Origin of the sequence: Neobacillus niacini (assembly GCF_048572935.1) — a bacterium.
Lineage (GTDB): Bacteria > Bacillota > Bacilli > Bacillales > Cytobacillaceae > Neobacillus > Neobacillus niacini.
Window position 1 is genome coordinate 2125869 of sequence record NZ_CP183883.1, and the last position, 115343, is coordinate 2241211.

A 115343-nucleotide genomic window follows, 5' to 3' on the forward strand; every position below is an offset into this window, starting at 1 on the left:
AAGCTTGAAATTCATGCTGATAATACGGGAATTATTGTACCCCCTGCTACTTGAGCAGGGGGTTTTTTCCATTGAATGATATAGTGAATTTTGTTAATATAAGGGGTATTTTGCACATTGGAGGATTTAGCTATGTCTAAGCGTATTACTTGGATTGATACATGTAAGGGTATTGGTATATTTTTGGTGATTATTGGACACACCACTTTAGTAGATGCTCCTCGTATTCATATTTATTCATTTCATATGCCTTTATTTTTCTTTTTATCAGGATTTTTATTTTCGACTAAAGGCAGTTTTAGGGAATTTTCATTAATTAAAGTTAAAACCTTATTGGTTCCATATATTTTTTTTGCAATACTTTCTTTCTTATTAACCACTCATTATTTAGGCATGCCAATTGAAATTGGTTCCTTTTTTTATTCCACTATAGAATCAAGAAGGAATTATATTTTCTACAACATCCCATTGTGGTTTTTAACTTCATTATTTCTAATAGAAATAATATTTTATTATCTAGTTAAGTTAATAAAAAATAAGTATGCAATTTTAATGGTTGTCATTCCTGTCGGTTTTTTATCGCATTGGCAATTGGGAGCAGCTAGAGGGACAAATATTTTACCATGGAGTTTAGACCAATCTTTATACTATCTTGTTTTTTTCGGTATTGGATATTTTGTCCGAATTTTAAATTGGCTTGAAAGGGATTTAAAGAAATCATTTTTACTAGTCGTTCCCTCCATACTCTACATTTGGTTCGTTCTTGATTCAACTGTTTATGAAAGAGCATGGCAGATATTACATTTAACACCTAATATCCAAATTTATTTAAGTGGAATCCTTTGGGCATTATTGGCGATTTCTTTTACAATTTATATTTCACAGTTTTTATCGTTTAGTCCTGTTTTAAGTTATTTGGGAAGAAACACACTTATTCTCATGTGCCTGCATTTGCCATTGGCAATTAATGTATTCAATACTCATTTTCGGGAAGGGTTGAATTTAGAAAATCACCCGAATATCTTAGCTTTGTTTATTACAATTTTTTCCATACTATTATTAATTCCAGTTAGCTATATAATGAATAATTTATTCCCATTTTTATTAGGAAAAAAATTCAACCATAAACTCCTCGTATATAACTATATCTTTAAAAAATAGCCCTTTTTTATATTAGGCTATTTTTTTATGACTTCAAAAAATACGTTGAAAAATAAGGGTTATGCTATTATTAATAGGTGGGGTGATACAGTGATTTATATAGGTGTTACAGGTTGGGGCGATCATGATAGCTTATATCCTGATCAAATGTCTCCACGTGATAAGTTGAAAGAATATGCGGGTCATTTTCCAACCGTTGAAGTGGATAATGCTTTTTATGCGATTCAGCCGAAGAGGAATGCAGTTAAATGGGTGAATGATACCCCTTCCTCGTTTCAGTTCGTCGTGAAGGCCTACCAGGGTATGACAGGCCATCAGCGTGGAGAAGCTCCATTCGCAAATAAGCAAGAAATGTTCCAAGCTTTTAAAGAATCTCTAGAACCATACATAGAAGCAAGCAAATTAGCAATGGTCCTTTTTCAGTTCCCGCCTTGGTTTGATTGTAAGCGCGAAAATGTTGAATATTTACGTTGGTGCAAAAATGTTATGGGTGATTTGCCTTGTGCACTTGAGTTCAGGCACCAATCCTGGTTTACACCCCGATTTCGCTATCATACACTAGATTTTATGAGTGAGGAAAAATGGATACATAGTATTTGTGATGAACCTCAATCAGGAGCGGGCTCCATTCCAGCCATATTAGAGGCAATTGATTCTGAAAAACTTCTCATTCGATTCCATGGACGAAACATGCATGGGTGGCAGAAACGTCAGGCAGAGAATTGGCGCGAGGTTCGCTACCTCTATCGGTATAATCAACAAGAACTTCAAGAATGGGCAAATATTATTAGGAAATTAGCTAAGGAATCCGCGAATGTCTATGTTCTCTTTAACAACAATTCTGGCGGAGATGCTGCCGATAATGCAAAGGAAATGATTGACCTGTTAGATATCAAATATGAGGACCTCGCTCCTAGACAACTGGATTTATTTTAAAATAAAGGAGAAAGAAATATGGAGTGGATTGTTTTAGTTTTAATCGGGATAGCAGGAAGTTCCTTAGGGAGTTTAATTGGGTTGGGAGGAGGAATTGTTATCGTTCCTTCCTTGCTCTTTTTAGGTTCCTTGTCTACATTTGGTTATATTTCACCCCAGACAGCCGTGGGTACCTCGCTTTTTACGATGATATTTACCGGACTTTCTTCCACGTTAGCTTATATGAAACATAAAACGGTGGATTATAAAAGTGGATTGATTTTTTTGATCGGAAGCGGTCCTGGGAGTATTCTAGGAGCCTGGGTAACGGAGATTTTAGATTTAAAATCATTTAATTTGTTTTTTGGTATTTTTATCATATTTGTTTCATTTGTATTGCTATTAAAAGATAAATTAAAACCTATACCTTACCAAAAAGATAAAGGGATTGTCAGAAGCTTTACAGATAACTCAGGAAAGGTCTTTGAATATGGATTTAACCCTGTGATGGGGGTCGTTATTTCGTTAATTGTCGGCTTTTTATCAGGGATTCTAGGGGTTGGCGGCGGATCATTAATGGTGCCGACTATGATCCTGTTCTTTTTCTTTCCTCCACATGTAGCAACAGCAACATCGATGTTTATGATCTTACCAACCTCCATTCTAAGTTCAATTACCCATATCACTTTAGGAAATGTTGATTGGCTTCTTGCATTGGCGTTGGTTCCTGGGGCATGGATTGGTGCAAAGGTCGGTGTTTATTTAAACACAAAATTAAAAAGCAAAACAATTGTTTTTTTACTAAGAACCATATTAATAATCGTCGGCATACGATTAATCTATCAAGGTATTATTGGCTAAAAAGGATGCGAGAGATGCATGGAATTCATTCACATATATCATACAAATGATCTTCATAGCCATTTAAAGCGCTGGCCGCGAATTCAGCATTTCTTAACTAACCGTAGGGAATATCATGAAAAAGCTGGGGAAGAATTTTTTCTTTTTGACATAGGTGATTTTATAGACCGGTGGCATCCATTTTCTGAAGGAACTCATGGGAAAGGGAATATTGAACTGTTAAATGAAAGCGGCTATACCGCTGTGACAATCGGTAACAATGAAGGTATCAATTTCCCTTATGAAGGGCTGAATCATTTGTACGACATCAGGAAGTTTGATGTTGTACTGGCAAATCTTTATAACAGTAACGGGCAGTATCCGACATGGCTAATACCATACAAAATTTATCAGACACAAAAAAGTACCCGAATTGGTGTGATTGGTTTAACAGCCTATTATTCCCTCCTTTATGAGCTATTAGGCTGGCACCTTACAGAACCTTTAGAGGAGTTAAAGAAATGGATAGAGCCACTCAAGTCTCAATCTGATGTCATTATCTTGCTATCTCATCTTGGACTTCCCGATGATGAACAAATTGCGAGAGAATTTCCAGAAATCGATATTATTCTTGGCGGCCACACACACCATACACTTCCTGAGGGAAAGTGGGAAGGACAAACATTGCTTGCGGGAGCTGGTAAGCATGGACGGTATGTGGGGCATGTTTCCATACAAGTTGATGAAAACAACATAATCAGCAAACAAGCAGAATTATATAATGTGTTAGAGCATCCTCCATTACTAGATGAGAAAGCAATTTCCAAGGAACTTTATCGTAAAGGTAAGAAATTATTAAATCAAAAAATTACAACCCTTTCTAAAGAATATCCGCATGACCAATTCCAAGAAACAGAGCTTGCACTGCTCCTTTGCCAAGCGCTAAGAGAATGGTGCAAGGCAGATTGTGCATTTATAAATGGCGGTCTTATCTTAGGTCCGCTATCAGGTAGTGTGACATTGTATGATTTGTTGTCTATTTGTCCACATCCGATTAATCCCTGTAAAATCCCACTAACTGGCAGTGAATTAAAAAAGGTTTTACTTGAAACAAGGAAGGAAGGCTGGTCACAACAACATGTTGCAGGTCTTGGTTTTAGGGGAACCGTAATGGGAGCAAGTATATATGACAGAGTTACTTTTAATGAAGACAACGATATATATATTAATGGGCACAAATTAGATTTAAACCAAACCTATACGCTGGCTGTACCAGATATGCTTACTTTCGGACATTTTTTCAAAGATGTTTTTCCACAAAAGAAAAAGGAATATTTTCTTCCTGAATTTTTACGTGACATCCTTAGATGGAAATTAGAAAAGCAGTCCTAAAATGAATACACGCTTTTTCTTTCGCTTTCATAAGTTGATAGTGAGGAAGGGAGTGTGTAAATTGATAGAGTTATCACCGGTAGAGATTAATGGTCACACGTTCTTGGCTGTTACCGTCTTACTACCAAAAACTACACTGCTCTCAATAAGCAATGATAAGGGATATATCATGTGCGGTGCTCTAGATGTAGGGTTATTAAATGAAAAGTTAAAGGATCGCAAAATCATTGCAGCTAGAGCAGTGGGGGTAAGAACCATTGAACAGCTCCTTAATGCTCCAATGGAGTCGGTTACAGTCGAGGCGGAAGCAATCGGTATTACAAAAGGAATGCTCGGAAAAGACGCCTTGTTAAAAATGGTATGAAAGCTTGCATTACTGCAGGCTTTTTCTTATGTAAAGACTGCGGTAAATTTATAGGCTAGTTCATCTCCTTCCCGCATACATATAACATGTAAGGGGGGATTATTTTTGGTTAAGTTTCGAGTGCGTCACCGAAAAAGGGGACCATTACCTTTCCGATACGTTTTGTTATTATCATTTGTTTTTTTTCTATTGTCTACTGCAATGGGAATATGGCTGGTTAACAAAGGAATTGAACCTTCCTTAATGAGATATGCGGAATCCAAAACAAAGCAAATCGCTTCACAGGTTATCAATAAAGCAATTAACAAAAAAACGGTAGAAGTGGGAGATGTCATTGCTGTTGAAGCCGGTCAAAATGGCGCGCAGCCAAGTGCAAGTTTAAAAACGGAAATCATAAATCAGAAATTATCCGAAATCACGAATGAAATACAAAAAAACTTAAACGCTGCTGAAAAAGGGGACCTTGATTCACTAGAGAAATTAACAGATGTTGATATTGAGGTAAATACAGAACAACAGGATGGGATTGTGTGGAATGTACCGCTTGGTCAAGCAACCAACATGGCTTTGTTAGGGAATTTAGGTCCTAAAATCCCTGTACGGTTTCATGCGATTGGGGAAGTACGTCCGGATGTGAAAATTAACCCAAAACCAATGGGGATCAATAATACATGGATTGACGTTGCCATTCATCTAGAGGTTTCAGTGCAAATTATTACCCCGTTTGCAACGGAAATTACAAAGTTAGAACAGAATATCCCAGTCGGAGGAAGATTAATTCAGGGTGATGTTCCGCAATTTTATAATAATGGCGGGAATGGTGTTACCCCATCGATTCAAATACCTTCTCCGCAAAATTAAAAGGACTGTCACCGGACAGTCCTATTTTTTCGATTTTAATGCCTGTCTTTCTTGCTGTTTCCACAATCGTAAATGCGGGGTTGGGTCAAATGACCATTCGGTATAACCGTTATCTTTATACATTCCATAGTGCAAATGCGGCGGGAATTTACCAGATGTCCCTGGCGGTCCATATCCTGAACTGCCTACACCGCCAATTAAAGTCCCAGGTTCAACAATTTGACCAACTTTTAAATCTTTAGCAAAACCGCTAAGATGAGCAAAATAATGATACGTATTATTAATATCACGAATTCCAACTCTCCAGCCGCCGAACTTGTTCCAGCCCTTCATTTCCACTATGCCATAGTTGGTAGCACGTACAGGAACACCGTATCCTGCAAAAATATCAGTACCTTCATGCATTCTGCGGCCACCCCAGCCTCTCGCGTCGCCCCATGTACTGCGATAACTGTGATTGCTGCGTAATGGCAGCGGGAATACATGGGTATCTAAGTCTAACCGGCCAAAATGGCGGTACATTTTCGCCTTGCCAACGATCATGCCAACTGTTTTGTCGCGGTGATAATAATTCCATAATCCAATTTTTATATTATCATCGTCTGTTCCATATGAAAGGAGATAATTGGCGAAAGTATATAATACATCCTCATCACTCTTTAAACTAGCTTTTCCATCTCCATCTCCGTCGACGCCCATACCGTTAAAAAATTGGATAATTGCTGGGTTCTCTTCTTCAGGAATTGGATTAGTGGTACCAGCCCATTTTTCCGGAGTGAAATAAATACCAATTATACTTTCCGGCTTTGGTAAATCTTTGCGTACCTGCCGTATACTCCTCTCATACTGATCCACGGCTGCTAAGTAATACCATGGAATTAATGTAACGGTTTCAACCTTTTTGTATAGTTTCATTCTTTCCTGATACTCATCAGGACCTTTAGCATGAGCATCCCTGAGAGAAAAGCTCATTAATAAGAGGATGGTTCCAATTATCAGAAATGCCCGCACAGGAATCCTCCTTCCGAATATTGTACGCTTTTAGTTTATGAATTTTAGGCTATTTCATTATGAACAAAAATTGGAAATAGGAGTTTGCGGAGTTGTCTGCTTGTTGTTGTTACAAAAAGTATGGTAAAGTGACAAGGAGCAAACTCATTTATAGGGGTGTAGAAACGTGAGCAGGAATAGTGATTACCTTAGAAAACCAGAATGGTTAAAAATAAAATTAAATACGAATGAACATTATACAGGCTTAAAAAAAATGATGCGTGAAAAAAATCTCCATACGGTTTGTGAAGAAGCACGCTGCCCAAATATCCACGAATGTTGGGCTGAGAGAAGAACGGCTACCTTTATGATCCTTGGTGATACATGTACACGTGCTTGTCGTTTCTGTGCTGTTAAAACAGGTCTACCAACAGAATTAGATTTGGCAGAACCGGAACGAGTGGCAGACTCTGTTCAATTAATGAATTTAAAACATGTTGTAGTAACAGCTGTAGCGAGGGACGATTTAAAAGATGGCGGTGCAGCTGTTTTTGCTGAAACGGTTAGAGCCATTAGAAGAAAAAATCCTTTTACAAGCATTGAAGTTCTTCCTTCGGATATGGGAGGAAAAGAAGAAAATTTAGCTTTGTTAATGGACGCAAAACCTGACATTCTCAATCATAACATTGAAACGGTAAGACGATTAACACCAAGAGTTAGAGCACGTGCAAAGTATGACCGCTCATTAGAATTTTTACGCAGAGCGAAAGAAATGCAGCCAGCGATTCCAACCAAATCCAGCTTAATGGTTGGACTTGGCGAAACAAAAGAAGAAATTATCGAGGTCATGGATGACTTACGAGCAAATGATGTGGACATTATGACGATAGGACAATACTTACAACCCTCTAAGAGCCATCTGAAGGTTGAAAAATATTATAGCCCTGAAGAATTCGCTGAATTACGCGAAATTGCCCTTACAAAAGGTTTTAGTCATTGTGAAGCAGGTCCATTGGTTCGTTCATCCTACCATGCAGATGAACAGGTGAATGCTGCTGCAAAACACAAACAATTACTTGGAGAGGCAGAAGCCAAAGAAGCTTAACATGAAAAGTGGAAGCTCCTAGGCGTGGCAGCTAGACAATAAAAAGAGTTCAGTCCACTTTGGGCTGAACTCTTTTTATTAGCGGGTTGTATTCATATTATCATCAGCGGTAGCACCGTTTTCGTCTTCACTATCGCTCATACGATTGCCTTGCGGCGACTTCTTCATTTGTGTAATTAAACCATTTACTAAATTTCTGGCATTGTGACTAGTCGAATCTAAATTTGCCAAATTTTCCACATCACGCATTAATTTTGTATTGTCTGATACATATACATGATAGTATCTGGGGACAACAGACATAGCCGTTCTCTTTACTTGATCCGCAGTATGATTACGATCTTTGGAGTCAGTATCATAGGAAACGAGAACCTCTTGGTCGGTAACAAGTGTGGCAACATCATTTACATTCGGTATATCTGTGCTTAGCTGACTAATAATATTAGCCACCTGTTCACGGTCTATAGCTGCATAGTGTTGCATTCCCCCACGGTCACCCTTAATGGGGCTTTTTTGATGACGGACAAAGCCGTAATCATCACTCACATTTCGAACACCCTGACTGCCGCCTTCATTATAAAGCTCTTCACGTTTGTTATTGACATTAATGGTATCTCCGCTTTCTTTATAAACATCACGGTTGGCCATATCCCTAGAGCAGCCTGCTGCTGTAAGGAGTAAACAAAAAACAATCATCATCGACCATTTTTTCATTTTAAGCACCTCCTTTTTATAGAATAGCCAAATAACTGATTTTTTTTCTTAGTAATTGATGGTGAATCGGTTATAATGAAAGAAAGATTTACTGGTAAAATTTGAGGTGATTACATGATCAATATAAACGGCACTGCATATGAAATCGTGCAGGAGCATAGAGAGGCCTTTAATGAGGAAGCTCTAAAAGCAAGGTATAGTGATATATTATCCAGATATGATTATATTGTTGGGGATTGGGGATACGGACAACTCCGGTTAAAAGGCTTTTTTGAAGATCAGAATCAAAAAGCAACATTTGACACCAAAATCAGTACATTAAGTGAATATTTATATGAATACTGTAATTTTGGCTGTGCGTATTTTGTCTTGAAAAAAGTGAAGAAGTAATAAAAAAAGGCTGGCCAAAGCGGCTAGCCTTTTAATGTAATATCTTCAAGCTTCAGTGCTGGTTTTCCTGAGGCTTTAGTGTGTATAAGGAGGCTGTTCCTCCTTATTAGGATCGTCATGGGTAGGGTGAGCCCCTTCCATTTGACGAGGGATATCCTGATGAAAGGTTTTATTTTCATAATTAAAGTTGCTATAATACCGCTGACCTTCTTGCCAAGGGGTGCTTTTATTTTGAACAGGCTCATCTTTACGAATTGGAGATCCAAACGGACCATCTGGAAATTCCTCTGCTGTCAGAAAGTTTTTTTGTTTCTCGACATTAGAAAGGTCAAAATAGCTTCTTGACTTTTTTTCAGGCATATCATCACTCACTCCTTTTTATTAGTATGCAAAAAGGAATTATATTAATTCTAATAAAAAGGAACGTAATTCTTCTGCGTCCTCTTCATTTAATTGGAAAGCGTATTCTAAATATCCTTCCTCTTTCAAGTCATCCTCACCAATAATGGCAAAGCGACTCCCTTGTAAATCGAGTACAAGGTGCTTCCCATAATGACGGTCCGTTTTAACAATGGCCAAATCAAAGCGTTGGTTGTCACCAACAAAGCTAACAAATCGTGTTTTTGTATCTTCTGTATCATCATATAAGAAATATCGTTCTTGCATGTCATGTGCTCCTTTAGTTGTTTTCTTCTCCCTCTTTATATTACCAAATAATCAGGAAATGGGGGAATAGTTGGTGTTAATAGAATATTTCTAAATATTTACTCGAAGAAAAAACGGATTCTGTCAAATTGTGTTACAATAAGGTTATTATTGTCGTATCTGTTTCTGAGAGGGATGGAATTGATGGACTGTCGTTACATGAAAAAAGTTAAGAGTGTAATGCAATGGGGAAAGATTATTTTACCTCTTTCGTCCATACGCTATTATCCTCCTCAATTTACCTTGCGTAATCCATTAACGGAAGGGGTAAAGAACGCTTTTGAAGCGGGTCATGAGGTAGCGGTAATTGTTTTTAAATTGAGTAACCTGCATGATTTAATCGAGCAGGCTGACTCGCAACGGCACATTAAATTTTTGAAAAACGTGAAGAAGCTTTTTCAGACCGTCGTGGAACAAACCGTTAACCCAAAGGAGTTTATAACCCTACATGATTATTATGGCGAAGGTATTACACTAGTAATTACCGTCGATCACGATAGACATTCTATTTCAAATATTGATATCCTGTTGAAAAAAATAACAGACGAAGTTTCAGAAACCTACTTCAATCAGTATTCCACTGCATATCCAACTTTTGATGTGGGGTATATGTTTATTGATAAGTATGATTATTCTATTCAAAATTCTATCTTTAGGGCGCATAGATTGGCAATTGGTATGGCAGAAAAACGAAAGCAGCTGGAGATCAATGAAATGTTGTTTGCCATAAACAACATTATTACCAAGAGGTCTATTACTTTGTTGGCACAGCCCATTTTTGATGTAGCCACAAAGGAGGTACGTGCCTGGGAGCTTCTTACCCGCGGTCCAAAAGGGACTGCTTTAGAGGCTCCTCTACATCTTTTTTCTGTTGCAAGGCAAACGGGTCGGTTGTACGAATTGGAAATGATTGTGTTAGAAAAAATTTTTCAACAAGTAAAAGCATCTCGCTGCCGTCAAGATATTTTTGTTAATTGTACTCCGATAACACTAGGGAATATTAAATTTACCAGTGATTTGAAAAAACTACTTCAGAAATATAAGGGGATTTCCCCAAAACAAATTACCTTTGAGGTCACTGAGCGCGATTCAATTGAAGGCTTGAAGAATTTTGTTTTTAATATTAATGTATTGCGGCTAATGGGATTTAGAATTGCGGTTGACGATACTGGAGCGGGTTATGCAAGCTTGAATACGATTAGCGAGCTAATGCCGGATATTATAAAGATTGATCGTTCTGTGATAGAAAATATAGATAAAAACTCTGTAAAAGAGTCAATGTTAAAGGGCTTGCTTCTCGTTGCGAAGGAGGCAGGATCTTTAGTGGTGGCTGAAGGTATTGAAAACCAAGAAGAAGCGTCCGTATTAACGAGAAATAATGTAGATTTAGCACAGGGGAATTTTTATGCCCGTCCCGCTATGTTTTTTGATGAAATCGCAACATAAGTGATTATTTATGAGGAAGTGGATGAAATGTATTTTGTAGACCGCGAAAAGTTGGAGAACACATTGGTGTTTCTAGAAAAGCAAATCAGCCTATTTTCTAATCAGGAAGAGTGGTCAACCCCGATAGAAAAAGCAGCATTAGAACGTATTACGCATCTTATGATTGAATCGGTGTTAGATGTGGGGAATGCAATGATTGATGGTTTTATTATGAGAGACCCTGGCAGTTATGAAGATATTATTGAGATATTAATCGATGAAAAGGTTGTTACCCAGGAAACAGGTACAAGTTTAAAAAGACTTGTCCAGTATCGCAAGGTACTTGTCCAATTGTATACGGAGATTGATCATGATGAACTCTTTAATCAGTTCTCTGGCCAAATGAATGTTTTAACCTTATTCCCAGAGAATGTCCGAGACTATCTTGAGAATGAACTTGGTCCAGTAACCGCATTTATTTAATAGTTATTAGCGACCGCATTTGCGGTCATTTTTATTTTTCGGATATGATAGATAAGGGAGTGATCAACATGAAAAAGTATAAAGGTTATTTAATTGACCTTGATGGAACGATGTACAAAGGATCAGAGAAAATTGAAGCAGCAGGAAATTTTGTGAAAAAATTAAAGGAAAAGGACATTCCATATTTATTTGTAACGAATAACTCATCACGGACCCCTGCCCAAGTTGCTCAAAAGCTAAAAGATTTTGATATTCCGGCTGAAGAAGACATCATTTTTACAACGAGCCAGGCAACAGCAAATTACATTTATAGCCAAAAGCAGGATGCCTCAGTTTATGTAATCGGTGAAGAAGGACTTCGTATGGCTATCGAAGAAAAGAAATTCACATTCGCGACAGAGAATGCAGAGTATGTTGTTATCGGTATCGACCGTGAAATTAGCTATGAAAAATTAGCAGTGGCATGCCTTGCTGTTCGCAATGGAGCTTCCTTTATCTCTACAAACGGAGATATAGCGATACCAACGGAAAGAGGATTAGTCCCCGGAAATGGGTCGTTAACCTCTGTAATTGCGGTTTCAACACAAACCAAGCCAACTTTTATTGGAAAGCCTGAGTCAATCATCATGGAACAGGCGTTAAAGGTATTGGGTACTTCTAAAGAAGAAACACTTATGGTGGGCGATTATTATGATACCGATATATTAGCGGGGATGAATGCTGGCCTTGATACACTGCTAGTCCACACGGGTGTCACTACCAAGGAATTGCTTAGGGGCTATGACCGAAAACCTACATATGCCATTGATTCATTAGATCAATGGGAACCGTGAGAAAAGGATGGATTGTTCTCTCCATCCTTTTCTTATTTGATTTATTCGACATGTGCGGCTCGGTGGGCAAGTCTGCTTGAGGCTGCTGCTGCGATGGCACCGATGATGTCATCCAAAAATGTATGGCATTCTCCTGTTGATTTATCATTTAACCTAGCTAATATTCCTGGCTTTTGCTTATCGATATAGCCATAATTTGTAAAGCCAATGGATCCGTACACATTAACGATGGAAAGTGCTAGAATCTCATCGACACCATAAAGACTTTCATCTGTTTTAATAATGGATTGGATAGGTTCCTCCAGCATGTTTTTCTCGGCTAACATATCCAGTTGAATTCCTGTTATAATGGCATTTTGAACCTCACGTTTCGAAATGACGCGTTCCACATTGGCAATACAATCTTCCATTTTTAAATTTTCGTGGTATTTCTCCTGCAGGAAATAAACTAAATCAGCGATATCCTGAATTTCAACGCCTCTTTCTTTTATCCATCTTCGTGCAGTTTCTTCTGTTAAATCCATTTTTTTATCTTCTGCCATCCATTTATCACCTTTTCTTTGGAATTTTTTGGCTATTTCTTAATTTCAACATATGCACGGCATATCGAAAAGGAACGAACGAACCAACACCCTTCTTACAGATTACTCCTATAACGTTTTTCTTATACTTTTATTACGAAAGAAGAGAACAAGTTTTTTGGGCTACTACATATATATGACATAAGAGCAGAAAAGAGAAGAGGTGGAAGGGTGCTTCAAAAATTACTTGAAAATAAATATGGAATACAAGTTGATGAATACGTAAAATTAGACTCTTACGACGCGCTCAGGGGAAATGGCTGGCTTTATTTGGTCGCAAAATCCGACGGCAGGGAAGCTGAGGATATTAATGAACTAGAGAGAATTGCAGAACATTTAAGAACCAACGGGGATACGCATGTTCCAGCATTTCTACAAACTATCGAAGGAGAATTGATTACAACATGGGAAGATCATAAATATTGTGTTCTGGGACATCGGCAGATAGAAAAACATGCAAAAGTAAAACTAGGGAGAAAGTTAGCCAAATTTCATGAAAGAGGGAAAACGGTCCCATTCAAAATTGAAAGAACAAGTAGAATAGGACAATGGAAGCAATTATGGGAGAAGCGTCTTGATCAAATTGAAAAGGTTTGGAGTGAACAGATGTTTCAAACTCCCGAAGATGATTTTGAACGTATGTTTATTGATTCGTTTCCATACTATATTGGGTTAACGGAAAATGCCATTCAATATTTAGTGGATACGGAACTGGACGATGAGCCGGTAGAATCAGATAGCGGAACTGTGTGTCACGAACGGTTCTCAAATGATTCTTGGGGAGCAAATTATTATATTAAGAACCCATTCGATTGGGTATTTGATCATCGCAGCCGTGACCTGGCAGAATGGACGAGAGAGCGTTATTTTCGTAATACCCAAACCTACCAGATAGATGTAAGACAATTCTTTGCGGAATATCAAAGTATTGCGCCCTTATCCTCTTTTTCATGGCGGTTATTATTTTCCCGTTTAGTATTTCCACTTCATTACTTTGAGTGTATTGAAAATTACTATATAACTAGGTCTGAGCAGGAAAAGAAGCTTTTGGAAGAACAGTTAAGTAAGATGTTAAAGCAATCAACAGAGTATGAGCGTTTTTTGGGCAATTTTTTTCATACCGTTGGTGCACCAATACAACCATTAAAAATTCCCCCATTAGACTGGCTCCTTATAAGGTAATAAAAAAGCGATTGCTCTTGTCAGCAATCGCTTTTTACTTTATTAAAATACTTGTTCTACTTCAACAACGCCGGGAACTTCTTCTAATAGTGCTCTTTCGATTCCTGCTTTTAGGGTAATTGTTGAGCTAGGGCAGCTTCCGCACGCACCTAGTAAACGAAGTTTAACAATACCATCCTCAACATCAACTAATTCACAATCTCCTCCATCGCGAAGAAGAAATGGACGTAATTTATCTAATACTTCCTGAACCTGCTCAAACATTTCTTGTACTTGTTCTGCCATATTTATCGTCTCCTTCCTACCTTATATTATAATGTGATTGAAGAGAAAAATCCATTCTCATGAAATGGGAATTCGCACATTTGCAACCATATATTTATGTTTAATAGTTTAAATGTTGTAAAATAAAAGAAAAAAGGCAGGATTGATGGGATGACTAATACAGTTGAAATTGTCCTCTATGGTGCAGAACAATTATGTCCGAGTTGTGTAAATTTACCCTCCTCAAAGGAAACATTCGAATGGCTTGAGGCTGCCATTTCAAGGAAGTTTCCTGATCAACCATTCAAAATGACGTATGTGGATATTTATCAACCTCCTCAAGAAAGTGAAAAAGAAGATTTTGCCAAAAGAGTACTTGAAGAAGATTTGTTTTATCCAGTTGTTGTGATTAAAGATAAAATTGTCGGCGAAGGGAATCCGCGATTAAAAACCATCTTTAGTGAATTGGAAAAGTACGGATACAGATCAATATAAAAAGCATTCCGGCTGCTTAGCTGGAATGCTTTTTTAATCATCCGTTATGATACTTGTAGAGCCAGAGCACTCCTGATTTTAACAGTCGGGCTACACGTCCAGTAATCGCTCTGTCTGCCATCATCCCGAAACCGTGTTTCTTACCAAGAGAACCAAGAACACCTTTTAGTTTAATCGTTGGGAATTCAACTGGAGGCTCCTCACCATTCCAGCGTTTTTTCAACACTTCCACAATTTGTTCCGCCTGACCTTCTGCTAATTGAGCACTTGGGGCATGTGGAAGACTAGCACAATCACCTAATACAAAAACGTGTTCATCATTCGGTAAGTGATGACGGGGTGTAATAATGAGCCTTCCAGAGCGATCCATTTCTTCTCCTAATTCACGGACAACCTTATTAGCTTGGATGCCAGCAGTCCAAACGATCACATCACATGGAACTGGCTCATCATGATTGTAGAGTAAATTTTCTTCTACTTTAGTAATATTAGAGTTATTGATGATTTCAACATTATTCTTATGAAACCAATTTTCAACATATTTACTTAAACGATCAGGAAAGGCAGGTAGAATGTGTTTGCCACGATCAAATAGTTTTATTTTTAAGTCACTGCGGCTTTCACTTAATTCACTGGCAAGTTCCACACCACTTAGACCAGCACCTACGATGCCAACCATGGATCCAGGTCCTAAATTGTTCAGTACTGAATACGTACGACGGGATTTTTCAATGCTTTGAATGCTGTAAGTGTATTCATCAGCACCTGGTACACCATGATACTTATCTTCACAGCCAAGACCGATGATTAAGTCGTCATAAGAAATCGGAGCAGAATCTTTTAGCAGGACCTTTTTAGTGTCTTTTTCTATTCCTGTAACTTCTCCATATTTAATTTCCAACTGAGGATGTTCTGGAAAAGAAACGCGCAGCTCCTTATCCGAAACAGTTCCTGCTGCTAGGGCATAGTATTCAGTTTTCAAGCAATGGTATGGAACGCGATCAACAAGTGTAATTCTTATATCCTCAGGTAAATGGTTTGGTAGAAGTTCACTCAATATCTTCATTCCGCCGTAACCGCCGCCGAGAATTACAAGGTTTTTCATTTTTTATTCCCCTTTTGTAAACCAGTAATCATGTCAATATTTTAAGTTAAAAATGATAGTAATATAGTCTTAAATCCATTAAAAGTATAGCTGAATTATGACAAAATAACAACACATATGACAATTTTATTGACATTTAGACATGAGACATGGTATTTGACGCAGTAAAAGAAAAATAGTAGGATAATATGATGTGGAGAGGTGATAGCCATGTTTATGCCAATTATTGAATTTTGTATGAGTAATCTTGCCAGTGGTGCCCAAAAAGCCCTGGAAAGGTTAGAAAAAGACCCGAATCTTGATATCATTGAATATGGATGCCTCGGATATTGCGGGAAATGTGCTTCTACTCTTTTTGCACTGGTAAATGGTGAAGTTGTAACAGGCGATACACCGGATGAACTTGTGGAAAATATTTATCAATATTTAGATGAAAATCCAATGTTTTAATAAGGAGGGCCGGAATTCCGTCCCTTTTATTTTATTCTCACAGTTTAATTAGTTGAGTCATTAGTACTCACTGTATATACTATAAGTAGTACCTCAAAAAGGAGGAATAAACCAATGAGCAACGAAGTGGTTATTTTAACGGAAGCGGCAGCTTTGCATATAAAAGAAATGATGAAACACAATGAAGAAGAAGGTGCCTTATTGCGCGTGAGTGTAAAAGGTGGAGGCTGCAGCGGATTATCGTATGGTATGGGATTTGATCATGAAGTGAAAGAAAATGATCTCCATTTTGAACAGTATGGAATTCAGATCCTTGTGGATAAAGAGGATGCCCCTATATTAAATGGTACGAAAATTGATTATAAGCAATCGATGATGGGTGGGGGATTTACCATCGAAAATCCAAACGCGATTGCCTCATGCGGATGCGGCTCATCATTTAGAACAGCAACAGCAGCAGGTTCACCAGAAGAATGTTAATAAAGAAATAAAAGGCGCCTATAGGGGCGCCTTTTGTTTGTTATTTACCAAACATTGATGAACTGTGAAGCGGCTGGATTTTAGCTTTTGGATCGATAAATGCTTTTGCATTATTGACAGCAGTAGGCGCTTCACCAAATCCGCAGGCAATCAATTTTACTTTCCCTTCATAGGTACAAATGTCTCCGGCAGCATAGATTCCAGGTACATTTGTTTCCATTTTAGAATTTACGACTATGGAATTTTTCTCAATTTCAAAGCCCCATTCTTTGATTGGACCTAATGAGGAGACAAACCCATAGTTGCAAATTACAGCATCAACATCAATAGCTTCTCGGCCATCTCCATTTACACCTGTAAGAACAACTTGCTTGATACCGCTGTCATCTCCGACTAATTCCGCTGGTACAAAAGGAGTTTTAACGACTACTTTTGAGTTATGCAAGTTCTCAACACTATGTTCGTGTGCTCTGAATTTATCTCTTCGGTGAACAATCGTTACTTCTTTCGCGATAGGTTCTAACATTAATGCCCAGTCCACAGCTGAATCGCCGCCGCCGAAAACGACAACTTTTTGACCTGCGAATTTGTTAAGGTCATCAATAAAGTAATGAAGGTTTTTTCGTTCATATTGTGCAGCACTTTCAAGCTCTAAACGGCGTGGTTGAAATGCACCATTACCTGCTGTAATAATCACTGTTTTTGAATAGTGAACTTCCGAATTGGTTGTTAATTTGAATGTACCATCCTCTTGTTTTTCCAATTTTTCCACAGATTGCTCTAAAGCAACAGCTGGTTCAAACTTAGCCATTTGCTCTTTTAGGTTATTAATTAGTTCTTGTGCACGGACTTTTGGAAACCCTGCAACATCGTAAATATATTTTTCTGGGTATAGTGCCGATAATTGACCACCTAATTGTGGCAGGCTTTCAATAATTTTTACAGAAGCTTGTCTCATTCCGCCGTAAAAGGCTGTAAATAGACCGGTAGGACCGCCCCCGATAATGGTAATATCATAAACTTTTTGATCTTCTTGCACGCTGTATCCCCCTTACTTATGTAGTAACAGACTCCATTCCTTATAATATCACAAAAACATAAAATCCTCACAACTTTTGGGGAATATTCAGAGTAGTTAATCAAGGAAAAACAAAACTATTTTCTCTAAAAATAATCATTTAAACCACTTGATAATGTGAAGAGTTTAGCATAATATGTAATGAGGATAGATGTTAATTTTTTGTGACAAAAAAAGGAATATATTGTGTCTTTATACGTGAATTATATCACAAACTTTTTTCCTCTAAACAAAATAAAAATGTAACAAGCTGAGGAAGATAAGAACAAGTATATTACTCTAAATAAAAAAGGTGGAAGTGATCACTTTGAGAAAGCCAAAAATTGTTATTGTCGGTGCGGGTTATGGCGGGCTTATGACAACTGTAAGGTTGCAAAAGCTTGTAGGTGTAAATGAAGCAGATATTGTATTAATTAATAAGAATGATTATCATTATGAAACTACATGGCTGCACGAAGCTTCTGCAGGCACACTTCATCATGATCGTGTCCGTTATGACATTCGTGATGTGATTGATAGAAGTAAAGTTGATTTTGTACAAGACACCGTTGTTGAAATCAAGAAAGATGAGAAAAAGGTAATCTTAGAAAAGGGCGAAGTCGAGTATGATTACCTCGTTATTGCTCTTGGAGGAGAACCTGAAACCTTTGGAATTAAGGGCTTAAAGGAATATGCATTTGGAATTACAAACGTAAATTCTTCTCGTCAATTGCGTGAGCATATTGAGTATCAATTTGCGACTTATGGAATGGAAGAAGAAAAGAATGACGATCGTTTAGTCATCGTTGTTGGCGGCGCAGGCTTTACAGGTATAGAATTCTTAGGTGAACTAACTAATCGTATACCTGAGCTATGTCATGAATACGATGTAGATTCTCATAAAGTAAAAATCCTTTGTGTAGAGGCAGCACCAACTGTATTGCCTGGTTTTGACCCTGAACTTGTTAACTATGCTGTATCACAATTGGAACGTAAAGGGGTAGAATTCCTAATTGGAACTGCCATTAAAGAATGTACAACAGATGGAATCGTTGTAGCCAAAGGTGAAGAAGAGCCGAGAGAAATCAAAGCTGGAACAGTGGTTTGGGCTGCTGGGGTTCGTGGAAATGCAGTTATTGAAAAATCAGGCTTTGAAGCGATGAGAGGTCGTGTAAAAGTACAGCCAGACCTTCGAGTACCAGGATTTGATGATGTGTTTATAATTGGTGACAGCTCTCTTGTAATCAACGAAGAGATTAACCGTCCTTATCCTCCAACTGCACAAATTGCTATGCAGCAAGGTGAAGTAGTTGCACGTAACATCGCAGCATTGGTACGGAACAAACAGGACCTAGAAACCTTCACATTTGATAATAAAGGAACGGTTTGTTCACTTGGTCATGACGACGCCATTGGAGTTGTGTTCGGCAAAAAGGTTACCGGTGCTAAAGCATCCTTTATGAAAAAAGTAGTCGATAATCGTTCTCTATATATGATTGGCGGCGCTGGATTGGTATTGAAAAAAGGTAAATTTAACGTTTTCTAAATATAAAATTTTTAAAGGGGCAGAGAAATCTGTCCTTTTTTTGTTACTATATTAAATAAAAAGGAGAAGTAAGGGGGGTTTTTATGAGTAATAAGACAAAACGAGGCAAAGTGTGGTTAGCTGTTGGAGGGTTGGTCAAATCATCTGAAGGGACTTGGCTGGTTGTTAAAAAGCGTTATGGTGGTCTAAAAGGAAAGTGGTCACTTCCAGCTGGATTTGTAGAAGAAGGTGAAACAGCGGATGAAGCAGTGGTTAGGGAAGTAAAGGAAGAAACCGGCATAGATTGTGTTGTCAAGGGATTAATTGGGCTAAGAACGGGTGTCATTTCAGACGAAATAAGTGATAATTTGCTCGTTTTTTTACTTGAACCACTTGATGAAGGAAAAATCAAACACCAAGAAAATGAACTGTATGAAGCAAGATTCATTGCGCCTGAGGACCTCCTTCTAGAAAAAGAAGCTTCGATTATGCTGCACTACCTAATTAAACAAAACATCACTTTTACTAAGCCAGGAAACGATGAACTAAACCCTGGAGATCAGTTTAACTATAGTGCTTATAAATTATTTTTTTAATCTTTAGAAAATTTAAGTCACGCTTAGAAAATGAAAGAAAACTTATGATGTATCCGTTTTCACCCCTAAATTCGGTTAAATTTCGTCCTTTTCTTTCTGTGAGTTTCTTGATATATTATCAGAAAATTTAAATAATATTTTAAGGAGCTGATAGAAATGAATACGACTAGTTTAGATACAAGAAATTGTGATTATTGTTCAGGTACCGGATATTTTCAACTACTGCTTGGGGGTTCTGAAACATGTACCTGCTGCGAGGGCTCTGGAAAGAAACAGGAAAAATAGTTTTTCAAGATCCTAAAATGACATAGGGCTGGGCTTCCACGAGAAACTTCGGGAGGCTATTTTTTTTGAAGTTTTTTCCTCTTTCGTATAGCCATAATCTAAGATGTTAGGATTGACTCCTTTTTGGACATTAAGTAAACTTATATTTGGATGTGTGTAAAGGAGGTATTTCCATGCAGATGAGTATTGTGGTTCTTATCATTTCGATCTTATTGTTCTTTGTTTTGTTTTTTGGAATTGGTTTTATTTTAAACATGCTTTTAAGGATGTCATGGATTATGGCAATTATTTATCCAATCATTGCTATATTTATTGTTGATAAAGTAAAGTTTATCGAATACATTACTAATAGTAAAATTGCTTTTCAAGAGCTTGGTCAAAAGTTAGGGTCATTAGCAACAGCAGATATCCTAATTTTACTTAGTGGACTAGCAGGGGCCATTGCTGCGGGTGTTACGATTAAAATGTTACGAAAAAATGGATATCAAATGTTTTAAGCTTTTTGCCTAAGATGCTCCACTTTCGGAGTAACTTAGGTAAAAAAGCTTTTTTTTATGAATAGGATTTTACTCCTTTTTGAATAATTCCTAGTTGGATAGGAAATGAATATTTTGGGAGGAGTGAAATTTTAATGAATAACTTTAAAAATTGGACAAAGCGTTTTGCGATGACCGTTCTTTTCCTGATGGCCATATTAGTGACTGTTCAATCCATTACAGGCATTGATCTTAAATTGTTTATTAAACAAATGGTAGAACTTGAAGCTCATGCAGCTTCTAACGCTGCAAGCTCAGAGAAACCTAAAGCGCTAGAGGACGCCTTTGATTGGTCAAAGTATCCGAAAAAAACAGTTATCGCAACAGGATATACAGCAGGTTATGAATCCACAGGCAAAAATGAAAGCCACCCTGAGTATGGAATTACCTATTCAGGTGTCAAAGTAAAACGAGATTTATATTCAACTGTTGCAGCAGACCTTTCTGTTTTTCCGATTGGCACCATTCTATTTATTCCTGGTTATGGTTATGGAGTAGTCGCTGATAAAGGCGGAGCTATTAAGGGAGATAAAGTCGACCTTTATTATGAAACGGTTGAGGACGTTTATAACAAGTGGGGGAAAAAGGAAATCGATGTATATATTATTGAACAAGGGAATGGAAATCTCACTGAGGGAGAGTTACAAGCTTTAAATGAAGATAAATCGATGCAGGTGTTCCGTCAGCAGTATATTGGTTCAGAGAGAAAATAGTGCAGGCATAGAGCCTGCTATTTTTATTGTCTAATGTAAGAGATACTTAGAAAGTCGAAATATATTCATGTTTCCGATATAATGAACAGGTAATCTACACGGAGGTGGAAAACATGTTTGAAGTAAAAAAAGAAATTGACCTTTCATCAGAGCATGAGGGATTGATTATTGGACTTTTTGATAAACCAGAAAAGTTTACAGGTATATTGGAGAAATTGGATGACCAATTTGGAGGTCAATTAAGAGAGCTTGTTAAAGCGGGTGATATCTTAGCAAAGTTCAAAAATATTAGCAAAATACATAGCTTCGGAAAAGTCGGTGCAAAAAGAATTTGGTTTGTCGGTCTTGGAAAGGAAAAAGATTTCAACTTTGAAAGGCTATGTGAGGCTTTAGGGAGGACGTTTAAAGCTTTAAAAGCAAGCAAGCTTCAAGAATGTGGTGTTTTCTTGGACACCTTAACGGCGGGGTCTGTAAGCGGGCAAGAAGCAGCACACGCTGTGAGTGAAGCATTTACGTTGTCAACCTATCAATTCTACGGCTATAAGCAAAAGTCAAATGAGCCGGAAAAGAAAATAGAAAATATCACTGTCTATAGTGAAAGTCTTGATGGGGAAGAAATTCATGCTTCCTTAACAGTTGGCCGCGCTTTTGGAAAAGGAACGAACTCTGCCCGTACACTTGTAAATATTCCAGGAAATCTCCTTACTGCAACGGATATGGCGGAATACGCAAAAGAGCTTGCTTTTAAATATGACTTTGAAATTGAAATACTTGATAAGGAAGAGATTGAAAAGCTGGGTATGGGAGCATTTTTGGCTGTTAACCAAGGATCTACAGAACCTCCGAAGATGATTGTTCTTAAGTACCAAGGGAAAGAGCAATGGAAAGACGTAATTGGATTGGTTGGAAAAGGAATTACCTTTGATACAGGAGGTTACTCTATCAAAACGAAAGCTGGCATTGTAGGTATGAAATCGGATATGGGCGGAGCTGCAGCTGTTCTAGGTGCTATGGAAATTATCGGAGAATTAAAACCGGAGCAAAACGTTGTCGCGGTTATTCCTTCAACGGACAATATGATTTCGGGTAATGCCTTCAAACCGGATGATGTGATCACCTCGATGAGCGGGAAAACTATTGAGGTATTAAATACTGATGCAGAAGGCCGACTCGTATTAGCCGATGCTGTAACCTATGCTAAGCACCATGGAGCGGAATATTTAGTTGATGTGGCGACCTTAACTGGTGGTGTTATTACGGCACTTGGATTACATACATCCGGTGCCATGACAAATCACGAAACATTGTATGAACAAGTATTAGAGGCCTCTATGGAAGCAGGAGAGCCAATCTGGCAATTACCGTTGTTTGAAAAGGATAAAGAACGAGTTAGAAACAGCAAAGTGGCAGATTTAAATAATTCTCCTGGCAGTGAAGGGCATGCCATCGTAGCGGGTGCCTTTATAGGTGAATTTACAGAGGGAACTCCTTGGGTTCATTTGGATATTGCTGGAACGTCTACGACGTCTAAGGAACATGATCTTGGTCCTGCAGGGGCAACAGGTGTAATGACCAGGACACTTGCTTTATTTGTTGAGCGTTTTGAGCCAATTGAAAAGTAATGTTTAAAGCGATGTTGTACGATTGATTTTTGCTCTTATAGGAAAATAAAGCCCACGAAATTTCACATTTCGTGGGTATTTTGTTTCTATTTCAAGGAGTGACTCTTATCTATATTTGACGAAACGGGCGCTGCCACCTTCTATTTGCCCAACCCATCTGACTTCTTTTTGCATATGAAGTAGTGTAGGCAAGTATAGAGATTAAAAGGAGGTTTGTTTGATGTATCAATATCGAAGTCCGTATCCAGTAAGAGGTCAGAGATTTATTGGTTTTGGGCTGCCGTTTTTAGGCGGTTTAGTGGGTGGACTATTAGGAAGTGCTTTATTTTATCCTCGACCATTTTATGGTGCTGGTTTTGGAGCCCCTGGATTTGGTTATCCAGGATTTGGTTATCCGGGATTTGGGTATCCAGGATTTGGTTACCCAGGATTTGGAGCCCCTGGTTTTTATTAAAATGGTAAAAAACAGCTTTCTAGGCTGTTTTTTCCTTTTTTTCTACATAGTAAGAGGATATTTTAACTGAAAAAAGAATATATAGAAGGACATTTACCACTGATACTTTCGAAAGGAGAAAAAATGATTAAAAACACATTAATTGAAACATTAGGTATTGAAATAACGCATTTAGAACGGGGGAAGGTTATTGCAACCATGCCAGTAGATGAAAGAACCCGCCAGCCATTTGGTTTATTACATGGCGGTGCCTCTGTTGCCCTTGCAGAAACAGTTGCAAGTGTTGGTGCATATGAATTGGTTGATAAAGAAACAGAAGGCGCTGCAGGTTTAGAAATTAACGCTAACCATGTTCGTCCGATTACAGAAGGAACCGTAACAGCTATAGGGACGGTCCTGCACCAGGGCAAAACAACAATGGTTTGGGATGTCAAAATTACGGATGAAAAGGACCGTCTTATTTGTATTTCAAGATGTACAATCGCAGTAATTAAATTAAAAAAGTGATATAAAAATAGATGGGATACTTTCCATCTTTTTTTTGGCCTAATTGAAAAAATATTTAAAAAATTTATGATAATTTCGTGATATAATATAAGAAATATAGAGAATTAGTACAATACTTTGTACAGGTTTCTTTATATAATGGTAGTAAGAAGACGTCAAAAAGGTGGTGGAAAAATGAAGGAAAAGAGACAAACTATCTTTATTGATTTTGAATTTACCATGCCTGAACGAAATGTTCGTATGAAAGACTTTTTTGCGGAGATTATTGAAGTAGGACTCGTTGCAGTTGTTGATGATCAAATTACAGAGCAATTTTCGTCCTATGTAACTCCTCTTAAATTCCCAGCTTTATCAGAACGCTGTAAATCTTTCTTACATATTTCACAGCAGCAGGTTGATCAGGGAATTTCATTTTATGAACTCGTCCGGAAATTAGGAGAATTCAATAATCAGTATGAAACTACCATTGTCACTTGGGGAAATATGGATATGAAGGTACTAAGGCATAATTGTTTAGAAGCAGGGGTGGCATTTCCGTTTAAAGCAGCCGAATTAGATTTATCTATGGAGTATAAGAGGTTCTTTGGGGACCAGAACCAGACAGGTTTATGGAAAGCAGTACAGGAGTATGGAAAAGAAGGAACAGGAAGGCACCATAGAGCGCTGGATGACGCGTTGACTACTTACAACATATTCCGACTTGTTGAAAAGGATAAACGCTATTTGGAAAAGCCAAAACCAACTACAATCGGTGATCGCGTCGATTTTTCAAAACTATTAAATGAATTCGCATAAAAGGCCAAATCATTCAATCTGATTTGGCCTTAACTTGTTTATTTGAAATAATCCTTTTCAAGGGAAGCAACACTTTTTAGACTCAATTCTGCCCAGTCAGAAGCGTTTTCTGTTAATTCATTTTTCATTTTTTCAACTGCTTGTCTTAATGACGCGAGATAGTCAGGTACTTCCTCCGTGAAAAGTTTGACCATTTGCTTTGGAATATTGGTTTGCTCTCTATATGAGAGAGCTTTTCTTTCGTGGAAAATAAGTACATCCGCTTCTTTTGGATTATGTAAATCTCCTTGCATAGGATGTTTGACAACAGCTAAAACTCTGACTAAATAATGCTGTGGACGAACTTCTGTAATTTCCCCAATATATTTTCCAGTTTTATAAATGCCGGTAACCATATCCCCAATCTGCAATTCTGACAAAAAAACCACCCCTCCATCTTCTTTAACCTATTATATAAAAAACGAAGTGCAAAAAACAAAAATATCGGTTAAATTAATAAAATGGAGGGATGATAGTGATGAAGAAAATGCGATATTGGTTAGTGTTACTGATTGGTATGCTTATCCTGGCTGGATGTGGGACAAGCAAAGAGACAGAGGAAGCAGCTCCTAAGAGTAATGCTTCAAAAACAGAGGAAAAGGAAGGGAGCAATCAAGTGGAAAATGCAGTTTATCCTCAACTTTCAAATGAGGTTTCCGAGAATGAAAAACTGGTTGAAATAGAAACGACACTGGGTACCGTTAAAATTAAGTTGTTCCCTGAATATGCCCCAAAAGCGGTAGAAAATTTTGTAACACATGGTGAAGATGGGTATTATGATGGACTAATTTTTCACCGGGTCATCAATGACTTCATGATTCAGGGCGGCGATCCGAATGGAGACGGAACTGGTGGAGATAGTATTTACGGAGCGCCGTTCGAGGATGAGTTCTCCACTAATCTTTTTAATTTACGCGGAGCTTTATCCATGGCTAATTCAGGATCTAATACAAATGGGAGTCAATTTTTTATTGTAACGAAAAAATCAGTAGACCCTTCAATGAAAACCGAAATGGAAAAAGCAGAATACCCAAAAGAAATTATTGAGGCTTATGAAGAAAGAGGGGGCACACCTTGGCTGGACCATCGCCATACAGTTTTCGGACAAGTCGTGGCGGGAATGGATATCGTTGATAAGATCTCAGAAACTCCGGTAGACGCTAAGGATAAACCAGAAGAAGATGTAATTATTAAAGGTATTAAGGTAATAAAGTAACCCTTTGGGCTTCAAATAATGGCAGGATACACTTTTTGTTGCTATAATAAATCTTTAGTAACATTCCTTTAAAGAAAGGGAGAAAAAGATGATCCAGTCATTTGTATTATCGTTATTTCTATACTTTCCAGAAGATAAATCGGAATACGGCCCAGCGGCAATTACATTTTTGATTTTTATGATTGGGGCCCTATTAACCATGCGGTTCATTATCAAGGTCTCTAAGCGGGAAGCGATGAAAGCAAAAGAACTCGAGGAAAAATTACTTTCTCAACAACATAGTCAAGGAAACAGTGAACATTAAGCCGCTGTTTCTTTTTTTTTACATAAATTTCCCACTCGAAGTGAATACTATGACAAAATGTCTATCTGGGGGGATATTTATGAAACGAGCTTTAGTCATCATCCCACTTATTCTACTAACGGGTTGTTTGGAAAAGGATATTACAAAACTTGATGTGAAAATGATAAATGATAAGGGAGATTCTGTCGGAACGGTTAAATTGCATGAGGTATCAAGTGGAGTAAAATTAACTTTTGATTTAAAGGGACTTCCGTATGGAGAACACGCTGTTCACATTCATGATAAGGGTGAATGTAAGACTCCTGACTTCAAATCATCAGGAAAGGATTTAAATCCCGATGATAAAGAGCATGGTCTTTTGCACCCGAAAGGCGCGCACCCTGGAGACCTTCCTAATTTAATTGTAGAGGATGACGGAACAGTAAAAGCAGAATTAATGGCTCCGAGTGTAACATTAAAAGATGGTAAGGCGACGCTGATTAGAAAAGATGGAACCACCATTGTCATACATGAAGAAAAAGATGATGGCATGACCCAGCCAGAAGGGGAGGCCGGTGATATCATTGCATGCGGTGAAATCTCCAAGGAAAAGTAACGTTGCGTATTTGCCTTTAACACAGCCTATTTATTTAATGTCACTTCTAAAATAGGCCATTTATCTAAGCTTTTCCGAATAGTTTGACATACACTAGCGTGTAGACTGTAAGGGGGAGATTATAATGGCAAGTAGACAATTTTTTGGCGGCTTTTCTGGACAACCTGGTAACCCGCAAATGGGAGGCTATCATCAGGGTTATCCACAAATGGGAGGCTATCATCAGGGTTATCCGCAAATGGGAGGCCATCATCAAGGTTATCCGCAAATGGGAGGCTATCAACATGGCTATCCGCAAATGGGGGGCTATCAACATGGCTATCCGCAAATGGGAGGCTTCCAGCAAAGCTACCCGCAAATGGGAGGCTATCAGCAAGGCTATCCACAAATGGGTGGTTTTCAACAATATAGGAATACAAAGATGAACAAACCAAATGGAAAGTCAAATAAATAAGCCCGAAAATTAGACGGATCAAGCCTGTTTCTTCATAATTGAGGGAACAGGCTTTATTATTAATAAACACTAGGAGAATGCAAAAATGGGAAATAAATTATTTTATCAAGATCCTTACATACAATCGTTTTCATCAAAAGTGATAGCACAAAGAAAAGATGAAAATGGAAATAACTATATTGTGTTGGAACAAACTGCATTTTATCCAACAGGCGGGGGACAACCGCATGATGTTGGAACCATTGAAAATAGTAAAGTTCTTATTGTTGAAGAGGTTGAGGGTGAAGTTCGTCACTACCTCGAAAAAGAACTAGATGATGTAAACGCAGCCGTACAAGGTGTTATTGATTGGGATAGACGATTTGATTACATGCAGCAGCATGCTGGCCAGCATATTGTATCTGCCGCTTTTGAACAGCTATTCGGATACAAGACAGTAGGCTTTCATTTAGGAAATGAGATTGTAACCATTGATCTAGACACTGAGAATCTCTTGGAATCTGAAGCGGCACGCGCAGAGGAACTTTCTAACCAAATCATTATAGAGAATCGGTTGATTGAAACCAAGTGGGTTACAGAAGAGGAGTTAGTTCATTATAATCTTCGAAAAGAAACAAAAGTAAAAGAAAATATTCGACTGGTAATTATTCCGAACTTTGATTATAACGGCTGCGGTGGAACTCACCCAAAAGCCACGGGAGAAGTTCAGGCAATCAAATTATTGGACTGGGAGAGGCAAAAGAAAAAGACACGAGTACAATTTGTGTGCGGAAATCGTGTGATTAAACAGCTAGGCCAAAAACATAAGGTACTTATGGAGCTAACGAAACTACTTAATGCTCCAGAAAAAGAAATGCAGCAAGCGGTTAGTCGACTGTTAGAGAATGGAAAAAATGCCGAAAAAAAATTAGAACAATCATTAGAAACAATACTGCAATATGAAGCAAAAAGCTTAATAGCCAAAATGGAGAAAAAAATTGTCAGTAAAGTTTTTCAAAACAAAAGTATTCAGGAACTGCAAAAATTAGCCCGAATGATCATAGAAAAAGAAGAAGAAGCAATCGTATTATTTGTTTCTCATAATGAGGATAGGTTACAGCTAGTGTGTGCAAGTGGATCTGCAGAAAATAGAAGTATGAAAAAGGTTATGGGCAATGTACTTCCCTTTATAAACGGTAAGGGTGGAGGCAGTGATTCCTTTGCACAAGGTGGAGGGGAAGCGGTAATTTCAGGTGAACAAATGCTGAAGCATTTGGTAGATTTAATCGAATAGATGAGCATATATTTGAGGTTTGGCGTCTTTGTCACGCCTAGCTTTTTATTGTAAGGATTAATCAGTATAATAAAGTTAAAGGTTAGGAAAGGTGTGGGGGAAGATGGGATTTTTTGATGGTATGATGGGAAATGCCTCTGAGGTAAACCAAGCAGAAGCACAAAGGGAGTTTGCAAGAATTCTTGCTAAAGATGAAAGAATTGAAAAAGCGTATAAATTAATTAGGGATTTATTTATATTTACTGATAAACGGCTGATTCTTGTGGATAAGCAGGGGTTAACAGGTAAGAAGGTTGAATATCACTCCATCCCCTATAAAAGTATTACCCATTTCAGCATCGAGACTGCAGGAAGCTTTGATTTAGATGCAGAATTAAAAATATGGATTTCAGGTAACGCGCTCCCGCTTCAAAAACAATTTAACAAAAACTTAAACATATACGAACTTCAAACCGTACTTGCAGAATATGTTCTAAAATAGATTATCTGGAGCAGGAGAGAATGAAATGGAAAGTGAAATGAAAACAAATCTGCAATTTGTGGACTTATTAAATGAATGGGACCCCTTCAAATTAAAAAATGGCCATTACGACACCGAAATCGCAGATACCATACAAGCGATACATGAATTAGACCAACCAGATAAGCTTGCAAAGAGAATACAAAGTATATACGAATTCTCCTTTGAAAAAGTCATTCCTATTGATCAATGCTTAAAAATAGCAAAGAAGTTGCTGGCAATAAAGGATAACGATTCCTGTGTAATATAAAACGACAGCGTTATGCTGTCGTTTTTTTTTTATGCCAAAAATTGTTTAATATGCTGAAAGACATCTTCTGGACGTTCTTCAGGAACTAAATGACCGGTTTCCTTTAAGATAATCAGTTCAGACCTTCTTAAATCATTTTTTAAGCGTTGTCCAACTGATAATGGGACAACTCTATCATACTCGCCCCAAATTAATAAACAGGGATGGGTTATTTGGCTGAGAGATCCGGGTGATAAATCCCCTTCACGGTCACGTATCATTCTGGTTAAGGCTAAGAAAATTTCATCCTCTAAGAAGGGCTTTAGATAGCCAAAAAGCATTTCGTCATTTAGCATTGTATGGTCGTGAACTACATTCTGAAGATTTTTCATTACACCTGAACGAGCGAGCCAAAACTTTACATACAAGTGGAAATAGGGAATGTAACTTCCGATGATTAAAGGCAGTTTCAAACGTTTCGCATAAGATGAACTGCATAGGAGAACCGCATTTTCGGCAATATCGGGCTGTTGATGAAGAATATTAAGCACGATTTGCCCGCCCATAGAATGACCAATAAGAGTAATCTCTTTTAAATTGAGTGAGGAAACAAGCTGAATAACTGTTTGTGCAAGATTACGATAGGAATAAACAAATTTGTTGCTTTTCTCGCTTTTTCCAAAGGGAGGAAGATCAATAGAAACCACCTGAAATTCTTTGTTTAAAAAAGGAATTAATCTACGATAACTAAAAGTAGAAGATAGAAATCCATGAAGTAGTACAAGTGTTTTTTTAGAATTAGGATTTGGATAGAATTCATAATAAAGATTTATATTATTGACTAGCTGATTTCGATAAAAAACCTTCTCTTCCACCTATTCAACCCGCCTTCTGCTGAGATATCAGTGATTATAATTTCTCCAGTAATCACTTATTTAACACTTACGGCTACATTTTTTTGAAAAAAAAGAGGACTAACCATATGTGGTTGTCCACTTCAAAAAAGGGGGGAATACTAGAAAGCTTATATAATAGTGATTTCCTAATTTTTTATATTCTATACAGTGTTTTAAAAATTTAAATATGTTGGTCTAGTTGGTCTAATAATAGTTCAGAAGCAGGAATATCAAGAACAGTAGACAATTTAAGAAGGGTTTGGGTACTAGGGATTTGTTCGCCAGATTCATATTTTTCAATGGTATGAATTCCTACTCTTATTTTTTGAGCTAAATCCTCTTTCGTCATTTTCAAATGCTCACGGTAATTTTTGATTGTATTGCCAATTGTGTTCAAAATGATCACCTCTCCTATTTAGACATTATCCCATCTTTATTCTATCATAAAATTCTTTTTACTTGAAAAAATCGTTTTCGAACATTATGTTAACTATTCTAATTAAATTTAAGGAAAACCTTTTTTGATTAAATGTTCACAATGTGCTATAATTTTTTATTGCGTATATAGAAGATAAAATAATTATTTCTTAGGAGTGTTTTTATGACAGAAAAGATCGAAACTGGAAGTGTTTTAACAGGTAAAGTAACAGGAATTCAACCTTATGGAGCGTTCATAGCATTAGATGAAAATACACAAGGTCTTGTCCATATCTCCGAAATTACACATGGTTATGTGAAAGATATTAACGACCATCTGAAAGTCGGAGACGAAGTGCAGGTTAAGGTATTATCTATAGATGAAAATGCTGGAAAAATCGGTTTATCGATTCGTGCAACGGAAGAAGCTCCAGTACAACAAACAATTGCTAAACCAAAAAAGCCTCGTAAGCGTCAAGCTGCTGCAATTGTTCCAGAAGTTGAAGGCCAACAAGGTTTTAACACATTAAAAGACAAGCTTCAGGAATGGATTGACCAATCACAGCGTGAAGATTTAATCAAGAAATAATAATCATTAAAAAACCTAGTTCCTTGCTAATTACTGGCAGAACTAGGTTTTTTTATTTTTCATTAAAAAGTTTTTTGGGTAATGGTTCATTCTTTTGGCAGGCTCGGCTACAATAGAAATGTACATAATTCCCTTTTGAACGGAGGATAAAGTATTATGGCAGCAGAAGAGAAAACGAAAGGCTTAATTGAAAAAACCGAGAAATACGGGGCAAATAACTATCACCCACTTCCAATTGTTATTTCACGCGCAGAAGGAGTATGGGTAGAAGACCCTGAAGGTAATAAATATATGGATATGTTAAGTGCTTATTCAGCAGTTAACCAGGGCCATCGGCATCCAAAAATTATTCAAGCATTAAAGGATCAAGCAGATAAAGTAACGTTAACTTCCCGCGCTTTTCATAATGATCAATTAGGTCCGTGGTATGAAAAGATTTGCAAATTAACAAAAAAAGAAATGGCGCTTCCTATGAATACAGGTGCTGAAGCAGTAGAAACAGCGGTTAAAGCAGCACGACGCTGGGCTTATGATATAAAAGGAGTTGCTGAGAACCAAGCAGAGATAATTGCTTGCACAGGAAACTTTCATGGGAGAACCATGACTGCTGTTTCCTTATCGTCAGAAGCTGAATATAAACGTGGATTTGGACCAATGCTTCCAGGAATAAAATTAATACCATATGGAGATTTAGAAGCTTTAAAAGAAGCAATTTCTGTGAATACCGCAGCTTTCTTAATTGAGCCTATTCAAGGTGAGGCTGGTATAGTTATTCCTCCTGAAGGCTTTATGAAAGAAGCCTTTGAATTATGTAAGCAAAACAATGTGCTTTTTATCGCGGATGAAATCCAAGCTGGCTTGGCTCGCACAGGAAAAATGTTTGCTTGTGAGTGGGAAGGAATTGACCCTGATATTTATATTCTAGGTAAGGCGCTTGGCGGGGGAGTATTCCCAATTTCTTGTGTCGTCGCAAACAAAGATGTTTTACGTGTATTTAATCCAGGATCTCACGGTTCTACATTCGGAGGAAACCCACTAGCCTGCGCAGTATCAATCGCTGCTCTAGATGTACTGATTGATGAGAAACTCTCAGAAAAATCTTTAGAGTTAGGCGGATATTTTGTAAGTAAATTAAAAGAAATCCAGAATCCAAGGATTAAAGAAGTAAGAGGCCGTGGATTGTTTATCGGTGTAGAATTAAATGAGCCAGCGCGAAAATATTGTGAAGAATTAAAAGAACAAGGACTGTTATGTAAGGAAACACATGATACTGTAATTCGTTTCGCCCCTCCTCTAATTATTACGAAGGATGAATTAGATTGGGCGATTGAACGCATTAATAAAGTACTTAGTTAAATGAAAAACTTGAGGTGCCAAAAATGGGGAAGAAGGATATAACGAAACGTGCAGGTGAAAACGATAAAGATAAAGAGACATTAAATCTACTTACATCTACACAGATTGTTATTCATGATGCATTGCAAAGATTAGGACTTCCAGAATCTGCTTTTGAGTTGTTGAGAGAACCGGTCCGGATGCTCCAAGTGCGAATTCCGGTTCGAATGGATGATGGCTCTGTTAAAATTTTTAGCGGTTATCGAGCACAGCATAATGATTCTGTTGGACCGACGATTGGCGGCGTTCGTTTTCATCCTAAGATAACTGACGATGATATAAAGGCATTGTCGATGTGGATGAGCATGAAATGTGGTATTGCTGATTTACCATTTGGAGGTGGAAAGGGAGGTATTATTTGTAATCCCCGTACCCTTTCATTTGGTGAACTAGAGCGCCTAAGCCGCGGTTACGTTCGCTCTATCAGTCAAATTGTTGGCCCAACCAAAGATATCCCAGCACCCGATATGTATACAAACTCTCAGATCATGGCTTGGATGATGGATGAATACAGTAGTTTGAGGAAGTTCGACTCTCCTGGTTTTATAACGGGGAAGCCACTAGTCCTTGGAGGGTCAGAAGTTAGGGAAGCAGCAGGTGCACTGGGTGCAGCCATTTGTATCGGAGAAGCTGCAAAAATACGTGGACTTCCCATTAAGGGGGCACGTATCATTGTCCAAGGTTTCGGTAATGCGGGCAGTTACATCGCAAAATTCATGAGTAACTCGGGAGCGATTATCGTTGGGATTTCTGATGTATATGGCGCCCTTTATGATCCGGATGGTTTAAATATTGACTATTTACTTAGTCGCCGCGACAGCTTTGGTACTGTCACTTCTCTATTTGATGGAACCATTACCAACGAAGAATTGCTCGAACAGGACTGTGATATTCTGGTTCCTGCGGCGGTTTCAAATCAAATTACAGCTAAGAATGCTCCAAATATTAGAGCAAAGATTATCGTCGAGGCTGCCAATGGTCCTACGACCATTGAGGCGACAAGAATTCTCTCTGAACGGGGAATACTACTGGTTCCCGATGTTCTAGCTGGAGCTGGTGGAGTTACTGTCTCTTATTTCGAATGGGTTCAAAACAAGCAGGGTTATTATTGGGATGTAGAGGAAGTCGAAACTAAATTACGTGAAAAAATGATCAGTGCGTTTCATCAAATATATGAAATCTCAAAGCTCAATCAGGTAAATTTGAGGACTGCTTCGTATATGGTCGGTGTAAGAAAAATGGTAGAAGCGGCAGAGTTTAGGGGATGGATATGAAAAAATCCTTGCAAAAGCAATGCAAGGATTTTTTTTCTTATCGAGTTGTATCTGTTTGTGGTTCTCTCACATGCTGCTCATTTGGCTTGAACAGTAGTCCTAGGTTAATAAGTCCAGCTATTCCTACTAAGCCATATATTATTCTGGATAGTGCTGAATTATCCCCAAAAATAGCTTCAACTAAATTAAATCCAAAAAAACCAATTAATCCCCAATTAATAGCACCGATAATGGTAAGGATTAGGGCAATTCTTTGAATGGTACTCAAGGTAGATTCCTCCTATCAATATACTTTCACTATTAGCTTGCTGAATTGGAGAAAAAATATACATCAGTATAACCTTTGCAAAAAAATTTTTTTTCGATAATAATGGATGTGGAAAGGATGTGCATATCATGCAAAATTTCACTTTTTGGAATCCAACCAAATTAATTTTTGGTAAAGGGCAACTTGAACAGCTAAAATCTGAAATTCCTCATTATGGAAAGAAAGTACTTGTAGTTTATGGCGGAGGAAGCATTAAACGCAGCGGTCTTTATGACAATGTCATTAACTTATTGAAAGAAATCGACGCTCAAGTGTTTGAATTACCTGGGGTTGAACCGAATCCTCGGATTACTACAGCTCGTAAAGGGGTAGAAATCTGTAAAAATGAAGGAATAGACATACTTTTAGCTGTTGGCGGCGGAAGTGTTATTGATTGTACGAAGTTAATTGCAGCAGGTGCAAAGTATGATGGCGACCCGTGGGACTTGGTTACTAGAAAAGCAGCCGTAAACGAGGCATTACCATTTGGAACTGTCCTTACGCTAGCCGCTACTGGTTCAGAAATGAATTCGGGGTCTGTCATTACCAATTGGGAGACAAATGAAAAATATGGCTGGGGAAGTCCATTTACTTTTCCTAAATTCTCAATTTTGGATCCTGTACATACTTTCTCTGTTCCAAGAGACCAAACCATTTATGGGATTGTCGATATGATGTCACATGTATTAGAGCATTATTTTCACTTGGAAGAAAATACTTTATTCCAGGATCGTATGTGTGAATCATTACTTATTACTGTAATGGAAACAGCACCTAAACTGTTAGAGAATTTAGAAAGCTACGAACATCGTGCAACGATCCTTTATAGTGGGACAATGGCATTAAACGGTATTTTAAATATGGGCTACCGTGGTGATTGGGCTACCCATAATCTTGAACATGCTGTATCAGCAGTGTATGATATCCCACATGGCGGGGGTCTGGCGATTTTATTCCCTCACTGGATGAAACATAATCTAAGAGTAAAACCAGAACGTTTTAAGCAGCTGGCTGTAAGAGTCTTTGGAGTCGACCCAGAAGGTAAAACTGCAGAAGAGGCAGGACTTGAGGGTATACTGAAATTACGTGAATACTGGAACAGTATTGGAGCACCTGCCCGCTTAGCAGACTATAATATCGATGACAGCCAGCTAGAATTAATGGCAGACAGAGCTATGGTCTACGGGGAATTCGGAAACTTTACAAAACTAAAAAGAGAAGACGTATTAGCCATCTATCGTGAATCACTTTAATTAAAAGAAACGAGCATAAAATTTATGCTTGTTTCTTTTTTTTCGACAAAAAGTGAGAGATGTAAAAAAAATGGCGAAAATGGGTACGCTTACAAGGAGATACCCTTCTTGATAATCTGTCCAGCATTCGTTAAAGTGAGAATTGAAAATAAATTTATTGGAGGATTACATACATGACACACATACGTTTTGATTATTCAAAAGCGTTAACCTTCTTTGCAGAGCATGAAATTACATACTTACGTGATGCAGTAAAGGTAGCACATCATTCCCTTCACGAGCAGACTGGTGCAGGTAGTGACTTTTTAGGCTGGATTGACCTTCCTACAAACTATGATAAAGAAGAGTTCTCACGGATTAAGAAAGCAGCAGAAAAAATAAAGTCAGATTCTGACGTACTTTTAGTAATCGGAATTGGCGGTTCTTATTTAGGAGCACGAGCTGCAATTGAAATGTTACAGCATAGCTTCTACAATGCTTTGCCAAAAGATAAGCGTAAAACACCGCAAATTATTTTTGTCGGTAACAATATCAGTTCTACTTATATGAGAGATGTTATGGATTTGCTTGATGGAAAAGACTTTTCCGTAAACGTAATTTCAAAATCCGGAACAACAACAGAACCAGCGATTGCCTTTAGAATCTTCCGTAAGCTTCTTGAAGAAAAGTATGGTGTGGAAGAAGCACGTAAAAGAATTTATGCAACAACTGACAAAGCTAGAGGTGCCTTGAAAACTTTAGCCACTGAAGAAGGATATGAGTCATTTGTGATTGCAGATGACATTGGCGGACGTTACTCAGTATTAACTGCAGTTGGATTACTGCCAATTGCTGTTAGCGGTGCAGACATTGATAAGATGATGGAAGGTGCAGCTAAAGCACAAGAAGACTACAGCCATTCAGAGCTAGAAGAAAATCCTGCATACCAATATGCTGCAGTTAGAAATGCGCTTTATAATAAAGGCAAAACGATTGAAATGCTTATCAATTATGAGCCAGGACTTCAGTATTTTTCTGAATGGTGGAAGCAGCTATTTGGAGAAAGTGAAGGAAAAGATCAAAAAGGGATTTACCCTTCTTCTGCGAATTTCTCAACGGATCTTCATTCACTTGGACAGTATGTCCAAGAAGGACGCCGCGATCTATTTGAGACCGTTATTAAGGTAGAAAATCCACGCCATGAATTGATCATTGAAGAAGCTGAAAGTGATTTAGACGGTTTAAATTATCTTGCAGGACAATCTGTTGACTTTGTAAACAATAAAGCATTCCAAGGAACCATGCTTGCCCATACAGATGGAGGCGTACCAAACTTAATCGTATCCATTCCAGCAATGGACGAATACACATTTGGATACCTAGTCTACTTCTTCGAAAAAGCATGTGCCATGAGCGGATACCTCCTCGGTGTAAACCCATTCGATCAGCCAGGAGTCGAAGCTTATAAAGTAAACATGTTTGCATTATTAGGCAAACCAGGATTTGAAGAAAAGAAAGCAGAACTAGAAGAAAGATTGTAATAAAAAAGTAGAGTACTGAAAAAATCAGTACTCTATTTTTGTTTTTTTGGGAAAACTAAATATTAATGATGAAAAGGGGGCTGTATGATGATTGAAATACCATCAAGTGTAGAAGGTAAACAGTTTGATTTGTATAAGCTCGAAAAAATGCTAAAACCAATCGGTTATTCAATCGGAGGTAACTGGGATTATGATCACGGTGCCTTTGATTACAAAATAAATGATGAAGTGGGCTATCAGTTTCTAAGGCTGCCGTTTTCAGCCATAGATGGTCAGTTAGACGCACACAACTGTACAGTGGAGCTTGGAAGGCCATTCTTATTGTCTCATAAGTATCAAATCGGTCTTGATGACAATGTCAGCGCAGGCACCTTAAATCAGTTCTCTGAACCGGTTGATAAGGACGCAAGTTTTCCTCAACAGTATGTTGAAACAGGAAAAGTCCTTGTCAAAGAGTTAGAATCAATGCTGAATTCTGGCCAATTCTCATAACAACCTGAATATTGTACTAGTATAATGTTCACGAAAGTTACAATTATTTCTAAGGTAGACTACTTGTTTTAAAGTGAAAAATTTCTTAAATTAAGGTTAATAATATAAATAGGTTATAAACATGAAAAGAGGTTGAGCCGTGGAGACGAGCATGAACTATTTGTTATCTGATATTGAAAAAACAAGGACTGAAATGATCGATTTGGCACAACAATATGGATATTCAAACCCAAATGTTGTTCAATGCAGCCAAAAGCTCGACCTTCTTTTAAATGTTTACGAAAATAAAAGATAAAACACTAAATTCAAAATAAAGACACCTTCTATTCAATTGGAAGGTGTTTTTTTAGATTATCATGTAATTAATCTCTGATTAATGTTTGAATTAGGAAAACAATTGATTTAAGGAATAATTTCCATCCCAGATGCAAACTTTATTAAACAAGAGAAAGAAGGCTTACGAGGTGTAATGAGTGTTCACTGATAAGAAAAAAGAGAAAAGATGGATCATTTTTGCTGTGCTAATTCTAATAATATATCTCTCCCCACTCTTTATTCTCCAAGAAAATGCTCATATACGTGTTCATGATAACTTGGATTCGAATTTAGCATGGTACAAAGTCCTAGCCAAGAGTGGTCAAATGTTTGGGGATGTCAATGCGGTAATTCCTCAAATTATTAATGGGGTGCCAAGAAATGCATTTGGAACGGAATACAGTATCATCGTATGGCTATATGCGTTGTTTCCAACCATGATTGCTTATGGTCTCAGTCAAGCTTTAACCAGGGTAGTTGCATTTATTGGAATGTATTTACTATTAAAAAAGCATTTTCTTCCTGGCGAAAAATGGGTCTTCCTTCAAGTGGGAGTATCGCTGGCATTTGCCTTAACTCCCTTTTGGCCATCAGGAATGCTTAGTACATTGGGAATGCCGCTCGCATTGTGGGCATTCCTAAATATCCGAAATGGACAAGGAAGCAAGAAAGATTACCTCGTTTTAACATTAATCCCTTTTTACGCTAGCATTGTCTTAGGGTTTTTCTTTTTCTTAAGTGCAATGGGAATCTTATGGCTTACAGATATTCTTAGAGGAAAAGGGTGGAATCTTCGTTTCCTACTATCTATTGCTTATATGACCTGTATTTTTATGCTTGTTGAATATCGATTAGTCTATTCCTTTTTATTTTCGACGGAGCCAAACAGCAGGGATGAATATTTTCATGCATACTTACCTTTATGGAGAGTAGTTAGGCTGACTGTTAAAAATTATGTTTTAGGACATACACATGTAATGACTGTACATGGTCTTTTTATTCTACCTGCAATGTTTATAGCATTTTATTTTGTCTTTTCGCAAAAACGTTGGAATCAGGAAAAGTTATATGTCTTTTTATTTGGACTAAATTTTTTGTTATCACTATGGTATGCATTTTGGTTTTATAAAGGCTGGTTACCATTAACAAAGAAGTTTCATTTTATGGATACCTTCAATTTTGCACGTTATCATTTTTTAAGACCGATGGTCATTTATGCAGGGTTTGCCCTATCATTAAAAATTATTTCATTGCAAGGGCGCAGCTGGGCGAATACTGCCAAATGGTTTGCTATCTTACAAATTTTCTTGCTTTGTTTATTTAATGATGAGATTATCTATCACAAAAAACCAACAGTAGGAGAGTTTTATGCAGAGGAATTATTTGAAGAGATAAAGGAACATATAGGTCAAGAACAAAGAAATTACCGGGTGGCTAGTATTGGAATTCATCCTGCCGTATCCCAGTATAATGGCTTTTATACATTGGACACCTATAATAACTTTTACCCATTATCTTATAAACATCAGTTTAGGAAAATAATTGATGCAGAGCTCGCGAAAAATAAAACCATTCGCAAATATTTTGATCAATGGGGCGGACGCTGTTACATTTTTACTTCACAGCTTGGGAAGAAATATATGATTAAAAAGGACTCCAAACGGAAATTAAAACACTTGCAATTAAATACTAAAGTCTTTAAAGAAATGGGTGGAGAATACATACTATCTGCTCTGCCAATCGCTAATTCTGAGCAAAATCAACTAAAACTGGATAAGGTCTTTGAATCAAAAAACGCTGCATGGAAGATCTATTTATACAAGACTTTATAAACATCGGGGGTAATAACGGATGATTGAACCTGTCCTGACGATTGTTGTGCCTTGTTATAATGAAGAAGAGGTATTAACTGAAACGATGAATCAGCTTGACCTGCTTGTAAAACAGTTAATAAGTGAACAGCTCGTTTCTAACCGAACAAAAATCCTGTTTGTTGATGATGGGAGTAAAGACAGAACATGGGAAATGATTTATAAAGAAGGATTAAGAAATGAGCATATCCGAGGTTTAAAATTATCAAGGAATGTGGGGCACCAAAACGCGTTATTAGCAGGTTTGTTCGCTGCAAAGGAGATTTCAGATTGTGTTGTCTCAATTGATGCCGACTTACAGGATGACATTCAGGTAATTCGTGAATTTATCCATAAATTTAATGAAGGAAATGAAATCGTATATGGCGTCAGGAAGCGCAGAGATACGGATACCTTTTTTAAGCGTAGCACGGCACAAGGTTTTTATAAAATTATGAGAAAAATGGGTGTAGACCTTGTTTATAACCATGCGGATTTTCGTTTACTAAGTAAACGGGCAGTCACGGAATTAGAGGGATTTAAGGAGGTAAATCTTTTTTTACGCGGAATTGTTCCACTCCTTGGATTTCGCTCAGATATCGTGTATTATGACCGCAAAGAAAGACAAGCAGGTGAAACGAAGTATCCATTGAAAAAAATGCTAGCATTTGCTTTTGATGGAATAACATCCTTTTCTGTTTCACCGATTCGGTTAGTATTGTTTATTGGGTTTGTTTCATTTTTTCTAAGCCTGTTATTTGGCTTATACTTCTTACTATTAAAAGCAATAGGGGAGACTCAGACAGGATGGACGTCACTCATTACCTCTATCTGGTTAATTGGCGGCTTACAGCTTATTGCCATAGGGTTAATTGGAGAGTATGTAGGGAAAATTTATAAAGAATCAAAGCACCGTCCCAAGTTTATAATTGATATCGATACTTTCTCAATGCCTGCTGCACGCCATCATTTAATCAGAGAAAGTGATGATCAAGAGTTTTATAAAATTGAACATCGAAAATTATCTGAGTCAAACTAATTCTTATACGTAAAATCTCTTAAAGAGTCTTCTGAACTAAAGAAGGCTCTTCTTTTTTAAATAAAAGTGGTACAAACCCTCATTCCTGAATAGAAATTGAAAGACAGGCTTCTATTATTGATTCAGGGAGAGATTAGAATGAATGTATTTTTAAGTTATATATTACTAGGATTGTCGCTAGCTGCTCCGATTGGTCCAATCAATGCAGCTCAAATTGATAAGGGAATAAGGCATGGCTTTATGCATTCATGGCTTATTGGGGTAGGAGCGGTCGCGGCTGATGGTGTTTATATGATGGTCGTTTATTTTGGAGTTGTTCACTTTCTTGAAACTCCTTTTATGAAAACCTTTTTGTGGTTATTTGGCTGCTTTGTCTTAATTTATACGGGAATTGAAACCTTGCTTTCAGCAAATAAGTTGAAGATAGGAGAAAACAGGAAGGATGAGCCATTAGCAAAATCCTTCATATCTGGTTTCTTTATGTCTATATCCAATCCATTGACGATTTTATTCTGGCTCGGTATTTACGGCTCTGTTCTTGCTAAGACAGCGGCAACTTATGAAACGAGTCAGTTAATCCTTTATAGCAGTGCCATCTTTATTGGATTACTACTATGGGATATCACAATGGCAGGAATTGCAAGTAACTTCCGAAAATATTTAACCTCCCAGCTGCTTGTAGTGATATCACTTTTATCAGGAGTATCATTGATTGGATTTGGTATTTACTTTGGTTTTCAAGCATTTAATATATTATTTGGATAACAAAAAAAGCCAGCATGTCAGACGCTGGCAATCCTGACTTTAGGCGGTAGGCCAAGGACTAAATACCTTACCTTTTTTCTTTTTCTTTTTCCATTTAAGATTCATAATCAAGGTTATGCATCCAATAATACCAACGAATGCTAGGCTGATGAAGAAGCCTGGTCTGCTTGTACTATGAAATAAGGTACCACTAACAGCGATTAATATGAATAGAATACCTAATGAGTATTTGATTTTATCCTTGGCGGTGACCTCTAATAATTTCCATGATGAAGCTAAAATAAATATCCAATTATAAAGAAGCATAAGCCCTGCAGCTGTAGTAATGTACTCATACACATTGCCAGGCATTAATAATGCACAGACAATCGATCCTGATATTCCTAGTACTGTAATGAGTAAAGTGGGGATTGGTACCTTTAGTTTTCCTTGTTTGCAAAATAATCCAGGTGCATCTCCTTCTTCGGAGAGTGTAACAAGTATGCTGGTTACGGCGAAAAGGGAGGCAACCATAGTTGAAAACCCGGCAATAATTAATGCTCCATTAAAAAGATGTGGAATGAAAGTTAAATTGTAATTAGCTAATGCGTTAACAAAAGGACTTTTCTCGCCATTAAATTGATTCCAAGGTACCATTAAGACAGCGAGACCAATAGAGAGCATGTAGATAATCATAAGGGTGAATAACATTACTTTGCCAGCCTTGGGAGCTTCCTTTGGTTCCTTTAACTGAGTAGCCATTAATCCTAATATTTCAATACCTCCAAATGCATAAAAGGCAAAGATAACACCAGACCATAACCCTAAAACACCATGCGGAATGATGTCCTTTTGACTATCAGGATATTGTATCGGTCTGTCTCCATCAATGACTCCGAATATAGCCAGTAAAGCAATAATGACGAACATCATTATCGCTGCTATCTTTAAAATGGCCAATACATTCTCTAGTTTGTTTAAAATACTTACACCGATTAGGACAACAACTAGTCCTAACAGAGCATATATACCAGCAAATACCCATAGCGGAATTTTTGGGAACCAGAAACGTGAAAAAATAGAAAGTGCAGTCATTTGACTCCCCATAATTAATACCTCTGACATCCAATAGACCCACCCGCTGCTAAAACCAGCCCATCTGCCGAAGGCTTTTTTCGCGTAGGAGCGAAAACCTCCTTTTAATGGTTCTTGTGCTGTCATTTTTGCTAGAGCATCAAAGACAAAATAGGTTCCAGCAGCGGCAAGAATGAAGGCAATTAAAATGGCTGGGCCTGTCATTTTTATCGCAATACTTGACCCTAGAAAGAAGCCTGTACCGATTGTACAACCTACTCCAAATAACGTAAGCTGCCACCACTTCATATTGCCTTTTTCTTTTGCCCCGCTACTCGATTTTCCCATTATTGCTTCTCCCAGTTGTTCCTGGCGACTTATCCGTTATTTCTTGATTATTATAGTCAGGATCATTCTGTCCACGTTGCCGATTGGCACCGCCTAAGTATATGCTTTGGTGTTCCTGCTGTTCTTTTCTGAATTTATTAAAATTTTCATTTACCATGTAGGTCCCCTCATTTCCTTTCTAATATCTTTCTATATGTTAAGATACACCCTCACTAAAAACTTATTCAGTAAGTTCGTTAGAGTAATTTAGGATTTTGTTGGAATCAATAAATTCATTACATAATCGCCGCCTAAATCAATGAAAATAAAAAGGTACAAGACAAAGTTGAAATATATAAAATAGGCGATAAAGAAGGCAATAAACCTTGAAAGGGGTTACCTATATGTTAACGACAGAACAGCTTGCCGGGTTTCGTTTGCAATTATTAAAGGAAAAAGAGGAAATTGAAGAGCGTCTCGAACAAAATGATCACTACGGTTTTGAACGAGGGCATTATCATGAATCGATGGGGGAGTTATCAAGTTATGATAATCACCCTGCCGATGAAGGAACAGATTTATACGAGCGCGAAAAGGATATTGCATTAAATCAACATACTGATTTGCAGCTATTAAATATTAACAGAGCACTGGAAGCAATGGAAAATGGAACATATGGAACATGCGAGGTATGTGGTAAAGAAATTCCATTTGAACGATTAGAGGCCTTACCTAATACCATCTATTGTAAAGAACACAGTCCAGACCAAGTTGTTTCCCATGATCGTCCCATTGAAGAAGGCGTGTTAATGCCGCCATTCGGAAAGTTTGACATGGATTCTAAAGATGAGAATGTTGCCTTTGATGCGGAGGACTCCTGGCAGATTGTATCCCAATGGGGAACATCTGATACACCATCGGATCTAGCGTTTCCTCAGGAACATTATAACGATGTTAATAATGAACCCGATGAAAATGAGGGATATGTTGAGGACTTTGAAAACTTTGTTGGAAATGATATATATGGAAACAATATTACTGTTTACCCTAACTCACAACACGAACGCTATGAACAGTCTCTTGACGAGGAAGGAATCATGACAAGCTTTGGAGATTTGCCAGCCTATGAACATGATCCTTATGTAGATGACGATAAATAAAAAAGAAAAAACAGCTTTCGTTTTGAAAGCTGTTTTCCTGATTTTTATTTGTCTAGCTTCAGCGCCTAGGGGCTCGGGGTCATAAGCTTGTCTAGTTTCGGCTCCTTGGGACTCGAGTCATAAGCCATCCCCTGCAAGAAGGCAAAGAGCGCCTTCTTGCAGGGTTCGTCTTATGCCTTCGTCCCAGGGCAGTCGCCTCCACATTTCTGACAATCCGACAAGAAGGTAAAAACCAACCTTCTTGTCGGCTCGTCTTATGCCTGTCGCCCCTGGGCAAGGCGCTTACGCATTTCATTTGTTTCGGTAGGGTTTTTGTGCAATCGGGAGATCTTTCGCGTTTAAATCATCATCAGTAGATGGATCTATTTCACCCTGCATATAGCTGTCGCTTGCCTGTTCGTGGGTGGTCGAAAGACCAGTTGCTAGAACATCGTTCTTTTGATAATCGCTTGTCTCGTAGATACGTCCGGCAAGCTCAGTACTGTTTGTGGTAGGATTTTTTTTATCCATGCTGCACACTCCTTTTAAAAAAATAAGGTACACCCGTATTTTCTACTTATTTTTCGACGATTACTCATAAAAATATTAGGAGATGATTTAAATGAACAAAGATAAATATCCATCAAGGGAAGAACTAGACGAGGCATTTCATTTTCTTCATGACGCCATTAACCGGATTACAGTCGAAGAGGAAGAGGAAGAAATGAAAATGGAGGCAAATGGAAAGAATCAGATGGAGAAATAGAATTTTTATGAGGTGGATTTAAAAGATGAGGGAATCCTTGGCTAAGAAGATTGCTTGGATTAGTGTGATCAGTAATGTCATTTTAACAGTAGGGAAGATTATTATCGGCTGGTATGGAAATAGTGACGCTGTATTTGCCGATGGTATTCATTCCGCGGCGGATGTTTTTGCGTCAGTAATCGTCTTATTGGTAATTAAAATCGCCAATAAACCTGCTGATAAGGAGCACCCTTATGGTCATGGGAAGGCAGAGGTAATTGTTTCTGGGATTGTAGGGATTTTACTTTTTCTCGTATCCATTTATGTGGTATATGAAGGAATCTCTGGTTTCTTTCATGAAGTGGAAACACCAAGCTTCTTAGCTATGTGGGTAGCAATCATTTCATACATCACAAAAATTATATTATACCGTTCATCATTAAAGGTGGCGAAAGAGCATAATAGTAAGGCAATCGAAGCAATTGCCTTTGACCACAAAGCAGACATTGTTGCCTCTATAGCCGCAGCTATAGGAGTTCTCCTTTCAATCATTGGAGAACACTTTAATATCTTACTCCTGCATTATGGTGATAAAGCGGCAAGCATATTTGTTGCCTACTTAATCTTTAAAATCTCTAAAGAGATGCTAATGGAAGCTTTTGATATTTTGCTCGAAAGGAACATTGACGCCGAAACGCTGCAGGAATACATTAATGTAGTGAATGAATTCCAAGAGGTTAAGAGGATTGACCGAATTAGAGCGAGGGAACATGGCCATTATATTTTAGTGGATCTTAGAATATCGATTGATCACTTTAAAACCATTAAGGAAGGTCATGACCTTGCTAAGTCAATCAAAGGGAGATTGATGGAGAGGTATGATAACATTGACGAGGTATTAATTCACTTAAATCCCTATTTTCCGGAATAAAATCTTGTTTGTGCTTTTTTGATTTTGGGTTTATGATAATGAAGTACTTAAATGTTAAGGAGTTGATATTTTTGAGTTATGCAATAGACCCGGACCCTAGTAGTATGGGGGAAGTCAGCGTTATCTTTGAATTGGATTCTTCAGGAATATCAGCTCTTAAGAAGGTAGTATGGCTTCCTCGAACAAAGTAAGTGAGGAGGTTTTATCATGTTGGAGATTTATAAAAGCACCGAAACAAAAGTACTTGAACAGGTAGAGAAAATTTCAAAGGGCTGCTGGGTTAATATGTATGCCCCAACAGAAGAAGAAATTAACAGGGTTGCAGATGAAGCGAACATTTACGTTGACTTTATAAGAGACGCCCTTGATGATGAAGAACGCCCGAGAATTGAGCGTGAAGATGGGCAAGTTTATATCATTGTCGATTACCCCTATATTACGCACGATGATGCAGGATTTCCTATCTACGAGACTATCCCTGTGGGGATTGTTTTAACAGATGAATGTATACTGACTGTATCGTTAAAGGATACACCTATCTTAGAAGTTTTTAAGAATAATAAAATAAAAGAGTTCTATACCTTTAAAAAGAACCGATTTGCTCTTCAGATTCTTGCTATCATTACATCCTATTATCTTCGCTATTTAAAACAAATTAATAAGCGAACGAATGAAATCGAGCGTGAACTTCATCAATCGATGAAAAACAAGGAATTATATGCCTTTCTTGCATTAGAAAAAAGTCTTGTCTACTTCACTACTTCTCTTAAATCAAATAAAGTGGTTTTAGATAAGATTCTTCGATTTAGTTATATCAAAATGTATGAGGAAGACAAGGACTTACTTGAAGATGTGATGATTGAAAAAATTCAGGCGATTGAGATGGCCGAAACATACAGTTCAATCCTTAGCGGGATGATGGACGCATTTGCTTCGATTATTTCTAATAACGTAAATATTGTTATGAAATTTTTAACATCATTCACGATTATTCTTTCGTTTCCAACAATCGTTTTCAGTTTTTACGGCATGAATGTTGATTTACCGTTACAAAATAGTCCACATGCCTTTTGGATATCGATAACGGTAGCTTGTGTATTATCTACCTTAACCGCATTAATCTTTTGGAAAAAGAAATATTTTTAAGTATATTAATAAACCGTCCTTCAAGAGAGGACGGTTTTTTTATCGTTTCAAAAAATTTCCCAACTTTTCTGGGTCGTTTTTCATTTCTTTATTCTGAAAATTCAAAATAGAATAAAGGGACAGGTCCCTGCCTGGAGTTAAATGATGGAGGAGAATGTAGATGAAAAAAAGAAAAGTAGTAGGAGCGTCAGTACTTAGCTTTGTAATGGGGGTATCGATGTTTGCAACAGGTGCCTTCGGTCAAGCGCCAACCAGCCTGGAAGAGCCTGTTCGTGTCATCATTCAAGGACCATCAGCTGATAAAGCACAAGCGATGAAGAATGTTGGGGTACGCTGGGATTTTGGGTCAGAGGGATTTACCACAACGGTTAACAGCAAGCAATACCAGGCATTATTGAAAAATAAAAATTTAACCATTGAAAAAGTAGAGGAAGTTCAGCTCGCACCAAAAGTAGAAGCGGCTGCAAAACCAGGCGGATCCACTAATTCTGGGCCAAGTGATCGAACTCCATGGGGAATCCAAGCGATATATAATGATTCTGCTATTGTGGCGACCTCTGGAGGGAATGGAATAAAGGTAGCAGTCCTTGATACAGGTGTCCTTTCCAGCCACGCCGATTTAACAAATCAAATCCAGCAATGTAAGGATTTTACACAAACTAAATCACCACTGATTGATGGCAGCTGCTCGGATGGTAATGGTCATGGAACACATGTTGCCGGTACTGTACTTGCAGATGGCGGCAGTACTGGACAAGGGATATATGGTGTTGCACCAGAGGCCGATCTTTGGGCATATAAAGTATTAAATAACCGAGGCTCTGGCTATTCGGACGATATTGCTTCTGCTATTCGTATGGCGGCAGATGAGGCAACTAGAACCGGTTCAAAGGTAATTATCTCGATGTCTTTAGGTTCAAGTGCAAAAGACTCGTTAATTTCTAGTGCTGTTGATTACGCCTATGGTAAAGGGGTATTAGTGATTGCAGCAGCTGGAAATGATGGCCCAACAAGTAATACAATTGGGTATCCGGGAGCTTTAGTCAATGCTGTAGCAGTAGCTGCTTTGGAAAATGTTCAGCAGAACGGTACATATCGTATCGCTGATTTCTCTTCACGAGGGAATCCAAATACAGATGGTGACTATGTCATTCAAGAACGTGATGTAGAGGTTTCTGCTCCTGGCAGGGCCATTGAATCTACATGGAATGATGGTTCATACAATACGATTAGTGGAACGTCAATGGCAACCCCGCATGTGTCAGGTTTAGCAGCAAAAATTTGGGCTGAAAATCCTTCAATGACGCATACACAACTACGTGCAGAGCTTCAAAATCGTGCAAAATCTAATGATATCTTGGGTGGTACAGGAGCGGCTGCAGGTGATGACTATGCTTCTGGATTTGGTTTCCCTAGAGTGAAATAATAGAAAAAAGCCATCTGTTTAGTGCAAACAGATGGCTTTTTCATCTATTTAATAATATTTTAAATTGTCTGAACAAATAGATGGAAGAGGCGGCAGAGTTGTTATAAAATGATAAGAAAAAGGAAGAGCTCCTTAAGGTGGTGATGTTATGGAATTTGGACCATTAATAAAATTCTACAGGACCCAAAAAGGGATTACCCAAAAAGAACTTGCTGCTGGAATTTGCTCTATCCCTCATTTAAGTAAGATCGAGAATAATTCAAAGGATGCGAATGGAGAGACTATTTCCCTCCTATTAGAAAGACTTAATGTAAGCTTTGATGAAATGGAAGAAAAAGAAGAGTTAATAAAAAATCTCTTAAAAGATTTTGGTGAAAAGATTAACTTTTACTTACGTGAGGAAATCGAAATAATATTTACTAGGTTAAAAGAAATTGAGCATGTTATCCCATTTTCTGACTATATTTATTCATATGAATTATATAAATATCGATATCTATTATTCAAGGGTTTACTTGCAGAAGCAGACACCCAACGGGATATTTTATATAAGCAAAAGAAAAATTTTTCCCAACATGAGATGTATTTATTTCGTTATTATAATGCTGTATCCTTAATATTAAAGGGTAATCATAAAAAGGCTGACGAGATCTTTGATGAATTATTTGCAGAAAATAATAATGAAACAACGAATGGAGAATTCTTATACCACTGGGCTTTAGTAAAGAGTGCACTTGACCAGCCAGGGCATGCGATACACTTCGGCAGATTAGCACTGCAAATCTTTATGAACCAGCATAACTTTTATCGAATTCTTCATACTTTAATGCTTCTTGGTATTAACTATACGAATTCAAACATTTACGAGGAAGCACAGGTTTGTTTTAACCATTTAATTCGAAATGCAGAATTGTTAAAGGAAGAAAGAATGCTTCCACAAATCTATCATAATATGGGTTACTTGCAAGATAAAATGAATAATCCAAAAAAAGCATTACTCTATTATGAAAAAAGCTTATCGTTACAACCAGTAAAAAACCAACACTATATAGTAACTTTGTATGGCATTGGAGAAATTAATTACAATTTAAAATTAATTGAGAATGCTAAGGAATGTTTTCTTCAAGTCAAATCTCTTTCAAAAGATCTTGGTATAAAAAAACAAGGTCTTTTAGCTGAATTTTATTTAATTCATATGGAATCTCCTGAAAAAGCAATGAAATATTTAGAAATGAAGGTAATTCCTTTCTTAGAGGGATCGAAAGAACATAAGGAAGAACGAATCCGATATTATAAGCTGCTTTCTCAGCACTATAATCAACAGGGGAATTATCTAGAGGCAGTAAATTATCTTTCTAAAATTACTTGAGGAGGAAGAAAAATGAAAAAGGCTATTATCTTATTATTTACATTCTCATTACTTGTTTTTGCAACACCTGAAAATGATGTAAACAATCAACCATCTTATGATCTTGCCAAGACTAGTATTCAACCTGCGCAAGCAGATCCTATTTATCCTCCAGTAGGGTAACCGTAAAATTACTTCTCGACAGTTTTCGACTGTCGAGTTTTTATTTTCCCCCATATTGTTAATTAAAACTATAATTAAGGGGCAAAGTAGATTATATGTGTTTAACAAGAAGGAGGAAATAATATGAAATCATTTGTTGTTGGTTTTCATCAAGAAGATAATGTGGATTCGATGCAGATTCAAAAGCTAAGCCAGGAGGATTTTGAAAAAGCAACAGAAGGTGGTACAAGGCATTTATTTGATTTAGATACTAACATTGGCTTTTTTGTCTTTTTTGATGCTGAGGATGCAGATGGAGATGTTTCCTATATGGTTCTTCAATATGAGGATCCGACTGGGGAGGATGGAAGTGAAGATCCGGTGGCCTGCTATTCCTTCCAGTTAAAAGATTTTTATGAATTTACGGCCCTTTACCTAAACGATCTTGAATTTAATGAAGAGATTAGTGAAGATGAAGAAGACTATGGACCGATTCACCATCTAGCCCACCTTCTATTCCATATTGTTGAAGAAGGAAAAGATTTAGAGGTGTAAAGAGGGTGTCCCAATGGGGACACCCTTCTTATAAATCGACTTAAGCTTTTAATACATCATGGTCAACATAGCGCTCGCCATTCAATTCGCTAATAACATTGATTGCGACTCTCGCTCCGTCACCAGCAGTAACAATGGTATGTACGCTTACGCCAGCCACGGTACCAGCTGCCCAAATGCCATCGATATTTGTTTTACCTTGTGCATCTACGTCAAGGATTGTTTTTACGCGAGGCTCCGTACCAGGCTTAGTAGTTAAACCAGCTTTTTCAGCTACGTCTACAAGGAAACCTGTAGCAACAATTACATGCTTTGCTTCATAGTCACCGTTTTCAGTTTCCACCTTAAAGCATTCTCCGACTTTGCTAATATTCGTAACAGTAGACTGGACAATTTCTCCGCCAAATTTAGTTACTTGCTGCTTACCAATTTCAACGAGGTCAGGGCCAGAGATTTCTAACACGCCATAATGGTTCTCCACCCAAGCTCGCTTTGTAACGGTCTTATCATTATCTAGCACCAATGTTTTCTTTCCTGCTTTAGCAGTCAATAAGGCTGCACTCGCTCCTGCTGGTCCTGCACCAATCACAACAACATCCAACATGTAAAAACCTCCAATCGAAAAATGAATATACAAAAAAAGTGTAACCTAATAATGTTGAAAAGTAAAAATCACTGCTCAGAATGTAGAAAAGAACCATCAAGAAATTGATGGTTCAAAACAATTAGTGCTCTTTTACTTTTAAATATTGCTGACGTTTTATTTCTGGTTTTCGAACTTGCATGAAATAGTAAAGAATAGCTCCTATAAGAATATAGAAAGAACATAGGAAGTATAACGAGCTAAAGTCCATCTTTGCAGCAATTAATCCCACCAAGAATGAGCCTAATGCAATACCAATATCATAGATTGATAGAAATGTGGCTGTAGCCAGACCACGTTTTCTAGGTGCTGCATTTTGAATGGCAATCGTTTGAAAGGTTGGGAAAAGGGTACCCCATCCTAACCCAATCATTCCGGCTGAAACTAGGAAAGTAATTGCCCCTCCACTTTGGCTCAAGACAAACATTCCTATTGCAAACAAGATAATAGAAGGGAATACGATCACATTTGGACCATATTGATCCAGCCATTTGCCTGTAAATGGTCGGGACATTAATAATATAACCGCGTACACAACAAAGAAAAGACTTGAAACTTCAGAAACATGGATTTCATTTGCATAAACGGACACGAAAGAAAGAAGGGCAGAATATACAATAGCTAAAAAACTGCCGACAATAGCAATGGATACTGCTGAAGGTTCAATAAAGTTTTTTAAGGAGAAAGCGGGAACAATAACCTTCTTGTTAGTTTGCTCAGGCTTTGATAACTTGACTGTGAGACCAGTGATTAACGCCCCAATGGCTACAATTACCGATAGGATGAACATTACTTTTGCTCCCCACTGTTGAATGGCAGTCAACCCTACAAATGGCCCCAAGACCATCGCCATGTTTGTTGACATAACAAAGTATCCCATTCCTTCTCCTCTCCGTGAGCTAGGGATAAGATCCGCAACAATCGCTCCTACTGCAGTAGTCGCCATTCCAAAACCCACCCCGTGTAATAGACGTATGACAAGGAATCCTGTTACAGTTGTTGGGAAAAAGTATAAAAGGGAAGCAACTGCGAATATAATAAGAGCCGTTAATAACACTTTTCTATTGCTGCCTCTTTCAAGCCATTGGCCAGCAAGTGGTCGTGATAGGATGGCTGAGAGTAAGAAAACGGTTGTCATTAATCCCGCCTGTGAAGCATTACTGTCAAATTCCTGTAAAGCAAAAATAGGTAAAGTGACGAGTAGGATATAAAATGTCAAAAATAAAAAAAAGTTACTCAAGGAAATATTAATAAAATCCTTTGTCCATAATTTAGGTTTGTTCATATTTTGCACTCCTTTACAAAAGCTGTTTTAACCAGATACTTTGTAGATTTGTTAATTCATTTTGTGAAATTTCTGGGAAATTTTTCAATAAATCCAGATTGCATTCTAAGACAGCCTTCTCCCACTTAGGGAATTCTTGCACTGCTTCCTCCGTTAATTGAATGTATTTCTCCCGTTTGTCCTTACCTGGAATTTGACTAACATACCCTTGTTTAACAAGCCGTTGAATCGTACGAGTCATGGGAGGAGCTTCGACGAACAGATACTCAGAGAGTTCTTTTTGAGTTAGTGAACCTTTTGTATGTAGAGCAAAGAGTACAGACCATTGGGCACTATATAATCCAAATGGTTTTAGGGCTTCATTAAGTCTATTGGTCAGTTGTCTGGAAAGTTGATGTAGAGTATGAAATAAAGCGTGGTTGGTCAAATAAGTTCACTCCAAAATTAATATATGCACATTAGTTACCTGGGTAATTAAAATGATTACCTAGGTAACTATATTCGTTTTGAAGTGAAATGTCAAGGAATGAAGTCTTAGATACAGTGGGTGAGTAAATCATAAAAATTCAAAAAAAAGTCCGCAGAATCTAATCCGCGGACTTCATTTATCTTAACACATTAAAATATCTTGCCTCAGGATGAGCAAATACCATGGCTGATACAGAAGCTTCAGGCTCCATCATGCAACCATCCGTTAATTCTATTCCGATTTCCTCTGGATGAATCAAGGCAAATAATTTCTTCTGATCTTCTAAATCTGGACATGCTGGATATCCAAAAGAGAAGCGCTGCCCCTGATACTTAGCTGTAAAACGATCCTGCATCGTAAATGTCAGCGGGTCCGGGAATCCCCAGCGATCTCGCATTTGACGATGGATTAATTCTGCAAATCCTTCAGCGGTTTCAAGTGCAAGGGATTGTAGGGCATGGCTCTCAAGAAAACGGCCTTCTGCTTTTAACTTGTCAGCTTGTTCACGGATTCCTCTACCAGCAGTTACTGTAAAGAAACCAACATAATCCTTCTCTCCACTGTCTACAGACTTTATGAAATCTGCCAAGCACAAATGTGGTGCAGATTCCTGCCGTGGGAAATCGAATGTTTCAATAATGCGATTAGTATCTTCTGGATCATAAATAAATATTTTATTTCCGTCAGATTGAGCAGGGAAAAATTGATACACCGCAGCAGGTAAAATCCAGTTTTCTTTCTTAGCATCTGCTAATAGTCCATCTACAACTTCTTTCACTTTGATTGCTTTTTCATCCTTGGAAGCAATCAAGTTTGCAATTTTTCCTTTTACACCAAGATGATGACCGATTAACATCTGCATATTGATATAAGGCTCAATATGGGATAGAGAATAGGATTTCATAATATGTTTTTTGGTATCCATCGGTGTGAATACAGGTACTTCAGTGGAAACGGCTGGTCTAGTTTTTACGGCTGTTGAAACCGAAGAACGACTTGGCAGCTCCCGCGGCAGTTCTAAAGCCGCTAGTTTTTCATGTTTTTCTGCCATCAGTTTTTCTTTCTCCTCTGGAGTTTGAAGCTGATTGGCCAGTGATAACCCATTCATTGCGTCCTTTGCATATAGAACGAGTCCTTCATATTCCTTTGCAATCTTGGTATCGGTAAACTTTCTAGAAAGTGCAGCTCCACCAACTAGAATAGGTGTTGAGATTCCCGCCTCTTTCATATCTTGTGCTGTTAAAACCATTTGCTGTGCAGATTTTACTAATAAGCCTGATAATCCAACAATGTCTGGTTTTTCCTTTTGAATCGCTTGAACTAGTTCAGTTGGTGATACTTTAATCCCCAAATCTAGTACATCATAGCCGTTATTACTTAATATAATATCTACAAGGTTTTTCCCAATGTCATGAACATCGCCTTTTACTGTTGCCAGGATAACCTTCCCTTTGGAAGCAGAGACATCGCCTTTTTCCATAAAGGGCTCTAAGTAAGACACAGCAGCCTTCATGACCTCAGCACTTTGGAGTACTTCGGCAACGATCAGCTGATTATCGTTGAATAATCGTCCTACTTCTTTCATGCCTTCCATTAATGGTCCATTGATAATATCGAGGGGAGCAGGATAATTTTCAAGCGCTAAAGCTAAATCTGGCAATAAACCTTCCTTTGTACCTTCTATTACATAGTAAGAGAGTCGTTCTTCTAAACTCATGTTGGGTACAGTACTTTTAGACTCTTTCTTTTTACCTCGATAAAATTCGGTAAAAGTGGCCAACGTATCATCTGTCGTATTAAAAAGAAGATCCTCTGCTAATTGAACTTCTTCCTTGGAAATGGAAGCGAATCGTTCAAGCTTTTCAGTATTAACAATCGCATAATCCAGTCCAGCTAATGTGCAGTGGTATAAAAAGACAGAATTTAGAATTTCTCTTCCGACAGGAGGCAGACCGAATGAAACATTACTGATGCCAAGAATGGTTTGTGTCTTAGGAAGATGTTCTTTAATTAACTTAATTCCTTCCACTGTTGCTTTTGCGGAACCAATATATTGTTCATCACCCGTTCCTACAGGGAAAACAAGCGGGTCAAAAATAATATCTTGCGGATTCAAACCATACTTATTAACAAGAATGTCATGAGATCGTTTTGCAATTTCCAATTTCTTTTCAGCTGTAACACCCATACCTTTTTCATCAATTGTACCAACGACAACCGCTGCTCCGTACTTGTGAATAAGTGGGACAACAGCCTCAAATCTTTCTTCACCATCCTCAAGGTTAATGGAGTTAATGATAGCTTTTCCTTGAGAATACTTGAGTGCTTTTTCAATTACTTTCTCGTCAGTTGAATCAATGACAAGTGGAACTTTTATTTTTTTTACCACTTCAGGAATGAAATTCTCCATGTCGCTAAGCTCATCACGATCTGGGTCCGCAAGACAAATATCAATAACATGTGCACCGCCTTTAACTTGGGCACGTGCAATCTCTGCAGCTTCTTCAATTTTACCTTCATTAATAAGGCGTTTGAATTTACGAGAGCCAATCACGTTTGTACGTTCTCCGACCATAATAGGACGCAATGTCGGATCGTCGTATACAAAGGGTTCAATCCCAGATACCATATGGAAGTCAGAAGTCTGTGCCTCGCGTGGTGAGAACTTTTTCATTTCTTCAGAGATTGCCCGAATATGATCAGGAGTTGTACCACAGCAGCCTCCAACAATGTTTAACCATCCGTGGGCAGCAAAATCGGCAAGCTTTTTCGCTAACGTTTCCGGTGTTTCATGATAATGTCCTTCTTCATCAGGCAATCCAGCATTTGGATAACATATAATCGCTGTAGAAGCTAGATTGGATAGGGAACGGACATGCTCCTGCATAAATTCCGGCCCAGTCGCACAATTTAACCCAACCGCGACAGGTTTCATATGCTCTAATGAAATGTAAAAGGATTCAATCGATTGTCCCGCAAGAGTTGTTCCCATCGGCTCTATAGTACCCGACACGATTAATGGAAGAACTTTTCCTGTTTTGCTAAAAGCATTTTTTATTCCAATGAAGCCTGCCTTTACATTCAGCATATCCTGGCTTGTTTCAAGCAGCAGAAGGTCGACACCGCCGTCAATAAGCCCGATTGCCTGTTCTTCATAGGAAGCAGCGAGTGCTTCGAAAGTAGTCCCGCCAGTTACGCTTAACGTCTTTGTGGTCGGTCCCATTGATCCTGCAACATAACGAGGCCACTGGGCAGTAGAAATTTTTTCAGCTTCCGTTTTAGCAATTTGTGCGGCAATTTTATTTAATTCATAAGCCTTAAAACCAAGATTGTATTCATCAAGAACAATGCTTGTGGCTCCAAAGGTATTGGTTTCAATAATATCCGCACCAGCCTCTAAATATTCGCGATGAATTTTTGCGATTGTTAGAGGAGCTGTTAGGTTCAGATATTCGTTACAGCCATCGTATTGCTCGCCGCCAAAATCTTCAGCTGTTAAATTTTCTTGCTGAAGCATGGTACCCATGGCACCATCCATAACTAGGATTCGTTTGTGTAGTTGTTCATTAAATGGAGCTTTCGACATAGCTGTTCCCCCTAACTTGACTTGCACGCTGTCTGGCATATATGGCTAACTCTGTTGTTAGTTCATAGCGTAAAAATGGAGTGATTAAATAAATTCCATTAAATAAATCCAGTGCTGTGTCAATTAAAGATTTTGTTATTTCAATTCCTTCACGTGCAGCTTGTAATGGCTGATCATTCAAAGCTGCCATTCTGTCTCGAATCGATTGTGCAATTTTAATTCCTGGTACCTCATTATGAAGGAATTCTGCATTCCTGCTTCCTGTTAAAGGCATTAAACCAATGTATATAGGTGCACTTAGGTGCTTAGTATGTTCATAGACTTCGATTAATTTTTCCTCAGAGAAAACAGGCTGTGAAATGAAATAATCGGCACCGTATTCTATCTTTTTCTCAAGACGCTTTACTGCTTTTTCGACTGACCGGACATTTGGATTAAAGGCACCAGCAATACTAAAAGCTGTTTTATGACCAAGATCTTTCCCAGAGAATGACAAGCCTTCATTTAACTGTTTCATCATTTGAATTAACTCAAAAGATGATACATCGTAAACAGAGGAGGCTCCTGGAAAGTCTCCGACTCGCGCAGGGTCACCAGTGATAGCAAGTACATCATGCATTCCAAGGGTATGAAGCCCCATTAGGTGAGATTGCAAACCAATAATATTGCGGTCACGGCAGGCAATATGAATCAGCGGACGCATACCTAATTCCTGTTTAACCAGATAACCTAATGATTCATTGGAAATCCGCACCTGAGCTAAAGAGTTATCAGCCATTGTGATTGCATCGATGCCAGCTTCTTTCAACGCCTTTGCTCCTTCAAAAAACTTGCTGGTATCAAGCTTTCTAGGAGTATCTAATTCTACGATAACCGACGGGCGTTCCTTAACAATTTCCTCAAGAGGCTGGTGCTCTCTTTTAGCTGCACTATGCTCAATGATGATTTTCTTTGTTTCTCGTTTAACTACTTTATCGGTGACAGGCACACTGTTTTTTAATTCTGCTGCAAATGCATGGATATGGGCAGGCGTTGTACCGCAGCAGCCGCCGAGCAAGCGTATGCCTTCTTGACGAAAGCTTTGAGCTGATTTTTTAAAATAATCTGAATCCCCTTCATAATGGAATTTACCATCTGTATAAGCTGGCAGACTCGCATTGGGGTAGGCAGAAAGGTAAGCGTGTTTAGGCAATTCAATCTGCTCTAGGGTCTTTAACATATGATGGGGGCCAAGCCGGCAGTTCAAGCCGATAACATCAGCACCAAGATTTTCAAGACGGGTAAAGGCTTCATTAATCGGTGTTTGGTCTTGTAAAATGCCAGGCTCATGAAGCGAGACCTGGGCAATAATCGGCAGCTTTGTTTCCTTTCGAGCAATCGTAAGGACCGTTTCCAGTTCCTCAAGGTCATAAAAGGTTTCGAATAAAAGCCCGTCCACACCTTCTAATAATAAACAATATAGCTGTTCACGGAAACTGCGCTTTAATTCTTCAATCGATAAGGTGCTAGGTTTAATCCCGCGGTTACCGCCGATTGTTCCTAGTACATAAGCATTTTTATGTGCTGCTAATTTAGCATTCTCGACAGCGGCGCTGTTAATTGCTTTAACAGAGTCCTCTAGACCATATCTCTGCAGTTTTAGATAATTCGCTGCATAGGTATTGGTTTGAATGACATCCGCACCTGCTTCTATATAAGCTTTATGAATCTCTTGTATTTTTTCCGCATGGGAAAGGTTCAACTCTTCCAAGCAGCTATCTTTGCCGAATGAATATAGAAGGGTGCCCATGGCACCATCACCTATTAAAATTTGGCTTTTTAATTTTTCTAAAAAGGTCATGATCATTCTCCTTGCTGCAAGACCAATAGTTTTTCTTTCACCTGATGTAAAGCCTGAGAGAAGTCATTTATGAGATCATCTGGATTCTCTAAGCCTACGGATAACCTGATGAGGCTGTTTTTAATTCCTCGTTTTTCCCTTTCCTCTTGCGACATCGCTGCATGTGACATTTTTGCCGGAAAGGATAGAATGGATTCGACCGCACCAAGACTAACGGCAAAAACAGGGATTTTTACATTGGTTAGAAAGACTTGAAGTGCTTTTTCATTCTGGAATTCAAACGATAAAACTGCACCTGGTCCAGCAGCCTGACTTTTTTGAAGCTCGTGCTGTGGATGATTTTCAAGGCCTGGGTAATAAACCTCTTCGATTAACGGGTGTTCCGCTAAAAATTCTGCTATTTTAATTGCTGATTTTTGTGACTGTTCGAGTCTGACATGCAGGGTTTTTATTCCTCTAAGCACGAGCCATGCATCCTGTGGCCCAAGTACGGCGCCGAAGGAGTTTTGTAAGGAATACAGCCTTTTACCTAATTCCTCATCCTTAACAACCGCTAGACCTGCAACCACATCGCTATGGCCGGATAAAAACTTAGTTGCACTATGAAGGACAACATCTGCTCCTAGTTCTAAAGGTCTTTGATATTCAGGGGTTAAGAAAGTATTATCTACATAAGTGATTGCGTTAATCTCTTTCGCAAAACTTGTAATTGCTTTGATATCCGTTACCTTCAATAAAGGATTAGACGGTGTTTCTACGTAAAATGCTTTGGTGTTAGGCTTGATTGCTGCTTTTACTTGATCAAGATCTGTCATGTCAACAAAGGTATGTTCAATTCCGAAGCGAGTCAGTACCTGAGTGACCATACGATAGGTACCGCCATACACATCATCGGTAATCACGATATGGTCACCAGATGATAAAAGAAGGAAGGCAGTTGAGATAGCAGCCATTCCTGACGAAAAAGCAAAGCCACGCGTTCCGCCCTCTAACTCTGCAATAACATCCTCAAGCGCTTCTCTCGTAGGATTTCCACTTCTAGCGTAATCGTATTTTCCGTAACGATCTAAATCAAATTGATGGAAGGTCGAAGCATGTTGAATGGGCACGCTAACGGCTCCCGTTGCCGGATCGACTTTATGCTGATTATGAAGGAGCTTGGTTTCAAAACTATAATTTTCTGAACTCATTATCTAATCACTCCTTCTTTTAATTTTGCTAATGCCTGTTCAAGATCTTGAACAATATCAGTTGGATCTTCCAGACCAACGGAGAACCTTAATAACCGGTTACAGACACCTGATTGAATTCGAATCTCTTCTGGAATATCTGCATGAGTCTGTGTTGCAGGATACGTGATAAAACTTTCCGTTCCGCCCAGGCTTTCGGCAAATGTGATAAGAGAAAGACTTTGAAGGAATGGATTTACCCAAGCTTCGTCTTGTAAGCGGAAGGAAACCATTCCTCCTTTTCCTGGATAAAGGACATCTGTTATACCATCATGATTAGAAAGGTATTCAACAATCGCCTTTGCATTGCTTTCATGTCTTTGCATTCTTAGTGATAAAGTTTTCATTCCGCGCATAACTAACCAAGAATCAAAAGGGCTAAGAACACCGCCGGCTCCATTATGATGGAAAGCCAATGCCTCACAAATTTCTTTACCCTTAGCAACAATTAGACCTGCAAGGACATCATTATGTCCGCCTAAGTATTTCGTCGCACTATGAATGACGATATCCGCGCCTAACAAAATTGGCTGTTGGAGAAGCGGGGTATAAAACGTATTATCAACAATCAGAACAATTCCGTGCTTTTTCGCAATTTTAGACACAGCACCTATGTCTGACTGCTGCATAAGTGGATTAGTTGGAGTCTCAAGAAAAATCGCCTTGGTTTGAGGGGTTATCCTTCTTTCAATTTCTTCTGGACTACAAGTATTAACATATTGGGTTTTCAAGCCCCATTTTTTAAATCCCTTTTCTAGTAAACGAAATGTTCCTCCGTACAAATCCTCACTCACAATCCATTCGTCCCCGGACTCGAAAAGAGAAAGAATCGTAAATATGGCTGCCATCCCTGAGCTGCAGGCAAAGCCTTGATCCGCACCTTCTAGGTCGGCAATCGCCTTTTCGAGAAGCTGGCGGGTAGGATTACCTGTACGTGAATAATCATACCCTGTGGATTGTCCAATTCCCTCGTGACGGTAGGCTGTTGAAAAATAAACAGGAGGATTTACGGTGCCTGTCACCGCATCACTTCTATTTCCAATTTGTGCTAACTTCGTATCAATCTTATATACCATTATCTTTATCCTCCTTTATATAAACAAAAAAAGCCTTCTATAAGAAGAAGACTTTTGGATGCACATTAGCATAGGTCATTCTTCTTATCTCACAAGTTAATAAATAACTTGATGGACTTAGCACCTTTTCAATGAAAAACAACATTGAAGGTTGCTGAGACTTCATAGGGCCATTCCCTCAGCCTCTCTTGATAAGAAAGTACAATATTTAGACTTTTTATAAAATTTACTACACTAAAGGAGAAGTGTCAATGCATTTTACAAATTAATATCAAACAATTATTAATGAAAGCGGTTAATCTTATTTTTTGTTTTTTTCCCATATTTTAAATTTAATATAGTTTATATATTCTTTGAAATCATCTTTATTAATTCCGTCTTCAATGGCTTTTTCTACTAAACTTTTCCACTCTTTATCAAGCAGCCAATCTCCACTGTTTTCTATCTGATTCTCTATTGAATCCATCCCAGTCAATAAATATTCAATAGAAATGTCTAAAGGTTTGGCAACCTTCATTAGAAAATGTATAGATGGATTTTTATTTAGGTTCCGTTCAATATAGCTTAAATAGGATTTTGATACATTAGCGAGGTCAGCTAATTCTGTAATTGAATATCCTTTTTGTTCTCTTAAGATCTTTATTCGTTCTCCAATCATAGGCTTCTCCTTATGACCAAATTTATAATTTTCTTTCCTTCTGGAAACTTGCAAAAAAAATGAGTAGAAAGACAATCTGCATATCATGGGGTTATTTAGAGTGTTTAGTAAAATAATGAGGCCCTGCAAATACACTTGAAAAGTATAAAGTGAATCCAATCATGGATTAACTTAAAAGGCTAGAGAGGAACAAACTATTTAAACATTAATCATATTATAAACTAAAAATTGTTCTCTTTAAAGAACTAAATTTTGATAAAAAAAATCATGGCTTTCTAAAATTTAAGAAGGAAATGTGTCAAATATTGAGGGAAAACAGGAAAAATTGGTATGTGTTTTGGATTTGTTTTTTCGACCCACAGTGCTATAATGTTCTTAATATCGAATTGGTTATTTGTGTAAAACGGGGACTCTTATAAATTGGGATTAAGTAACGATTAGTGCTAAAAAGTGTTTCACAGTATATGGAGGTGCAAGGATGAGAGTTCTCTTAACAGGTGGTTACAGAAGATTATGAATAAAAGGAGTTTGATACTATATTTTTCAGTATTAATGTCGGTAACAGCTATTCTTTTCTTATATAACAATGAAGTCAATAACAAATATGAACAGGAAGACAAAGTAGTAGCAAGGGCAGTTAATGTTCAGACCGAATATGTGAATGTGGATGAATTTGGTGCTAATGGAGAGGATTCGAAAGATGATTCCCAATCCATACAGGCAGCAATAGATTATAGTTATGATTCAAAAATTGGAAAAGTTAAGCTACTTGGAAATAAAAAATATATTTTGAAGCAGGGACTGGTATTAAAAGCGGGAGTTGAACTAGAATTTGGTCAAAATACGAGGTTAAGAATAGATGGGAATTTCCGAGCAATCGATGTGAAAAAGAATGCATCAATCTTAAATGGTGTTCTTGAAATTGTTAATCCTAACTTTAGTTCAGATGCCATTTACATCGACGGTGATCAGAAAATTTGGTCATGGGATAGAACGCAAATAAAAAATGTAACAATCGTAAACGCTGCCGGTTCAAATAAAGGTACAGGTATCCATCTTTATGCCGGTGAGTCAGGTCATTTCATTTCTTTTATTAACTTTATCGATATACGAATTGCTGGATTTCATACTGGTGTTAAATTAGAAGCTGTTAAACCAAAGGATAAAGATAAATATAGTTTTATTAATGGCAACCGATTTATAAATCTAACATTAGATGACTGTATAAGAGGAATTGATATTATTAGTTCCATTACGATTCCAAATGAAAGTTCTGGTAATGAATTTAGTGGTCTTCAAATTCAGGTGTCTAAACATACGAAAGAAGTAATAACAGTTAACGGTTCTGATAATAAATTTGAAGGTATGATATGGGACGTTCATCTTTTAAAGGACAATAAATCAATAATAGAATTTTCGAAGGATTCTATGAGGAATAGTTTATTTTCTAATATAGGATCAGCCTATATTAGAGATAAAGGGAAAAATAATTATTATTCTTCACCGGAAGAAGAGGCGAAGAATAATAGATAAAAGGCACAGCATTTTTGTTTATAGATAATTTATTTTCTTTGGAGGTTATTATGGACGAAAGAATCAATTTAAAATTATTTTTGCACATTATCCGAAAGAGAATACTTACCATCATTATTACAGTCCTAATTGTTTTTTTATTAACCTTGGCAATATCGGGATTTTACTTAAAGCCGACCTATGAAGCCACTGAAAATATATTAATTGGTAAATTAGAAAAGAATGAAAGTACTTATGGCGGTGCACAAGAGCTAAGTATGTTACTTGCTTCTACCATTGATTTCATAAAGAGTCCTGTAGTACTAAATTCAGTTCAGAATGAGCTAAATATTTTGGATGATGAATTAGCGGAAAAAGTGGTTATTCAAAATAATAGAAACTCACAAATTATCAATATAGTGGTTAGAGACAGTAATATAGAAAATTCGAAGGAGCTCGCCCACACAATTGCCACTGTCTCTGTTAATAAAATGCAGGAACTGTTTGGTGTCAGTGATATTAAACTATTACGTGATACAAATGGGGAGCCGTCAGTAAAGAAAGTTGGAAGTATGACGATAAATATCGCAATTGGTATAATGGTTGGTTTTCTATTTGGAATCGGTCTTTCAATGCTTAGAGAGTACTGGGATGATTCAATAAAGGATACAAGAGAAGTGGAAGATATACTAGGTTTATCTGTTTTAGGAGAAGTCAATTTGAAGAATAAAAGAAACAAATCTAAAAATAAAACTTATACGAAGCCTAAGGCTGAAATCTTAAGAAGAAATGGGGAACAAATCGGTGTTTAAGAAAGATGAAACAATAAAAAGAATGCAAAGACTACAGCTCAATGAGGAATCAGTTAGTAAGGAACAAATTAGAATGATCCGAGCTAATATTGAATCAAAATTAGATAGGGATTCTAATTCATTTATGTTGACCTCACCTACCCAAGATGGAGAAAAATCAATTATCTCATCTAAATTAGCCTTATCATTTGCTGAACAAGGGAAAAAAGTCCTTTTAGTGGATGCCAATCTAAGGAAACCTACTCTGCACAATTGGTTTAATCTAGATAATGAAACTGGTTTAACCAATGTGATTACGAAGGAGGAAGATCTCCACCTTCATTGTAAAGAAACGTTATTTCCTGGTCTGTATCTCTTACCAACCGGTCCTATTCCTTTAAATCTTTCAGACATATGGATTACGAAAAAGATCAATCAATTGGCAAGAAAATGTCAATCAGAATTTGAAATCGTTATTTATGAGGCTCCACCGTTTTTGACCGTATCAGATTCTCATATTCTAGTAAACCAATGTGATGGTGTAATTTTAGTGGTAAGAGCTAATAAAACCAAGAAAGAAGAGGCACTTAAGACGAAAGAGTATATAGAGAGAACAAGTCAAAAAATCCTTGGAGTCATTTATCAAACAGGATAATGCAGGCAGTAGTTTTGGTAACCAGGTGTCAAAATAAGGTGGCTAATTCATGGACAATATAGTTAAGAAAAATTCAATTGCAAAGAATATTATACATTTATTTTATAGTACAGCTTTATCTAGTGTATTAAATGCTGCGGCGTTAATCGTGTTAGCTTATTATTTACAGTCTTATTATTATGGAATGTTTAGTGTTGTTTTAGCGTTTGCCATGATTATGGGCTATTTTACAGATGCTGGACTAAGTGACATCGTCCTAAGAGAAGGGTCTAAGAAGGAGGTTAACACATCCATTCTTATTTCCTCATACGTGAAAATGAGAATGGGTTTACTGGTCGTTACATTTCTATGTGGATTCCTAATTATTCATCTATCAAACGCAGGACAACGAGAAATCATTCAGACATCCTATTTTTTGATAATCCCAATGGTTACAGGAATTGCATTACAAAGCATAGGAACAACCTATTTTCAACTGATTGAGAAAATGCAGTTTTACGGACTAATCCGTATTATTTCATCTATTTGTTTAGTAGTCACCCTTACAATTGGGATGATTCTTCAACTTAATCCACTGATCATTTGCACTCTATATGGACTTTCTTATTTTGCAGCAGGGATTTTTGGGGTCTGCCTCGTTAGTAAAAATGTAAATATCCGATTGAAAGGCCCATTCCATAAAGGATTATTACAAAATTTAGGCTCATTTACATTAGGTGGTTTGATTTTTGTCATGCTGCCTCAATTAGGACCGCTTGTGCTGGAAAAGACGATAACCCTTAAAGAAGTCGGCTTATTTGCAGTAGCATATCGAATCCCGCAAGCCCTCCAGCAGATTCCCTTTATTGTTGCTGGAGCCTATTACCCGGTATTGTTTAGATCATATAATAATAACCTTTTACAAGATCACTTAAAATACAACATTGAGCTAATAAAAATTATCTCTTTAGTTGGAATGGCCATGACAATTCCATTTTACTATATGTCAGAAAGTATTATTCAGTTGTTATTTGGTGAAAAGTGGATTCAAGCAGCCTTACCACTTAAGATTTTATCAGTAATGTTAATATTACAGGCGATAAATATTGCCTTAGCAGATGGATTAACGTCAAGAGCATTACAGTCTTATCGTACCGGTGTTCAATTAATCGCAGTTTTTCTTGGTGTTTTACTTTATATGTTCTTTAGTAAATCTTATGGCGTATCTGGTGCAGCAGTTGCTGGTGTAATGATTGAACTGTTATCCTTACTAGGCTTTTGGTTATGCATACCAAATCGCTGGATTATTGCAAAAAGGGTAATTGTTCCGTACTTAGCCATTTTTATTATTTGTTTAGCTTTTATTGACTTTTTTCTAGATTCTCTCCCATTATTAGCCATTGTCGTCAATTACAGTTTATTGGCTGTTGTAGTCTTTCTCGATAAAGAAAATAGGGAAAAGATAAACGGTTATATAAAACCATTGGGAATCAATAAAAGGTGGAAATCGAAGAAATCTGAGGGGGTTTAAGATGTACGATAATTTAACTCCAAAATCACATAATTACAGCTTTACAATCTTCCTTCTCTTTTTATTAGTTACACTTGCAAATTATTACATTTATGTAGGGTTTGCTATAAAGCCCTATATGATTTTCCTCATCTTGTTTCTTATTATTAATCTTGGTTTATTTTACTTTCAAAGGCTGCACTTATTTGAAATTGCAATGTTGTTATTTTACTTGATGTATAGCTTCAGTGGGGCATTTGCCTTATATCCTGCGGCAAGTATTAGAATCATCTTTGGAATTATCCTTTATATCTTTTGCTATTTTATTATGAAGTCAGTTATTGGCAATGCTAGAGATTCGGTGATTGAAAGAGCACTATCCGACGCTGGAATATTTTTTAATGTTGCAAGTTTAACCCTCTATTTTGTTGGCTTAAAAAGTCTAGGGTTTGTATTTGAGGGTGATAGGGTCGTCCAATTCGGGGTACTGTTAGATAGAGATTACCCAAGGCTAATCGGTTTATTACAGGATCCTAATTTCTTTGTTTTCTATAATACCCTCTTTTTTTCTTATTATCTTTGTAATGTGCAGTCCTTGAAAAATAAGCTTGGTTTGATTCTCTGCGTAGTTGCAAACATACTAACGTTTTCAAGAGGCGGACTGTTAGTCATGGCACTCTTATTCCTTATTTTTATTATCATTAAAAACCCCTTTAAACAGATAAAACTAGTGCTTGGCCTTGTATTATCACTAGTGGTCACCGTGTATGTTGCAATCGTTTATATGAAATTTGATATATTTGGAATTTTACAGTCGAGAATTGAAGACTTCTCCCAGGATGGTGGAAGTGGAAGGATTGAATTGTGGGGGAGAGCGTGGGATTACTTTACATCGCATATGGTTATTGGAATTGGAGCTTTTAATTATTCAGAATACAACTTCTTTCAATATGGAGATAGTCTAGAAGTTCATAATACATTTTTAGATATCTTATCAGAGTCTGGTTTACTAGGAATGACATGTTTTTGTTTATTTATCTTTTTTTTATTCGTTCAGTTATTTCAAAGCAAGATTCACATAAATAAACCATACCTTTTTTTAGCTTTAGTAGGGATGATTCTTCAAATGGGATTCCTTTCGGTCATTATTAACGACATGTTTTTTATGTATATTGCCATTTTAACGACCTATTTACATAAGGAAAATCACGAATTAAACAATAATAAAAAAAAGACAGCATTGTTTTCTTCCTTATCCACCAGTAAGCAAATAGTAGAAATGAATGTTAATTATAAAGGAAGTGAAACAAAACATGAATATTCTAGTCATAACGGATAAGCTCATTCACGGCGGTGCAGAAATGTATTTTTGTAAATTAGAGAATCAATTACAACACCCAAACATTTCTTTTTACTATGCTGCGGGTCCTGGAGAATTGTACAAGAAAATAAAACATCAAAACCACTTTAATGAAATGAGCCGAACGAAACATCTTCAGAATATAAGAAGGCTAAGAAAGTTGATTAACGATAAACAAATTGACCTTGTTCATGCGAATAGTTTGAGAATGGTTCTCTATTGTATAGCGGTAAAAAAGTTTACTAAAAAGAAATTTAAGATTGTTTACACAAAGCATAATGTTACCGTTCTCGAGGAAAAAAATCCCGTTATCTTTTCTCATTTATTAAATAAATATGTCGAAAGAATCATTACTGTCAGTGATTTTGAAAAGAGAAATCTTGTTAATGCAGGAATTGAGCCTAACAAAATTACTACTGTTTATAATGGTGTAGATTTAAATCAGTTTACTTTTCATCCAAAAGAAATAGGCAAAACCTTTAAGGTTGGGATATTAGCAAGGTTATCCGAGGAAAAGAATCATGACCTATTTATCAAGATTGCAAACCAGCTTCGCGATATACCAAATCTAATGTTTTATATTGCAGGTGATGGACCAGAAAAAACAAAAATTGAGAATATCATTCAATCACAAAACTTACTTCACAAGATAAAGATGATTGGAGCCGTTCACAATCCTGAGGAGTTTATTAAAGAAATGGACGTATTATTACTGACATCCCACCGAGAAGTATTCCCTATGGTGATTCTAGAAGGGATGGCGGTTGGAACTCCAATCATTTCGATTAACAGAGGCGGGATTGGGGAAGCCATTATCGGGAATCAGACAGGTGTCCTTATAAATGACCATTCAGTTAGTGAGTTCTGTAATAAAATTTTGGAAATGAAAACGAACGAAGAGCTGAGGAAACATTTCATTGAAAATGCCCGAGAAAAAGTTCAAGTGGATTTTTCGCTAGAACAAATGGTGAGTAATACGTTAAAAGAGTACTTGAACTGCAGCTGATCGGTCACAACAATTAGTGAACCTTGCAGCAGTGTCACATTGAACACCATTATTTTATGTAAAACCCTGGGAGTGTTAAGGAATGGGAATAAAAAGACTTCGTTTTGGTGTTGTTTGTGACAACATCAACGTTGAAGGATGGCAATTAAATAGCATTAGAAAAATGCTGGATTTGGAGTTTGTTGAGGCAGGATTAATCATTTTGATTAACTCCAATCAAAGTAAGCAAATATTTGGCAGGAATACTTATGTAAGGAAAACGAATCTAACAAGCATTATGAAAAACATAACAATATTAGAATGTGATTCCGTAACATCTGTGACAGATGATAATCATTTTTCTGAGAAAGATTTGAAAAAGATTAATGGTTTTGAACTAGATTTTCTGCTAAACCTTTATGAAGGCAATCTCGGTGGAGAAATAACAAAATTGCCCCGATTTGGTGTATGGTCCTTTCAACATTGTTCAAACCTTCCTCAATATTTTTGGGAGATTTATAATGATCAACACGTAACCTTTGCTTCATTAAACCAAATCTCACACGAAAATATACTATTGAAAAAAGGTTGTTTTTCTATTATTAAAGATTCCTATAAGAAAAATAAACTACACATTACTTCGGTAATCTCAGAATGGCCAGCAAGGGTCTGTCAGGAAATATTGAATAATCATTCTGCGTACATGCGACAAGGTTCTATTGCTGCACAACCGCCCAAGTTTATGAAACCTACTTCTAAGCAAATGGGAGGATTTTTAGGAAAGTTGTTAATAAATAAGTGTAAAAAGGTGTTTTCAAAATTGTTTTCCTATGAATATTGGAATATTGGAATTGTTCCTAAACCAATACATGAGGTTCTTAATGATTCAAATGTAAAAATAAAATGGATATTTCAAAAGAAGGATTTATATTATGCAGATCCCTTTGCCTATCAAGAAGAAGGCGGACTTCGGATTTTAATGGAAGAATTGGATTATAAAGTTGTAAAAGGGTATATAAGTGGACTAAATGTTAAGAAAAATGTAGGTTGGGATATTGTTACATTTAATCAGGCAATGTTAAAGTTCCCCTGTCATATGTCGTATCCATTTATTTTGGAACATGAAAATGAAGTATATTGCATTCCAGAAACGTCTGAAGTAAAGGAAGCGTCCATTTATCAATTAAATAAATCAAGTAAAGAATGGAAAAAAGTGAAAACGTTAATTAAGGGTTTTCATGCGGTAGATTCAACAATCGTAAAACATGGAGATCTTTGGTGGTTGTTTTGTACTAAATCGTTTTCGACGATACAAAGTCATAACAATGAACTTCATATTTTTTATGCTGATGAATTATTTGGCGAATGGAAACCGCATTGTTTAAACCCAGTTAAAATTGATATACGGTCTTCTCGGCCGGCCGGCACACCCTTCGTTCATGAAGGGAATCTCTACCGCCCTGCCCAGGATTGTTCAAAAACATATGGCGGCAGAATTGTTCTAAATAAAATTAAAACATTAACAATCTCAGAATTTGAAGAAGAATCCGTTAGTTTTGTAGAACCCCAAAGCGATAGCCTGTATCCAGATGGAGTCCATACGCTTTCGAGTGTAGGAGGAGTTACCCTTATAGATGGCAAACGTTTCGACTACAGCCTTTTCCACTTTTTCAGAAAACTATATAAATTCAGACCAGTAAAAGATATAAAGCAAGTAAACTCGTCCCAGCTCGAGAAAGGAACTACAACAGTTGACCCTCTTTGAAAAATGAGGGAAAAAAGAGACAAAATTTTTTTGATTTGGTTGTTCTTTATTAAGAAAATATTGTTTTGTTGAGCAAACGTAAATCTTACTGCTCCAATTATAAAAGTTTTTGGAAGGAGGATTGAAATGAAGGAAGGTTATAAAGGGCGATTTGTAAGAATCTTGTTGGCAATGGTCGATATCATATTAGTCTATTTAGGATTTATCATGACATATTGGGTATTCGAGCTACTTTCAATCCCGACTGAGTGGACTATCATTGATAACGTTAAATTGATTGTACTATCGGCGTCATCATTATTTGTTTTTTATCTATATGATCTATATTCGGATTGGCGCCGAAAGAGTATACAGCATTTAGTTTATTCCATTGTTTTATCGATGGTTGTCTTCTCTGGTTTTGAATTTATGATATCAAAATGGACACCTTATTTATCCTTTCAGCTAAGTTATATTTTTGTGGTATTTCTTATTCAAACAAATCTATTAATTTGTATGCGTATATCCTTTTGGTTGGTTAACAAGAAATTATTCGGTAAAAAGAAGGTTTATATTATCGGGGAGGATTCTAATACAGGAATATATTTAGCTGGTAAATTCCTAAACCATAATAAAGGGTGGTTCGAAATCTCAGGTTATATTCCTTTATCTAAAAAGGGCTCCATACATGAGTTTCTAGAAAAGGGTGACCTTTTTCTCCTTAGCCCTACTATTAATAGGTTGGATAAAGAGGAAATTGTAAGGCAATGCATTAACCATGGAAAAGAAATAATGGTAATACCACAATTATTTGAATTATCTATTATAGGTGCTACTACACAACAAATAGATGATATGATGGTCATTTCCATAAAACCTCCACGCTTAAGCGTATTTCAACAGATTAATAAACGGCTGTTTGACGTAATTGTATCATCCATTTTATTAGTAATATCTTGTCCTCTTCTATTGGCTTTATTTTTATTAATACCACTCACTTCGAAAGGACCAGCTCTCTATAGACAGGAACGCATTGGGTTAAATGGGAATCCATACTTGATTTATAAGTTTAGAAGTATGATACAAGACGCTGAAAAGAGAACAGGGCCAGTATTAGCGACAGATAAGGATCCAAGAATTACGTTAATTGGAAGAGTGATTAGAGCTGTTCGTTTAGATGAGCTCCCACAATTATTTAATGTACTGAAAGGTGAAATGAGCATAGTAGGCCCAAGACCCGAGCGAGAATATTTCATTAATGAATTTAAACAAAACCTGCCGGAATACTCGTTTCGATTAACGGTAAAGCCAGGCATAACAGGATTAGGGCAAGTATTAGCTAACTATACTACTCCAGTTGAAGAAAAATTGCGTTTTGACCTTCTTTACATTCTCAATTATTCATTCTGGCTGGATTTGAAAATCCTGCTGCAGACGATTAGGGTCGTTCTCCACCGTGAACAAGCTCAAGGGTTAAAAGAAGGAAATATTCGTAACCAACAATTATTAAAAAATCTTGATCAAAACAAGGCGATTAATCACTAGATATCTTGCTAGAAGTAAACAGATTCGGATTAGTCCAAATATCTGTATTTATAAGGAGAAGGCGGGAAACATAAATGGAAAAATGTACTAAACCAATTGTTTCAGTTATTACTCCAACCTATAACGCTGCAAGATATATTACTGAAACCATTCTTTCTGTTAAAGATCAAACTTTTACAAATTGGGAAATGATTATTGTAGATGACGCCTCGTTAGATAACACGGTTGAAATTGTAAAGAAAGAAATGGAAGAGGATTCTAGAATAAAATTAATAGAACTAGAAATAAATAGTGGACCTGCGAATGCAAGAAATATAGCTATTAGTGCTGCAAATGGAAACTATCTTGCCTTTCTAGACAGTGATGATCTTTGGCTCCCAAAAAAATTGGAGCGTCAGCTATTGTTTATGGAACAAAATAATCTTGCCTTTTCCTATACAGCATACAGGATTATGACTGAAAATGGTGATAGAACAGATGTTGTTTTTCAAGTACCAGTTATGATTGATTATAAGAGTCTGTTAAAAAATACAATAATAGGTACCCTGACCGTCATGCTAGATAGAAGAAAAGTAGGGAATGTACAAATGCCATTACATCGGGATTGCTCCGAGGATTATGGATTATGGCTATCAATTTTATCTAAAGGAATCAAAGCATTGGGTCTGACTGAGGAGTTAGCAATATACAGGAAGTGTGAAAAATCACTGTCAAGTAACAAGCTAAAATCTGCTCAGAAAACATGGAACACATATAGGAAGGTAGAAAATTGTTCTATCCCTTCTTCCTTATGGTATTTTGCAAACTATTCAATGCGTGCCTTGAGGAAACATTCAAAAACTAAGGCAATAAAAGGTAAATCGAAAAGAAGATTTTTTGGAATAGAGGGATAAGCAATGGCAAGTGGAAGAAGAACTTTATCATATGTACAGATTTCTAGGGCGGTAGCCATTTTATTTGTCCTCTTAGGACATGTGAACACTTTATTTTATACCAACTATCAATACGATTGGTTTAATATGGGGCAATGGGAAAGAACGGGTGGTGTGGATTTCTTTTTTATCGTAACAGGTTTTATGATTTATTACCTTTATCATAAACATGCGGGTGTACCCGGAAAGACTACTGAATTTATCTTAAAGCGTGCAATAAGAATTTACCCCCTTTACTGGTTATTTACTTTAATTTTGATTGCTTTACCGTTACTTTCTCCGTCCAAATTTGAGGGATATACCTGGGAAATTATTATAAAGTCGTTCATTCTTCTGCCCTCTGTACCTATACTTGATTCTGCTTGGTCACTGTGTCATATCATGTTCTTCTATCTATTATTTAGTGCTTTTCTTTTTCGTCCAAAAGTCTTTAAGCCTATTATATTTATGTGGATTGTGGCGACTATTTTAATCGAGTTAAAGCTTGTTCCATATTTTGAGGATTCGTTTATTTTTAGTTTTAGTAGTTTGGAAATCCTATTCGGGTGTTTAGTTGCATATTTGACTCTTAATTATTCATTTAGATATTCTACCTTATTGATTTCAATCGGGCTGCTTGGATATTTAGCGGTTTGGATCAATAATATATACAACTTTATGTATTTGCATGGGCCATTGTTCTTTTCTGTATTTTCTATGATTCTTATGTTAGGTATCTCGGAAAAAGACAAGAAGGAGAGAAAAGTCCCGAAAATACTATCATTCATGGGGGATGCTTCCTATTCAATCTACATTGCTCATACACCTTTATTGCACCTCTATCTCTTTTTATTGATCAGGCTTCATTTAATTGGTTCTTTAGGCTATTTTGTTTCAATGGCGATCGTCATAGTTTTAACAGTAATATCGTCATGTTTCGTTTATAAACTTGTTGAAAGGCCGATGACAAAATATTTAAGAAAATTGGTATTTACGAAAAAAATTCGTCCTGCAGAAATACCAATGGGAATTGCAAAATGAGGCAATTTTGTCCTCCGGTGTTCGTTTTTAGGAACAAAATACACTGTTATATAAAAATATATAGGAGGTAACGATGAAAAGATTGTTTGATATTGTTGCAGGTTTGCTCCTATTATGCATCTTCTGCCCGATCATGCTGGGAGTTGCAATTTTGGTCAAAGTAAAATTAGGTTCTCCGATTCTTTTTAAACAAGAACGAGTCGGGTATCATGAGGGAATTTTTACTCTTTATAAGTTTAGGACAATGACAAATCAAAAGGATGAAGCTGGCAATGATTTGCCGGATTCAATTCGACTAACAAAGGTAGGACTTTTGCTGAGAAGAATGAGTATGGATGAGTTACCACAATTACTAAATGTTGTGAAAGGTGATATGAGTTTGGTTGGACCACGACCACTTCTCGTCCGATATTTACCATACTATACTTCGGTAGAAAGAAAGAGACATTCAGTAAGACCCGGTATTACCGGGTATGCACAAGTGGAGGGAAGGAACCAATTAGATTGGACCAGCAGATTGAAATTGGATGTCACTTATGTAGAGAACCTGTCTTTTCTATTAGATTTGAGGATTATATTCAAGACCATCAGCAAGACGCTCAAACGGGAAGGGATTGCTGATGTCCCAGATCAACAAATGTTGGACTTTGATGTAGAACGAAGAATGAAAGCTAGTATTCAAAAGGTGGAATAAAACGAAATGAAATTACGTATTGAACCTTTAAAAAGTAAAGACGCACACCTTATACCCAAACTGATTGAATCTGGGATGGATAAGGATATTTTTTCACTCACCATTTTTAGTTCAAAAGGATATGAGGCATACCTGGAGAATTTGCTTACCATTCCTGAAGAACACCGAAGAGTGAAACTTTTTGGAGCATTTGTGGGTGACCAGCTAGCCGGCTATACAGAATGGCGTATCTTGGAGAATAGCCTTTTTTTAAATAATATTTATGTTTTCCCAGAATTTCAGGGACTGGGCCTTGGAAAATCACTTTTAGAAGAACACGGTAATACGTTAATGGAGGAATACAGAAAATCCAGCATATCGTTAGATGTTTTTAAAAATAATGAAAAAGCTGTTAGGTGGTATGAAAAAGTCGGCTTTGTGAAACAGGAATCCATTAACTGGTATGTTGGGGAGCAGCAAACTTTAACCCGCGATAATTATATGTATGAATGTTATATAGAAAATTATCCAAATGCCGAAGCGGAACAAAAGGCATACGATTTTTCTATGTTTACATGTTCAACAAAAAATGGAGTTTATCAAATAGGGAGAATTAAAAATCAATTCTATCGATTAACAAACTCTGAGTCGTTAAATAATGTTGATCTACTTCACTGTCTTTATCAGGTTGATTCTAAACGAAAAATGCTGCTATTGAGCAATGAGATATACTCCAATAACTTTTCGTTCGCCTTGGCTTGTGTAAGCAACAGGATGAAATTAGAGATTTAAACTGTGTTCATTTCATTTTTATCAATTAGATATCTGTTTAATTTACCTAAATAAAAAGAACTTTTGGGGGGACTTTAGTGGTTTATAAAATATTTGATTTAAGTGAAAAAGAGAAATGGCACGAATTCTTAGAAAAGACAGCAAGCCAGGATATATATTTCACACCAGAATATTTTGAGGTTTCTGAGAGAAATGGGGAGGGGAAGGCTCAGCTCTTTATCTACGAGAATGGTCAGGATTTTGTCTATTACCCGTTTTTAATGAGGAGTCTAAATGACATTCCATATGCAGAAGACATAAGGAGAAAATTTGGGGACTTATACGATATTACTACTCCATATGGGTATGGAGGCCCGATTACTAACATAACTGAAAATTCTGATAAAAAACATTTATTTAACGGATTTGAGGAATCCTTTCATTCTTATTGTTCTCAAAACAATATTATTTCGGAGTTTGTTCGTTTTCATCCGTTGATTAGAAATGACAAGGATTATAAAGATGTTGAATCAACATTAAACCGTCATACCATTTACGTTGATTTATCTTTGGATTTACAAGATATATGGGCTAATTATGACACGAAAAACAGAAATAGACTACGCAAGGCACAAACCAATGAATATTTTACAATGGTCCATCGGTCTCCAAGTGAATTTGATAACTTTATGAAACTGTATTATAAAACGATGGATAAGAAAAACGCATATGATTATTACTATTTCGAGAGAGCCTATTTTGAAAACAGTGTGGAACTTATGAGAAATCATCTGGAATTAATAGAAGTTATGATGGGCGATAAAGTTATTATGTCTTGCTTTTTTATGCATTATGGAGATTTCATACATTATCACTTATTAGGTTCGGACGAGGAATATTTAAATTACTCCCCTAATAATTCTTTAATTCATTACGTTGTAGAATGGGCAAAGTCTAAAGGCAAGAAAGTTTTACATTTAGGTGGAGGATATGCTGGAGATACGGATACACTATATCGTTTTAAAAAGCGTTTTAATAAATATGGGGATTTACCTTTTTACATTGGAAAAAGAATCCGTAATAAGGAAATTTATCACCAGTTGATTAATGATCTGCCAGGAAACGAAAATTATTTTCCTTTGTACAGACATCCGGATTTTACTTTACAAACTCTGTTAAGTAAACGCTAACGATTGCTTATATTTTAATATAAATTGCTTTTAGGGAGTGGATGTAAGTTCATGGAAAGTAATAATAAGAGAATTTATCTCTCTTCACCACATATGACAGGCAAAGAGAATAAATACATCAATCAGTCCTTTGAGACAAATTGGATCGCTCCTTTAGGACCTAATGTTGACAGGTTTGAAGAGGATTTATCCCAATATGTTGGAGCAAAGGGTGCTCTAGCAGTTAGTTCAGGTACAGCGGCCATCCATCTCGCATTAAGGTTGCTTAATGTGCAAGCTGGGGATAAAGTTTTTTGCTCCTCTCTTACATTTGTGGCCAGTGCCAGCCCGATTCTTTATCAACAAGCTGAACCTGTGTTTATAGATTCTGAATTTGATACATGGAATATGTCCCCAGAAGCTTTGAAAAGAGCATTTATGGACGCTGAAAAAGAGGGGAACTTGCCCAAAGCAGTAATTGTCGTTCATCTTTATGGACAGAATGCCAAAATGGACGAAATAATGGAAATTTGTAATTTTTATCAGGTTCCCGTGATTGAAGATGCAGCTGAATCACTTGGTACTACCTATAAGGGGCGAAAGAGTGGTACGACAGGGAAATTTGGTGTGTATTCATTCAATGGCAACAAAATTATCACTACATCAGGTGGTGGAATGTTAGTTTCAAATGACAAGGAAGCACTCGTAAAAGGAAAGTTTCTCGCTTCCCAAGCACGAGACAATATGCCGTATTATCAGCACAGTGAGTTAGGCTACAATTATCGTATGAGCAATATCCTTGCTGGAATTGGTATTGCTCAACTGGCTGTAATTGAAGAAAGAGTAAAACAAAAACAGGCTGTTTTTCAGCGATATGTACAGGAGTTAAATACTATAGAAGAGTTTGTCTTTATGCCAGAATATCAAGGGACAGGTCATAATCGATGGTTAACTACCCTATTTATTGATTCGAACCAACCATCATTTACCCCTCTTGAGTTAGTACAGGAACTTGAAAAAGAAAACATTGAAGCGAGATTAGTATGGAAGCCAATGCACCTGCAGCCATTACTCAATAAATACAAGTACTATCAACATTCTAATCAAATAAGTGTTTCTAGTTATTTATTTGAAAGAGGGCTTTGTTTACCTTCTGGAACAAACATGACCGAAGAAGAACAATCCCGGGTTATCGAAGCTATACTATCATTTGTTAGTCGCAAAAAAAGCCACAATTTTATTAAGACATAACATTCAGCTTGTGCAATTATAAAATTTGGTTTGGAACTGGATAATCAATTGCAGGAGATTTTGTTTATACATTCGTTCTTTAAAAAGAACTTTAAAGTTCTTTTTAACCATACAATGATGGTTTGTTTGATTTTTTTTCAACGTCAACCATTAATAAAAATCAGAAAGAAGTGGCCAAGATTGAGTTACCAAAAACGGGTTCTTTCTTTAATCGTAATTGATTCTCTAATTGTATTTACATCGGTATATATATGCAGTTTTATTTTGTTCCCAGGCTTTATTATGCCTGCCGTAAAACAGTTAGTACTAATATCAACCACATTGCTTTTAAGTCATCATCTATTTGCTTATAAATATAAGCTCTATCAAAGGGCATGGGAGTACGCAAGTGTAAGTGAGATGGTAACTGTTCTAAAGGCAGTAACCTTTTCAATCATCACGGCCGCAATCATTCAGCTTATTATTGGGCAGCATGTATATTTTCGAATTTTAACAACAACGTGGATGATGCATATGTTTTTAATAGGAGGATCACGATTTTCTTGGCGTATTTATAAAGATAAACATTTTTCTGAAAAAATCAAAGTTAAAAAGCGTACACTTATTATCGGTGCGGGATCTGCTGGTATTTTGACAGCGAGACAATTAAAACATAGCAATAGTGAGCTTATTCCTGTCGCTTTTATTGATGACGATAAACAAAAGCAACACCTTGAAATTTTAGGGTTGCCAGTGCTTGGCGGCTTAAATACTCTTAAAAGAGCGGTGCAAGATTTAAGGATTGAAAATATTATTATTGCTATCCCATCTCTTACTAAAAGAGAAATGAACAATATTTTTGAGGAATGTTCCAAAACAAAGGCTAATACACAGATGATGCCGATGTTTGAAGATTTGGTAACAGGTAAGGTCTCTGTTAATGAAATTCGCAATGTAGAACCGGGAGACCTTTTGGGCAGAGAGCCTGTTGAATTAGATGCAAACTCGATTTCCCAATACATTGCTAATAGCGTTGTCCTAGTAACAGGTGCCGGTGGATCGATTGGATCTGAAATTTGCAGACAAGTCTCACAATTCGAACCATCTAAACTTATTCTGCTTGGTCACGGGGAGAATAGTATTTATTCCATTGAAATGGAATTGAAGTCCTCATTAAGTAACAACATTGAAATTGTAACTGAAATTGCTGATATTACGGACAGGGATAAGATATTTGCGATTATGGATGAATATAGGCCAAGGGTAGTATTTCATGCTGCTGCTCATAAGCATGTTCCATTAATGGAGAGAAATCCAGAAGAAGCGATTAAGAATAATGTTATTGGTACAAAAAATGTAGCAGAGGCAGCAGGGGAATCACATGTAGAGACATTTGTCATGATCTCCACAGATAAGGCTGTAAACCCAACAAGTGTTATGGGAGCCACGAAAAGAATTGCAGAGATGATTGTGCAAGAGTTAAACCAAAAAAGCAATACAAGGTTCGTAGCCGTCCGGTTTGGGAATGTATTAGGAAGCAGAGGGAGTGTTATTCCATTATTCAAGAATCAAATTTCTAAAGGTGGTCCTATTACGGTAACGCACCCTGAAATGACAAGATATTTTATGACCATCCCCGAAGCCTCTAGACTTGTGTTACAAGCAGGAGCACGTGCAGAAGGCGGGGAGATTTTTATTCTTGATATGGGTGAGCCGGTGAAGATAGTTGATTTAGCAAAAAATTTAATACGCTTATCCGGCTATTCAGAGGATGAGATAGAAATTACTTATTCGGGGATAAGGCCGGGTGAGAAATTATTTGAAGAAATTCTAAACCAAAATGAAGCACAAGACAATCAGGTGCATCCAAAGATTTTTGTAGGTAAACCAGTGAATGTCGATAGTACGAAAATTACAGACTTAATTGAAAATTATGCCTATCTTGATAGAGAATCACTAAAGGAATTCCTGTTGTTTATGACCAATCAATCTACTGAAAATATTAAAGCAGTGGTTTAGCAGTCAAGCTAACTCGTTGGATGGAGAGTGTAAGGATGTTTTTAAATAAAAGAGAGATTCTTTTAGTCGCTCCCTTTACAATACTTCCTGGGGAAAAAGGGTTTAATCGATTTACGTATATTGCAGAAAAATTAAGCAGCAAAGGTCATAAGGTTACGTTACTTACGAGTAATTTTAAGCACAGTGATAAGAACTTTAGAGACAAAGCTGTAATTGAAAAAATCAGCAGGAGCCTTAAGTACACAATCGTCATGATTGAAGAACTAGGATACAAAAAGAATATTGGCATTGATCGAATTCAAAGTCATAGACACTTTTCAAAACAACTAGCATTGTATTTAAAGAATCGTAAACAAAAGCCCGATGTAATATATTGTGCGTATCCAATGATGGATGCGGCTTTTATTGCTGGAAGATATGCCAAACAGTATCAAATTCCATTTGTGATGGATATTCAGGACGTATGGCCAGAAGCAATCAAAAATGCAATACCCCTTCCAGAGGTAATGGCTGATATCTTATTATATCCACTTACTATCTATGCAAATAAAATTTATAGTTTAGCAGACTACGTCGTGGGGGTTTCAAAAAGTTATGTTCAACGAGTAAATAATGTCCATGAAAATGCTAAAAGTTATTTACCCATTTTTATTGGAACAGACCTTGGTATTTTTGATAGCTATAAAGAAAAATATGTAAAGAAAGATCCTAATGAATTTTGGATAACCTACATTGGTACCATTAGCTATAGTTATGACCTGGAAACGGTAATTCGTGCAGTTTCTATTCTGAAAAATAAAGGTATCAGCAATATCGTTTTTAAGGTATTTGGGTCTGGACCTTTACAGCCAAAGTTTGAGAGGTTGGTCAATCAGCTTGATGCCCCTGTCGATTTTATGGGCCATTTTAAATATGAGGAAATGATCCCTTATCTTGTAAATTCAGATATTGCAGCAAATGCAATCAGTAAAGGTGCCCAACAAAGTATTACCAACAAAATTGGAGATTTTCTATCAGCTGGGTTACCAGTAGTAAATAGCAGTCTTAATAAGGAATTTATGGACATGGTGACGATTGAAAGTATTGGATACAACTACAACCCTGGTGATTCGGTTAAATTAGCCGCCCTCATTGAACATCTTTACAATAATAAAGGTTTACGAGCAGCATTTGGAGGAAATGCCAGGAGATTAGCGGAAGAAAAATTTGATAGGAGATATTCCTATAAAGATATTTATAGCATTATTGAACAAGCAACCGTTTAAAGAAGACCAGGTTAAATAGATTATTACAGGTGATAAAATGGTATCTCCAAAGTTGATGTCTTCACAGAATAGAAAAAAAGGAATTCTGTTCGCCGCTAGAAAAATTAAATATGCGTTATATTCAGTGCTGCTTTTTTTTATATTTTTTCTTTTATTTGCAGGACGATTTTTAGTGATTGATGAAGAGCCAAAAAAGGTAGATGTAATTGTCGTATTAAGTGGGGGAGAAGGACGACTGGAAAAAGCAATGGAACTTTATGAGTCAGGATACGCAAATAAACTGATTGTTTCTAATGGATTGGCGGATAATTTATGGAAAAATGCTGCTCAATATCTGCCAACTAGTTCGATAATATTGGAGAACAAAGCAGATAGCACTTATGAGAGCGCCATTTATGTAAAGAAACTCATGAAAACGTATAAATTTCATTCCGTAATTATAGTCTCTTCTGATTTTCATATGAGAAGGGTGAAATATAATTTTCATAGAGTCTATAAGGGCAGTGATCATGAGCTTATTTATGTAGCTAGTGATACTTTGTATAATCCTAATTTATGGTGGATGAATAAACGCAGTTTTGGTATTACCATTAGTGAATATGTAAAAATAATTGGTAATACCTTCGGAGTTCATGGAAATGAAGCAAAAAGAACATTATATCGTTATTTTGAAATGTTCTTTTATGAATAGCAGCAATAATAGTAGTAATAGAAGGAGGAATCAGTTTTGGAGAAAAAATTGGTAAACGAAATTTTTCTGATGAGAACCATTTCGTGTTTAAGTATATTACTTCTTCATTCCCTGGCAAGAGCTTACTCTCATGACAACAATATTGTTAACCAAATGCAAGTTTTATTAACTTTTGGGACACCTACTTTTGTCTTTATCTCTGAATTTATTTTGGCGCGTTCTTATCCACAAGCACTTCCAGACAATTTTTGGTCTAAAAGACTAAAGTTTATTATGGTACCTTATATTTTATTTGGTACATTTTATGCTCTGATGAAGGGGTTTGAACAATCATTAAGTTCTGGAGACAATTTTATTAGTTCTTTTGGAGGTTTCCTATGGAAACATATATTATTGGGGGATTACCATGGTTATTTTATTCTAGTAATCTTTCAATTTTATTTATTGCATTATTTCTTCCATAAATATTTGAAAAAGTGGAACCCATTCATCGTTATGGGGAGTGCGCTGCTCATTCATTTAGTGTATTTAGGATTCTTTAATTTTGTCAAAGCACCTCAGAATGAAATTGGAATTTACATTTGGGAGAAGTTTTATTGGGTACCTTTTTTTGGCTGGTTTTTCTATTTTACTCTCGCTTATTACTGTGGAAGGAACTTTTCAGTGTTTATCCAATATATTAATAAATTTTCAAGATGGGTAATAGTTAGTCCATTCATAACTGGGGGTATAGTTTTATTTTTATATGAATCAAAAATAATTCCGGTTATTTCTTCCAAAAGAGTAGATATGGTGTTTTTTACTACAAGTATGATTTTCTTAATTTATTATGTAGCAACAAAATTACACAAAGTACCTAGAGTTGTTGTTTGGATTAGCCAGTATTCATTTGGAATTTATTTAATGCATTCAGTCTTTTTAGCTGTTATGTATTTAGCTTTCAACAGATTACCCGTAGAAATAAATCCAGCAATGCTTACAGTAATATACTTCTTTGTTAGTCTACTGTTGTCAATTGCGTCAACATTTGTTCTCAATAAAATTCCATATGGATATTATTTTATTGGAAAGATATCTATAGGTATTAATAATAACAAAATGAGTAACCCGATTGCTCCTAAGACAAAAACAGTACAAGGGTAATTTTATAAAACAAAGGGGTGCCTTTAATGACACCTCTTTGTTGATTATTGATATAAAAAAAGGTTAAGTTTATTTTTACGGTCGATTGTGGCTAATAAAACATTACCTACCTCAGTCTGATACTGGCTCCTTAGTGTGTTTATGAGCCAACCTTCATCCTTATTTAGTTGGTGGAGCTCATGAAGTTTAATTTTTCCTTCTTTTATTATAGTCTTAGGAAGATCAAATGGCTCGGTAGCTAAGTTATATGTAGATGGGGTGATTGGTTGGTATTTTGGATCCAAAAAAACGGACAATTTCCCATCTGCTTCCCACAATGCTAAGGCAACTTTCTTAACATCTTCTACTTTTTCCTCACGTAATTCTTCTAATAAAATATCGATGGATATTCTGGCTTTATTCAACCCATTAACGATAATTTCTCCGTCTTTTACAAGTGTAATGGGTGCAGGATTGATTAATTTTCTAACTCGTGGAAATCTTAATATGGAATAAACACTGCCAACATACAATGCCACCAAAACCACTGTAGTCGTCAGAGAACCCTTTAACCCAAGATGTTCATCTGACAATGGATGGGCAATGATATTTCCGATTATCAGCGCAATAGCAAAGTCAATCAATCTGAGCTGTGCAATGGAACGCTGACCCATTGCTTTCGCTACAACTAGCAAAAAGAAATAGGCAACGATAGCACGTAATATCCACTCTATTGTTGTTAAGGATTCCTGACTATGGAAGAAATTCATCGAAGACACATCCTTCACACATTAAGTTTATTTTCCTAAAAACTTAACACAAACCGGGTGTGGTACCTTAATATCAGATTGTAAAAGAGTTAATTTTCCGCTATTTTCATCCCTTGCAAATAGAGTCAAGTTACTAGATTCCTGATTGGATGCAAGAATATACTTACCGCTAGGATCAATGGCAAAATCTCTTGGCCAATCTCCTTCAGTAGAGGTATGTTCCACGAAACTTAGTTCACCAGTTTCTTCAACATGAAAGACAGCAATACTATTGTGACCGCGATTTCCTGCATATACAAAGCGTCCGTCTGCTGAAATATGGATAGCACTTCCTTGATTGTTTTCTTTAAACTCTGAAGGAAGAGTAGAAATATATTGTAACTCAGTAAAATGACCATTTTCCGGATGATAGCGCAGAACAATTATCTCTGAACTAAATTCAGTCATTAGATACGCAAGTATTCCATTAGGATGAAAAGTTAGGTGCCGAGGACCGCTGCCAGCTTTTAAAGGCAAAAGATGAGCTTTTGTAAGTTTTCCATCTGGACTTACTTCGTAAGTAGTAAGAGAATCTGTTCCTAAATCGACTGCCGCAAGATACTTTTCGTCTGGTGTCAATCCGGTATAGTGCACATGCGGTTTTTCCTGCCTAGGGTCAGGTCCAGAACCCTCATGTTGGATAATGGAAGAGGCAGACTGAATCGAGCCGGTTTCCGAGTTAATTAAAAAGGCCTCGACTGTCCCTTTATGATAATTGCCGCTAAATACAAATTGGTTCTTACTATCAATACTTACATGGCAAGGAGGAGAACCCTCTGATAATTGATTATTTATAGGAGCAAGTTCTCCATTGTCAGTAATAGAATAGGAAGCTAGGCCGCCAGAATTACCCTCTTTCCCTACAGCATATAAATACTTTTGATCATTTGATAGGGTCAGGTAGGTTGGATTCTCTATGTAAGCCACAGCTTTAATATCTGTTATTTTTTTTTCGGAACGATTTAATGTAAAACTGTAAACTCCTTCGCTTTCTCCTTTGGTATATGTACCAATATAGCCAAGTTGTAGATTAGGTGTTGTCATTTAAAAAACTCCTTTTAAAAGATTATTACTTTATTTTACCCTTAGCGAAGTACTTAGTCTAATATGTGGAATTTTTATTGAAGTCACTATATAGTTATTAACAGAAAGTAATTATTTAATAAGGAGTTCAATTATGGCGCAGAAGAAAAAGAAAGTTAACAAACCACCAAAATCTTCATCATCAAAATTTGTTTTTTGGATTATTGGATTAATCGCAATAGCTATTATTGGATTTATCTTTCTAGCCAACAACGACAAATCAGATGATTCAGCTAAAGAAGAGATTGATTATTCCAATCAGCCTTTTCTAGGGGAAGAATCAGCCCCTGTTTCAATTGTAGAATTTGGCGATTATAAGTGTCCAAATTGCAAAAACTTTACTGACAACGTAGTACCGCTAATAGTAAAAGAATTTGTTGACACAGGCAGGGCTAAATTTTATTATTTCCATTATCCATTTATTAATGTTGATTCAGACCGGACCGCTAAATTTTCCGAGGCAGTCTATCATGAGTTAGGCAACGAAAAGTTTTGGGAATTTCATGAACTTATTTACGATAAGCAGCCAGAAGATACACGATACGAAAAGATTGATGTTTTCACCGAGGAATTTTTAACCAAAACTTTAGAAGAAATGGCTACTGAGGAAGAGGTTAAGAAGGTAGTTGCTTATTTTGATACAAAAGCTCCGGAAGACGCTTGGAAGAGTGACGAGGCTCTCGGAGGGAAATTAGGGGTTAGTGGAACACCGACCATTTTTGTTAATGGGAAGCGTTTTGATGGAACAACGATGGACGATTTAAACAAATTAGTTGAGGAAGCGGCGAAGGAGAAAGGGAATGAATAAACCTTTACTGCTTGCATGGGTTACAGCACTTATTGCGACCATTGGAAGTTTGTATTTTAGTGAAGTTCTCCACTATATTCCTTGTACACTTTGTTGGTATCAGCGAATTTTTATGTATCCATTAGCAATCGTACTGGGGATTGCTTTTTACCGGAATGATAACGATATTGTGAAATACACATTACCATTGTCGATTATTGGACTGCTCATTTCTGGCTACCATACGGCTCTGCAAAAGATTCCTTATTTGCAGCAATTTGAAATGTGTAAAAGTGGTGTGCCTTGCTCAAAAGATTATATTAACTGGCTTGGATTTATCACCATTCCAATCTTGGCGTTTACCGCCTTCACGATTATTACCATCTGCTTCGTTTTCATTGCTCGAAATAAAAACAAATAAGACTCAGCATTTGCTGAGTCTTATTTGTTTATTTCCTTTAACTTAAATCGATTTGCCAAGGAATGCTGTTAACATCCATACATGTTTTTCTAAACCAGAATGAATGGCAAGGAGCATATCACCTGTGGTTTCATCATCCTTATCTCCGGCAATGCTCATACCTTCTTTTAATTCACCAATTATAATTGAAAAATCATTTATAATGGTTTGAACCATTTCCTCAGCAGTTTCGCTTCCATTTGCTTCTTGAACCGATGAAAGTTCTAGACACTCTTTCATCGTTGCAACTGGATTCCCTCCTATTGCAAGTAATCGTTCTGCTAATTCATCTACATGCAATCCGGCTTCGTTATAGAATTCCTCAAATTTAGCGTGCAGGGTAAAAAACTGACCACCCTTTACGTACCAATGGTAGTTATGTAATTTGATATACAATACTGACCAGTTTGCAATTTGTTTGTTAAGTATGCTGACTAACTGATTTTCCATTATGAACCCTCCATCATTTTGTCTTCTATTATATTATTACCAAAGATTTAGGGAGAAACCTGTGAAAAATCAAGGGATATTTTGTCAATTTGGTGAAAGGTATCATTGTTACATTGGTATTTAATGAAATAAGCCTGAAATAGAATGTAATAATTTTTCCTTAGTTATCCATTAGTGGGGAAAAGAAGGAAATAATAACAAAATGGTTAATTATTCCATTTAATAGATAAATGCTTTCATAGCAGGAGCGATTTATGCGATTCTTGCACTGGTTATTTTTGGCTAATGAATAAGTATGTTACAACTGATAGCCTTATTAGTAGAGAAAACAACGAGAATACTAGGAGGCTATAAAACATGAATAAATTAAAAAAACTTGTTATTGCAGCGGGATTAATCTTTTCAATGTCAGCATTTACTGGTGTAACCAAATCGGAAGCAGCAACAACGCACAAAATTCAATATGGTGAGACATATTGGAAAATTGCTAAAGGATTTGGTATTCCGGTTAATAGCTTAATGAGTGCGAACAATAGTAAGCCACTTATTGCAGGACAATATATGACTCTGCCAAACTCTCCAATTTCAGCGGCAGATGAAGAATTAATGGCAAAACTAGTTCGTGCAGAAGCTGTTGGTGAGCCATATGCCGGAAAGGTAGCTGTTGCAACTGTTATTCTAAACCGAGTGAAAAGTCCAGACTTCCCTAATACAGTTCGTGGAGTCATTTATCAAATTTCAAATGGACACTATGCATTCACTCCAGTTCAAAACGGTCAAATTAATCAGCCAGCTGACTTAGCGTCCAAAAGGGCAGTGAATGAAGCAATTGCTTTGATGGGTAAAGGAAATGGTTCTTTATTTTTCTACAATCCAAAAACAGCCGTTAGTGATTGGATCTTTTCACGTGAAGTAACCGTGACAATTGGAAATCATCGTTTTGCACGATAATCAGGGGACGCTTGGAGACATATCCAGGCGTTTTTTTATGTTATTGATCGGAACAACAATCTCAAGTATATAGTTAACCAATCCATTTTAAATAAACCTACATCATAGGATAGTAAGGATAAGCGCAAAATAGCTTTGTCAGCCAAATTACTAATATAAAGAAAGAGGTTTAAGAATGGATCAAGAGATTTCTTATGGCAGTGATTATAAATTTATCCCCGCAACTTCAATAGCAAGTGGTATTGGCATAGAGGTCCTGCCCGATTTATATAGCCACACAATCCAAATTGTAAATATCTGTTTAGTCGGAAATCCAGAAACAAAGAATTTTGTTTTAGTTGACGCTGGAATGCCTGAATCAGCTAACGAGATTATTTCTGTAACGGAAGATCGTTTCGGTGCTAATAGCCGGCCGCAAGCCATTATTTTAACACATGGTCATTTTGATCATGTAGGAGCCATTATTGAATTAGTCAAGCATTGGAATGTCCCTGTATATGCACATGAGTTAGAATTTCCTTTTTTGACTGGAAAAATAAGTTATCCAGAGCCAGACCCTACTGTAGAAGGCGGTTTGGTTGCTAAAATGTCGCCGATGTTTCCCAATGAACCAATTAATTTAGGGAATCATATTCAAAGCCTTCCTTCTGATGGAAGTGTGCCGCACTTGTCGGGATACCGCTGGATACATACTCCGGGACATAGTCCCGGACATGTGTCACTATTTAGGGATCAAGATCGTTCTCTGATAGCGGGAGATGCATTTATTACAGTTAAACAAGATTCACTCTATAAGGTTCTTACACAAGAAATGGAAGTAAATGGACCACCAAGATATCTTACAACCGATTGGCAAGCTGCTTGGGAATCGGTTAGAAAATTGGAGGCGCTGCAGCCAACCACGGCTGTAACTGGCCATGGAATGCCATTGTCAGGTGAAATGCTGGCTAATGGTCTGAAAAAGTTAGTTAATGACTTTGAGCAAATTGCTATTCCAGACTACGGTAAGTACGTTAATAAAAATAAACATTAGATAGGTTGTATAGCTTCAGAAAGCCGATTATCAGATGGAGATAATCGGCTTTAACTGTTACTTTCTATATAAAGAAATTAATTCGTTTTTTAGAATCCTCTTTAAAAACAACTCTTTACTGTGTTACGATAACGAAATAAAGTGGACTGGAAAAGAGGGTGGGTTAAGTGATAAAAACAATTTTATTTGACGTTGATGGAGTCTTATTAAGTGAAGAGCATTATTTTGACGCCTCTGCATTAACCGTATGGGAATTGTTAATAAGTAATAATTATTTGGCATTGGCACCTGAGAAATTTAAAACAGATTATAGTGAAGCAGAGATTAAGAGTATTCGGGAGACTGTATTCGGAAAGCATGATGAAGTTCTAAAGCTCATGAAGTCAAGGGGGCTCAATGCGAATTGGGATATGATTTATTTGTCTTTTGGTCATCAACTAATCCATCTCTTATCTCAAATAAAGGAAAAAGAAAATAGCAGCATCAACAACTGGCTGCAGGAACCCATTACAAGAGAAGTGCTGCTTGATATAGGCAGGGTATTACGTAATTATTCAGTTAATCAGGATTTCAATCTATTTGTATCTGATTTTGAAGAATCAAAGGAAACAAAGCAAGAATTGTTCAATTATCTTAATCAATTAGCGGAAGAGAAACTCGGGGTTCAAACAGAAATCTTTAGTGGAATCAATGCACTTTGGTCAGTATGTGAGCATGTCAGTCAAGAATGGTATGTTGGCGATGAGAATGTAGAAAAATCCACTGGTAAACCTTCTGTTCAATTAGGAAAGAAAGGCTTTTTAGCGAATGAAACCACATTGGCTGCTAAAACAGAGATAGAAGCACTCTTTTCATTCCTAAAAGATTCTGGAGTAAAAATAGGAATTGGAACGGGGAGACCAGAGCTTGAAACCATTCAACCCTTTCACCACTTAAACTGGCTAAAACATTTTGATATCAATCATATTGTCACTGCAGATGATGTGCTCAAAGCAGAAAAGGGATTAAACGAAAGACTATCACTCTCAAAACCAGATCCATTTACGTACATTATGGGGCTAAAAGGAAGAAATACTTCAGTAGAGGATTGTTTGAGTACTACTTTGCCAATATCAAATGGAGAAGAGGTATTAGTTGTCGGGGATTCACTGGCGGACTTGCTGGCTGCACAAAAAATGGAATGTCAATTTGCTGCAGTGTTAACTGGATTATCAGGAAAAGACGCGAGAAGTGACTTTGAAAAGCACGCTGCAGACTATATTCTCGATACAGTGCTTGATGTGAGAGAAATAATCGAGAAAAACTAAGAGGGATTGCCGAGCAATCCCTCTTAGTTCGTGTCTGATGGTTGATCTGATTGCAACTGAAAAGTAAACGAAACTTATTTTTAGCTCAAGCGAGAGAGATTAGCCCCAATTCGTTACCTTTTACCCGCCTTTCCAGTTAGAAAGGGCATGAATAGCCTCTATTCGTTACCGTATATCCGTATTTCCAGATACACGGGCATGAATAGCCCCAATTCGTTACCTTTTACCCGCCTTTCTAGTTAGAACGGGCACAAATAGCTCGTAGAATAAATCTCCAGAATTAACCATCAAATATTAAAGACCAAATCCATAACAGATTTGGCCAGCATCACTTAGTTATTTAACTTTTTCAAGCTCCTGCTTTCCTGGATAAAAGGAATCTACATTCGCTAACTCCAGTGATTGAGCTTCGTTTAAACCATTAATAAGTGTAAGGGCTTTAATAACCTCGGGAGTAATCTGCTTATCAAGTGTTAAGACCATGATTGCTTCTCCGCCAACAGCTGTTCTGCCTACTTGCATCGTTCCGATATTAATTTGATAATCCCCAAGAAGAGATCCAACCTTACCAATCATACCAGGCACGTCCTGATGTTTTACAAGTAAGAGATGGCTTTCAGGACGTACATCAATACGATAATCGTTGATTTTCACGATTCTTGCACCATAGCCGTTTAAGACTGTCGCTCCAATTTTAGCTGTTTCAGAGCCTTTTGTAATTGATAGCTCCATATAATTGGCGAAACCTTTATTCGAGGCATTTTTTTGCACATTATAGGAAACACCTTGCTCCTTTAATAGATGAAGAGCATTAATCAAATTAACTGAGTCACTTAAATGATAGGAGAGAATTCCTTTAATCATTGTTCTAGTTAATAGTTCAGTATCTTCTTCAATTAAATCTCCATAATAATTAATTTCAATTTTAGAAGGAGCATGCTTTAATAGTTGAACCACCAGCTGTCCCACTTGTTCTCCAAGCAGTAAGTATGGCTGCATTTTTTGCTGCGTTTCACCTGACATCTGCGGCATATTCACCGCATTGCGGATGGATTGTGTTTCAAGAATTTCAATAATTTCTTCACTGACCTCTTGAGCTACTTTCTCTTGTGCTTCTACAGTGGAAGCTCCTAAATGCGGGGTAACAATAATATTTGGATTATCCAGCAAGGCTGGGTCGGCAACTGGTTCCTTTTCAAAAACATCGAGTGCTGCACCTGCAACGTGGCCAGCTTGAATCGCTCTTACCAACGCCTTTTCATCGATAATTCCGCCCCGAGCGACGTTAATAAATCGTACTCCCTTTTTTGTCTTGCTTAAGTATTCGTCGTTGACTAAACCTTTTGTATCATTTGTAAGTGGTGTATGAATGGTTATGAAATCCGACTCGCGCGCGATTAAATCGAGACTTGCCTTTTTCATTCCAAGTTTCTCAGCTCTTTCCTCTGTTAAATAGGGGTCATATCCCAAGATATTCATTCCAAAGCTCTTAGCACGCTTTGCGACTTCGGTTCCGATTTTACCCATACCAATGACACCAAGTGTTTTTTTGTATAATTCTACTCCCTTGAAAGAATTTCGGTCCCATTCTCCGCCAACCGTTTTTCTGTGGGCTTGCGGAATCATTCTTGCCATAGAGAGCATCATCGCTAAAGTATGTTCTGTAGCGGCAATCGTGTTCGCACCAGGGGCATTTATGACGATAATTCCTTTACCTGTAGCAGCATTCACATCGATATTATCTACACCAACACCGGCTCTAGCAATTACCTTAAGCCTGTCAGCATATTGAAGCAGTTCTGCCGTAACTTTCGTTTGACTGCGGACAATTAAAGCCTCGTAATCTCCAATAATATCCTTTAGCTCTTCAAACTTTAAAGTAGGCTGGCGCTCTACAATAAAATTAGGGTGGTCAAACAAACTTTTTAAACCAGAATCACTAATACCATCGGTTACTAGTACCTTAAACATTTTTTACTCATCCTCTCGTATTTCTAATTTTTTAGTAAAATAAAAAATCCCCCATAACAGGACAGATTTGTCTTGTTATGAGGGACGTGATCAACGTGGTGCCACCCTCTTTTGCTGCAAATCGTTATGCAGCCTCCATAGGTTAACGGGGAATCCCGGGCATTCCTACTAAAATTTCAGTCTGCCAGTTCAGAAGGGCTGGGCAAGTTTAAGAAATTGCACCGGTTCACAGCTGCCACCGGCTCTCTGAAGCATTCTCTTAATGCCGTCTTCATCATTACATTTAATTTAGATTACCTGAATTTAAAGAATATTCTACATGGATATCTTTACGATTGTAAAGGGTAAAATAAATAATTTTTTGAGTATTCAAATTTAAAAATTTTTTAAAAAAAGGAAGGCCAATACTAGCATGGAGGTAAGCGATTACATTGAATTTTTAAAAAAATTAGTCTATTGTAAATATATTAAGAGAATAATATAATGTCTACTATATAAAGACAATTGTGCGTATGCGATAGACAGATCAGGAGGGACTATTTATGAAAGCAATCCAAATTGGGTTACTCGGTTTAGGAACAGTTGGTTCAGGGGTTGTAAAAATTATCAAAAATCACCAAGATAAATTAATGCACCAGGTTGGTTGTCCTGTTGTCATCAAAAAAATCCTGGTCCAAAATATACATAAAGAAAGACCGGCTGAAGTGGATCCAGCGCTGTTAACATCTACCCCATCTGATATCCTGCATGATCCTGAGATAGATGTTGTGATTGAAGTAATGGGCGGAGTCAACGAAACAAAGGATTATTTGCTTGGTGCACTCCGTAAAGGGAAGCATGTTGTAACAGCAAACAAAGATTTAATGGCTCTTCATGGATCAGAATTGTTGTCTGTTGCTTCTGAAAATGGCTGTGATTTATTTTATGAAGCCAGTGTAGCTGGTGGTATTCCAATCTTAAGAGGTTTAGTTGATGGTCTAGCTTCTGATCGTATTACCCAAATGATGGGGATTGTAAATGGAACCACTAATTATATTTTAACAAAAATGAGCCAAGATGGTAGTGCATATGAAGATGTTCTTAAAGAAGCCCAAGAGCTTGGGTTCGCGGAGTCCGATCCAACTTCCGATGTAGAAGGATTGGATGCGGCCCGAAAAATGACAATATTAGCCACTTTAGGCTTTTCGATGCATATAGATCTTGATGATGTAAAGGTATCTGGAATATCTACTGTAACAGAAGAAGATCTTCGGTATGGAAAACAGTTAGGCTATACAATGAAACTGTTAGGATACGCTCACCGAGAAGGGGAAAAAGTAGAGGTAAGTGTTCAACCTACCTTCTTGTCCGACAACCATCCATTGGCTTCGGTTCAAAACGAGTATAACGCTGTTTATGTGTATGGCGAGGCTGTTGGTGAAACCATGTTTTATGGACCAGGTGCAGGAAGCCTGCCAACCGCAACGGCAGTGGTCTCAGATTTAGTAGGAGTAATGAAAAATCTACGACTTGGAGTAAATGGACGCAGTGCGGTTACACCACAGTACCCTAAGCGCTTAAAGGATGATAATGAAAAGTACTCTAAATACTTCTTACGAATCCATGTACAGGATGAGGTGGGTGTATTTGCTGAACTTACTTCCATTTTTGCAAAATACGGTGTCAGCTTTGAAAAAATATTACAGCTTCCAGTAAAGAAAAACGAAACTTCTGAAATTGTCTTGGTTACACATAAAGCGTCACTTACAAATTATGATGCCATCCTGTATGAATTAAACGATTTACAAGCGGTAAAAGAAATAAAAAGTGCGTATAGAGTAGTGAGAAAATCATTATGAGATGGCCGGGTTTAAAGGAGTTGTCATACAATGACTCAAAATAATGATAAATTTATTATTACAGTTCCAGCAAGCTCTGCAAATCTTGGCCCTGGCTTTGATTCAATCGGTGTTGCCCTGAATCTATATTTAACTTTAGAAGTAGAGAAAAGTGAAAAATGGGAATGTAATTCCACATCAGAGGAGTTAAAGGATCTCCCGGCAGATGAACAGAATTTTATCTGCCAAATTGCCTTACAAACAGCAGCGAAATATGGCAGAGATTTACACCCGTGTAAAATAAAAGTTGAAAGTGATATTCCGTTGGCACGCGGCCTTGGTTCAAGTGCTTCAGCTATTATTGCAGGCATTGAGCTTGCTGATTATGTTGGTGAGTTAGGGTTAACAAAAGAAGAAAAGTTATTACTCTCCACAGAAATAGAGGGTCATCCAGATAACGTTGGGGCATCATTATATGGAGGCCTTATCATTGGCTGTTATCAGCAAGGCCAGGTGGATGTTCTTCCTATCGCATCTATTTCGTTTGAAATGGTTGCTGTAATTCCGAGAGAAAGCTTATTAACGAAAGATTCCCGTGGTGTCTTACCAACAGAATTTTCGTATTCAAATACTATTCAAGCTTCCTCTACTGCCAATGTTTTAGTTGCAGCACTTCTTAGTCAAAACTGGGAGATGGCAGGTAAAATGATGGAAATGGACCTGTTCCACCAGCCTTATCGGAAACCGTTGATTCCTTTTTACAATGCTGTTGAAGATTTTGCTAAATCTGAGGGTGCATTTGGTGTTGCCTTAAGTGGTGCTGGTCCAACCGTTTTATGTTTTTGTGAAGAAGGAAAAGGACGATTACTGAAGCAATCCATTCAATCAAAGTTTCCTGACATGACAGCTAAACTGCTAAGTATCGACTATACAGGCAGCAACATTACTAAAGTGAATAATTGTGCAACTAATTAGGGCCGAGATAGAATCGGCCCTTTATTTTCGTAATATATACTACCCTTTTACCCCTTGCAGCCACTCCTGATAACATTCATGACAAAGGATCTCATCTCTTTCAGTACTAGAACTAAAAAATGTAACATAACGATGTTGTTTTTCCTCGATTTCATTTACACAATAGAAACATTTGTCCTGCATAATTCCTTCCTCCTTTTCTTAGAGGTTTTCTTATTTTTTCTTGAAATTTATTTTTATTACGTAGAAAAAATCTCCACATTATTTTCAAGTAAACTGGAAAATAAGTTAAACTACAGTTAAAAGTGATTGAAGAGGTGGTTTCTAATGAGTTTTAAAAATAAGGTAGTAATTGTAACTGGTGCAGCAAAAGGGATTGGCCGAGGCATCGCAGCTGCTTATGCTGAAAAAGGGGCAAAGGTTTTGTTGGCAGATGTGGATGAAACTGCTGGAAAACAGTCGGAAGTGGAACTTAAACAAATGGGAACTGAAGTAATTTACGTGAAAACAGACGTTAGGAAAGAAAATGATATTATTCACCTAATGAAAACTGCAAAAAACACATTCGGTGGGTTAGATGTCCTAATTAATAATGCTGGTAAAGGGTTATTTAAATCGTTGTATGATGTGACGGTTGAAGAATGGGATGATATCATCCAAACCAATTTGAGGAGCGTTTTCCTCTGTTCACGGGAGGCAGCGAGGTATATGCGTGAAAATCAAGAGGGGGGAGCCATTGTAAACATTGCTTCGACGCGGGCACTCATGTCTGAACCAAACTCTGAGGGATATGCAGCTACTAAGGGAGGAATTGTTGGTATCACGCATGCTCTAGCCTCATCTCTTAGCGATGATTTAATAACCGTAAATGCGATTTCACCTGGTTGGATTCACACAGGGGACTACTCAGAATTAACAGACATTGATCATAATCAGCATTTTTCTAAACGCGTTGGGAAGCCCGATGATATTGCAAGAGCATGTATGTATTTAACAGCAAGAGAAAATAATTTTGTAACGGGTATTAATCTAGTCGTTGATGGCGGTATGACGAAAAAAATGATTTATGAAGAATAAGATTTCTTAGCTATTAAAAAACCTAGTTCTGCCACGGAGCTTTATTATATGATAAAATAGTGTAAAAATTGGAAATATTAGAAAGGAGGATAAATAAATGAAGCTGCCTATTATTCAAACAAAACTGCGAATCCCTGTTATTAAAGACGAATTTATTAGACGGGCTAAGCTTACTAGGAAAATGAAGAAAATACCTGAGTATCCTTTAACCATTATTCATTCGGGTGCTGGTTTTGGAAAAAGTACGGCATTGGCTTTATTTATGAGGGATGAAAAAATCCCAGGCTGCTGGTACTCCATTTCATCAATGGACGACGACATCCTTCCATTCCTTTCCTATATCATTCATTCGATTAGAGGGGTGGTTCCTGAATTTGGTCAGGAAATTGAAAAGTATATTGAAACAATAGACCGGTACATACGGGAAGAAGATTTGAGTTATCTATGCACCTTGTTTATAAATGAAATCCTTGATGCTAATTCTGATATTACGTTGATTTTGGACGACTATCATCAAATTGAGCATTCCTATACGATTAACAGTTGGATTGAAAAATTACTACAGCATATACCTGCTAATTTACACTTAGTGATTTCAAGCCGCAGCCGACCTGGCTGGAAGCATTTAGCGAAAATGAAAGTTAACGGGCAGCTATTCGAAATGACACGGGAAGATTTAGTTCTCACGCTAGAAGAAACAGAATTATTATTATCAGACCTTTATGGGCTGGAAATTGAGCCTGCTCACTTACAAAATATCTATCAAATAACAGAAGGATGGATTATTGCATCGTGTATGATAGCGCAGCAGATTCCACTTACTGGAGATATCACTGCACACTTTGAACATTCTACCTACTCACTTCAGGACTTATTCGACTACTTAGTAATGGAAGTCTTCTCAAAACAACCGCCAGTCATTCAGCAATTTTTGGAGCAAACTTCAATCCTAGATGTTATGGAAGAAGAGCTTTGCGATGAAGTAATTGGAATTCATGGAGCTTCTAATATGCTCGAGCAATTAAAAGAAAGAAATTTGTTCATCCAGAAGATTGGATTAAAGCATTACCGCTACCATGCACTTTTTAAAGAATTTTTAGAAAACGCTTTCTTAAAAAATAACCCCGCTGCTTACTCTGCCCTCCATGAGAAATGTGCCAGATTCTATGAAAAAAGATTACTATGGGAAGAGGCTCTTTACCACTATAAAAAGATTAGTCATTATAAAGCAATTGCCTCCATTTTACAGGACTATGGTATTACGATGCTTGAGGGCGGGAAGCTAAAAAGCTTGTCTGATCAATTACTGCTGATTCCTTTAAAAGAGTTCGACACCTATTATTTTCTCTGGTTTTTAAAAGCAGAGGTCCTAAGGTACCGCTCCCAATATCAAGAGGCAGAGAAATGCTATGATAAAACCTATTTAGAGGCCGAGAAGAGAAAAGATTTTCTTGGAATGAGTAAGGCATTAGAAGGAAAAGCAAAGATTTATTTAGATACCATTCAGCCTCATCAAGCCGAAAGATTATTATATGATGCTATTGAAGCAAGAGAAAAAAGCAGTAGTCCAGAAGTAGAAAAGGCAAAGCTGTATTATTTACTTTCTGAAAATCTCTTGAATGCTGGAAAATCGACTAACGCTGAAAAATGGCTGCAAAAAGCAATAGAATCTAGTCCCTCCATAGTAGATGGAAATATTGAAGCAAGATTGTATCTAAGAACAGGTCGGTTTGAAGAGGCCAAAAAGGTTCTTTACAATCAAAAAGAAGAATTATCAGGTAAAAGTGGTAACGCTCTTCCGAAGTCACATAGAGAAACCGATTTGTTATTGTCTCTAATTGAATCCTTTACGGGAGAAGGAATGAATGCCAAGGATTTAGCACAGGCAGGCATACAACAAGGTATTAGTTTAAAAGCACCATTTGTGGAGGCCTGCGGCTGGATTCGGATGGGGCATGCGGTCCAAATTCTCAATAAATATGATTCTGATTTAGCCGAAAAGTGCTACCATACGGCTTTGGAAATTATGGATACGCTGAATGTAGAAAGGGGTAAAGCTGAACCATTAATGGGACTTTGTATCCTGTATGGAACTAGGGGAGAATACGAGCGTGCAATAGAGGCAGGGAAAAGAGCATTATTGGAGACTGAAAAAGTACAGGATATCTGGCTTTCCGCACTTATTAGCCTATGTATGGGGATTACATGTATTTATAACGAAAGAGGAAAAAAAGGACTGGATTACTTAGAAAAAACAAGAGCATTATTTTATCAATGCGAGGATACGTTTGGACAAATGTTATCCGGTTTCTGGCTTGCCTATATTTACTTTTTAGAAAAAGATGAAGATTTGTTTAGACACACAATCGATAAGTTTTTATATATGATTCAAACCTATGAATTTGAGTTCTTTTTTCATAAGGTATCAGTATTTGGTCCAAGGGATTTACAGATGATCGTACCTATGTTAATTAAGTGTGCAAAAGGGAATATTCAAAGCTCATATGCTATAAAAATCCTTCAGGATATGGGGATTACTGGGGGATTGGACTCCCATCCTGGATATTCGATCAGAGTTCAAACACTAGGACAATTTAAAGTTTGGCTTGGAGAAAAGGAAGTCGGAGAAAAAGATTGGCAGCGTGAAAAAGGCAAGGAATTGTTTCAGCTCTTTATAACCGTGAACGAACTGATGACGAAAGAAGAGATACTCCAAATTCTTTGGCCGAATCAAGATACAAAAAATGCAGACCGTGATTTTAAAGTTGCATTAAATAGTCTTCATCATGTTCTAGAGCCAATGCGTAAGGCAAGGGCAGCCCCCTTTTTTATTATAAGAGAAGGAATGTTTTATGGATTAAATCCTCATGCGAAAATTGAATTAGATACCATTCAATTTCAAGTATTGATTCAAACAGGGCTAAATGAAGCATCCCAAGAAAAAGGGATTACCCTTTTGGAAAAAGGGTTAAAACTTTATCAAGGGGAATACCTGCCAGACAGAAGATATGATGATTGGTGTATAAGTAAACGTGAGAGTATGCTGGTTTATTTCTTACGAGCTGCTGAAAAAATAGCTCAAATCATGGTCCGGCAAGAAAAATATGACCATGCTATTTATTGGTGTGAAAAAATACTTAAGCGCGACCGCACCTGGGAAGAAGCCTATCGATTGTTAATGTATTGCTATTACCGGAAAAACAACCGTCCACAGGCAATGAAATGGTATCAAAAGTGTAAAGTCGTTCTAGAAGAAGAATTAGGAGTATCTCCTCTTGAACCAACGAAACAAATGCACGATATGATTCTCGAATCAGAAAAATATTTAGATCAAATCGAACAGCCTTAATGAAGGGCTGTTTTTTTCTTGTCTTTCCGTAAGGTCATTTCAGTTTTTCCTTGTAACTTCTCTGTAACTCTACTTTTTTACTATTAACTCAAAGCTTGAATGATTTTATTTTTAAAAAATAAGGGGGAAAAGAAGTGAAGTTATTTCGTGGAAAAGGAGTTTTAGCAGCATTTCTTATTTTTATCATGATTTTTGCTACTGCATGCAGTTCAGACAAAACGGAAGGAGATACAAAGGGGAGTGGAGAAAAGGCTGAGAGTAAGGAGCCGATTAAAATTGGGGTTCTTGCTTCTACAACTGGTGCTTTAGAATCTTACGGGAAGCAAACATTAAGAGGTTTTGAACTTGGACTTGAATATGCAACGGAAGGAACAATGGAGGTTGAAGGTAGAAAGATTGAGTTTGTTGTAGAAGATACAGAAACAAAACCAGAAGTTGCTGTTCAAAAAGCAACCAAGCTTTTGGAAGAAGATAAAGTGGACTTTTTAGTAGGATCATCCAGCTCTGCAGATACATTAGCTGTTTTGCCGCTGGCAGAAGAATATCAAAAGATTATGATTGTAGAACCAGCAGCAGCTGATAGTATTACAGGCTCTGAGTTCAATAAGTATATTTTCCGCTCTGCGCGAAATTCTTCTCAGGACGCAGTAGCGGGTGCCGCAGCAATTGCTGGTAAAGGTGTAAAAATAGCTACCCTGGCTCCGGATTATTCTTTTGGACGTGATGGAGTAGCAGCCTTTAAAGAAGCGGCTGAAAAACTTGGTGCAGATATTGTATTAGAAGAATATGCCGATCCAGCAGCAACTGACTTTACATCCAACATTCAAAAAATTATTGATGCTAAGCCAGATTATTTATTTGTTGTTTGGGCGGGTGCTAATTCTCCTTGGAAACAAATTTCTGATATGAAGGTTCAAGATAAAGGAATCAAAATTTCTACAGGTGCACCTGACATTGCAGCTTTAGCTACAATGGAGCCGCTTGTTGGTATGGAAGGATTTACTGTTTATTATCATGATCTTCCTAAAAATAAAATTAATGATTGGTTAGTAACTGAACATAAGAAGCGTTTTAACGGAGATGTCCCTGACTTATTTACACCAGGTGGTATGAGTGCAGCCATTTCAATCGTGGAAGCGTTAAAGAAAACAAAAGGAGACGCAGATGCCGATAAACTTATAGAGACAATGGAAGGCATGAGCTTTGAAACTCCAAAAGGAAAAATGACCTATCGCAAAGAAGATCATCAGGCCCTTCAAGCACTCTATGCCATTAAACTAGAAAAGAAAGATGGCGTACCATACCCAGTCCCTGTGTTAATGCGAGAATTAACTCCAGAAGAAACCGCACCTCCAGTACGTAATTAAAAAGGTGTTCGTATAAAAATATGAGGGTTCGACCTGATTTTTGGTCACCCTCTTCCTTATTTCTATCTTCTTGATCGGTGGTGAAAGCGTGACAACTTTAATTGAAACAGATAATTTATCGATAACCTTTGGTGGACATACAGCTGTTGATTCTGTCAGCATTTCTGTTCCTGAAAAACACTTTAAATCCATCATTGGTCCAAATGGTGCTGGAAAAACAACATTTTTTAATCTTCTAAGCGGGCAGTTAACACCTACGAATGGAAATATTTATTTTCGTGGAAAGGATATCACGAAACTTTCCTCGACAAAGCGAACGAGAGAAGGTATTGGGCGCTCTTTTCAAATTACAAATGTATTTCCTAATTTAACGGTACTGGAAAATGTAAGGCTGGCAGTTCAGTCCAAAGCCGGCGTTCGCTATCAGATGTTATGGCATTATAAGAAATACCATGAATTTGAACAAAAGGCGCTTGATTGGCTAAGGCTCGTGCTGTTAGACGATAAAGTGGACTCACTGGCGAGCAATTTGGCGCATGGTGAAAAAAGAAAGCTAGAAATGGCTATGCTCCTTGCGCTTGAAACCGAGGTACTATTACTAGATGAACCAACTGCAGGTATGTCTTTAGAAGATGTTCCTGCCATATTAGAAGTGATTAGAAGAATAAAGGAACAAGGGAATCGAACAATCATATTAATTGAGCACAAAATGGATATGATATTAGATTTATCAGACTCTGTAATGGTGCTATTTAACGGCAGACTGTTGGCGGACGGAACACCTGAAGAAATTATGAAAAATGAAACTGTCCAATCTGCCTATTTGGGAGGTATCAGCGATGAGCGAGCTGCTGAAGCTTAATCAGATTGAGACGCATATTGGACAATATCATATTTTACAAGGCGTATCGGTTGAAGTGAAAAAAGGTGAGGTTACGGTTCTTCTTGGTAGAAATGGCGCAGGAAAAACAACAACATTACGGACGATCATGGGGCTAAATCCAGCTTCAAAGGGAAGCATTGTCTATAAAGGTGAAGCCATCCAATCGTTGCCAACGTATACCATCGCCAAAAAGGGAATTGGATATGTTCCAGAAGACCAAGGGATTTTTGCAGGATTGACAGTCGAAGAAAATATGAAAGTAGCCATTCAAAAAGAAAACGAAGAAACCCATAAACGGCTTGACTATATATTAACTCTATTTCCTGATTTAAAAAAGTTCTGGAAAAAGCCTGGGGGCTTACTGAGCGGCGGCCAAAAACAAATGCTTTCAATCGCCAGAGCCTATGTGAATGAAAATGAACTGTTATTAATCGATGAACCTAGTAAAGGATTGGCACCAATAGTTGTTGAGAAGGTAATGGAGTCTATTATGCAAATGAAGGAACAAACCACTATTGTCTTGGTTGAACAAAATTTTTATATGGCTAGCACAATCGGTGATTGTTTTTACATTATTGACGATGGAAGAAGTGTTAGCAATGGTTTAATGAAGCAGTTAAAAGAAGATGAGGAAATGAAACGAAAGTATTTAGGAATTGCTTAGGAAAGGAGGAAAGTTTGAATGGAGCTACTATTCAATTTGACATTAAACGGATTGGCAACAGGCATGCTGATCTTCCTATTGGCTGCAGGCTTAACGCTTATCTTTGGATTGATGGATGTACTTAACTTTGCTCATGGCGGATTGTTTGCCTGGGGTGCCTACAGTGGCATCTGGATATATACTACTACGGGAAGCTTTGTAATCGGTATTATTGGTGCCATTCTAGCAGGTTTTATACTGGGGATGATTACTGAAAAGTGGATTATCAAACCCGTTTATGGAAACCATATTCAGCAAATTTTAATTACGCTTGGCCTCATGTTGGTTTTATCTGAGATGCTTAAAGTAATTTGGGGACCTAACCAATTGACGGCTAATCCTCCAGAGTATTTACAAGGCAGCTGGGAAATTGGCAATATGATTATCATTAAATATCGTGTATTCATTATAGCAGTAGGATTACTGGTTTTTGCTGGTGTGCAATTCTTACTCAAAAAGACAAAAATTGGTTTGGTGGTCCGGGCAGGGGTTATGAATAAGGAAATGGTGCAGGCATTGGGAATAAATATAAAAAAGATATTTATGTTTGTATTTATGATTGGTTCTGGAATGGCCGCACTGGGAGGAGTTCTTTTCGGACCATACTCTGGCGTTATTCATGCTGGAATGGGTATGGAATTTGCGATATTAGCCTTTATCGTCGTTGTTATTGGCGGGATGGGGAATTTCACAGGGTCTGTTATGGCAGCCATTTTAGTTGGACTGTCTGGTTCGTTCATGGCTTATTATGTACCGGAATTATCATTAGCAGTAAATATGCTTTTAATGGCTGTTGTCTTGATTGTAAAGCCACAGGGATTATTTGGCGGGAAGGGGTGAGAGGATGAAATGGATTATTAATAATCGAGTGAATGCTATTTATGTCATCATTGCTGCTTTTCTGTTGCTCTTGCCTTTTGTCTATGAATCTAGAAATATGTTAATCCTGTTGACTCAAATTTTTGTGTTTGCCATCCTAGCGATGAGTTATGACTTATTATTAGGCTTTACCGGAATTGTTTCTTTTGGTCATGCGATGTTTTTTGGTATCGGGGCCTATTCAATTGGGATATTCATGAAGCGTTTTGAACCTACGATGCTTCATTTTCTTTATGCGGTACTTGCAACCATTCTCATTACTGCGATTGTAAGTTTTATTGTAGGTTTGCTTACCCTCCGTTTGAAAAGCCATTTTTACGCGATGTTAACAATGGCGTTAGCAGGATTATTTTTAGTATTAGCGGAAAAATGGAGGACATTAACGTTCGGAAATGATGGGTTTACTTTCCGCGTTCCAGAAATTTTTATTGACCGGACTAACTTTTACATCATTTGTTTACTCTCCATGATAGCTGTATTTATGATCCTAAAACGTTTCACCAACTCCCCGCTTGGGAGAGTCTTGCAGGCAATTCGAGAAAATGAACAACGAACCGAATCACTAGGCTATCAAGTACTACATTATAAGATTGCAGCAAGTGTTGTTGCAGGGGTGTTAGCGGGAATTGCGGGTATCTTTTATGCAATGTCACTCCGATATGTGAATACGAGTGTATTCACAATGGATATCACCTTAGATGCTTTATTAATGACCATTATCGGTGGTGTAGGGACCTTAGTTGGCGCTATTATTGGTGCAGGTTTAATCGAATTTGCTCATGATGGGTTAACTGAACTGGCAAAAGAGCACTGGATTTTTGAACGTTGGATTATATTCTTTGGCATTATTTATATTCTAGTTGTCATTTTCTTCCCTCTTGGTATCGTGGGGACACTAAAAAAATTCACCTGGAAACGAAAAAAACAGGAATCTGCTAAGAATAAAGAAAATTTAGCAGGGTAGGGGGAGGCTAAATGGAGTCTTTACAAATTGCATCCTTTGTCGTTCGTTTTCAATTAGCTGCAGTGGAAAAAGAGACGGGCAGAAAACAATGGAGAATTAAAGTTACCCATGTTCAAGAAGATCGGGAAACATTATTTGAGACAATTGAAGAAGCTACTGCATTTATGAAGTCAATGGTAGAAGACTCATAGTTGAGGAGGTGAGGGTTATGAGGATTGGTATTGTTAGTACAGGTCTTTACCTTCCAGATGAATTTATGACAGGTAAAGAGATAGCGGAAATAGCAGGTATCCCCACACATGTTGTCGAAGAAAAGATGGGGATAAAGAAGAAACATGTACCAGGACCTGCTGATCATACTTGTGAAATGGGGATAATTGCTGCTAAGCAGGCGATTGAAAGAGCAAGTATAGACCCGTTGGAAATTGATGTTGTCATTTATATTGGCGAGGAGCATAAGGAATATCCGCTTTGGACAGCTGGAATCAAACTTCAGGAAGCAATCGGAGCCTTAAATGCATGGGCATTTGATGTGGCCTTACGATGTGGAACGACCGTTATGGCGCTTAAAGTGGCAAAAAGCTTGATGATGGCAGATTCAACCATTAACACCGTCTTGCTGGCAGGAGGATACCGAAATGTGGATTTCATCGACTACCAGAACCCACGTACTCGTTTTATGTATAACCTAAGTGCAGGCGGCGGGGCGATTCTGTTGAAAAAAGACCATAACGAGAACATCTTGTTAGAAACGGAACTTGTAACGGACGGTTCCTTTTCAGAAGATGTAGTGGTCGTTTCTGGCGGTACAAAACATCCCATCACAAAAGAAGCTATCGAGCAGCGCTTAAATATGCTGGATGTCCTTGACCCAGAGGGAATGAAACGGCGTTTAGAACAAAAATCAATGGATAATTTTATTAAAGTAATCAAGGAGTCCGTCAGTAAGAGTGGTTATAAAGACGAAGATATTTCATATATTGCCATGCTTCACATGAAAAAGTCTGCACATGAATATGTATTAAAAGAATTAGGATTATCCCCGGAGCAATCGATTTATCTTGAGGACTACGGACATATCGGTCAAATTGATCAGATTTTATCATTAGAGCTTGCACTAAAAGAGGGGAAGGTAAAAGAAGGGGACCTAGTCGTTTTCGTTAGTGCAGGGATTGGATATGCATGGGGAGCCACTGCAATAAAATGGGGGAAGGTGAGATAATGGCGAATGTAGGAATAAACGAGGTACAGTTAACAAATGGGGAAACGATTGCCTATCGTGAGCGGGAAGGCGGAGAAAAAAAGGTTTTACTCATTCACGGTAATATGACTTCTTCTAAACATTGGGACCTTATTCTGGATAATATGCCTGAAGAATATAAGTTATATGCCTTGGATTTACGCGGGTTTGGTTTATCAAGCTACAATAAACCTATCACATCCATTAAAGATTTTTCAGATGATGTTAAGCTCTTCGTGGATGAGATTGACTTAAAGGATTTCGCGATTGTTGGCTGGTCCACTGGCGGTGCTGTCGCCATGCAATTTGCTGCTGATTACCAAGGATATTGCAATAAGCTGATATTGCTAGCCTCAGAATCTACCAGGGGCTATCCATTTGACGGAAAACTTAGTGAGAATGATGTACCTCGAAGATTTTCATCCTATGAGGATATTAAACGCGATTTAATTAGAACCTTACCTGTTCAGGCAGCCTATGACACAAATAACGTTGAATTATTGAAACTGATATGGAACGCTGTCATCTATACAAAAAATCAGCCGTCTCCAGACCTTTATGATGAGTATGTTCAGGATATGAGAACCCAGCGAAATTTAGCGGAAGTACACCATTCTAACAATACCTTTAATATTAGTCACCATCATAATGGACTTGTTGAAGGAAACGGACTTGTGGATAACATAAATGTACCTGTGCTGGTGTTAAGAGGAGAACGTGATTTCGTGGTTACTGCTGAGATGACGAAAGAATTGGTAGAGGATTTAGGACCAAAAGCAAAATTCGTTGAGTTAAAAGATTGTGGTCATTCACCACTTATTGACAACTTACCGCAATTATTAAAAGAGGTTACTAAATTCCTAAATACTGAGGTGTTCAAATGAGATTAAAAGATAAAGTGGCCATCATAACTGGAGCAGCTAACGGTATTGGATACACTGCAGCGGAGACTTTTGCTAAAGAAGGCGCAAAGGTTGCCATGGCAGACTTTAATGTGGAACAAGGAGAAAAAAGGGCACAGGAATTAAGAAAAAAGGGATATGAAGTGACTTTTTTTCAGGTAAATGTTGCAGAGCGTTCAAATGTGGATGAAATGGTTGAAAAAGTCAGAGAAACATACGGCAACATCAGTATCCTTATCAATAATGCGGGGATCACAAAAGATGCCATGCTTTCTAAATTAAGTGCCGAGGATTTCAAAGCAGTTGTGGATGTTAATCTTACAGGGGTATTTCACTGTACACAGGCTGTTTTACCATCAATGCTTGAAAATGGAAAAGGGAAGATCATTAATACATCTTCCGTTTCAGGTGTGTATGGCAATATCGGTCAAACGAATTATGCAGCGACTAAAGCTGGTGTTGTTGGTATGACGAAAACATGGGCCAAAGAGCTGGGGCGTAAAGGAATAAATGTGAATGCGGTGGCACCTGGTTTTATTGAAACGGGAATGACTGCAAAAGTTCCGGAAAAAATATTAGACCAAATGAAACAAATGGTGCCTTTAGCACGACTGGGAAAGCCAGAAGATATCGCAAACGCCTACCTTTTTCTAGCATCAGATGAATCAAACTATGTAAACGGAACAGTCCTTCATGTAGACGGCGGAATCATGATGTAACCAAAAAACGACCTTTTCATGGGTCGTTTTTGTTTTTATTATTCATGTAACTTTGATGTAACTACTTTTCAGTAAGATGTTTTCATCTAGTTGTGAAGGAGAGATTGTGGTGTGAGGTGGGAACTCGATTGGCTGGAAAGTAGAGCAAGACTATCCCCAAATAAACATGCAGTAATTCTAGAAAATAACAATATCAAATGGACTTATAAACAATTAAATAATCGTTCATCCGCAGTGGCTGGCTGGTTAAAAGGCCAAGGGGTGAAAAAAGGTGATCGAATAGCACTATTGTCGCCAAATGACATTTGTTATTTTGATTTGCTCTTCGCCTGTGGGAAAATTGGTGCCATTTTTGTCCCGTTAAATTGGCGTCTGTCAGTCCATGAATTACATGAAATCTTGTTGGATTGTACACCTGTATTGCTTGGTGTTCACCAAAAGTTCGATGAAATGTTTATCTCGTTGGAAACTGCTATACCTCAATCTTTTTATGTTGGGGGTGCAAATTACGATGAGATCGTGAATTCAGTAAATTTCCAACCATTTACCGAAAGTATATCCGAACATGAACCATTGGCAATGATCTATACAGGAGGAACGACTGGAAAACCAAAAGGAGTGGTATTAAGTCACCAATCCATTCAATGGAATGCGATTAATACCATTCTCAGTTGGAACTTGACCGAAGAGGACGTCACCATCAACTATATGCCGATGTTTCATACAGGCGGGCTAAATGCCCTATCTTTGCCAATCTTAATGAATGGTGGAACAGTGGTAATAGGTGATCAATACACAGGACAAAAGGTGGTCCACTCAATCAAACGATACAACTGCACGATTATACTCCTTGTGCCAACCATGTACCATCTACTTATTCAAACAGAGGAGTTCCAGAAGAGTGATTTTCCGTCTATGAAAATCTTCTTGTCAGGTGCGGCACCTTGTCCATTACAAGTATACGAGGCCTTTCAAAAAAAAGGATTGGCTTTTAAAGAAGGGTATGGTCTAACGGAAGCGGGTCCTAATAATTTCTTTATAGATCATGAAGAAGCGCAAATGAAACGCGGTTCAGTAGGAAAGCCTATGTTATTTAATGCAATAAAACTTGTAAAAGAAAATGGTCAGGAAGCAAAAGTAAACGAAGTCGGGGAACTTTTAATAAAAGGAAAACATTCTTTTTCACATTATTGGAATAACGAACTCGCAACCTTGGAAACGAAAAAAGAGGGCTGGGTTCGTACCGGAGACTTAGCAAAGAAGGATGAGGATGGATTCCATTATATTGTTGGCAGAAAAAAAGATATGATCATTACAGGAGGCGAAAATGTTTACCCTCTAGAGATTGAACACTGGGTAGCTGCACACCCTGGCGTTGATGAAGTGGCAGTAATAGGACTGCCCGATGAAAAATGGGGGGAACTTGTTACGGCTTTTATCGTACCTAAACATTCTCATCATATTTCCGAAGACGACCTGGTCAATTATTGTGAAAAAAAATTAGGAAGATACAAAATCCCAAAGAGGTTCATCCAACTAAAAGAACTTCCGAAAACGCATGTCGGAAAGATCGATAAAATGAAACTAAAAGAATTCAACAATCAAATATAAAAGGAGAACCCCCGTGGTTCTCCTTAGGCTGTCGAGAAAGATATTTCTCGACATTTTTATATTTCCAGCACCACTGCATTTACCCAAATCTTTTTTCATGCCAGGATTGGGTCACTCCAGCACCACTGCATTGACCTAAATCTTTTTTCATGCCAGGATTGGGTCACTCCAGCACCTCTAAACGGAAAATAATGGGTGTCTAGCTTTCCCGACAGCATGAGGAGAACCCCTGTGGTTCTCCTTTTCATCATTTCTGGGCGAGTTTTAGAGCAGTTTCGCTAACATTCAAATCAACTTGAAGTTGTTCGCTCAAGTTATGTGGATGATAGAAGCCTCTTGCTATCATAAAATTAGTGATTTTTTCGTGGGTGGCAATTGCGGTATTTAATTGTTCCCTCAGTGCAGACTTTAATTCTGGTGTTCCCGCCTCCGTAATGGCTACCGCATAATTCCGTACCCCTGCTTTAGCAGAAATGAGGAAATCTGTTGCAATGACCTGATCGGTCATACCACCCATTCCCATTAAATTTTGAATGAGTTGATTCAATCTCTATCACTCCTATCTGTTAAAAACTTTTGGAGCTGCTGTATATGCTTGGTCCCATTTGCAGCATCTTCAGAAAGTATTGCTTTCAATTCTGGGTCCTGGGCCAAGACACTCATGGTGGTAGCTTTTGTTAAACAAAGATTTTTAAAGGTTAGTAATTCATGAAGGTCTAGTGTCTCATGAAGACCAAGATGTTTTGTCATTTTTTTACCTCCAAAACGTACAGACTTAATCCTTTTTATATTTTCTAAGACTAATGTTGATTATTCATTTTGCATAAAAAGAAAAGAAAAGTGGGGAAAATACAACTATTACTTGGAGGTGAGTGTGATGGTTCATGAAACCTTAGCCTTACATGAAACGATGGAAACTCATGAAATCCTTAATTTTAAAACCGTTTGTTTACTTCGTTCAAAATTAATGCAGGGAATCTGTTTCGATAATGAGTTAAAAGCACTGATGGAAAAGGATGTACAGCAATCCATTAAAGATATTAATGAAATCGTAAGTTTTTACAAGAAAAGCCAATTGCTACAATAAGTGAGGTGGAAAGTATGGAAGATTATTTAGATCCAAGAAACGCTGAAGGTATGCCAAGTTTGGCTGATTCTGCCTTCGCGATGGATTTTTTATTAACTATAAAAAATGGTATTCGCAATTATGGTTTTGCTATTACAGAGACGGCAAATCCAGAACTTAGAAGAATATTTCATAAGCAAATGGAAGCAGCCATCGATTTGCATACAGAAATTGCTGATTTAATGATAAAGAAGGGCTGGCTGCACCCGCATAACTTTAAAGAACAGTATCCCGTTGATATGAAGGCTGCTGAGACAGCAGTCCAGATTGCACAACTAAACCTTTACCCTAACGATACTGATCGTCAAGGCATGTTTGCGACACCAAACCAATAAAAGGAGGGGAATGAGATGAAGGCAGTTACATATCAAGGAATAAAGAATGTAGAGGTTAGAGAAGTAAAAGATCCGAGTATTAAAAATTCAGATGATATTATTGTTAAGGTTACTTCCTCAGCCATTTGCGGATCTGATTTACATTTGATTCATGCAATGATTCCGAATTTGCCAACAGACTATGTAATCGGACATGAGCCTATGGGGATTGTCGAGGAGGTGGGACCTGAGGTAACGAAATTAAAAAAAGGGGATCGAGTCATCATCCCGTTTAACGTAAGCTGCGGTCATTGCTGGTATTGTACCCACGACCTAACCAGTCAATGTGACAATGGCAATCCTCATGGTCAAGGAAGCGGCTTTTTCGGCTATTCGGAAACAACTGGCGGTTATGCTGGCGGGCAGGCGGAGTATATGAGGGTTCCTTTTGGAAATTTCACGCCATTTAAAATACCGGAAAATTGTGAAGTAGAAGACGAGAAACTTGTCCTGCTTGCTGACGCGGCGCCGACTGCCTATTGGAGTGTTGACCATGCCGGGGTAAAGCCTGACGACACCGTAATCGTATTAGGGTGCGGCCCAGTAGGATTGCTTGCACAAAAGTTTGCCTGGTTAAAAGGTGCGAAAAGAGTCATTGCTGTTGATTATATTAATTATCGTCTGCAGCATGCAAAACGCACAAACAAAGTGGAAATTGTTAATTTCGAGGACCATGAAAATGTGGGTGATTATCTACTGGAAATAACTCAGGGCGGAGCAGACATAGTTATTGATGCTGTCGGAATGGATGGGAAAATGACCCCAATGGAATTTTTAGCAACCGGAATGAAACTTCATGGCGGTGCAATGGGAGCTATTGTGATTGCCAGCCAAGCAGTTCGAAAAGGTGGAACGATACAACTAACAGGTGTTTACGGAGGAAGATATAATGCATTTCCACTAGGTGACCTCTTTCAACGTAACATTGATCTCAAAACAGGACAGGCTCCAGTTATTCCTTATATGTCATATCTCTATGATATGATTAACCAACGAAAGATTGATATTAGCGACATCATTACCCATGTATTACCGCTAGAGCAGGCAAAACATGGATATGAAGTGTTTGATACAAAGACGGAAGATTGTATAAAAGTAATTCTTAAACCATAAATAAAAAAGAGGCTGGGTTATTTCCAGCCTTTTCTGTCTGTTTTTTACCTAAACTGGTTTAATAAGCTCATTTGCACTCTCAATAAACAATTTTGATATCATCGATTGTGTTTTTTGAAGGTTATAAACTAAATAGAAATATCGTTCCTCATCAAATTCATGAATATGATGAATCATTAATAAATTCCGATCATAGTATTCTTTTGCTGCCATTTCTGAAATAATTGCAATACCGATATTTTGGAGTACAAACTGAATCAGACTTTGTCCATTTTCTGTATACGCAACAATATTCATTCGATCCTTTGATATTTTATTTTTCTTCAGAAATTTTTCAATTAGTGAGTTGGTTCCCGAGTCAGAGTTTCTCATGATAAATGGGTGATTTAGAAGGTCTTGAATAAACACAGGACCAACAATGTTTGATTGCTTTGATGTGATAAGCACTAAGTTTTCCTTCAGTAAAGGAATATAGCATAGCTTATCATTTTCGTATTTTTCACCTAGTATCCCGAAATCAACAGAGCCATTTAAGACCTTATCAGCTACGTTTTTTGATGAAGCTTGATTTATATGAAATGTTGCATTTGGATATTGTTCTCTAAATTGCTTTACCATTTTTGGAATCATAAATTGCCCAGGAACGGAGCTAGCGCCAATTCGAATCATTCCTCTAAGCTCTGTTGCTCCCTCCTTTAGGTCCACCATCGCCTGATCTTTCAGTAATAATAGTTTTAAAGCCCATTGATACAAGCGTTCGCCGGATGGTGTAAGAATGATTTCTCTCCCAACCCGATCAAATAGACTAACATTCAACGTTCTTTCTAATGCTTGAATATGTGAACTAACAGTGGATTGACTTAAAAATATATCTTCAGCAGCTTTTGAGAAGCTTTTATGCTCAACTACTTTCGCAAATACAAACAATTGGTGTAAATCCATGGGAAAATCCCCCTTTTACCATTTGAAATATCGATTTAAAGTCATTGATAGAATAGATAAATTGAATTTATCTCATCATATCATTTTTTTATAATGAAGGTAATACTATGACAGGAGCTGAATGGATGTCACTCCAATTTGTACCGGACCTTATCTATGACGCAGGTAAAACAGGATATGAAGAACTCGTAAGTAAACTTTCCTCCACAATGAAGAATTTGAACAAGGGACATATACTCGAAATTATATCCACTGAACCAGGTTTAAAAGAAAAACTTCCTTCCTGGTGCAAAATAGAAACACATCTATTACTTGATCGAAAAGACTTCGGTGAAAGCAGTTATTACTATATTGAAAAACGCTAAAAGACCTTTCTTATGAGAAGGTCTTTTTCTATTGGCTGTGTTAATGCGATACTATTGGTTTTAGAACCTGTTGATTGGAGCGGAAGGCGCTCGACTCCTGCGGGATGTACGAGCTGAGTGAGACCCCGCAGGTCGGGACCGACCGAGGAGGCTCATGGCGAGCCCGCGGAAAGCGTAGCGCCTGGAGCGCAAATCAACAGCCTAATATAACACAGCCTTATTTTTTAAAAAAGAATAATTGCTATTTCATTGTTAAACACTCAATATTAATAAGACACAATTATGTTAGAGAGAGAAAGTAGGGATTTTTTTGCCTGATTTTAAAACACTCGGTATTTCTGAGCGAATTGTAAATAAATTAAGAAGCTATGGTGTCGCCCAACCTACACCAATCCAAGAAAAATCAATACCAATTGTAATGGATGGAAAGGATGTCATTGCCCAAGCACAAACAGGGACAGGAAAGACATATGCTTTCATACTGCCAATTCTAGAAAAAATAAATCCGCAGGCTTCACATGTACAAGCTCTAGTTGTTACACCGACTAGAGAATTAGCTTTGCAAATTACAGATGAATTTCAAAAGTTAACGGATGATATTCCAGGAGTCGATGTACTTGCTGTTTATGGAGGACAAGATGTTGATAAACAGTTAAGAAAGTTAAAGAAAAATGTTCAGATTGTGGTTGGCACTCCAGGACGGCTCTTAGACCACATTGGCAGAGGGACCGTTCAATTATCAGATGTTTCTTTTCTAGTTCTTGATGAAGCAGACCAAATGCTTCACATTGGTTTTTTGAATGAAGTGGTCGATATTATCAGTGAAACACCTAATAATCGGCAAACCATGCTTTTTTCTGCTACTATGCCAGAAGAAATAAGAACTTTAGCTAATAAGCACATGCGTAACCCACAATATATCCAAGTTGAAAAAACTCAAGGTCCTGCTGAAAATGTTAAGTTGATTGCCATTCATACCATTGATAGGGCTAAGCAGGCAACACTAATAAGTTTGGTTGAAACACATCGACCTTATTTAGCGGTTATTTTCTGTAGAACAAAGAGAAGAGTTTCAAAGCTATATGAAGTTTTAAGATCCCATAAGTTTTTGTGTGATGAGCTGCACGGTGATCTATCACAAGCTAAACGAGAGCAAGTGATGAAACGATTCAGGGATGGGGAAATTCAATTACTGATCGCTACTGATGTCGCAGCAAGGGGGCTGGATGTTGAAGGGGTAACACACGTATTTAACTATGACATCCCGCAGGATTCCGAAAGCTTTGTCCATCGAATTGGAAGAACCGGAAGAGCAGGTACAAAGGGAGTGGCAATTACTTTATACTCATCAGATGATCGACCTACCTTAGATTTGATCGAAAAAGAACTAAATATTACGATTCAGAAACAAAACATCGGTAACACTGGAATAAAAGATAACCAAGAACCATCCAAGCCAACAACTTCTCATGGAAATAAAGGTAAAAAACATAGAGCTGCCAGTTCTACTAGGAGGGATAGTAAGCCCAAAGCTTCGTCTAGGAATAGCGGAAATTCCAAAGATACAAAGAGCAGGCAAACTACATCCAATCTGGCAAGTGGCAAAAGGGATAAGAACAGAACCACCACTGGATCAGCGAGGAATAAACGAAGTAAATAAAAACAAGGGACTGGATGTATATTCAGTCCCTTGTTTGATTATTGTCCAATCCCTAGATTTGATTTAACTAAAACTTCATCGTATTTCTTCAAGTCAGCTTTTTGGCTGGAGAGTTTCGTTCCTAGGTATCCTGCAAGAAACCCTAATGGTATAGATACAATACCTGGTGTTGTATAAGGGAAAAGCGGGTTCCCTACGAAAATGGCCTTTCCAACTTCAGGACTGAAAACATTAGGGCTGATGATGACAAGTCCAATTGCTGAAATAAGTCCAACCGACATGGCCCAAATGGCTCCTGTAGTATTAAAACGTTTCCAGTAAATAGTATAAATTATAACCGGTAAATTTGCGCTTGCAGCTACAGCGAATGCCAGTGACACTAGGAAGGCAACATTAAGTGTTTGAGCACCTAAAGCTAGAATAATGGAAAGCACAGACACACCAATTGCGGCCCAACGTGCCATACTAACCTGTTGTTTTTCTGTAGCTTTTCCTTTTTTAAGAATTTCGTTGTAGAAATCATGCGCAAAAGCCGATGCTGCTGTTAGAACAAGACCAGCTACGACGGCAAGGATTGTAGCAAATGCCACTGCCGAAATAAACGCAAACAGCATATTCCCGCCAAGTGCCTGTGCCAAAAGCGGAGCTGCCATATTTCCAGCTGCATTTGCAGCCACGATATCAGTTGTTCCAACGAATGCAGCAGCACCAAAGCCAAGAAAAATGGTCATCACGTAAAATATCCCAATGATCCAAGTTGCATATACAACTGAACTTCGAGCGGTTTTTGCATCTTTAACCGTAAAGAAACGTACAAGAATATGAGGAAGTCCAGCGGTCCCTAAAACTAGTCCCATATTTAATGAAAGGGTGTCTATACCATCCTTGTATTTTACCCCTGGATTTAAGAACGCTTCTTTTAACGGAGTCGCTGTTTTCATTTGATCAAACATATCCGTTATACTAAAGTTAAATTTAGCAAAAACAACAATCGAAATTAAGAAGGTACCTCCCATCAAAAGGACAGCTTTAATAATTTGAACCCAGCTTGTTGCATGCATACCTCCAAAAATTACGTAAACCGTCATTAATACCCCAACAATTAAAACAGATGTAGTATATTCCAAACCTAATAATAACTTAATAAGTGCACCAGCTCCAACAAGCTGAGCAATCATATAAAAGATAGAAATGGTTATGGTGTTCATGGCAGCAAAGCCACGAACCTTTTTGGCATCAAAGCGCGCTGCGATCATATCAGCGAATGTATATTTTCCTAGATTACGCAGAGGTTCTGCCACCAAATATAAAACAACTAAATATGCCACTAAAAACCCAATACTATAAAAGAATCCATCAAATCCTGTTAAGGCCACGGCGCCGGCAATACCTAGAAAAGAGGCAGCAGACATATAATCACCTGCAATGGCCAATCCATTTTGCCAGCCAGTAAGACCACCACCTGCAGTGTAAAACTCACTTGCGTTTTTTGTACGTTTCGAAGCGTAATATGTAATTACTAGAGTTAGGAATACAATACCAAGAAACATTGTAAAAGCTGCAGTATTCATTCGTTTGTTCCTCCTTCACTTATGACCTTTTCTGCTAAATCGTCAAATTTCGCTGCTTTTTTGGAGTAAAGCATACACAATCCCCATGTCATAACGAATTGGAGAAAGGCAAAAGCCCATGCCCATGAAATACTGCCTATAAATTTGTTATTTAATATAGTTGAATAGGAAGTTAAAATCGGTAAAGCGAAATAGAAACAAAAGAAGAAGATCGTGATAGGAATGATAAATTTTTTCTTTTCGAAGAGTAATTTTTGGAAAGAAGATGATTGGACGATAGAACTGTAATCGCTTTCAGAATTTCTTGTAAGTTTTCGTGCCTCCATTGGAAGCTCCCCCTCTCATTTTAAAAAATTTCAAAGAAACTAGGAAAAAGGATAAAGCTGATTGTGCGTGAATAGGATTCCTGATCTCCCCTCCTTGATAATTAATTTTTCTAAATATTCATTTTTTTGTTACGTAAATTATTATAGGAGCAGAGTAATGAATCAAGCAATAGGAAAAATTTCATTTTTTTGGAAAAAACCCTTGTGAATATATGGATAGTAAATCCTATTAGGGGATAACACCAAGCGTGGACGAATAGGATGATAAAAAGGAAAAAACCTTTGCAGCGCAAAGGTTTTTTAGATGGAGACTATCGGGATCGAACCGACGACCTCTTGCATGCCATGCAAGCGCTCTCCCAGCTGAGCTA

The 115343-nt window shown here is 37.4% G+C and carries 124 protein-coding genes, 1 tRNA gene, 1 riboswitch and 1 other annotated feature (1 of these 127 only partly in view); of the genes, 91 read left to right on the forward strand and 34 right to left on the reverse strand.

The window, feature by feature from the left end; translation table 11 throughout:
* The first annotated feature begins 132 nt into the window (after positions 1 to 132).
* The 6 genes from ACN6MT_RS09955 to yunB all read left to right on the forward strand — a co-directional run bounded on the left by ACN6MT_RS09955 (position 133) and on the right by yunB (position 5533).
* Entirely contained in the window at positions 133 to 1161 is a 1029-nt protein-coding gene (locus tag ACN6MT_RS09955; RefSeq protein WP_419955751.1) for an acyltransferase family protein, read from the forward strand.
* 90 nt (positions 1162 to 1251) lie between these two features.
* Positions 1252 to 2097: a DUF72 domain-containing protein gene (locus ACN6MT_RS09960; protein WP_419955752.1), complete on the forward strand. Its 846-nt coding sequence runs from the start codon at positions 1252 to 1254 to the stop codon at positions 2095 to 2097.
* Positions 2098 to 2115: 18 nt separating this feature from the next.
* Positions 2116 to 2937 (forward strand): sulfite exporter TauE/SafE family protein, encoded by an 822-nt coding sequence (locus ACN6MT_RS09965; protein WP_034677219.1) that lies wholly within the window; start codon positions 2116 to 2118, stop codon positions 2935 to 2937.
* Between the two features lie 18 nt (positions 2938 to 2955).
* Complete coding sequence (locus ACN6MT_RS09970; protein WP_419955753.1) at positions 2956 to 4308, forward strand: bifunctional metallophosphatase/5'-nucleotidase; 1353 nt, start codon at positions 2956 to 2958, stop codon at positions 4306 to 4308.
* Positions 4309 to 4369: 61 nt separating this feature from the next.
* Positions 4370 to 4672: a YunC family protein gene (locus ACN6MT_RS09975; RefSeq protein ID WP_034677214.1), complete on the forward strand. Its 303-nt coding sequence runs from the start codon at positions 4370 to 4372 to the stop codon at positions 4670 to 4672.
* A 105-nt stretch (positions 4673 to 4777) separates the two neighbouring features.
* Entirely contained in the window at positions 4778 to 5533 is a 756-nt protein-coding gene (gene yunB / locus ACN6MT_RS09980; RefSeq protein ID WP_419955754.1) for a sporulation protein YunB, read from the forward strand.
* A 21-nt stretch (positions 5534 to 5554) separates the two neighbouring features.
* Here yunB and ACN6MT_RS09985 read toward each other — a convergent pair whose 3' ends face one another.
* Positions 5555 to 6505: a M23 family metallopeptidase gene (locus ACN6MT_RS09985; RefSeq protein ID WP_419956416.1), complete on the reverse strand. Its 951-nt coding sequence runs from the start codon at positions 6503 to 6505 to the stop codon at positions 5555 to 5557.
* Between the two features lie 205 nt (positions 6506 to 6710).
* Between ACN6MT_RS09985 and lipA the strand changes: the two genes are divergently transcribed.
* On the forward strand, positions 6711 to 7628 hold the full coding sequence (gene lipA / locus ACN6MT_RS09990; protein ID WP_419955755.1) for a lipoyl synthase: 918 nt from the start codon (positions 6711 to 6713) through the stop codon (positions 7626 to 7628).
* Positions 7629 to 7706: 78 nt separating this feature from the next.
* Here lipA and ACN6MT_RS09995 read toward each other — a convergent pair whose 3' ends face one another.
* The gene (locus tag ACN6MT_RS09995) at positions 7707 to 8342 is read right to left on the reverse strand and encodes a YhcN/YlaJ family sporulation lipoprotein (RefSeq protein WP_419955756.1); all 636 of its coding nucleotides are present in this window, start codon (positions 8340 to 8342) and stop codon (positions 7707 to 7709) included.
* Positions 8343 to 8456: 114 nt separating this feature from the next.
* Here ACN6MT_RS09995 and ACN6MT_RS10000 point away from each other — a divergent pair, with 114 nt between their 5' ends.
* Positions 8457 to 8732 (forward strand): YutD family protein, encoded by a 276-nt coding sequence (locus ACN6MT_RS10000; RefSeq protein ID WP_034677200.1) that lies wholly within the window; start codon positions 8457 to 8459, stop codon positions 8730 to 8732.
* Between the two features lie 75 nt (positions 8733 to 8807).
* Here ACN6MT_RS10000 and ACN6MT_RS10005 read toward each other — a convergent pair whose 3' ends face one another.
* Positions 8808 to 9092, reverse strand: coding sequence for a cytosolic protein (locus tag ACN6MT_RS10005; protein ID WP_419955757.1), 285 nt, complete (start codon positions 9090 to 9092; stop codon positions 8808 to 8810).
* A 39-nt stretch (positions 9093 to 9131) separates the two neighbouring features.
* Positions 9132 to 9398, reverse strand: coding sequence for a DUF3055 domain-containing protein (locus ACN6MT_RS10010; protein WP_419955758.1), 267 nt, complete (start codon positions 9396 to 9398; stop codon positions 9132 to 9134).
* A gap of 198 nt (positions 9399 to 9596) precedes the next feature.
* Between ACN6MT_RS10010 and ACN6MT_RS10015 the strand changes: the two genes are divergently transcribed.
* The 3 genes from ACN6MT_RS10015 (at position 9597) to ACN6MT_RS10025 (ending at position 12178) form a co-directional block, all read left to right on the forward strand.
* Positions 9597 to 10883 carry an EAL domain-containing protein gene (locus ACN6MT_RS10015; RefSeq protein WP_419955759.1) on the forward strand — a complete coding sequence of 429 codons (1287 nt, stop codon included), beginning with the start codon at positions 9597 to 9599 and terminating at the stop codon, positions 10881 to 10883.
* A 27-nt stretch (positions 10884 to 10910) separates the two neighbouring features.
* Complete coding sequence (locus tag ACN6MT_RS10020) at positions 10911 to 11345, forward strand: DUF86 domain-containing protein (protein ID WP_419955760.1); 435 nt, start codon at positions 10911 to 10913, stop codon at positions 11343 to 11345.
* A 68-nt stretch (positions 11346 to 11413) separates the two neighbouring features.
* Entirely contained in the window at positions 11414 to 12178 is a 765-nt protein-coding gene (locus tag ACN6MT_RS10025; protein ID WP_419955761.1) for a TIGR01457 family HAD-type hydrolase, read from the forward strand.
* A 41-nt stretch (positions 12179 to 12219) separates the two neighbouring features.
* On the opposite strand, the gene ACN6MT_RS10030 is transcribed toward ACN6MT_RS10025, so the two are convergent.
* On the reverse strand, positions 12220 to 12720 hold the full coding sequence (locus tag ACN6MT_RS10030; protein ID WP_034674820.1) for a phosphatidylglycerophosphatase A: 501 nt from the start codon (positions 12718 to 12720) through the stop codon (positions 12220 to 12222).
* Positions 12721 to 12930: 210 nt separating this feature from the next.
* Between ACN6MT_RS10030 and yutH the strand changes: the two genes are divergently transcribed.
* Positions 12931 to 13941, forward strand: coding sequence for a spore coat putative kinase YutH (gene yutH / locus ACN6MT_RS10035; RefSeq protein WP_419955762.1), 1011 nt, complete (start codon positions 12931 to 12933; stop codon positions 13939 to 13941).
* A gap of 42 nt (positions 13942 to 13983) precedes the next feature.
* Here yutH and ACN6MT_RS10040 read toward each other — a convergent pair whose 3' ends face one another.
* Positions 13984 to 14226 carry a NifU family protein gene (locus ACN6MT_RS10040; protein WP_034674824.1) on the reverse strand — a complete coding sequence of 81 codons (243 nt, stop codon included), beginning with the start codon at positions 14224 to 14226 and terminating at the stop codon, positions 13984 to 13986.
* A gap of 150 nt (positions 14227 to 14376) precedes the next feature.
* On the opposite strand from ACN6MT_RS10040, the gene ACN6MT_RS10045 reads away from it, so the two are divergent.
* Positions 14377 to 14700 carry a YuzD family protein gene (locus ACN6MT_RS10045; RefSeq protein ID WP_034674826.1) on the forward strand — a complete coding sequence of 108 codons (324 nt, stop codon included), beginning with the start codon at positions 14377 to 14379 and terminating at the stop codon, positions 14698 to 14700.
* Positions 14701 to 14737: 37 nt separating this feature from the next.
* On the opposite strand, the gene ACN6MT_RS10050 is transcribed toward ACN6MT_RS10045, so the two are convergent.
* Complete coding sequence (locus ACN6MT_RS10050; RefSeq protein ID WP_419955763.1) at positions 14738 to 15805, reverse strand: NAD(P)/FAD-dependent oxidoreductase; 1068 nt, start codon at positions 15803 to 15805, stop codon at positions 14738 to 14740.
* Positions 15806 to 16015: 210 nt separating this feature from the next.
* Between ACN6MT_RS10050 and ACN6MT_RS10055 the strand changes: the two genes are divergently transcribed.
* On the forward strand, positions 16016 to 16255 hold the full coding sequence (locus ACN6MT_RS10055; protein WP_034674832.1) for a YuzB family protein: 240 nt from the start codon (positions 16016 to 16018) through the stop codon (positions 16253 to 16255).
* A gap of 114 nt (positions 16256 to 16369) precedes the next feature.
* On the forward strand, positions 16370 to 16735 hold the full coding sequence (locus ACN6MT_RS10060; RefSeq protein WP_034674834.1) for a HesB/IscA family protein: 366 nt from the start codon (positions 16370 to 16372) through the stop codon (positions 16733 to 16735).
* A gap of 40 nt (positions 16736 to 16775) precedes the next feature.
* Here the strand turns inward: ACN6MT_RS10060 and ACN6MT_RS10065 are convergent, their stop codons facing one another.
* The gene (locus ACN6MT_RS10065; RefSeq protein ID WP_419955764.1) at positions 16776 to 17774 is read right to left on the reverse strand and encodes an NAD(P)/FAD-dependent oxidoreductase; all 999 of its coding nucleotides are present in this window, start codon (positions 17772 to 17774) and stop codon (positions 16776 to 16778) included.
* Between the two features lie 346 nt (positions 17775 to 18120).
* Between ACN6MT_RS10065 and ACN6MT_RS10070 the strand changes: the two genes are divergently transcribed.
* The 9 genes from ACN6MT_RS10070 (at position 18121) to kapD (ending at position 24825) form a co-directional block, all read left to right on the forward strand.
* Entirely contained in the window at positions 18121 to 19338 is a 1218-nt protein-coding gene (locus tag ACN6MT_RS10070; protein WP_034674842.1) for an NAD(P)/FAD-dependent oxidoreductase, read from the forward strand.
* A gap of 83 nt (positions 19339 to 19421) precedes the next feature.
* Positions 19422 to 19913 carry an NUDIX hydrolase gene (locus tag ACN6MT_RS10075; RefSeq protein ID WP_419955765.1) on the forward strand — a complete coding sequence of 164 codons (492 nt, stop codon included), beginning with the start codon at positions 19422 to 19424 and terminating at the stop codon, positions 19911 to 19913.
* 156 nt (positions 19914 to 20069) lie between these two features.
* A complete protein-coding gene (locus ACN6MT_RS10080) occupies positions 20070 to 20198 on the forward strand; it encodes a YuiA family protein (RefSeq protein ID WP_169803757.1) in 129 nt (42 codons plus the stop codon).
* Between the two features lie 173 nt (positions 20199 to 20371).
* Complete coding sequence (locus tag ACN6MT_RS10085) at positions 20372 to 20695, forward strand: YuiB family protein (RefSeq protein ID WP_034674848.1); 324 nt, start codon at positions 20372 to 20374, stop codon at positions 20693 to 20695.
* A gap of 134 nt (positions 20696 to 20829) precedes the next feature.
* Positions 20830 to 21447, forward strand: coding sequence for a 3D domain-containing protein (locus tag ACN6MT_RS10090; protein WP_419955766.1), 618 nt, complete (start codon positions 20830 to 20832; stop codon positions 21445 to 21447).
* Positions 21448 to 21560: 113 nt separating this feature from the next.
* On the forward strand, positions 21561 to 23069 hold the full coding sequence (locus ACN6MT_RS10095) for a leucyl aminopeptidase (RefSeq protein ID WP_419955767.1): 1509 nt from the start codon (positions 21561 to 21563) through the stop codon (positions 23067 to 23069).
* Between the two features lie 220 nt (positions 23070 to 23289).
* Positions 23290 to 23523, forward strand: a complete 234-nt coding sequence (locus ACN6MT_RS10100; RefSeq protein WP_034674857.1) for a hypothetical protein — start codon at positions 23290 to 23292, stop codon at positions 23521 to 23523.
* Between the two features lie 123 nt (positions 23524 to 23646).
* Complete coding sequence (locus ACN6MT_RS10105; protein WP_063255454.1) at positions 23647 to 24030, forward strand: hotdog fold thioesterase; 384 nt, start codon at positions 23647 to 23649, stop codon at positions 24028 to 24030.
* A gap of 174 nt (positions 24031 to 24204) precedes the next feature.
* Entirely contained in the window at positions 24205 to 24825 is a 621-nt protein-coding gene (gene kapD / locus ACN6MT_RS10110; RefSeq protein ID WP_419955768.1) for a 3'-5' exonuclease KapD, read from the forward strand.
* 38 nt (positions 24826 to 24863) lie between these two features.
* On the opposite strand, the gene ACN6MT_RS10115 is transcribed toward kapD, so the two are convergent.
* A complete protein-coding gene (locus tag ACN6MT_RS10115) occupies positions 24864 to 25244 on the reverse strand; it encodes a kinase-associated lipoprotein B (protein WP_419955769.1) in 381 nt (126 codons plus the stop codon).
* A 98-nt stretch (positions 25245 to 25342) separates the two neighbouring features.
* On the opposite strand from ACN6MT_RS10115, the gene ACN6MT_RS10120 reads away from it, so the two are divergent.
* From ACN6MT_RS10120 to ACN6MT_RS10150, 7 genes are all read left to right on the forward strand, one after another.
* Positions 25343 to 26080 carry a peptidylprolyl isomerase gene (locus tag ACN6MT_RS10120; protein WP_419956417.1) on the forward strand — a complete coding sequence of 246 codons (738 nt, stop codon included), beginning with the start codon at positions 25343 to 25345 and terminating at the stop codon, positions 26078 to 26080.
* A gap of 88 nt (positions 26081 to 26168) precedes the next feature.
* Positions 26169 to 26384 (forward strand): hypothetical protein, encoded by a 216-nt coding sequence (locus ACN6MT_RS10125; RefSeq protein ID WP_402619239.1) that lies wholly within the window; start codon positions 26169 to 26171, stop codon positions 26382 to 26384.
* Between the two features lie 79 nt (positions 26385 to 26463).
* A complete protein-coding gene (locus ACN6MT_RS10130) occupies positions 26464 to 26979 on the forward strand; it encodes a superoxide dismutase family protein (RefSeq protein ID WP_419955770.1) in 516 nt (171 codons plus the stop codon).
* Between the two features lie 124 nt (positions 26980 to 27103).
* Positions 27104 to 27433 (forward strand): hypothetical protein, encoded by a 330-nt coding sequence (locus ACN6MT_RS10135; protein WP_419955771.1) that lies wholly within the window; start codon positions 27104 to 27106, stop codon positions 27431 to 27433.
* Positions 27434 to 27518: 85 nt separating this feature from the next.
* Positions 27519 to 28706, forward strand: coding sequence for an alanyl-tRNA editing protein (locus ACN6MT_RS10140; RefSeq protein ID WP_419955772.1), 1188 nt, complete (start codon positions 27519 to 27521; stop codon positions 28704 to 28706).
* A 103-nt stretch (positions 28707 to 28809) separates the two neighbouring features.
* On the forward strand, positions 28810 to 29187 hold the full coding sequence (locus ACN6MT_RS10145) for a PH domain-containing protein (RefSeq protein WP_063255461.1): 378 nt from the start codon (positions 28810 to 28812) through the stop codon (positions 29185 to 29187).
* Positions 29188 to 29212: 25 nt separating this feature from the next.
* On the forward strand, positions 29213 to 29476 hold the full coding sequence (locus tag ACN6MT_RS10150) for a DUF1871 family protein (protein WP_419955773.1): 264 nt from the start codon (positions 29213 to 29215) through the stop codon (positions 29474 to 29476).
* A gap of 29 nt (positions 29477 to 29505) precedes the next feature.
* Here the strand turns inward: ACN6MT_RS10150 and ACN6MT_RS10155 are convergent, their stop codons facing one another.
* Together ACN6MT_RS10155 and ACN6MT_RS10160 are read right to left on the reverse strand one after the other, a co-directional pair.
* On the reverse strand, positions 29506 to 30330 hold the full coding sequence (locus tag ACN6MT_RS10155) for an alpha/beta fold hydrolase (RefSeq protein ID WP_419955774.1): 825 nt from the start codon (positions 30328 to 30330) through the stop codon (positions 29506 to 29508).
* Between the two features lie 202 nt (positions 30331 to 30532).
* A complete protein-coding gene (locus ACN6MT_RS10160; RefSeq protein ID WP_034674131.1) occupies positions 30533 to 30748 on the reverse strand; it encodes a helix-turn-helix domain-containing protein in 216 nt (71 codons plus the stop codon).
* Between the two features lie 204 nt (positions 30749 to 30952).
* Between ACN6MT_RS10160 and yugI the strand changes: the two genes are divergently transcribed.
* The 3 genes from yugI (at position 30953) to ACN6MT_RS10175 (ending at position 34026) form a co-directional block, all read left to right on the forward strand.
* Positions 30953 to 31357 carry a S1 domain-containing post-transcriptional regulator GSP13 gene (gene yugI, locus ACN6MT_RS10165; RefSeq protein WP_034674133.1) on the forward strand — a complete coding sequence of 135 codons (405 nt, stop codon included), beginning with the start codon at positions 30953 to 30955 and terminating at the stop codon, positions 31355 to 31357.
* Between the two features lie 156 nt (positions 31358 to 31513).
* On the forward strand, positions 31514 to 32713 hold the full coding sequence (locus ACN6MT_RS10170; RefSeq protein ID WP_419955775.1) for an ornithine--oxo-acid transaminase: 1200 nt from the start codon (positions 31514 to 31516) through the stop codon (positions 32711 to 32713).
* Between the two features lie 23 nt (positions 32714 to 32736).
* A complete protein-coding gene (locus ACN6MT_RS10175; protein WP_419955776.1) occupies positions 32737 to 34026 on the forward strand; it encodes a Glu/Leu/Phe/Val family dehydrogenase in 1290 nt (429 codons plus the stop codon).
* Between the two features lie 37 nt (positions 34027 to 34063).
* On the opposite strand, the gene ACN6MT_RS10180 is transcribed toward ACN6MT_RS10175, so the two are convergent.
* Positions 34064 to 34294 (reverse strand): DUF378 domain-containing protein, encoded by a 231-nt coding sequence (locus ACN6MT_RS10180; RefSeq protein WP_034674139.1) that lies wholly within the window; start codon positions 34292 to 34294, stop codon positions 34064 to 34066.
* 128 nt (positions 34295 to 34422) lie between these two features.
* Here ACN6MT_RS10180 and ACN6MT_RS10185 point away from each other — a divergent pair, with 128 nt between their 5' ends.
* The 7 genes from ACN6MT_RS10185 (at position 34423) to ACN6MT_RS10215 (ending at position 41567) form a co-directional block, all read left to right on the forward strand.
* Entirely contained in the window at positions 34423 to 35586 is a 1164-nt protein-coding gene (locus ACN6MT_RS10185) for an iron-containing alcohol dehydrogenase (protein ID WP_419955777.1), read from the forward strand.
* Positions 35587 to 35759: 173 nt separating this feature from the next.
* Positions 35760 to 37106 (forward strand): glucose-6-phosphate isomerase, encoded by a 1347-nt coding sequence (locus tag ACN6MT_RS10190; RefSeq protein WP_419955778.1) that lies wholly within the window; start codon positions 35760 to 35762, stop codon positions 37104 to 37106.
* An 87-nt stretch (positions 37107 to 37193) separates the two neighbouring features.
* Positions 37194 to 37598 (forward strand): YugN-like family protein, encoded by a 405-nt coding sequence (locus ACN6MT_RS10195; protein WP_419956418.1) that lies wholly within the window; start codon positions 37194 to 37196, stop codon positions 37596 to 37598.
* A 139-nt stretch (positions 37599 to 37737) separates the two neighbouring features.
* Positions 37738 to 37893 (forward strand): aspartyl-phosphate phosphatase Spo0E family protein, encoded by a 156-nt coding sequence (locus tag ACN6MT_RS10200; RefSeq protein ID WP_082799565.1) that lies wholly within the window; start codon positions 37738 to 37740, stop codon positions 37891 to 37893.
* Positions 37894 to 38071: 178 nt separating this feature from the next.
* Positions 38072 to 39745: a DUF6044 family protein gene (locus ACN6MT_RS10205; RefSeq protein ID WP_419955779.1), complete on the forward strand. Its 1674-nt coding sequence runs from the start codon at positions 38072 to 38074 to the stop codon at positions 39743 to 39745.
* A gap of 19 nt (positions 39746 to 39764) precedes the next feature.
* Complete coding sequence (locus tag ACN6MT_RS10210; protein WP_034674147.1) at positions 39765 to 40802, forward strand: glycosyltransferase family 2 protein; 1038 nt, start codon at positions 39765 to 39767, stop codon at positions 40800 to 40802.
* A 138-nt stretch (positions 40803 to 40940) separates the two neighbouring features.
* A complete protein-coding gene (locus ACN6MT_RS10215; RefSeq protein ID WP_419955780.1) occupies positions 40941 to 41567 on the forward strand; it encodes a LysE family transporter in 627 nt (208 codons plus the stop codon).
* A gap of 39 nt (positions 41568 to 41606) precedes the next feature.
* Here ACN6MT_RS10215 and ACN6MT_RS10220 read toward each other — a convergent pair whose 3' ends face one another.
* The gene (locus ACN6MT_RS10220; RefSeq protein WP_419955781.1) at positions 41607 to 42968 is read right to left on the reverse strand and encodes an amino acid permease; all 1362 of its coding nucleotides are present in this window, start codon (positions 42966 to 42968) and stop codon (positions 41607 to 41609) included.
* Entirely contained in the window at positions 42952 to 43125 is a 174-nt protein-coding gene (locus ACN6MT_RS10225; RefSeq protein WP_419955782.1) for a hypothetical protein, read from the reverse strand. Before ACN6MT_RS10225 ends, ACN6MT_RS10220 begins: the two co-directional genes overlap by 17 nt.
* A 226-nt stretch (positions 43126 to 43351) precedes the next feature.
* On the opposite strand from ACN6MT_RS10225, the gene ACN6MT_RS10230 reads away from it, so the two are divergent.
* Entirely contained in the window at positions 43352 to 44107 is a 756-nt protein-coding gene (locus ACN6MT_RS10230) for a TraR/DksA C4-type zinc finger protein (RefSeq protein WP_419955783.1), read from the forward strand.
* A 291-nt stretch (positions 44108 to 44398) separates the two neighbouring features.
* On the opposite strand, the gene ACN6MT_RS10235 is transcribed toward ACN6MT_RS10230, so the two are convergent.
* Complete coding sequence (locus ACN6MT_RS10235) at positions 44399 to 44617, reverse strand: YozQ family protein (protein WP_419955784.1); 219 nt, start codon at positions 44615 to 44617, stop codon at positions 44399 to 44401.
* A gap of 91 nt (positions 44618 to 44708) precedes the next feature.
* Between ACN6MT_RS10235 and ACN6MT_RS10240 the strand changes: the two genes are divergently transcribed.
* From ACN6MT_RS10240 to ACN6MT_RS10270, 7 genes are all read left to right on the forward strand, one after another.
* Complete coding sequence (locus ACN6MT_RS10240; RefSeq protein WP_157411819.1) at positions 44709 to 44852, forward strand: hypothetical protein; 144 nt, start codon at positions 44709 to 44711, stop codon at positions 44850 to 44852.
* Between the two features lie 25 nt (positions 44853 to 44877).
* On the forward strand, positions 44878 to 45762 hold the full coding sequence (locus ACN6MT_RS10245) for a cation diffusion facilitator family transporter (protein ID WP_419955785.1): 885 nt from the start codon (positions 44878 to 44880) through the stop codon (positions 45760 to 45762).
* A gap of 207 nt (positions 45763 to 45969) precedes the next feature.
* On the forward strand, positions 45970 to 46908 hold the full coding sequence (locus ACN6MT_RS10250) for a magnesium transporter CorA family protein (protein WP_419955786.1): 939 nt from the start codon (positions 45970 to 45972) through the stop codon (positions 46906 to 46908).
* Between the two features lie 160 nt (positions 46909 to 47068).
* The gene (locus ACN6MT_RS10255) at positions 47069 to 48334 is read left to right on the forward strand and encodes a S8 family serine peptidase (protein WP_419955787.1); all 1266 of its coding nucleotides are present in this window, start codon (positions 47069 to 47071) and stop codon (positions 48332 to 48334) included.
* A gap of 148 nt (positions 48335 to 48482) precedes the next feature.
* On the forward strand, positions 48483 to 49703 hold the full coding sequence (locus tag ACN6MT_RS10260) for a helix-turn-helix domain-containing protein (RefSeq protein ID WP_419955788.1): 1221 nt from the start codon (positions 48483 to 48485) through the stop codon (positions 49701 to 49703).
* A 12-nt stretch (positions 49704 to 49715) separates the two neighbouring features.
* The gene (locus tag ACN6MT_RS10265) at positions 49716 to 49865 is read left to right on the forward strand and encodes a hypothetical protein (RefSeq protein WP_419955789.1); all 150 of its coding nucleotides are present in this window, start codon (positions 49716 to 49718) and stop codon (positions 49863 to 49865) included.
* Positions 49866 to 49988: 123 nt separating this feature from the next.
* Positions 49989 to 50399 carry a hypothetical protein gene (locus ACN6MT_RS10270; protein WP_034674166.1) on the forward strand — a complete coding sequence of 137 codons (411 nt, stop codon included), beginning with the start codon at positions 49989 to 49991 and terminating at the stop codon, positions 50397 to 50399.
* Positions 50400 to 50439: 40 nt separating this feature from the next.
* Here ACN6MT_RS10270 and ACN6MT_RS10275 read toward each other — a convergent pair whose 3' ends face one another.
* The 8 genes from ACN6MT_RS10275 to ACN6MT_RS10310 all read right to left on the reverse strand — a co-directional run bounded on the left by ACN6MT_RS10275 (position 50440) and on the right by ACN6MT_RS10310 (position 61185).
* Complete coding sequence (locus ACN6MT_RS10275) at positions 50440 to 51003, reverse strand: FAD-dependent oxidoreductase (protein WP_419955790.1); 564 nt, start codon at positions 51001 to 51003, stop codon at positions 50440 to 50442.
* A gap of 121 nt (positions 51004 to 51124) precedes the next feature.
* Positions 51125 to 52327 (reverse strand): MFS transporter, encoded by a 1203-nt coding sequence (locus tag ACN6MT_RS10280; protein WP_034674170.1) that lies wholly within the window; start codon positions 52325 to 52327, stop codon positions 51125 to 51127.
* Between the two features lie 13 nt (positions 52328 to 52340).
* The gene (locus tag ACN6MT_RS10285) at positions 52341 to 52754 is read right to left on the reverse strand and encodes a MarR family winged helix-turn-helix transcriptional regulator (RefSeq protein WP_034674172.1); all 414 of its coding nucleotides are present in this window, start codon (positions 52752 to 52754) and stop codon (positions 52341 to 52343) included.
* 178 nt (positions 52755 to 52932) lie between these two features.
* Entirely contained in the window at positions 52933 to 56382 is a 3450-nt protein-coding gene (gene metH / locus ACN6MT_RS10290) for a methionine synthase (RefSeq protein ID WP_419955791.1), read from the reverse strand.
* On the reverse strand, positions 56363 to 58222 hold the full coding sequence (locus ACN6MT_RS10295; RefSeq protein ID WP_419955792.1) for a bifunctional homocysteine S-methyltransferase/methylenetetrahydrofolate reductase: 1860 nt from the start codon (positions 58220 to 58222) through the stop codon (positions 56363 to 56365). Before ACN6MT_RS10295 ends, metH begins: the two co-directional genes overlap by 20 nt.
* A gap of 2 nt (positions 58223 to 58224) precedes the next feature.
* Complete coding sequence (gene metC / locus ACN6MT_RS10300) at positions 58225 to 59412, reverse strand: cystathionine beta-lyase (RefSeq protein ID WP_034674177.1); 1188 nt, start codon at positions 59410 to 59412, stop codon at positions 58225 to 58227.
* Positions 59412 to 60527: a methionine biosynthesis PLP-dependent protein gene (locus ACN6MT_RS10305; RefSeq protein WP_419955793.1), complete on the reverse strand. Its 1116-nt coding sequence runs from the start codon at positions 60525 to 60527 to the stop codon at positions 59412 to 59414. The genes metC and ACN6MT_RS10305 overlap by 1 nt, the downstream gene beginning before the upstream one ends.
* Positions 60528 to 60608: 81 nt before the next feature.
* Positions 60609 to 60725, reverse strand: a riboswitch (SAM riboswitch).
* 103 nt (positions 60726 to 60828) lie between these two features.
* Positions 60829 to 61185 (reverse strand): helix-turn-helix domain-containing protein, encoded by a 357-nt coding sequence (locus ACN6MT_RS10310; protein ID WP_034674179.1) that lies wholly within the window; start codon positions 61183 to 61185, stop codon positions 60829 to 60831.
* Between the two features lie 513 nt (positions 61186 to 61698).
* Between ACN6MT_RS10310 and ACN6MT_RS10315 the strand changes: the two genes are divergently transcribed.
* The 18 genes from ACN6MT_RS10315 (at position 61699) to ACN6MT_RS10400 (ending at position 82179) form a co-directional block, all read left to right on the forward strand.
* Positions 61699 to 62718 carry a hypothetical protein gene (locus ACN6MT_RS10315; protein WP_419955794.1) on the forward strand — a complete coding sequence of 340 codons (1020 nt, stop codon included), beginning with the start codon at positions 61699 to 61701 and terminating at the stop codon, positions 62716 to 62718.
* Between the two features lie 50 nt (positions 62719 to 62768).
* On the forward strand, positions 62769 to 63509 hold the full coding sequence (locus ACN6MT_RS10320) for a YveK family protein (protein WP_419955795.1): 741 nt from the start codon (positions 62769 to 62771) through the stop codon (positions 63507 to 63509).
* Positions 63502 to 64143, forward strand: coding sequence for a CpsD/CapB family tyrosine-protein kinase (locus tag ACN6MT_RS10325; protein WP_419955796.1), 642 nt, complete (start codon positions 63502 to 63504; stop codon positions 64141 to 64143). Before ACN6MT_RS10320 ends, ACN6MT_RS10325 begins: the two co-directional genes overlap by 8 nt.
* A gap of 49 nt (positions 64144 to 64192) precedes the next feature.
* Positions 64193 to 65653 carry an oligosaccharide flippase family protein gene (locus ACN6MT_RS10330; protein WP_419955797.1) on the forward strand — a complete coding sequence of 487 codons (1461 nt, stop codon included), beginning with the start codon at positions 64193 to 64195 and terminating at the stop codon, positions 65651 to 65653.
* Between the two features lies 1 nt (position 65654).
* Positions 65655 to 66971, forward strand: coding sequence for an O-antigen ligase family protein (locus tag ACN6MT_RS10335; protein ID WP_419955798.1), 1317 nt, complete (start codon positions 65655 to 65657; stop codon positions 66969 to 66971).
* Complete coding sequence (locus ACN6MT_RS10340) at positions 66946 to 67998, forward strand: glycosyltransferase family 4 protein (RefSeq protein WP_419955799.1); 1053 nt, start codon at positions 66946 to 66948, stop codon at positions 67996 to 67998. Before ACN6MT_RS10335 ends, ACN6MT_RS10340 begins: the two co-directional genes overlap by 26 nt.
* A gap of 82 nt (positions 67999 to 68080) precedes the next feature.
* On the forward strand, positions 68081 to 69742 hold the full coding sequence (locus tag ACN6MT_RS10345) for a glucosamine inositolphosphorylceramide transferase family protein (RefSeq protein ID WP_419955800.1): 1662 nt from the start codon (positions 68081 to 68083) through the stop codon (positions 69740 to 69742).
* Between the two features lie 126 nt (positions 69743 to 69868).
* Positions 69869 to 71266 (forward strand): sugar transferase, encoded by a 1398-nt coding sequence (locus tag ACN6MT_RS10350; protein WP_419955801.1) that lies wholly within the window; start codon positions 69869 to 69871, stop codon positions 71264 to 71266.
* Positions 71267 to 71340: 74 nt separating this feature from the next.
* Positions 71341 to 72159 carry a glycosyltransferase family 2 protein gene (locus ACN6MT_RS10355; RefSeq protein ID WP_419955802.1) on the forward strand — a complete coding sequence of 273 codons (819 nt, stop codon included), beginning with the start codon at positions 71341 to 71343 and terminating at the stop codon, positions 72157 to 72159.
* A 3-nt stretch (positions 72160 to 72162) separates the two neighbouring features.
* A complete protein-coding gene (locus ACN6MT_RS10360; RefSeq protein WP_419955803.1) occupies positions 72163 to 73218 on the forward strand; it encodes an acyltransferase family protein in 1056 nt (351 codons plus the stop codon).
* A 73-nt stretch (positions 73219 to 73291) separates the two neighbouring features.
* A complete protein-coding gene (locus tag ACN6MT_RS10365; RefSeq protein ID WP_419955804.1) occupies positions 73292 to 73912 on the forward strand; it encodes a sugar transferase in 621 nt (206 codons plus the stop codon).
* 6 nt (positions 73913 to 73918) lie between these two features.
* The gene (locus ACN6MT_RS10370; RefSeq protein ID WP_419955805.1) at positions 73919 to 74683 is read left to right on the forward strand and encodes a GNAT family N-acetyltransferase; all 765 of its coding nucleotides are present in this window, start codon (positions 73919 to 73921) and stop codon (positions 74681 to 74683) included.
* A gap of 77 nt (positions 74684 to 74760) precedes the next feature.
* Positions 74761 to 75852, forward strand: coding sequence for a GNAT family N-acetyltransferase (locus ACN6MT_RS10375; RefSeq protein ID WP_419955806.1), 1092 nt, complete (start codon positions 74761 to 74763; stop codon positions 75850 to 75852).
* 51 nt (positions 75853 to 75903) lie between these two features.
* Entirely contained in the window at positions 75904 to 77082 is a 1179-nt protein-coding gene (locus ACN6MT_RS10380; protein WP_419955807.1) for a DegT/DnrJ/EryC1/StrS family aminotransferase, read from the forward strand.
* Positions 77083 to 77262: 180 nt separating this feature from the next.
* Positions 77263 to 79080 carry a polysaccharide biosynthesis protein gene (locus ACN6MT_RS10385; RefSeq protein WP_419955808.1) on the forward strand — a complete coding sequence of 606 codons (1818 nt, stop codon included), beginning with the start codon at positions 77263 to 77265 and terminating at the stop codon, positions 79078 to 79080.
* A 35-nt stretch (positions 79081 to 79115) separates the two neighbouring features.
* Entirely contained in the window at positions 79116 to 80345 is a 1230-nt protein-coding gene (locus tag ACN6MT_RS10390; RefSeq protein ID WP_419955809.1) for a glycosyltransferase family 4 protein, read from the forward strand.
* A 172-nt stretch (positions 80346 to 80517) separates the two neighbouring features.
* On the forward strand, positions 80518 to 81036 hold the full coding sequence (locus ACN6MT_RS10395; protein ID WP_419955810.1) for a YdcF family protein: 519 nt from the start codon (positions 80518 to 80520) through the stop codon (positions 81034 to 81036).
* A gap of 36 nt (positions 81037 to 81072) precedes the next feature.
* Complete coding sequence (locus tag ACN6MT_RS10400) at positions 81073 to 82179, forward strand: acyltransferase family protein (protein ID WP_419955811.1); 1107 nt, start codon at positions 81073 to 81075, stop codon at positions 82177 to 82179.
* Between the two features lie 44 nt (positions 82180 to 82223).
* Here the strand turns inward: ACN6MT_RS10400 and ACN6MT_RS10405 are convergent, their stop codons facing one another.
* Both ACN6MT_RS10405 and ACN6MT_RS10410 read right to left on the reverse strand, forming a co-directional pair.
* Positions 82224 to 82928 (reverse strand): DUF421 domain-containing protein, encoded by a 705-nt coding sequence (locus ACN6MT_RS10405; RefSeq protein ID WP_419955812.1) that lies wholly within the window; start codon positions 82926 to 82928, stop codon positions 82224 to 82226.
* 27 nt (positions 82929 to 82955) lie between these two features.
* Entirely contained in the window at positions 82956 to 84011 is a 1056-nt protein-coding gene (locus ACN6MT_RS10410) for a lactonase family protein (RefSeq protein ID WP_419955813.1), read from the reverse strand.
* Between the two features lie 133 nt (positions 84012 to 84144).
* Between ACN6MT_RS10410 and ACN6MT_RS10415 the strand changes: the two genes are divergently transcribed.
* Both ACN6MT_RS10415 and ACN6MT_RS10420 read left to right on the forward strand, forming a co-directional pair.
* Positions 84145 to 84858: a DsbA family protein gene (locus ACN6MT_RS10415; RefSeq protein ID WP_419955814.1), complete on the forward strand. Its 714-nt coding sequence runs from the start codon at positions 84145 to 84147 to the stop codon at positions 84856 to 84858.
* On the forward strand, positions 84851 to 85258 hold the full coding sequence (locus ACN6MT_RS10420; RefSeq protein ID WP_419955815.1) for a disulfide oxidoreductase: 408 nt from the start codon (positions 84851 to 84853) through the stop codon (positions 85256 to 85258). The genes ACN6MT_RS10415 and ACN6MT_RS10420 overlap by 8 nt, the downstream gene beginning before the upstream one ends.
* A gap of 42 nt (positions 85259 to 85300) precedes the next feature.
* Here ACN6MT_RS10420 and ACN6MT_RS10425 read toward each other — a convergent pair whose 3' ends face one another.
* The gene (locus tag ACN6MT_RS10425; RefSeq protein WP_419955816.1) at positions 85301 to 85747 is read right to left on the reverse strand and encodes a Dps family protein; all 447 of its coding nucleotides are present in this window, start codon (positions 85745 to 85747) and stop codon (positions 85301 to 85303) included.
* 357 nt (positions 85748 to 86104) lie between these two features.
* Here ACN6MT_RS10425 and ACN6MT_RS10430 point away from each other — a divergent pair, with 357 nt between their 5' ends.
* From ACN6MT_RS10430 to ACN6MT_RS10440, 3 genes are all read left to right on the forward strand, one after another.
* Positions 86105 to 86698, forward strand: coding sequence for a cell wall hydrolase (locus ACN6MT_RS10430; protein WP_063254092.1), 594 nt, complete (start codon positions 86105 to 86107; stop codon positions 86696 to 86698).
* 175 nt (positions 86699 to 86873) lie between these two features.
* Positions 86874 to 87731, forward strand: coding sequence for an MBL fold metallo-hydrolase (locus ACN6MT_RS10435; RefSeq protein WP_419955817.1), 858 nt, complete (start codon positions 86874 to 86876; stop codon positions 87729 to 87731).
* A 167-nt stretch (positions 87732 to 87898) separates the two neighbouring features.
* Positions 87899 to 89038: an HAD family hydrolase gene (locus ACN6MT_RS10440; protein ID WP_419955818.1), complete on the forward strand. Its 1140-nt coding sequence runs from the start codon at positions 87899 to 87901 to the stop codon at positions 89036 to 89038.
* Positions 89039 to 89374: 336 nt separating this feature from the next.
* Here ACN6MT_RS10440 and serA read toward each other — a convergent pair whose 3' ends face one another.
* A complete protein-coding gene (gene serA, locus ACN6MT_RS10445) occupies positions 89375 to 91009 on the reverse strand; it encodes a phosphoglycerate dehydrogenase (RefSeq protein ID WP_419955819.1) in 1635 nt (544 codons plus the stop codon).
* Between the two features lie 77 nt (positions 91010 to 91086).
* Positions 91087 to 91296: a binding site (T-box leader), on the reverse strand.
* Positions 91297 to 91551: 255 nt separating this feature from the next.
* On the opposite strand from serA, the gene ACN6MT_RS10450 reads away from it, so the two are divergent.
* Both ACN6MT_RS10450 and thrB read left to right on the forward strand, forming a co-directional pair.
* Entirely contained in the window at positions 91552 to 92847 is a 1296-nt protein-coding gene (locus tag ACN6MT_RS10450) for a homoserine dehydrogenase (RefSeq protein ID WP_419955820.1), read from the forward strand.
* 30 nt (positions 92848 to 92877) lie between these two features.
* The gene (gene thrB / locus ACN6MT_RS10455) at positions 92878 to 93801 is read left to right on the forward strand and encodes a homoserine kinase (RefSeq protein WP_063254098.1); all 924 of its coding nucleotides are present in this window, start codon (positions 92878 to 92880) and stop codon (positions 93799 to 93801) included.
* Positions 93802 to 93840: 39 nt separating this feature from the next.
* On the opposite strand, the gene ACN6MT_RS10460 is transcribed toward thrB, so the two are convergent.
* Positions 93841 to 93984: a hypothetical protein gene (locus ACN6MT_RS10460; RefSeq protein ID WP_419955821.1), complete on the reverse strand. Its 144-nt coding sequence runs from the start codon at positions 93982 to 93984 to the stop codon at positions 93841 to 93843.
* Positions 93985 to 94128: 144 nt separating this feature from the next.
* Between ACN6MT_RS10460 and ACN6MT_RS10465 the strand changes: the two genes are divergently transcribed.
* The 12 genes from ACN6MT_RS10465 (at position 94129) to ACN6MT_RS10520 (ending at position 107495) form a co-directional block, all read left to right on the forward strand.
* On the forward strand, positions 94129 to 94878 hold the full coding sequence (locus ACN6MT_RS10465; protein ID WP_419955822.1) for a glucose 1-dehydrogenase: 750 nt from the start codon (positions 94129 to 94131) through the stop codon (positions 94876 to 94878).
* A gap of 97 nt (positions 94879 to 94975) precedes the next feature.
* Complete coding sequence (locus ACN6MT_RS10470) at positions 94976 to 98227, forward strand: BTAD domain-containing putative transcriptional regulator (protein WP_419955823.1); 3252 nt, start codon at positions 94976 to 94978, stop codon at positions 98225 to 98227.
* 185 nt (positions 98228 to 98412) lie between these two features.
* Positions 98413 to 99594 (forward strand): substrate-binding domain-containing protein, encoded by a 1182-nt coding sequence (locus ACN6MT_RS10475; protein ID WP_419956419.1) that lies wholly within the window; start codon positions 98413 to 98415, stop codon positions 99592 to 99594.
* A gap of 88 nt (positions 99595 to 99682) precedes the next feature.
* Positions 99683 to 100456 carry an ABC transporter ATP-binding protein gene (locus tag ACN6MT_RS10480; protein ID WP_063254102.1) on the forward strand — a complete coding sequence of 258 codons (774 nt, stop codon included), beginning with the start codon at positions 99683 to 99685 and terminating at the stop codon, positions 100454 to 100456.
* Positions 100434 to 101141, forward strand: coding sequence for an ABC transporter ATP-binding protein (locus tag ACN6MT_RS10485; RefSeq protein WP_063254104.1), 708 nt, complete (start codon positions 100434 to 100436; stop codon positions 101139 to 101141). Before ACN6MT_RS10480 ends, ACN6MT_RS10485 begins: the two co-directional genes overlap by 23 nt.
* Positions 101142 to 101159: 18 nt before the next feature.
* The gene (locus ACN6MT_RS10490) at positions 101160 to 102020 is read left to right on the forward strand and encodes a branched-chain amino acid ABC transporter permease (protein WP_419955824.1); all 861 of its coding nucleotides are present in this window, start codon (positions 101160 to 101162) and stop codon (positions 102018 to 102020) included.
* Positions 102021 to 102024: 4 nt separating this feature from the next.
* Positions 102025 to 103023, forward strand: coding sequence for a branched-chain amino acid ABC transporter permease (locus tag ACN6MT_RS10495; protein WP_419955825.1), 999 nt, complete (start codon positions 102025 to 102027; stop codon positions 103021 to 103023).
* An 11-nt stretch (positions 103024 to 103034) separates the two neighbouring features.
* Positions 103035 to 103214: a hypothetical protein gene (locus ACN6MT_RS10500; protein ID WP_419955826.1), complete on the forward strand. Its 180-nt coding sequence runs from the start codon at positions 103035 to 103037 to the stop codon at positions 103212 to 103214.
* Between the two features lie 17 nt (positions 103215 to 103231).
* A complete protein-coding gene (locus tag ACN6MT_RS10505) occupies positions 103232 to 104245 on the forward strand; it encodes a 3-oxoacyl-ACP synthase (RefSeq protein ID WP_063254108.1) in 1014 nt (337 codons plus the stop codon).
* Positions 104245 to 105147 (forward strand): alpha/beta fold hydrolase, encoded by a 903-nt coding sequence (locus ACN6MT_RS10510; protein ID WP_419955827.1) that lies wholly within the window; start codon positions 104245 to 104247, stop codon positions 105145 to 105147. The genes ACN6MT_RS10505 and ACN6MT_RS10510 overlap by 1 nt, the downstream gene beginning before the upstream one ends.
* Entirely contained in the window at positions 105144 to 105884 is a 741-nt protein-coding gene (gene fabG / locus ACN6MT_RS10515; RefSeq protein ID WP_419955828.1) for a 3-oxoacyl-ACP reductase FabG, read from the forward strand. The genes ACN6MT_RS10510 and fabG overlap by 4 nt, the downstream gene beginning before the upstream one ends.
* A 111-nt stretch (positions 105885 to 105995) precedes the next feature.
* Entirely contained in the window at positions 105996 to 107495 is a 1500-nt protein-coding gene (locus ACN6MT_RS10520) for an acyl-CoA synthetase (RefSeq protein ID WP_419955829.1), read from the forward strand.
* 247 nt (positions 107496 to 107742) lie between these two features.
* Here the strand turns inward: ACN6MT_RS10520 and ACN6MT_RS10525 are convergent, their stop codons facing one another.
* Positions 107743 to 108042 (reverse strand): spore coat protein, encoded by a 300-nt coding sequence (locus tag ACN6MT_RS10525; RefSeq protein WP_419955830.1) that lies wholly within the window; start codon positions 108040 to 108042, stop codon positions 107743 to 107745.
* Positions 108039 to 108245, reverse strand: coding sequence for a hypothetical protein (locus tag ACN6MT_RS10530; protein ID WP_419955831.1), 207 nt, complete (start codon positions 108243 to 108245; stop codon positions 108039 to 108041). Before ACN6MT_RS10530 ends, ACN6MT_RS10525 begins: the two co-directional genes overlap by 4 nt.
* 127 nt (positions 108246 to 108372) lie before the next feature.
* Here ACN6MT_RS10530 and ACN6MT_RS10535 point away from each other — a divergent pair, with 127 nt between their 5' ends.
* From ACN6MT_RS10535 to ACN6MT_RS10545, 3 genes are read left to right on the forward strand one after another with little or no spacing between them, the layout of a single operon-like run.
* Positions 108373 to 108582 carry a spore coat protein gene (locus tag ACN6MT_RS10535; protein WP_419955832.1) on the forward strand — a complete coding sequence of 70 codons (210 nt, stop codon included), beginning with the start codon at positions 108373 to 108375 and terminating at the stop codon, positions 108580 to 108582.
* Positions 108583 to 108596: 14 nt separating this feature from the next.
* Positions 108597 to 108956, forward strand: coding sequence for a spore coat protein (locus ACN6MT_RS10540; RefSeq protein WP_419955833.1), 360 nt, complete (start codon positions 108597 to 108599; stop codon positions 108954 to 108956).
* Positions 108957 to 108971: 15 nt separating this feature from the next.
* Positions 108972 to 110108, forward strand: a complete 1137-nt coding sequence (locus tag ACN6MT_RS10545) for a zinc-dependent alcohol dehydrogenase (RefSeq protein WP_419955834.1) — start codon at positions 108972 to 108974, stop codon at positions 110106 to 110108.
* A 48-nt stretch (positions 110109 to 110156) separates the two neighbouring features.
* On the opposite strand, the gene ACN6MT_RS10550 is transcribed toward ACN6MT_RS10545, so the two are convergent.
* Entirely contained in the window at positions 110157 to 111050 is an 894-nt protein-coding gene (locus ACN6MT_RS10550; protein WP_419955835.1) for a selenium metabolism-associated LysR family transcriptional regulator, read from the reverse strand.
* A gap of 125 nt (positions 111051 to 111175) precedes the next feature.
* On the opposite strand from ACN6MT_RS10550, the gene ACN6MT_RS10555 reads away from it, so the two are divergent.
* Complete coding sequence (locus ACN6MT_RS10555) at positions 111176 to 111415, forward strand: sulfurtransferase TusA family protein (RefSeq protein ID WP_063254115.1); 240 nt, start codon at positions 111176 to 111178, stop codon at positions 111413 to 111415.
* A gap of 310 nt (positions 111416 to 111725) precedes the next feature.
* Positions 111726 to 113075 carry a DEAD/DEAH box helicase gene (locus ACN6MT_RS10560; protein ID WP_419955836.1) on the forward strand — a complete coding sequence of 450 codons (1350 nt, stop codon included), beginning with the start codon at positions 111726 to 111728 and terminating at the stop codon, positions 113073 to 113075.
* A gap of 38 nt (positions 113076 to 113113) precedes the next feature.
* Here ACN6MT_RS10560 and ACN6MT_RS10565 read toward each other — a convergent pair whose 3' ends face one another.
* The 3 genes from ACN6MT_RS10565 to ACN6MT_RS10575 all read right to left on the reverse strand — a co-directional run.
* On the reverse strand, positions 113114 to 114646 hold the full coding sequence (locus tag ACN6MT_RS10565; protein ID WP_063254117.1) for a solute symporter family protein: 1533 nt from the start codon (positions 114644 to 114646) through the stop codon (positions 113114 to 113116).
* Positions 114643 to 114972 carry a DUF485 domain-containing protein gene (locus ACN6MT_RS10570; RefSeq protein ID WP_419955837.1) on the reverse strand — a complete coding sequence of 110 codons (330 nt, stop codon included), beginning with the start codon at positions 114970 to 114972 and terminating at the stop codon, positions 114643 to 114645. The genes ACN6MT_RS10565 and ACN6MT_RS10570 overlap by 4 nt, the downstream gene beginning before the upstream one ends.
* 305 nt (positions 114973 to 115277) lie before the next feature.
* Positions 115278 to 115343 (reverse strand) — tRNA-Ala (locus tag ACN6MT_RS10575); it runs 7 nt beyond the window's last position.

Bases quoted from the DNA above. Each gene is read 5' to 3' on its own strand.
- ACN6MT_RS10080 (WP_169803757.1), top strand. From the start codon at position 20,070: ATGAATACGACTAGTTTAGATACAAGAAATTGTGATTATTGTTCAGGT.
- ACN6MT_RS10485 (WP_063254104.1), top strand. From the start codon at position 100,434: ATGAGCGAGCTGCTGAAGCTTAATCAGATTGAGACGCATATTGGACAA.
- ACN6MT_RS10570 (WP_419955837.1), bottom strand. From the start codon at position 114,972: ATGGAGGCACGAAAACTTACAAGAAATTCTGAAAGCGATTACAGTTCT.
- ACN6MT_RS10405 (WP_419955812.1), bottom strand. From the start codon at position 82,928: ATGAATTTCTTCCATAGTCAGGAATCCTTAACAACAATAGAGTGGATA.
- ACN6MT_RS10050 (WP_419955763.1), bottom strand. From the start codon at position 15,805: ATGAAAAACCTTGTAATTCTCGGCGGCGGTTACGGCGGAATGAAGATA.
- ACN6MT_RS10075 (WP_419955765.1), top strand. From the start codon at position 19,422: ATGAGTAATAAGACAAAACGAGGCAAAGTGTGGTTAGCTGTTGGAGGG.
- ACN6MT_RS10410 (WP_419955813.1), bottom strand. From the start codon at position 84,011: ATGACAACACCTAATCTACAACTTGGCTATATTGGTACATATACCAAA.
- ACN6MT_RS10295 (WP_419955792.1), bottom strand. From the start codon at position 58,222: ATGACCTTTTTAGAAAAATTAAAAAGCCAAATTTTAATAGGTGATGGT.
- ACN6MT_RS10565 (WP_063254117.1), bottom strand. From the start codon at position 114,646: ATGAATACTGCAGCTTTTACAATGTTTCTTGGTATTGTATTCCTAACT.
- ACN6MT_RS10240 (WP_157411819.1), top strand. From the start codon at position 44,709: ATGAACAAAGATAAATATCCATCAAGGGAAGAACTAGACGAGGCATTT.
- ACN6MT_RS10185 (WP_419955777.1), top strand. From the start codon at position 34,423: ATGCAAAATTTCACTTTTTGGAATCCAACCAAATTAATTTTTGGTAAA.
- metH (WP_419955791.1), bottom strand. From the start codon at position 56,382: ATGTCGAAAGCTCCATTTAATGAACAACTACACAAACGAATCCTAGTT.
- ACN6MT_RS10215 (WP_419955780.1), top strand. From the start codon at position 40,941: ATGAATGTATTTTTAAGTTATATATTACTAGGATTGTCGCTAGCTGCT.
- ACN6MT_RS10555 (WP_063254115.1), top strand. From the start codon at position 111,176: ATGTCACTCCAATTTGTACCGGACCTTATCTATGACGCAGGTAAAACA.
- fabG (WP_419955828.1), top strand. From the start codon at position 105,144: ATGAGATTAAAAGATAAAGTGGCCATCATAACTGGAGCAGCTAACGGT.
- ACN6MT_RS10245 (WP_419955785.1), top strand. From the start codon at position 44,878: ATGAGGGAATCCTTGGCTAAGAAGATTGCTTGGATTAGTGTGATCAGT.
- ACN6MT_RS10535 (WP_419955832.1), top strand. From the start codon at position 108,373: ATGGTTCATGAAACCTTAGCCTTACATGAAACGATGGAAACTCATGAA.
- ACN6MT_RS10370 (WP_419955805.1), top strand. From the start codon at position 73,919: ATGAAATTACGTATTGAACCTTTAAAAAGTAAAGACGCACACCTTATA.
- ACN6MT_RS10315 (WP_419955794.1), top strand. From the start codon at position 61,699: ATGAATAAAAGGAGTTTGATACTATATTTTTCAGTATTAATGTCGGTA.
- ACN6MT_RS10475 (WP_419956419.1), top strand. From the start codon at position 98,413: ATGATTTTTGCTACTGCATGCAGTTCAGACAAAACGGAAGGAGATACA.
- ACN6MT_RS10030 (WP_034674820.1), bottom strand. From the start codon at position 12,720: ATGGCAGAAGATAAAAAAATGGATTTAACAGAAGAAACTGCACGAAGA.
- ACN6MT_RS10530 (WP_419955831.1), bottom strand. From the start codon at position 108,245: ATGACAAAACATCTTGGTCTTCATGAGACACTAGACCTTCATGAATTA.
- ACN6MT_RS10265 (WP_419955789.1), top strand. From the start codon at position 49,716: ATGAAAAAGGCTATTATCTTATTATTTACATTCTCATTACTTGTTTTT.
- ACN6MT_RS10095 (WP_419955767.1), top strand. From the start codon at position 21,561: ATGTTTGAAGTAAAAAAAGAAATTGACCTTTCATCAGAGCATGAGGGA.
- ACN6MT_RS10150 (WP_419955773.1), top strand. From the start codon at position 29,213: ATGGAAAGTGAAATGAAAACAAATCTGCAATTTGTGGACTTATTAAAT.
- ACN6MT_RS10055 (WP_034674832.1), top strand. From the start codon at position 16,016: ATGTTTATGCCAATTATTGAATTTTGTATGAGTAATCTTGCCAGTGGT.
- ACN6MT_RS09985 (WP_419956416.1), bottom strand. From the start codon at position 6,505: ATGAGCTTTTCTCTCAGGGATGCTCATGCTAAAGGTCCTGATGAGTAT.
- ACN6MT_RS10230 (WP_419955783.1), top strand. From the start codon at position 43,352: ATGTTAACGACAGAACAGCTTGCCGGGTTTCGTTTGCAATTATTAAAG.
- ACN6MT_RS10130 (WP_419955770.1), top strand. From the start codon at position 26,464: ATGAAACGAGCTTTAGTCATCATCCCACTTATTCTACTAACGGGTTGT.
- ACN6MT_RS10360 (WP_419955803.1), top strand. From the start codon at position 72,163: ATGGCAAGTGGAAGAAGAACTTTATCATATGTACAGATTTCTAGGGCG.
- ACN6MT_RS10495 (WP_419955825.1), top strand. From the start codon at position 102,025: ATGAAATGGATTATTAATAATCGAGTGAATGCTATTTATGTCATCATT.
- ACN6MT_RS10135 (WP_419955771.1), top strand. From the start codon at position 27,104: ATGGCAAGTAGACAATTTTTTGGCGGCTTTTCTGGACAACCTGGTAAC.
- ACN6MT_RS09995 (WP_419955756.1), bottom strand. From the start codon at position 8,342: ATGAAAAAATGGTCGATGATGATTGTTTTTTGTTTACTCCTTACAGCA.
- ACN6MT_RS10105 (WP_063255454.1), top strand. From the start codon at position 23,647: ATGATTAAAAACACATTAATTGAAACATTAGGTATTGAAATAACGCAT.
- ACN6MT_RS10425 (WP_419955816.1), bottom strand. From the start codon at position 85,747: ATGGAAAATCAGTTAGTCAGCATACTTAACAAACAAATTGCAAACTGG.
- ACN6MT_RS10470 (WP_419955823.1), top strand. From the start codon at position 94,976: ATGAAGCTGCCTATTATTCAAACAAAACTGCGAATCCCTGTTATTAAA.
- ACN6MT_RS10350 (WP_419955801.1), top strand. From the start codon at position 69,869: ATGAAGGAAGGTTATAAAGGGCGATTTGTAAGAATCTTGTTGGCAATG.
- ACN6MT_RS10090 (WP_419955766.1), top strand. From the start codon at position 20,830: ATGAATAACTTTAAAAATTGGACAAAGCGTTTTGCGATGACCGTTCTT.
- ACN6MT_RS10060 (WP_034674834.1), top strand. From the start codon at position 16,370: ATGAGCAACGAAGTGGTTATTTTAACGGAAGCGGCAGCTTTGCATATA.
- ACN6MT_RS10100 (WP_034674857.1), top strand. From the start codon at position 23,290: ATGTATCAATATCGAAGTCCGTATCCAGTAAGAGGTCAGAGATTTATT.
- ACN6MT_RS10025 (WP_419955761.1), top strand. From the start codon at position 11,414: ATGAAAAAGTATAAAGGTTATTTAATTGACCTTGATGGAACGATGTAC.
- ACN6MT_RS10280 (WP_034674170.1), bottom strand. From the start codon at position 52,327: ATGAACAAACCTAAATTATGGACAAAGGATTTTATTAATATTTCCTTG.
- ACN6MT_RS10420 (WP_419955815.1), top strand. From the start codon at position 84,851: ATGAATAAACCTTTACTGCTTGCATGGGTTACAGCACTTATTGCGACC.
- ACN6MT_RS10545 (WP_419955834.1), top strand. From the start codon at position 108,972: ATGAAGGCAGTTACATATCAAGGAATAAAGAATGTAGAGGTTAGAGAA.
- ACN6MT_RS10250 (WP_419955786.1), top strand. From the start codon at position 45,970: ATGTTGGAGATTTATAAAAGCACCGAAACAAAAGTACTTGAACAGGTA.
- ACN6MT_RS10045 (WP_034674826.1), top strand. From the start codon at position 14,377: ATGACTAATACAGTTGAAATTGTCCTCTATGGTGCAGAACAATTATGT.
- ACN6MT_RS10510 (WP_419955827.1), top strand. From the start codon at position 104,245: ATGGCGAATGTAGGAATAAACGAGGTACAGTTAACAAATGGGGAAACG.
- ACN6MT_RS10010 (WP_419955758.1), bottom strand. From the start codon at position 9,398: ATGCAAGAACGATATTTCTTATATGATGATACAGAAGATACAAAAACA.
- ACN6MT_RS10040 (WP_034674824.1), bottom strand. From the start codon at position 14,226: ATGGCAGAACAAGTACAAGAAATGTTTGAGCAGGTTCAGGAAGTATTA.
- ACN6MT_RS10305 (WP_419955793.1), bottom strand. From the start codon at position 60,527: ATGGTATATAAGATTGATACGAAGTTAGCACAAATTGGAAATAGAAGT.
- ACN6MT_RS10190 (WP_419955778.1), top strand. From the start codon at position 35,760: ATGACACACATACGTTTTGATTATTCAAAAGCGTTAACCTTCTTTGCA.
- ACN6MT_RS10210 (WP_034674147.1), top strand. From the start codon at position 39,765: ATGATTGAACCTGTCCTGACGATTGTTGTGCCTTGTTATAATGAAGAA.
- ACN6MT_RS10225 (WP_419955782.1), bottom strand. From the start codon at position 43,125: ATGGTAAATGAAAATTTTAATAAATTCAGAAAAGAACAGCAGGAACAC.
- ACN6MT_RS10345 (WP_419955800.1), top strand. From the start codon at position 68,081: ATGGGAATAAAAAGACTTCGTTTTGGTGTTGTTTGTGACAACATCAAC.
- ACN6MT_RS10085 (WP_034674848.1), top strand. From the start codon at position 20,372: ATGCAGATGAGTATTGTGGTTCTTATCATTTCGATCTTATTGTTCTTT.
- metC (WP_034674177.1), bottom strand. From the start codon at position 59,412: ATGAGTTCAGAAAATTATAGTTTTGAAACCAAGCTCCTTCATAATCAG.
- ACN6MT_RS10430 (WP_063254092.1), top strand. From the start codon at position 86,105: ATGAATAAATTAAAAAAACTTGTTATTGCAGCGGGATTAATCTTTTCA.
- ACN6MT_RS10125 (WP_402619239.1), top strand. From the start codon at position 26,169: ATGATCCAGTCATTTGTATTATCGTTATTTCTATACTTTCCAGAAGAT.
- ACN6MT_RS10140 (WP_419955772.1), top strand. From the start codon at position 27,519: ATGGGAAATAAATTATTTTATCAAGATCCTTACATACAATCGTTTTCA.
- ACN6MT_RS10365 (WP_419955804.1), top strand. From the start codon at position 73,292: ATGAAAAGATTGTTTGATATTGTTGCAGGTTTGCTCCTATTATGCATC.
- ACN6MT_RS10460 (WP_419955821.1), bottom strand. From the start codon at position 93,984: ATGCAGGACAAATGTTTCTATTGTGTAAATGAAATCGAGGAAAAACAA.
- ACN6MT_RS10380 (WP_419955807.1), top strand. From the start codon at position 75,904: ATGGAAAGTAATAATAAGAGAATTTATCTCTCTTCACCACATATGACA.
- ACN6MT_RS10145 (WP_063255461.1), top strand. From the start codon at position 28,810: ATGGGATTTTTTGATGGTATGATGGGAAATGCCTCTGAGGTAAACCAA.
- ACN6MT_RS10020 (WP_419955760.1), top strand. From the start codon at position 10,911: ATGTATTTTGTAGACCGCGAAAAGTTGGAGAACACATTGGTGTTTCTA.
- ACN6MT_RS10540 (WP_419955833.1), top strand. From the start codon at position 108,597: ATGGAAGATTATTTAGATCCAAGAAACGCTGAAGGTATGCCAAGTTTG.
- ACN6MT_RS10275 (WP_419955790.1), bottom strand. From the start codon at position 51,003: ATGTTGGATGTTGTTGTGATTGGTGCAGGACCAGCAGGAGCGAGTGCA.
- ACN6MT_RS10310 (WP_034674179.1), bottom strand. From the start codon at position 61,185: ATGATTGGAGAACGAATAAAGATCTTAAGAGAACAAAAAGGATATTCA.
- ACN6MT_RS09970 (WP_419955753.1), top strand. From the start codon at position 2,956: ATGGAATTCATTCACATATATCATACAAATGATCTTCATAGCCATTTA.
- ACN6MT_RS10335 (WP_419955798.1), top strand. From the start codon at position 65,655: ATGTACGATAATTTAACTCCAAAATCACATAATTACAGCTTTACAATC.
- kapD (WP_419955768.1), top strand. From the start codon at position 24,205: ATGAAGGAAAAGAGACAAACTATCTTTATTGATTTTGAATTTACCATG.
- ACN6MT_RS10450 (WP_419955820.1), top strand. From the start codon at position 91,552: ATGAAAGCAATCCAAATTGGGTTACTCGGTTTAGGAACAGTTGGTTCA.
- yugI (WP_034674133.1), top strand. From the start codon at position 30,953: ATGACAGAAAAGATCGAAACTGGAAGTGTTTTAACAGGTAAAGTAACA.
- ACN6MT_RS10435 (WP_419955817.1), top strand. From the start codon at position 86,874: ATGGATCAAGAGATTTCTTATGGCAGTGATTATAAATTTATCCCCGCA.
- ACN6MT_RS10340 (WP_419955799.1), top strand. From the start codon at position 66,946: ATGAATATTCTAGTCATAACGGATAAGCTCATTCACGGCGGTGCAGAA.
- ACN6MT_RS10000 (WP_034677200.1), top strand. From the start codon at position 8,457: ATGATCAATATAAACGGCACTGCATATGAAATCGTGCAGGAGCATAGA.
- ACN6MT_RS10415 (WP_419955814.1), top strand. From the start codon at position 84,145: ATGGCGCAGAAGAAAAAGAAAGTTAACAAACCACCAAAATCTTCATCA.
- ACN6MT_RS10390 (WP_419955809.1), top strand. From the start codon at position 79,116: ATGTTTTTAAATAAAAGAGAGATTCTTTTAGTCGCTCCCTTTACAATA.
- serA (WP_419955819.1), bottom strand. From the start codon at position 91,009: ATGTTTAAGGTACTAGTAACCGATGGTATTAGTGATTCTGGTTTAAAA.
- ACN6MT_RS10550 (WP_419955835.1), bottom strand. From the start codon at position 111,050: ATGGATTTACACCAATTGTTTGTATTTGCGAAAGTAGTTGAGCATAAA.
- ACN6MT_RS10465 (WP_419955822.1), top strand. From the start codon at position 94,129: ATGAGTTTTAAAAATAAGGTAGTAATTGTAACTGGTGCAGCAAAAGGG.
- ACN6MT_RS09965 (WP_034677219.1), top strand. From the start codon at position 2,116: ATGGAGTGGATTGTTTTAGTTTTAATCGGGATAGCAGGAAGTTCCTTA.
- thrB (WP_063254098.1), top strand. From the start codon at position 92,878: ATGACTCAAAATAATGATAAATTTATTATTACAGTTCCAGCAAGCTCT.
- ACN6MT_RS10120 (WP_419956417.1), top strand. From the start codon at position 25,343: ATGAAGAAAATGCGATATTGGTTAGTGTTACTGATTGGTATGCTTATC.
- ACN6MT_RS10220 (WP_419955781.1), bottom strand. From the start codon at position 42,968: ATGGGAAAATCGAGTAGCGGGGCAAAAGAAAAAGGCAATATGAAGTGG.
- ACN6MT_RS10490 (WP_419955824.1), top strand. From the start codon at position 101,160: ATGGAGCTACTATTCAATTTGACATTAAACGGATTGGCAACAGGCATG.
- ACN6MT_RS10005 (WP_419955757.1), bottom strand. From the start codon at position 9,092: ATGCCTGAAAAAAAGTCAAGAAGCTATTTTGACCTTTCTAATGTCGAG.
- ACN6MT_RS10175 (WP_419955776.1), top strand. From the start codon at position 32,737: ATGGGGAAGAAGGATATAACGAAACGTGCAGGTGAAAACGATAAAGAT.
- ACN6MT_RS10195 (WP_419956418.1), top strand. From the start codon at position 37,194: ATGATTGAAATACCATCAAGTGTAGAAGGTAAACAGTTTGATTTGTAT.
- ACN6MT_RS10170 (WP_419955775.1), top strand. From the start codon at position 31,514: ATGGCAGCAGAAGAGAAAACGAAAGGCTTAATTGAAAAAACCGAGAAA.
- ACN6MT_RS10505 (WP_063254108.1), top strand. From the start codon at position 103,232: ATGAGGATTGGTATTGTTAGTACAGGTCTTTACCTTCCAGATGAATTT.
- ACN6MT_RS10235 (WP_419955784.1), bottom strand. From the start codon at position 44,617: ATGGATAAAAAAAATCCTACCACAAACAGTACTGAGCTTGCCGGACGT.
- ACN6MT_RS10270 (WP_034674166.1), top strand. From the start codon at position 49,989: ATGAAATCATTTGTTGTTGGTTTTCATCAAGAAGATAATGTGGATTCG.
- ACN6MT_RS10355 (WP_419955802.1), top strand. From the start codon at position 71,341: ATGGAAAAATGTACTAAACCAATTGTTTCAGTTATTACTCCAACCTAT.
- ACN6MT_RS10015 (WP_419955759.1), top strand. From the start codon at position 9,597: ATGAAAAAAGTTAAGAGTGTAATGCAATGGGGAAAGATTATTTTACCT.
- ACN6MT_RS10320 (WP_419955795.1), top strand. From the start codon at position 62,769: ATGGACGAAAGAATCAATTTAAAATTATTTTTGCACATTATCCGAAAG.
- ACN6MT_RS10255 (WP_419955787.1), top strand. From the start codon at position 47,069: ATGAAAAAAAGAAAAGTAGTAGGAGCGTCAGTACTTAGCTTTGTAATG.
- ACN6MT_RS10330 (WP_419955797.1), top strand. From the start codon at position 64,193: ATGGACAATATAGTTAAGAAAAATTCAATTGCAAAGAATATTATACAT.
- ACN6MT_RS09955 (WP_419955751.1), top strand. From the start codon at position 133: ATGTCTAAGCGTATTACTTGGATTGATACATGTAAGGGTATTGGTATA.
- ACN6MT_RS10500 (WP_419955826.1), top strand. From the start codon at position 103,035: ATGGAGTCTTTACAAATTGCATCCTTTGTCGTTCGTTTTCAATTAGCT.
- ACN6MT_RS10260 (WP_419955788.1), top strand. From the start codon at position 48,483: ATGGAATTTGGACCATTAATAAAATTCTACAGGACCCAAAAAGGGATT.